The sequence below is a fragment of the Pseudomonas sp. zfem004 genome (genome assembly GCF_032621715.1).
Classification (GTDB): domain Bacteria; phylum Pseudomonadota; class Gammaproteobacteria; order Pseudomonadales; family Pseudomonadaceae; genus Aquipseudomonas; species Aquipseudomonas sichuanensis.
Map to the genome: position 1 here is coordinate 1 of NZ_JAVYJF010000012.1, position 112,297 is coordinate 112,297.

General features: G+C 64.7%; 102 protein-coding genes, 2 tRNA genes, 1 pseudogene and 1 riboswitch. Of the genes and pseudogenes, 57 read left to right on the top strand and 48 right to left on the bottom strand.

Annotated features, from left to right (window positions below):
* Positions 1-337 precede the first annotated feature (337 nt).
* Entirely contained in the window at positions 338-877 is a 540-nt protein-coding gene (locus RTH46_RS14445; RefSeq protein WP_316905969.1) for a Bro-N domain-containing protein, read from the bottom strand.
* Between the two features lie 184 nt (positions 878-1,061).
* Here RTH46_RS14445 and RTH46_RS14450 point away from each other — a divergent pair, with 184 nt between their 5' ends.
* Positions 1,062-1,436, top strand: a complete 375-nt coding sequence (locus tag RTH46_RS14450) for a hypothetical protein (RefSeq protein ID WP_316905970.1) — start codon at positions 1,062-1,064, stop codon at positions 1,434-1,436.
* A 53-nt stretch (positions 1,437-1,489) separates the two neighbouring features.
* Here the strand turns inward: RTH46_RS14450 and RTH46_RS14455 are convergent, their stop codons facing one another.
* Complete coding sequence (locus tag RTH46_RS14455) at positions 1,490-2,740, bottom strand: ribonucleotide-diphosphate reductase subunit beta (RefSeq protein ID WP_153789004.1); 1,251 nt, start codon at positions 2,738-2,740, stop codon at positions 1,490-1,492.
* A 265-nt stretch (positions 2,741-3,005) separates the two neighbouring features.
* Positions 3,006-5,882 (bottom strand): ribonucleoside-diphosphate reductase subunit alpha, encoded by a 2,877-nt coding sequence (locus RTH46_RS14460; protein WP_153789003.1) that lies wholly within the window; start codon positions 5,880-5,882, stop codon positions 3,006-3,008.
* 841 nt (positions 5,883-6,723) lie between these two features.
* Here RTH46_RS14460 and RTH46_RS14465 point away from each other — a divergent pair.
* Both RTH46_RS14465 and RTH46_RS14470 read left to right on the top strand, forming a co-directional pair.
* The gene (locus RTH46_RS14465) at positions 6,724-7,434 is read left to right on the top strand and encodes a response regulator transcription factor (RefSeq protein ID WP_110993002.1); all 711 of its coding nucleotides are present in this window, start codon (positions 6,724-6,726) and stop codon (positions 7,432-7,434) included.
* Complete coding sequence (locus RTH46_RS14470) at positions 7,431-9,035, top strand: ATP-binding protein (protein WP_153789002.1); 1,605 nt, start codon at positions 7,431-7,433, stop codon at positions 9,033-9,035. The genes RTH46_RS14465 and RTH46_RS14470 overlap by 4 nt, the downstream gene beginning before the upstream one ends.
* Here RTH46_RS14470 and RTH46_RS14475 read toward each other — a convergent pair.
* Complete coding sequence (locus tag RTH46_RS14475) at positions 9,032-9,733, bottom strand: 4'-phosphopantetheinyl transferase (RefSeq protein ID WP_316905971.1); 702 nt, start codon at positions 9,731-9,733, stop codon at positions 9,032-9,034. The genes RTH46_RS14470 and RTH46_RS14475 overlap by 4 nt on opposite strands.
* 156 nt (positions 9,734-9,889) lie before the next feature.
* On the bottom strand, positions 9,890-10,681 hold the full coding sequence (locus RTH46_RS14480) for a dienelactone hydrolase family protein (protein ID WP_153785030.1): 792 nt from the start codon (positions 10,679-10,681) through the stop codon (positions 9,890-9,892).
* A gap of 132 nt (positions 10,682-10,813) precedes the next feature.
* Between RTH46_RS14480 and RTH46_RS14485 the strand changes: the two genes are divergently transcribed.
* The 5 genes from RTH46_RS14485 to RTH46_RS14505 all read left to right on the top strand — a co-directional run bounded on the left by RTH46_RS14485 (position 10,814) and on the right by RTH46_RS14505 (position 16,228).
* Positions 10,814-11,419 (top strand): outer membrane protein, encoded by a 606-nt coding sequence (locus RTH46_RS14485; protein ID WP_125462962.1) that lies wholly within the window; start codon positions 10,814-10,816, stop codon positions 11,417-11,419.
* 139 nt (positions 11,420-11,558) lie between these two features.
* Positions 11,559-12,236, top strand: coding sequence for a response regulator (locus tag RTH46_RS14490; RefSeq protein WP_125462963.1), 678 nt, complete (start codon positions 11,559-11,561; stop codon positions 12,234-12,236).
* The gene (locus RTH46_RS14495) at positions 12,233-13,579 is read left to right on the top strand and encodes an ATP-binding protein (RefSeq protein ID WP_316905972.1); all 1,347 of its coding nucleotides are present in this window, start codon (positions 12,233-12,235) and stop codon (positions 13,577-13,579) included. The genes RTH46_RS14490 and RTH46_RS14495 overlap by 4 nt, the downstream gene beginning before the upstream one ends.
* A 486-nt stretch (positions 13,580-14,065) precedes the next feature.
* The gene (locus RTH46_RS14500) at positions 14,066-15,388 is read left to right on the top strand and encodes a dicarboxylate/amino acid:cation symporter (protein ID WP_125462965.1); all 1,323 of its coding nucleotides are present in this window, start codon (positions 14,066-14,068) and stop codon (positions 15,386-15,388) included.
* 219 nt (positions 15,389-15,607) lie between these two features.
* On the top strand, positions 15,608-16,228 hold the full coding sequence (locus tag RTH46_RS14505; RefSeq protein ID WP_316905973.1) for a calcium-binding protein: 621 nt from the start codon (positions 15,608-15,610) through the stop codon (positions 16,226-16,228).
* 43 nt (positions 16,229-16,271) lie between these two features.
* Here RTH46_RS14505 and RTH46_RS14510 read toward each other — a convergent pair whose 3' ends face one another.
* Entirely contained in the window at positions 16,272-16,766 is a 495-nt protein-coding gene (locus RTH46_RS14510) for a SprT family zinc-dependent metalloprotease (protein WP_153785026.1), read from the bottom strand.
* Positions 16,767-16,905: 139 nt separating this feature from the next.
* Positions 16,906-17,505 carry a Yip1 family protein gene (locus RTH46_RS14515; RefSeq protein ID WP_153785025.1) on the bottom strand — a complete coding sequence of 200 codons (600 nt, stop codon included), beginning with the start codon at positions 17,503-17,505 and terminating at the stop codon, positions 16,906-16,908.
* 264 nt (positions 17,506-17,769) lie between these two features.
* Between RTH46_RS14515 and ttcA the strand changes: the two genes are divergently transcribed.
* Together ttcA and RTH46_RS14525 are read left to right on the top strand one after the other, a co-directional pair.
* Positions 17,770-18,594: a tRNA 2-thiocytidine(32) synthetase TtcA gene (gene ttcA / locus RTH46_RS14520; RefSeq protein ID WP_125462967.1), complete on the top strand. Its 825-nt coding sequence runs from the start codon at positions 17,770-17,772 to the stop codon at positions 18,592-18,594.
* Between the two features lie 4 nt (positions 18,595-18,598).
* Positions 18,599-19,270, top strand: coding sequence for a DNA-3-methyladenine glycosylase I (locus RTH46_RS14525; protein ID WP_316905975.1), 672 nt, complete (start codon positions 18,599-18,601; stop codon positions 19,268-19,270).
* Positions 19,271-19,353: 83 nt separating this feature from the next.
* Here the strand turns inward: RTH46_RS14525 and RTH46_RS14530 are convergent, their stop codons facing one another.
* Genes RTH46_RS14530 through arsC form a run of 3 tightly spaced genes read right to left on the bottom strand, consistent with a single transcriptional unit; the run spans position 19,354 to position 20,715 of the window.
* Positions 19,354-19,767, bottom strand: coding sequence for a DUF2069 domain-containing protein (locus RTH46_RS14530; RefSeq protein ID WP_279914534.1), 414 nt, complete (start codon positions 19,765-19,767; stop codon positions 19,354-19,356).
* Positions 19,760-20,365 carry an NAD(P)H:quinone oxidoreductase gene (gene wrbA / locus RTH46_RS14535; protein WP_153785022.1) on the bottom strand — a complete coding sequence of 202 codons (606 nt, stop codon included), beginning with the start codon at positions 20,363-20,365 and terminating at the stop codon, positions 19,760-19,762. Before wrbA ends, RTH46_RS14530 begins: the two co-directional genes overlap by 8 nt.
* Positions 20,362-20,715 carry an arsenate reductase (glutaredoxin) gene (arsC, locus tag RTH46_RS14540; RefSeq protein WP_153785021.1) on the bottom strand — a complete coding sequence of 118 codons (354 nt, stop codon included), beginning with the start codon at positions 20,713-20,715 and terminating at the stop codon, positions 20,362-20,364. The genes wrbA and arsC overlap by 4 nt, the downstream gene beginning before the upstream one ends.
* A 77-nt stretch (positions 20,716-20,792) precedes the next feature.
* Here arsC and RTH46_RS14545 point away from each other — a divergent pair, with 77 nt between their 5' ends.
* The gene (locus tag RTH46_RS14545; RefSeq protein ID WP_153785020.1) at positions 20,793-21,260 is read left to right on the top strand and encodes a TlpA disulfide reductase family protein; all 468 of its coding nucleotides are present in this window, start codon (positions 20,793-20,795) and stop codon (positions 21,258-21,260) included.
* Between the two features lie 122 nt (positions 21,261-21,382).
* On the opposite strand, the gene RTH46_RS14550 is transcribed toward RTH46_RS14545, so the two are convergent.
* From RTH46_RS14550 to RTH46_RS14565, 4 genes are all read right to left on the bottom strand, one after another.
* Positions 21,383-21,787 (bottom strand): META domain-containing protein, encoded by a 405-nt coding sequence (locus tag RTH46_RS14550; RefSeq protein WP_153785019.1) that lies wholly within the window; start codon positions 21,785-21,787, stop codon positions 21,383-21,385.
* Positions 21,788-22,222, bottom strand: a complete 435-nt coding sequence (locus RTH46_RS14555) for a hypothetical protein (RefSeq protein ID WP_153785018.1) — start codon at positions 22,220-22,222, stop codon at positions 21,788-21,790.
* A gap of 31 nt (positions 22,223-22,253) precedes the next feature.
* A complete protein-coding gene (locus RTH46_RS14560; RefSeq protein WP_316905976.1) occupies positions 22,254-23,243 on the bottom strand; it encodes a 2-hydroxyacid dehydrogenase in 990 nt (329 codons plus the stop codon).
* A gap of 99 nt (positions 23,244-23,342) precedes the next feature.
* Positions 23,343-26,099 carry a response regulator gene (locus RTH46_RS14565; RefSeq protein ID WP_316905977.1) on the bottom strand — a complete coding sequence of 919 codons (2,757 nt, stop codon included), beginning with the start codon at positions 26,097-26,099 and terminating at the stop codon, positions 23,343-23,345.
* Positions 26,100-26,318: 219 nt separating this feature from the next.
* Between RTH46_RS14565 and RTH46_RS14570 the strand changes: the two genes are divergently transcribed.
* The 7 genes from RTH46_RS14570 to RTH46_RS14600 all read left to right on the top strand — a co-directional run bounded on the left by RTH46_RS14570 (position 26,319) and on the right by RTH46_RS14600 (position 34,642).
* The gene (locus RTH46_RS14570) at positions 26,319-27,035 is read left to right on the top strand and encodes a response regulator transcription factor (RefSeq protein WP_153785015.1); all 717 of its coding nucleotides are present in this window, start codon (positions 26,319-26,321) and stop codon (positions 27,033-27,035) included.
* 2 nt (positions 27,036-27,037) lie between these two features.
* Positions 27,038-28,462 carry a sensor histidine kinase gene (locus tag RTH46_RS14575; protein ID WP_153785014.1) on the top strand — a complete coding sequence of 475 codons (1,425 nt, stop codon included), beginning with the start codon at positions 27,038-27,040 and terminating at the stop codon, positions 28,460-28,462.
* Positions 28,463-28,556: 94 nt separating this feature from the next.
* Positions 28,557-29,456 (top strand): cysteine synthase CysM, encoded by a 900-nt coding sequence (cysM, locus tag RTH46_RS14580; protein WP_110993024.1) that lies wholly within the window; start codon positions 28,557-28,559, stop codon positions 29,454-29,456.
* A complete protein-coding gene (rlmD, locus tag RTH46_RS14585) occupies positions 29,456-30,814 on the top strand; it encodes a 23S rRNA (uracil(1939)-C(5))-methyltransferase RlmD (RefSeq protein WP_153785013.1) in 1,359 nt (452 codons plus the stop codon). The genes cysM and rlmD overlap by 1 nt, the downstream gene beginning before the upstream one ends.
* A gap of 99 nt (positions 30,815-30,913) precedes the next feature.
* Positions 30,914-33,154, top strand: coding sequence for a GTP diphosphokinase (gene relA / locus RTH46_RS14590; RefSeq protein ID WP_153785012.1), 2,241 nt, complete (start codon positions 30,914-30,916; stop codon positions 33,152-33,154).
* An 86-nt stretch (positions 33,155-33,240) separates the two neighbouring features.
* A complete protein-coding gene (mazG, locus tag RTH46_RS14595; protein ID WP_110993027.1) occupies positions 33,241-34,074 on the top strand; it encodes a nucleoside triphosphate pyrophosphohydrolase in 834 nt (277 codons plus the stop codon).
* Between the two features lie 28 nt (positions 34,075-34,102).
* Positions 34,103-34,642 (top strand): DUF2058 domain-containing protein, encoded by a 540-nt coding sequence (locus RTH46_RS14600; protein WP_153785011.1) that lies wholly within the window; start codon positions 34,103-34,105, stop codon positions 34,640-34,642.
* Positions 34,643-34,688: 46 nt separating this feature from the next.
* On the opposite strand, the gene RTH46_RS14605 is transcribed toward RTH46_RS14600, so the two are convergent.
* The 4 genes from RTH46_RS14605 to purM all read right to left on the bottom strand — a co-directional run bounded on the left by RTH46_RS14605 (position 34,689) and on the right by purM (position 37,555).
* The gene (locus RTH46_RS14605) at positions 34,689-34,871 is read right to left on the bottom strand and encodes a hypothetical protein (RefSeq protein WP_279848683.1); all 183 of its coding nucleotides are present in this window, start codon (positions 34,869-34,871) and stop codon (positions 34,689-34,691) included.
* 253 nt (positions 34,872-35,124) lie between these two features.
* On the bottom strand, positions 35,125-35,835 hold the full coding sequence (locus RTH46_RS14610) for a DUF3108 domain-containing protein (protein ID WP_153785009.1): 711 nt from the start codon (positions 35,833-35,835) through the stop codon (positions 35,125-35,127).
* A gap of 8 nt (positions 35,836-35,843) precedes the next feature.
* Positions 35,844-36,497 (bottom strand): phosphoribosylglycinamide formyltransferase, encoded by a 654-nt coding sequence (purN, locus tag RTH46_RS14615; protein WP_279848681.1) that lies wholly within the window; start codon positions 36,495-36,497, stop codon positions 35,844-35,846.
* Positions 36,497-37,555 (bottom strand): phosphoribosylformylglycinamidine cyclo-ligase, encoded by a 1,059-nt coding sequence (gene purM, locus RTH46_RS14620; protein WP_110993032.1) that lies wholly within the window; start codon positions 37,553-37,555, stop codon positions 36,497-36,499. Before purM ends, purN begins: the two co-directional genes overlap by 1 nt.
* Positions 37,556-38,039: 484 nt before the next feature.
* Between purM and RTH46_RS14625 the strand changes: the two genes are divergently transcribed.
* The 6 genes from RTH46_RS14625 to RTH46_RS14650 all read left to right on the top strand — a co-directional run bounded on the left by RTH46_RS14625 (position 38,040) and on the right by RTH46_RS14650 (position 45,163).
* On the top strand, positions 38,040-39,086 hold the full coding sequence (locus RTH46_RS14625; RefSeq protein WP_316905978.1) for a DUF2066 domain-containing protein: 1,047 nt from the start codon (positions 38,040-38,042) through the stop codon (positions 39,084-39,086).
* Positions 39,087-39,098: 12 nt separating this feature from the next.
* Complete coding sequence (locus tag RTH46_RS14630) at positions 39,099-40,172, top strand: AI-2E family transporter (RefSeq protein WP_153785006.1); 1,074 nt, start codon at positions 39,099-39,101, stop codon at positions 40,170-40,172.
* 201 nt (positions 40,173-40,373) lie between these two features.
* Positions 40,374-41,078 carry a DnaA regulatory inactivator Hda gene (hda, locus tag RTH46_RS14635; RefSeq protein WP_110993035.1) on the top strand — a complete coding sequence of 235 codons (705 nt, stop codon included), beginning with the start codon at positions 40,374-40,376 and terminating at the stop codon, positions 41,076-41,078.
* 127 nt (positions 41,079-41,205) lie between these two features.
* Positions 41,206-41,838 (top strand): C40 family peptidase, encoded by a 633-nt coding sequence (locus tag RTH46_RS14640; protein ID WP_153785005.1) that lies wholly within the window; start codon positions 41,206-41,208, stop codon positions 41,836-41,838.
* 146 nt (positions 41,839-41,984) lie between these two features.
* Positions 41,985-42,518, top strand: a complete 534-nt coding sequence (locus tag RTH46_RS14645; protein ID WP_153785004.1) for a C40 family peptidase — start codon at positions 41,985-41,987, stop codon at positions 42,516-42,518.
* 95 nt (positions 42,519-42,613) lie between these two features.
* Positions 42,614-45,163, top strand: coding sequence for a dermonecrotic toxin domain-containing protein (locus RTH46_RS14650; RefSeq protein ID WP_316905979.1), 2,550 nt, complete (start codon positions 42,614-42,616; stop codon positions 45,161-45,163).
* Positions 45,164-45,169: 6 nt separating this feature from the next.
* Here the strand turns inward: RTH46_RS14650 and RTH46_RS14655 are convergent, their stop codons facing one another.
* Complete coding sequence (locus RTH46_RS14655; RefSeq protein ID WP_316905980.1) at positions 45,170-45,748, bottom strand: hypothetical protein; 579 nt, start codon at positions 45,746-45,748, stop codon at positions 45,170-45,172.
* Positions 45,749-45,899: 151 nt separating this feature from the next.
* A riboswitch (cobalamin riboswitch) is annotated at positions 45,900-46,121 on the top strand.
* 109 nt (positions 46,122-46,230) lie between these two features.
* Between RTH46_RS14655 and cobO the strand changes: the two genes are divergently transcribed.
* From cobO to RTH46_RS14725, 14 genes are all read left to right on the top strand, one after another.
* A complete protein-coding gene (gene cobO / locus RTH46_RS14660; RefSeq protein WP_232882398.1) occupies positions 46,231-46,842 on the top strand; it encodes a cob(I)yrinic acid a,c-diamide adenosyltransferase in 612 nt (203 codons plus the stop codon).
* The gene (locus RTH46_RS14665) at positions 46,839-48,134 is read left to right on the top strand and encodes a cobyrinate a,c-diamide synthase (RefSeq protein WP_316905981.1); all 1,296 of its coding nucleotides are present in this window, start codon (positions 46,839-46,841) and stop codon (positions 48,132-48,134) included. Before cobO ends, RTH46_RS14665 begins: the two co-directional genes overlap by 4 nt.
* Positions 48,131-48,781, top strand: a complete 651-nt coding sequence (gene bluB / locus RTH46_RS14670) for a 5,6-dimethylbenzimidazole synthase (RefSeq protein ID WP_153784999.1) — start codon at positions 48,131-48,133, stop codon at positions 48,779-48,781. Before RTH46_RS14665 ends, bluB begins: the two co-directional genes overlap by 4 nt.
* A complete protein-coding gene (gene cbiB, locus RTH46_RS14675) occupies positions 48,778-49,686 on the top strand; it encodes an adenosylcobinamide-phosphate synthase CbiB (protein ID WP_153784998.1) in 909 nt (302 codons plus the stop codon). Before bluB ends, cbiB begins: the two co-directional genes overlap by 4 nt.
* Positions 49,679-50,674 (top strand): threonine-phosphate decarboxylase CobD, encoded by a 996-nt coding sequence (cobD, locus tag RTH46_RS14680; protein WP_153784997.1) that lies wholly within the window; start codon positions 49,679-49,681, stop codon positions 50,672-50,674. The genes cbiB and cobD overlap by 8 nt, the downstream gene beginning before the upstream one ends.
* On the top strand, positions 50,671-52,134 hold the full coding sequence (locus tag RTH46_RS14685) for a cobyric acid synthase (RefSeq protein ID WP_153784996.1): 1,464 nt from the start codon (positions 50,671-50,673) through the stop codon (positions 52,132-52,134). The genes cobD and RTH46_RS14685 overlap by 4 nt, the downstream gene beginning before the upstream one ends.
* On the top strand, positions 52,127-52,648 hold the full coding sequence (cobU, locus tag RTH46_RS14690; RefSeq protein WP_125462997.1) for a bifunctional adenosylcobinamide kinase/adenosylcobinamide-phosphate guanylyltransferase: 522 nt from the start codon (positions 52,127-52,129) through the stop codon (positions 52,646-52,648). The genes RTH46_RS14685 and cobU overlap by 8 nt, the downstream gene beginning before the upstream one ends.
* Positions 52,645-53,700: a nicotinate-nucleotide--dimethylbenzimidazole phosphoribosyltransferase gene (gene cobT / locus RTH46_RS14695; protein ID WP_153784994.1), complete on the top strand. Its 1,056-nt coding sequence runs from the start codon at positions 52,645-52,647 to the stop codon at positions 53,698-53,700. The genes cobU and cobT overlap by 4 nt, the downstream gene beginning before the upstream one ends.
* Entirely contained in the window at positions 53,697-54,266 is a 570-nt protein-coding gene (cobC, locus tag RTH46_RS14700; RefSeq protein WP_153784993.1) for an alpha-ribazole phosphatase family protein, read from the top strand. Before cobT ends, cobC begins: the two co-directional genes overlap by 4 nt.
* Position 54,267: 1 nt before the next feature.
* Positions 54,268-55,005 carry an adenosylcobinamide-GDP ribazoletransferase gene (locus RTH46_RS14705; protein WP_316905982.1) on the top strand — a complete coding sequence of 246 codons (738 nt, stop codon included), beginning with the start codon at positions 54,268-54,270 and terminating at the stop codon, positions 55,003-55,005.
* A 135-nt stretch (positions 55,006-55,140) separates the two neighbouring features.
* Positions 55,141-55,545, top strand: a complete 405-nt coding sequence (locus RTH46_RS14710) for a MarR family winged helix-turn-helix transcriptional regulator (RefSeq protein WP_153784991.1) — start codon at positions 55,141-55,143, stop codon at positions 55,543-55,545.
* Between the two features lie 64 nt (positions 55,546-55,609).
* Positions 55,610-56,812 carry an MFS transporter gene (locus RTH46_RS14715; protein WP_110993051.1) on the top strand — a complete coding sequence of 401 codons (1,203 nt, stop codon included), beginning with the start codon at positions 55,610-55,612 and terminating at the stop codon, positions 56,810-56,812.
* Positions 56,809-56,931, top strand: a complete 123-nt coding sequence (locus RTH46_RS14720) for a hypothetical protein (protein ID WP_256671258.1) — start codon at positions 56,809-56,811, stop codon at positions 56,929-56,931. Before RTH46_RS14715 ends, RTH46_RS14720 begins: the two co-directional genes overlap by 4 nt.
* A gap of 43 nt (positions 56,932-56,974) precedes the next feature.
* A complete protein-coding gene (locus RTH46_RS14725; protein ID WP_153784990.1) occupies positions 56,975-57,526 on the top strand; it encodes a glutathione peroxidase in 552 nt (183 codons plus the stop codon).
* A gap of 7 nt (positions 57,527-57,533) precedes the next feature.
* Here the strand turns inward: RTH46_RS14725 and RTH46_RS14730 are convergent, their stop codons facing one another.
* On the bottom strand, positions 57,534-57,794 hold the full coding sequence (locus RTH46_RS14730) for a DUF2798 domain-containing protein (RefSeq protein ID WP_153784989.1): 261 nt from the start codon (positions 57,792-57,794) through the stop codon (positions 57,534-57,536).
* Positions 57,795-57,909: 115 nt separating this feature from the next.
* Here RTH46_RS14730 and RTH46_RS14735 point away from each other — a divergent pair, with 115 nt between their 5' ends.
* On the top strand, positions 57,910-58,839 hold the full coding sequence (locus tag RTH46_RS14735) for a LysR family transcriptional regulator (protein WP_316905983.1): 930 nt from the start codon (positions 57,910-57,912) through the stop codon (positions 58,837-58,839).
* Between the two features lie 43 nt (positions 58,840-58,882).
* Here RTH46_RS14735 and RTH46_RS14740 read toward each other — a convergent pair whose 3' ends face one another.
* The 3 genes from RTH46_RS14740 to RTH46_RS14750 all read right to left on the bottom strand — a co-directional run bounded on the left by RTH46_RS14740 (position 58,883) and on the right by RTH46_RS14750 (position 61,259).
* The gene (locus RTH46_RS14740) at positions 58,883-60,160 is read right to left on the bottom strand and encodes an OmpP1/FadL family transporter (protein WP_279847663.1); all 1,278 of its coding nucleotides are present in this window, start codon (positions 60,158-60,160) and stop codon (positions 58,883-58,885) included.
* Between the two features lie 146 nt (positions 60,161-60,306).
* Positions 60,307-60,789, bottom strand: a complete 483-nt coding sequence (locus RTH46_RS14745; RefSeq protein WP_279847662.1) for a hypothetical protein — start codon at positions 60,787-60,789, stop codon at positions 60,307-60,309.
* Between the two features lie 245 nt (positions 60,790-61,034).
* Complete coding sequence (locus RTH46_RS14750; protein ID WP_110993057.1) at positions 61,035-61,259, bottom strand: hypothetical protein; 225 nt, start codon at positions 61,257-61,259, stop codon at positions 61,035-61,037.
* 941 nt (positions 61,260-62,200) lie between these two features.
* Between RTH46_RS14750 and RTH46_RS14755 the strand changes: the two genes are divergently transcribed.
* The gene (locus RTH46_RS14755) at positions 62,201-62,614 is read left to right on the top strand and encodes a tetratricopeptide repeat protein (protein ID WP_153784985.1); all 414 of its coding nucleotides are present in this window, start codon (positions 62,201-62,203) and stop codon (positions 62,612-62,614) included.
* Between the two features lie 218 nt (positions 62,615-62,832).
* The gene (rmuC, locus tag RTH46_RS14760; RefSeq protein WP_316906015.1) at positions 62,833-64,191 is read left to right on the top strand and encodes a DNA recombination protein RmuC; all 1,359 of its coding nucleotides are present in this window, start codon (positions 62,833-62,835) and stop codon (positions 64,189-64,191) included.
* On the opposite strand, the gene RTH46_RS14765 is transcribed toward rmuC, so the two are convergent.
* A complete protein-coding gene (locus RTH46_RS14765; RefSeq protein ID WP_153784983.1) occupies positions 64,163-67,639 on the bottom strand; it encodes a PAS domain-containing hybrid sensor histidine kinase/response regulator in 3,477 nt (1,158 codons plus the stop codon). The two genes, rmuC and RTH46_RS14765, sit on opposite strands and share 29 nt — an antisense overlap.
* A 203-nt stretch (positions 67,640-67,842) precedes the next feature.
* Positions 67,843-69,033 carry an MFS transporter gene (locus RTH46_RS14770; RefSeq protein WP_153784982.1) on the bottom strand — a complete coding sequence of 397 codons (1,191 nt, stop codon included), beginning with the start codon at positions 69,031-69,033 and terminating at the stop codon, positions 67,843-67,845.
* A 159-nt stretch (positions 69,034-69,192) separates the two neighbouring features.
* Here RTH46_RS14770 and RTH46_RS14775 point away from each other — a divergent pair, with 159 nt between their 5' ends.
* The gene (locus tag RTH46_RS14775) at positions 69,193-70,332 is read left to right on the top strand and encodes a TDT family transporter (protein WP_110993061.1); all 1,140 of its coding nucleotides are present in this window, start codon (positions 69,193-69,195) and stop codon (positions 70,330-70,332) included.
* A gap of 80 nt (positions 70,333-70,412) precedes the next feature.
* Here RTH46_RS14775 and bglX read toward each other — a convergent pair whose 3' ends face one another.
* Entirely contained in the window at positions 70,413-72,728 is a 2,316-nt protein-coding gene (gene bglX, locus RTH46_RS14780; protein WP_316905984.1) for a beta-glucosidase BglX, read from the bottom strand.
* Between the two features lie 166 nt (positions 72,729-72,894).
* Here bglX and RTH46_RS14785 point away from each other — a divergent pair, with 166 nt between their 5' ends.
* Positions 72,895-74,769, top strand: a complete 1,875-nt coding sequence (locus tag RTH46_RS14785; RefSeq protein ID WP_316905985.1) for an MFS transporter — start codon at positions 72,895-72,897, stop codon at positions 74,767-74,769.
* Positions 74,770-74,788: 19 nt separating this feature from the next.
* Here RTH46_RS14785 and sugE read toward each other — a convergent pair whose 3' ends face one another.
* The 3 genes from sugE to rdgC form a co-directional block, all read right to left on the bottom strand.
* Positions 74,789-75,106, bottom strand: coding sequence for a quaternary ammonium compound efflux SMR transporter SugE (sugE, locus tag RTH46_RS14790; RefSeq protein ID WP_153784979.1), 318 nt, complete (start codon positions 75,104-75,106; stop codon positions 74,789-74,791).
* A gap of 221 nt (positions 75,107-75,327) precedes the next feature.
* Positions 75,328-76,293, bottom strand: coding sequence for a bile acid:sodium symporter family protein (locus RTH46_RS14795; RefSeq protein WP_153784978.1), 966 nt, complete (start codon positions 76,291-76,293; stop codon positions 75,328-75,330).
* Between the two features lie 132 nt (positions 76,294-76,425).
* Positions 76,426-77,346 carry a recombination-associated protein RdgC gene (rdgC, locus tag RTH46_RS14800; RefSeq protein ID WP_110993065.1) on the bottom strand — a complete coding sequence of 307 codons (921 nt, stop codon included), beginning with the start codon at positions 77,344-77,346 and terminating at the stop codon, positions 76,426-76,428.
* Between the two features lie 205 nt (positions 77,347-77,551).
* Between rdgC and RTH46_RS14805 the strand changes: the two genes are divergently transcribed.
* Positions 77,552-77,627 (top strand) — tRNA-Val (locus RTH46_RS14805).
* A gap of 13 nt (positions 77,628-77,640) precedes the next feature.
* Positions 77,641-77,717, top strand: a tRNA-Asp gene (locus RTH46_RS14810).
* A 187-nt stretch (positions 77,718-77,904) separates the two neighbouring features.
* On the opposite strand, the gene map is transcribed toward RTH46_RS14810, so the two are convergent.
* Both map and RTH46_RS14820 read right to left on the bottom strand, forming a co-directional pair.
* Positions 77,905-78,681, bottom strand: a complete 777-nt coding sequence (gene map / locus RTH46_RS14815) for a type I methionyl aminopeptidase (RefSeq protein ID WP_279847654.1) — start codon at positions 78,679-78,681, stop codon at positions 77,905-77,907.
* On the bottom strand, positions 78,678-78,881 hold the full coding sequence (locus RTH46_RS14820; protein WP_110993070.1) for a ParD-like family protein: 204 nt from the start codon (positions 78,879-78,881) through the stop codon (positions 78,678-78,680). The genes map and RTH46_RS14820 overlap by 4 nt, the downstream gene beginning before the upstream one ends.
* Positions 78,882-79,180: 299 nt before the next feature.
* Between RTH46_RS14820 and RTH46_RS14825 the strand changes: the two genes are divergently transcribed.
* From RTH46_RS14825 to RTH46_RS14860, 8 genes are all read left to right on the top strand, one after another.
* Positions 79,181-83,194, top strand: a complete 4,014-nt coding sequence (locus tag RTH46_RS14825) for a bifunctional nitrate reductase/sulfite reductase flavoprotein subunit alpha (RefSeq protein WP_316905986.1) — start codon at positions 79,181-79,183, stop codon at positions 83,192-83,194.
* Between the two features lie 306 nt (positions 83,195-83,500).
* Positions 83,501-86,053, top strand: coding sequence for a nitrite reductase large subunit NirB (nirB, locus tag RTH46_RS14830; RefSeq protein ID WP_316905987.1), 2,553 nt, complete (start codon positions 83,501-83,503; stop codon positions 86,051-86,053).
* The gene (nirD, locus tag RTH46_RS14835) at positions 86,053-86,415 is read left to right on the top strand and encodes a nitrite reductase small subunit NirD (RefSeq protein WP_316905988.1); all 363 of its coding nucleotides are present in this window, start codon (positions 86,053-86,055) and stop codon (positions 86,413-86,415) included. The genes nirB and nirD overlap by 1 nt, the downstream gene beginning before the upstream one ends.
* 98 nt (positions 86,416-86,513) lie before the next feature.
* Entirely contained in the window at positions 86,514-87,446 is a 933-nt protein-coding gene (gene pcaQ / locus RTH46_RS14840; protein ID WP_279847666.1) for a pca operon transcription factor PcaQ, read from the top strand.
* 161 nt (positions 87,447-87,607) lie between these two features.
* Positions 87,608-88,336, top strand: coding sequence for an FKBP-type peptidyl-prolyl cis-trans isomerase (locus RTH46_RS14845; RefSeq protein WP_153787186.1), 729 nt, complete (start codon positions 87,608-87,610; stop codon positions 88,334-88,336).
* A 282-nt stretch (positions 88,337-88,618) separates the two neighbouring features.
* The gene (locus RTH46_RS14850; RefSeq protein WP_110993077.1) at positions 88,619-89,059 is read left to right on the top strand and encodes a YkvA family protein; all 441 of its coding nucleotides are present in this window, start codon (positions 88,619-88,621) and stop codon (positions 89,057-89,059) included.
* A 99-nt stretch (positions 89,060-89,158) separates the two neighbouring features.
* A complete protein-coding gene (locus tag RTH46_RS14855) occupies positions 89,159-89,503 on the top strand; it encodes a helix-turn-helix transcriptional regulator (RefSeq protein WP_316905989.1) in 345 nt (114 codons plus the stop codon).
* On the top strand, positions 89,500-89,868 hold the full coding sequence (locus RTH46_RS14860; RefSeq protein WP_110993079.1) for a hypothetical protein: 369 nt from the start codon (positions 89,500-89,502) through the stop codon (positions 89,866-89,868). Before RTH46_RS14855 ends, RTH46_RS14860 begins: the two co-directional genes overlap by 4 nt.
* Before the next feature lie 198 nt (positions 89,869-90,066).
* Here the strand turns inward: RTH46_RS14860 and RTH46_RS14865 are convergent.
* A pseudogene (locus RTH46_RS14865) lies at positions 90,067-91,263 on the bottom strand (EAL domain-containing protein); the annotation flags it as partial.
* A 108-nt stretch (positions 91,264-91,371) separates the two neighbouring features.
* A complete protein-coding gene (locus RTH46_RS14870; protein WP_178125820.1) occupies positions 91,372-93,453 on the bottom strand; it encodes a carboxy terminal-processing peptidase in 2,082 nt (693 codons plus the stop codon).
* 141 nt (positions 93,454-93,594) lie between these two features.
* Between RTH46_RS14870 and RTH46_RS14875 the strand changes: the two genes are divergently transcribed.
* Positions 93,595-94,557, top strand: a complete 963-nt coding sequence (locus tag RTH46_RS14875) for an NAD(P)H-quinone oxidoreductase (protein WP_153787183.1) — start codon at positions 93,595-93,597, stop codon at positions 94,555-94,557.
* A gap of 113 nt (positions 94,558-94,670) precedes the next feature.
* On the opposite strand, the gene RTH46_RS14880 is transcribed toward RTH46_RS14875, so the two are convergent.
* The 6 genes from RTH46_RS14880 to RTH46_RS14905 form a co-directional block, all read right to left on the bottom strand.
* On the bottom strand, positions 94,671-95,324 hold the full coding sequence (locus RTH46_RS14880; RefSeq protein WP_316905990.1) for an HAD family hydrolase: 654 nt from the start codon (positions 95,322-95,324) through the stop codon (positions 94,671-94,673).
* Between the two features lie 13 nt (positions 95,325-95,337).
* Entirely contained in the window at positions 95,338-96,327 is a 990-nt protein-coding gene (locus RTH46_RS14885; RefSeq protein WP_316905991.1) for an ABC transporter ATP-binding protein, read from the bottom strand.
* A gap of 1 nt (position 96,328) precedes the next feature.
* Positions 96,329-97,123, bottom strand: a complete 795-nt coding sequence (locus RTH46_RS14890; RefSeq protein WP_316905992.1) for an ABC transporter permease — start codon at positions 97,121-97,123, stop codon at positions 96,329-96,331.
* Entirely contained in the window at positions 97,113-97,952 is an 840-nt protein-coding gene (locus RTH46_RS14895; protein ID WP_153787179.1) for an ABC transporter permease, read from the bottom strand. The genes RTH46_RS14890 and RTH46_RS14895 overlap by 11 nt, the downstream gene beginning before the upstream one ends.
* A complete protein-coding gene (locus RTH46_RS14900; protein ID WP_110996264.1) occupies positions 97,949-98,755 on the bottom strand; it encodes an alkaline phosphatase family protein in 807 nt (268 codons plus the stop codon). Before RTH46_RS14900 ends, RTH46_RS14895 begins: the two co-directional genes overlap by 4 nt.
* Before the next feature lie 146 nt (positions 98,756-98,901).
* Positions 98,902-99,960 carry an ABC transporter substrate-binding protein gene (locus RTH46_RS14905; RefSeq protein WP_153787178.1) on the bottom strand — a complete coding sequence of 353 codons (1,059 nt, stop codon included), beginning with the start codon at positions 99,958-99,960 and terminating at the stop codon, positions 98,902-98,904.
* 327 nt (positions 99,961-100,287) lie between these two features.
* On the opposite strand from RTH46_RS14905, the gene RTH46_RS14910 reads away from it, so the two are divergent.
* A complete protein-coding gene (locus tag RTH46_RS14910) occupies positions 100,288-101,001 on the top strand; it encodes a UTRA domain-containing protein (protein WP_153787177.1) in 714 nt (237 codons plus the stop codon).
* A gap of 83 nt (positions 101,002-101,084) precedes the next feature.
* Here the strand turns inward: RTH46_RS14910 and RTH46_RS14915 are convergent, their stop codons facing one another.
* The 7 genes from RTH46_RS14915 to minC form a co-directional block, all read right to left on the bottom strand.
* Positions 101,085-103,238: a mechanosensitive ion channel family protein gene (locus RTH46_RS14915; RefSeq protein WP_153787176.1), complete on the bottom strand. Its 2,154-nt coding sequence runs from the start codon at positions 103,236-103,238 to the stop codon at positions 101,085-101,087.
* A 44-nt stretch (positions 103,239-103,282) separates the two neighbouring features.
* Positions 103,283-103,450 (bottom strand): hypothetical protein, encoded by a 168-nt coding sequence (locus RTH46_RS14920; RefSeq protein WP_167409870.1) that lies wholly within the window; start codon positions 103,448-103,450, stop codon positions 103,283-103,285.
* A 177-nt stretch (positions 103,451-103,627) separates the two neighbouring features.
* On the bottom strand, positions 103,628-104,917 hold the full coding sequence (locus tag RTH46_RS14925) for a M18 family aminopeptidase (RefSeq protein WP_153787175.1): 1,290 nt from the start codon (positions 104,915-104,917) through the stop codon (positions 103,628-103,630).
* A gap of 150 nt (positions 104,918-105,067) precedes the next feature.
* Positions 105,068-105,703 (bottom strand): RluA family pseudouridine synthase, encoded by a 636-nt coding sequence (locus RTH46_RS14930; RefSeq protein ID WP_153787174.1) that lies wholly within the window; start codon positions 105,701-105,703, stop codon positions 105,068-105,070.
* Positions 105,704-105,816: 113 nt separating this feature from the next.
* Positions 105,817-106,071, bottom strand: a complete 255-nt coding sequence (minE, locus tag RTH46_RS14935; RefSeq protein WP_023631120.1) for a cell division topological specificity factor MinE — start codon at positions 106,069-106,071, stop codon at positions 105,817-105,819.
* Between the two features lie 3 nt (positions 106,072-106,074).
* Positions 106,075-106,887: a septum site-determining protein MinD gene (minD, locus tag RTH46_RS14940; protein WP_153787173.1), complete on the bottom strand. Its 813-nt coding sequence runs from the start codon at positions 106,885-106,887 to the stop codon at positions 106,075-106,077.
* 98 nt (positions 106,888-106,985) lie between these two features.
* On the bottom strand, positions 106,986-107,747 hold the full coding sequence (minC, locus tag RTH46_RS14945; RefSeq protein ID WP_125463048.1) for a septum site-determining protein MinC: 762 nt from the start codon (positions 107,745-107,747) through the stop codon (positions 106,986-106,988).
* A gap of 100 nt (positions 107,748-107,847) precedes the next feature.
* On the opposite strand from minC, the gene RTH46_RS14950 reads away from it, so the two are divergent.
* Together RTH46_RS14950 and RTH46_RS14955 are read left to right on the top strand one after the other, a co-directional pair.
* Positions 107,848-108,783, top strand: a complete 936-nt coding sequence (locus tag RTH46_RS14950) for a lipid A biosynthesis lauroyl acyltransferase (RefSeq protein ID WP_316905993.1) — start codon at positions 107,848-107,850, stop codon at positions 108,781-108,783.
* 133 nt (positions 108,784-108,916) lie between these two features.
* A complete protein-coding gene (locus RTH46_RS14955; RefSeq protein WP_316905994.1) occupies positions 108,917-110,059 on the top strand; it encodes a patatin-like phospholipase family protein in 1,143 nt (380 codons plus the stop codon).
* Between the two features lie 86 nt (positions 110,060-110,145).
* On the opposite strand, the gene RTH46_RS14960 is transcribed toward RTH46_RS14955, so the two are convergent.
* On the bottom strand, positions 110,146-110,961 hold the full coding sequence (locus RTH46_RS14960; RefSeq protein WP_316905995.1) for a VacJ family lipoprotein: 816 nt from the start codon (positions 110,959-110,961) through the stop codon (positions 110,146-110,148).
* Entirely contained in the window at positions 110,954-112,252 is a 1,299-nt protein-coding gene (locus RTH46_RS14965; RefSeq protein ID WP_316905996.1) for a serine/threonine protein kinase, read from the bottom strand. The genes RTH46_RS14960 and RTH46_RS14965 overlap by 8 nt, the downstream gene beginning before the upstream one ends.
* Positions 112,253-112,297 lie beyond the last annotated feature (45 nt).

Here is a 112,297-nt window from a genome sequence, read left to right on the forward strand (position 1 = left end):
GGACATGGAAGCTTAACTTTCCCAAGTCGATGGCGACGATGGCGACATTGTTCATGGCGTTGCACTCCGAATAGGCACCCTGTGAAAGCTTAGGGGCTGACACAGGGTGAGGCGGGGGTAGCCATTTCATTATTTGTTTCGGGCCAATTATTCCTGTGAAAGTACCGGCGCCTGCCTTGGTGCATGCCTTGAGTCAGGCGAGGCGCCGGCAGTGCCCACCTTGATTCCGCGTCGTACCCACATGGCGGACACGGTGATGGCACAGGAGAGACTGGCCCGAAATAAACTGTGGGAGCGGGTTTACCCGCGAAGGGCCGCACAGCGGCCCCAGGTATCTTCAATCCCCAACCCCATGCAACCGCAACGCCCGCTGCGCACATTCCCTCCAGCTCAGCTTGCGCTTCGCAGTCATGGCCAAAGGCACTTCCGCCGCCATCACCACCGGCATATCCCGCATCCGTACCCAAGGCTCGCTCTGCCAATACAACAGACTCGCCGTATGCCCACCCGGCCAGCACATCCTGCCCAGGCGCGGCAGGTCGTCCAGCGCCGAGTCCTGGCCATCGCGCAGCACCGCCACCACCTCATGGGTCAGCCAGTGGCGCAGGTGGCGGTTCTCTGGAATGTGATGATGGGCCAGCAGGGTATAGGCCCCGGACTCGCTGACCATGGTGGTTTCGCTGTACTGGCCGTAGCGCAGCAGCTTCAAGGTGCGATGCTGGTCCGGGTCGAGCTTGCGGATGCAGTGTTCGTCGAAGAAGCGCCCGGTCATCCGGCCGAGTTCGTGGGCGCAGAACCAGGCTTGGGATTCGAGCCAAAGGGTGTGGAGGGGGCGGTTGTGGCGGGTGAAGAGGGTGGAGGAATAATGGTTTTCCATGATTGGCCTTCCAGAATCAGGAGAGCCGTTTCTAACGGGAACGGGATTCCGCTGCGTGAGCGTTCTTAAGCGCTGACCAGCCAAACTAGAAGACGGCATCTACTTCGTCAATTCAGGAACACATTTTGAAGTAATGGTGGCGTTATGATACTTCTTGGCTACTCAACCAGAGATAGGAAGTCTCATGAATCGATCAGAAAGAGCCAGTCAGATATGGGCGGTGCTTGCATTGGCGGCAGGTAACCGACAGTCGCTTACGTATGGGATGCTCTCTCGGTTGATTGGAGTTCCTGCAGCAGGTATGGGCAGGTTACTGGAACCTATACAGTCGTATTGCATTCTGCAGGATCTGCCACCTCTAACACTTTTGGTTGTTCAAAAAAGTTCGGGGCTGCCAGGGCGTGGTTTTATCGGGGCTAAAGCTGCGGACTATGCTCGAGATCAAATGCGAATATTCGCATATGATTGGCTGGCGCATGGGAACCCCCAAGCAGAAAAGCTCGAGCAGGCAGTATTGGAGCTTCCATCTAATGGTGAGGAGATTGACTCAGACGAGTGAACCTTCGATATGGAAAAGGCTGCCTAAAGGCAGCCTTTTGGTTAGCTGGACGATCAGTCCCAGCTCAGAGCACCACCAGTCTGATACTCAATAACCCGAGTCTCAAAGAAGTTCTTCTCCTTCTTCAAGTCCATGATCTCGCTCATCCAAGGGAACGGGTTAGTAGTCCCCGGATACTCTTCCTTCAACCCAATCTGGGTCAAACGACGGTTAGCAATGAACTTGAGGTAATCCTCCATCATCGCCGCGTTCATGCCCAGCACGCCGCGTGGCATGGTGTCGCGAGCGTATTCGATCTCCAGCTGAGTCCCTTGCAGGATCATCTGGGTAGCCTCTTCCTTCATCGCGGCATCCCACAGGTGCGGGTTCTCGATCTTGATCTGGTTGATCACGTCGATGCCGAAGTTCAGGTGCATGGACTCGTCACGCAGGATGTACTGGAACTGCTCGGCAACGCCGGTCATCTTGTTGCGGCGGCCCATGGACAGGATCTGGGTGAAGCCGCAGTAGAAGAAGATGCCTTCCAGAACGCAGTAGTAAGCGATCAGGTTGCGCAGCAGCTCTTTGTCGGTCTCGACGGTGCCGGTGTTGAACTCCGGGTCCGAGATGGCGCGGGTGTACTTCAGGCCCCAGGCGGCCTTCTTAGCGACCGACGGGATCTCGTGGTACATGTTGAAGATCTCGCCTTCATCCATGCCCAGCGATTCGATGCAGTACTGGTAGGCGTGGGTGTGGATCGCCTCTTCGAAGGCCTGGCGCAGGATGTACTGGCGGCACTCTGGGTTGGTGATCAGGCGGTACACGGCCAGGGCCAGGTTGTTGGCAACCAGCGAGTCGGCGGTGGAGAAGAAGCCGAGGTTGCGCATGACGATGCGGCGCTCGTCTTCGGTCAGGCCGTCCATGCTCTTCCACAGGGCGATGTCGGCGGTCATGTTGACCTCTTGCGGCATCCAGTGGTTGGCGCAGCCGTCGAGGTACTTCTGCCAGGCCCAGTCGTACTTGAACGGGACCAGCTGGTTGAGGTCGGCGCGGCAGTTGATCATGCGCTTTTCGTCAACGGCGACGCGGGCCGAGGAGCCTTCCAGCTCGGCCAGGCCTTCGGCGATGTCCAGGGCGTCCAGGGCAGCCTTGGCGCGCTTGACGGCGTCGGAGTCCGAGGCGGTGGCGGCGCGGGCTTCCAGGGCGGCGGCACCGCCGGCGCTGTCGAGCTTGTCCAGGGTGGCGGCTGCGGCGGCTTGTGCGCCGGTGTTGGCCTTGGCGGCTACTTCGCCGTCTTCTTTATCGAATTCGTCCCAGCTCAGCATGGTGAGTTCTCCTGCTTGAGGGCCATCTTGAGTATGGCCGGTGGATCTTGGTTGCGGTGCTTTGGCCCCGGATGGGGTACTGCAGTGCACGCAAATCTGAATGCCCTTCGAGGGGCTGACCCGGGTATTGGCGCCCGGGTCTATTGTGTCTGGCTGTGGGGCAGGGGGCGGCAGTGCCGGCCTCTTCGCGGGTAAACCCGCTCCCACAGGGTTCCGTGTGGCTACACGAAAAAAGAGGCTTCCCGGGGGAAGCCTCAGCCAAGCCTTACTGGCAGGCTTCGCAATCCGGCTCGTCGATGGCGCAAGCCTTCGGTACCGGGGCAGGGCCCGCGGCCTGGACCGGGGCGCTGTCGCCGCCACTCGACACGGCGTTGAGCTTGCCGGTGTTGATGGTCGACTTCTCGGTGCTGGTCGCGGCCAGGGCACGGAGGTAGTAGGTGGTCTTCAGACCACGGTACCAGGCCATGCGGTAGGTCACGTCCAGCTTCTTGCCCGAGGCGCCGGCGATGTACAGGTTCAGCGACTGGGCCTGGTCGATCCACTTCTGGCGACGGGAGGCTGCATCGACGATCCACTTGGTCTCGACTTCGAACGCGGTGGCGTACAGGTCCTTGAGCTCTTGCGGGATACGCTCGATCTGCTGCACCGAACCGTCGTAGTACTTCAGGTCGTTGATCATCACCGAGTCCCACAGGTCGCGGGCTTTCAGGTCGCGCACCAGGTACGGGTTGATCACGGTGAACTCGCCCGACAGGTTCGATTTCACGTACAGGTTCTGGTAGGTCGGCTCGATGGACTGCGACACGCCGGTGATGTTGGCGATGGTCGCGGTCGGCGCGATGGCCATGATGTTCGAGTTACGAATACCTTTTTGTACGCGGGCACGGACCGGTGCCCAGTCCAGGCTTTCGGTCAGGTCGACGTCGATGTACTTCTGGCCACGGGCCTCGATCAGGATCTGTTGCGAATCCAGCGGCAGGATGCCTTTGGACCACAGCGAACCCTGGAAGGTCTCGTAGGCGCCGCGCTCGTCGGCCAGGTCGCAGGAAGCCTGGATCGCGTAGTAGCTGACCGCTTCCATCGACTTGTCGGCGAACTCGACCGCAGCATCGGAGCCGTACGGGATGTGCTGCAGGTACAGCGCGTCCTGGAAGCCCATGATGCCCAGGCCCACCGGGCGGTGCTTGAAGTTCGAGTTACGCGCTTGCGGCACCGAGTAGTAGTTGATGTCGATCACGTTGTCGAGCATGCGCACGGCGGTGTTCACGGTGCGTTGCAGCTTGGCGGTGTCCAGCTTGCCATCGACGATGTGGTTCGGCAGGTTGATCGAGCCCAGGTTGCAGACCGCGATCTCGTCCTTGTTGGTGTTCAGGGTGATCTCGGTGCACAGGTTCGAGCTGTGGACCACGCCCACGTGCTGCTGCGGGCTGCGCAGGTTGCACGGGTCCTTGAAGGTCAGCCATGGGTGGCCGGTCTCGAACAGCATCGACAGCATCTTGCGCCACAGGTCTTTGGCCTGGATGGTCTTGAACACCTTGATCTTGTTGTACTCGGTCAGGGCTTCGTAGTACTCGTAGCGCTCTTCGAAGGCCTTGCCGGTCAGGTCGTGCAGATCAGGGACTTCGCTTGGCGAGAACAGGGTCCACTTGCCGTCATCGAAGACGCGCTTCATGAACAGGTCAGGGATCCAGTTGGCGGTGTTCATGTCGTGGGTACGACGACGGTCATCACCGGTGTTCTTGCGCAGTTCGATGAATTCTTCGATGTCCAGGTGCCAGGTTTCCAGGTAGGCACATACGGCGCCTTTGCGCTTGCCACCCTGGTTCACGGCAACGGCGGTGTCGTTGACCACTTTGAGGAACGGCACGACGCCTTGCGACTTGCCGTTGGTGCCCTTGATGTACGAGCCCAGGGCGCGCACCGGGGTCCAGTCGTTACCCAGGCCACCGGCGAATTTCGACAGCATGGCGTTGTCGTGGATCGCGTGGTAGATGCCCGACAGGTCGTCCGGCACGGTGGTCAGGTAGCAGCTGGACAGCTGCGGGCGCAGGGTGCCGGCGTTGAACAGGGTCGGGGTCGACGCCATGTAGTCGAACGACGACAGCAGGTTGTAGAACTCGATCGCGCGGGCTTCTTTGTCTTTCTCTTCCAGCGCCAGACCCATGGCCACACGCATGAAGAACACCTGCGGCAGCTCGAAGCGCACGCCATCCTTGTGGATGAAGTAGCGGTCGTACAGGGTCTGCAGGCCCAGGTAGGTGAACTGCTGGTCGCGCTCGTGGTTGATCGCCTTGCCCAGTTTTTCCAGGTCGAAGTCGGCCAGTGCCGGGTTGAGCAGTTCGAACTCGATACCTTTGGCCACGTAGGCCGGCAGGGCCTTGGCGTACAGGTCGGCCATCTCGTGGTGGGTGGCGCTGTCGGCCACGCCCAGGAAGCCCAGGCCTTCGGCGCGCAGGGTGTCCATCAGCAGGCGGGCGGTGACGAACGAGTAGTTCGGCTCACGCTCTACCAGGGTGCGCGAGGTCATCACCAGGGCGGTGTTGACGTCCTTGATGGCCACGCCGTCGTAGAGGTTCTTCAGGGTTTCGCGCTGGATCAGCTCGCCATCGACTTCGGCCAGGCCTTCGCAGGCTTCGCTGATGATGGTGTTCAGGCGCGCCATGTCCAGCGGCGCCAGGCTGCCGTCGGCCAGGGTGATGCGGATGCTTGGGTGCGGCTCGACCACGGCGCCGGTGTTGGCGCGGGTGGCGCGCTCTTTGGCGCGCTGGTCGCGGTAGATCACGTAGTCGCGGGCGACTTTCTGCTCGCCGGCGCGCATCAGGGCCAGTTCGACCTGGTCCTGGATTTCTTCGATGTGGATGGTGCCACCCGATGGCATGCGACGCTTGAACGTGGCGGTGACCTGCTCGGTCAGGCGCGCGACGGTGTCGTGGATGCGCGACGAAGCGGCAGCGGTGCCGCCTTCAACTGCGAGGAACGCCTTGGTGATGGCCACGGTGATCTTGTCGTCGGTGTAGGGGACGACAGTACCGTTACGCTTGATCACGCGCAGTTGGCCCGGGGCGGTGGCAGCCAGGTCCTGGTTGGACTCGGCCTGCGGCGCCAAAGCCTGCGGGTTCTCGCGAGTTGTGTCGGTTTGCATGGGTGGGTGTCTCCACAGTTTCTATAGTGTTCAGGCGCCTTTTGGGCGCCCACCGTTCCGTCCACTTGCCTGGTGGCCCGGGCGGGGATGCGCATGAAGCACACGCATCCGTCCGCTCGGGCGTACCGACTTCGGGACAGACTCAGGAATAAGGGGCAATAACCTGCCGCTCCCTGGCCGAAGTCAAAGTTTCTGGGCGAACCCAAAATCTGTTGCTGATGGATGCCAGGCCTGGCCTGCAACACCCATGCCCGAACAAGGCCCTGAATGGGCTTGCATCGGACGCCTGCGCAGGAGCGCTTTGGCTGCTGGAATCACGTTAAGTTCAGCAGGTGAAATTCGCTTGAATTTGCCTGTTGACTTGTGTGTGTGATTTTGCTCGAACCCCAACATCTAGTGGTTCGCTGCGATCGGGATACAAGATAATGCGGTCTGGGGGGCTTTGCAAGGCGAGCGCCTGTGGATAAGTTGTGGGTACTTTGTGTGTGATTCCTGGGTAGTCGCTGTAGGCCTTGTCCCAAGAGGTTTTCACGATTTTTCTGAGTCTCGCCGCCCTTGGGCAGTTTTTTGCGGGCGCGAACCCTATCACAAAAAACGCTCCAGCCAAGGGGGGGGCGAGGTGATTGGCAGGCGTGAGCCCGGAACGTAGTATCCGGGGGCGATGTTGCTCTTTGGTGAAAGGGAATCATCAGCACAATCAAGCTGTTGTGGTGCCTGTGCGGCCCATCGCGGGGCAAGCCCGCTCCCACAAGAGACAGTGCGTGGGAGCGGGCTTGCCCCGCGATGGGCCCACACAGGCCAGCAGTGCCCCCGAACAAGACCAACAAAGGGTTAAAGGGCCATGGATCAGCCGAACAACCGCATCCTGATCGTCGAGGACGACCAGCGCCTCGCCGAGCTCACCGCCGAATACCTCCAGGCCAACGGCTTCGAGGTGGCGGTAGAAGGCGATGGCGGCCGCGCGGCGCGGCGCATCATCGACAGCCAGCCCGATCTGGTCATCCTCGACCTGATGCTCCCCGGCGAAGACGGCCTGAGCATCTGCCGCCGGGTGCGCGGCCAGTACGCCGGCCCCATCCTCATGCTCACCGCCCGCAGTGACGAACTCGACCAGGTCCAGGGCCTGGACCAGGGCGCCGACGACTATGTCTGCAAGCCGGTGCGCCCACGCCTGCTGCTGGCGCGCATCCATGCCCTGCTGCGCCGCAGCGAGGCGCCGGAGCGCCAGCAGGCACTGGCCTTCGGCCCGCTGCACATCGACCAGCGCCTGCGCGAGGCGCGCCTGGGCGGCCAGCTGGTCGAGCTGACCGGCGCCGAATTCGATCTGCTGTGGCTGCTGGCCAGCAACGCCGGGCGGGTGCTGTCGCGCGAAGAAATCTTCACCTCGTTGCGCGGCGTCGGTTACGACGGCCAGGACCGCTCCATCGACGTGCGCATCTCCAAGATCCGCCCCAAGATCGGCGACGACCCGATCAACCCGCGTCTGATCAAGACCCTGCGCAGCAAGGGCTACCTGTTCGTCGGCGAGGCCGCCCAGGCGCCGGCGCCATGAATTCCATCTTCCTGCGCATCTATGGCGGCATGCTTGCCGTGCTGGTGCTGGTGGCCGTGCTCGGCGTGCTCAGCCTGCACCTGGCCAACGAGGTGCGTGCCGGCCAGCATCGCGAAGGCCTGGCCCAGGGCACCTTCAGCCTGATGGCCGACAACCTGGCGCAGCAGAACGAAGTAGAGCGCAAGCGTTCGTTGGTGATCTGGGAGCGCTTGCTGGGGGTGCCGCTGCGCCTGCAACCGCTGTCGGCCTTCACCCTCGATGGCGGCCAGCGCGCGCGGCTGTACCGCGACCTGGTGGTGGTGGAAAAGACCGGCCCGCATGCCGCCCGGGTACTGCGCCGGGTCGGGCGCGAAGACCAGTTGCTGGTGGCTGAGGTCAAGCAGGTCAGCGAGCAGCTGGCGCGCGCCACCCTTTATCTGCTGGCCGACGAACTGGTGCGTTACCCGGTCACCGAACAGCAGAGCCGCCTGGCGCAGATCCGCCAGAGCAAGGGCTTCGGTTTCGATATCGCCCTGCAGCGCATCGAGCGTGCAGCGCTTGATGACGACCAGCGGCGCCGGGTGGAGGAGGGCGACACGGTGATGGCGCTGGGCAGGGACGGTGACTCGATCCGCGTGTTTGCGGGCTTGCCCGGCTCGCCCTGGGTACTGGAGATCGGCCCGCTGCACCAGCTCAACCCGTACCCGCCGCAGTTGCTGATCCTGATCGCCTTTCTTGGCCTGTGCCTGATCGGCCTGGTGGTCTACCTGCTGGTACGTCAGTTGGAGCGGCGCGTCTCAGGCCTGGAAGTGGCTGCCACGCGCATCGCCCAAGGCAGCCTCGATACCCGCGTGCCGGCCGGTGATGCCGACTCGGTCGGGCGCCTGGCCGAAGCCTTCAATGGCATGGCCGAGCACCTGCAGCGTTCGCTGACCATGCAGCGCGAGCTGGTGCGGGCGGTGTCCCACGAATTGCGCACGCCGGTGGCGCGCTTGCGCTTCGGCCTGGAGATGATCGAGAGCGCCAGCACCGAGCAAGCCCGGGCCAAGCACCTGGCCGGCATGGACGGCGATATCCAGGACCTGGACAAGCTGGTCGACGAGATGCTGACCTACGCCCGCCTGGAGCAGGGCGCACCGGCCTTGCTGTTTCAGGCGGTGGACCTGGATGAACTGCTGGCCCGAGTGATTGACGAACTGGCCCCACTGCGCGCCGATGTGCGCGTGCTGCGGGGTGAATGCCATGGGCTGGATGGCGGCGCGGCCTGGGTCGAGGCCGAGCCGCGCTACCTGCACCGCGCCCTGCAGAACCTGGTGCGCAATGCCATGCGCCACGCCGAGTCCGAGGTGCGCCTGAGCTATCAACTCGGCCAGCAGCGCTGCCGTATCGATGTGGAGGATGACGGGCCGGGCATCCCGGAAGGCGTATGGGACCGTATCTTCACCCCCTTCACTCGCCTGGACGATAGCCGCACTCGCGCCTCGGGCGGGCATGGCCTGGGCTTGTCGATCGTGCGGCGGATCATCTACTGGCACGGCGGCCGCGCCCTGGTGGGGCGCAGCGAGCAGTTGGGCGGGGCGTGTTTCAGCCTGAGCTGGCCACGCGAGCAGCCACGGGACTAGACGCTGATCAGGCTGAGCAGGTGGCCGTCCTGCACGCAGAACTGGCCATCGAGCTCGACGCCATGGCGCCACTGCGCCGACAGGTCGGTGAGCAGGCGCAGGCGGGCGTGGCCATCGGCGGACCATGCCAGCAGCTCGGCGTGCTCGAAGTAGAAGCGCTGTCGGGTCAGCGGGTAAAGCGTCTTGAACAGGCTTTCCTTGAGCGAGAAGGTCAGGGTCACGGCCAGGGCCTGCTGGCTGCGGTCCAGGCGTTCCAGTTCGGCGGGGGTGAGGATCTCGCCGGCCAGGCGTTCGGCACGCTCTTCGCTCAGCAGGCTTTCCTGATCCAGCCCCAGGCCGCGGCAGGCGCCGTCGGCTGCCACCACGGCGGCGGCCCAGCCCTGGCCGTGGGTGATCGAACCGTGGATGCCGACGGGCCAGATCGGCGAACGGTCCTCGTGAGTGGCGGGCACATAGTCGCGGCCATCCAGGCGCTGCAGGGCCTCGCGGGCGCATACGCGGCCGGCCAGGTACTCGGCCTGGCGCTTGGCCACCGAGCGTTGCAGGCTGGCGCTTTGCGCGATGCCGGCGCGCTGGAAGTCATCGGCGGCGAGCCGGGCCGGGTCGAAGGCGCAACTGACCAGCACCGCGCCGGGGACCGGGCGGGGCAGGGGCCAGTGGTGCTGGAGAGGGGCGCAGCAGGCGGGGAGTCTGTTCATGGCGGGTATTGTGCCAGCGGGTGTGGCGGTGGGGGAGCTGATATTTTGGGTTGCCTTGCAGCCCTATCGCTGGCAAGCCAGCTCCCACAGGTATCGGCGTAGCAATTTGGGAGCTGGCTTGCCAGCGATAGGGCCGCAAAGCGGCCCCTGCGGTCCTCAATCAAACGCCGACTTGAGGAACGCCTGCATGTCCTTCCACGAACTCTCGTCCGCCGCCTTGTCATAACCAATGTCCGGCCCGCCATGCTCGCCATGGCTCAACCGGTCGGCATCCGGGTTGGTAAACCCATGCTTGGCCCCCGGAATCCCGACGAACTTGTAGTCGGCCTTGGCCGCATCCATCTCTGCCTTGAACGCCGCCACCTGCTCCGGCGTGACCATGCTGTCGGCCTCGCCATGTTCGACCAGGATCTTCGCCCGGATCACGTCGGGCTTGGCCGGCGTCTGGGTGACCAGTGCGCCATGGAAACTCACCACGGCATCGAGCTTCTCGCCGCGGCGCGCGGCGTCGAGCACCACCTTGCCGCCAAAGCAGTAACCCACGGCGGCCAGTTGGTGCTTGTTGGTGTTCGGTTGCAGCTTCAGCAACTCCAGGCCCGCGTCGAAGCGTCGGCTGGCCTCGGCAGGGTCCTTCAGCGCTTCGGCCATGAACGCCTGGGCATCCTTGGGGTGCTCGGTGTGCTTGCCGTCGCCGTACATGTCGATGGCCAGGGCGTTGTAGCCCAGCGCCGCAAAATCACGGGCGCGGCGCTTGGCGTAATCGTTCAAGCCCCACCATTCATGCACCACCACCACGCCTGGGCGCTTGCCTTCGACGGCATCGTCGTAGGCGTAGTAGCCGACGTAGCGCTTGCCGTCGGCGTCCTGGTAGGGGATCTCGCGGGTCTGCACCGCCGCCTGGGCAAGGGCGGTACTGCACAGCAGGGCCAGGGCAAGCAGGGAACGCATGGGCAAAGCTCCTTCTTTTGCGGTGGGTATTTCGTTCAGCCGGGGTTCAGGCCGGGTTCAGCGGTGGTTCAGGGCGTCCTCCCTACTCTAGTCCCCAGACAGAAACAGCGCATCCAACTGGAGTACGAACCTATGAAAACCTTCAACACCCTGCTTGCCGCCATGGCCGTTTGCGCCGCTGGCATCGCCACCACTGCCCAGGCCGACGACACCTTCGCCAGCCTCACCTATGGCCAGACCAGCGACAAGGTCCGCAAGTCCGGCCTGCTGCAGAGCAACACCGACCACCTGAACACCGATGGCATCATCGCCAAGGATGGTACCTGGGGCGTGCGCCTGGGGCAGATGAACAACCAGGGCCGCTACTACCTGACCTACGACAACGTCTCGGGCGAGCACAGCGGCCTCAAGCTGCGCCAGGAAAACCTGCTCGGCAGCTACGACCTGTTCCTGCCGGTGGGCGATACCACCAAGCTGTTCGGCGGTGCGTCGCTGGGCGTGACCAAACTGTCCCAGGAGTCCTCCGGCTACAGCCGCGATACCGACACCGGCTACGCCGTCGGCCTGCAGGGCGGCGTGCTGCAGCAGGTCACCGATAACGCCTCGGTGGAGCTGGGCTACCGCTACCTGCGCAGCAACGCCAGCACCGAGCTGTCGCCCCATGACGGCGCGAAGATCGGAACCCTGCGCCTGAACAGCAGCGCACAGACCTACCTGGCGGCCAACTACAAGTTCTGAGGTCGCTGTTATCCTGTACCGGCCCTTTCGCGGGTAAACCCGCTCCCACAGGTCAAGCGCAAGCCTATAGTGCGATGCAGTACCTGTGGGAGCGGGTTTACCCGCGAGATCGCACAGGCAATCCAAGAAGGAGAGTTGCATGAAATTGCTGGTGGTCGAGGACGAGGCGCTGCTGCGTCATCATCTGTTCACTCGCCTGGGCGAGGGCGGCCATGTGGTGCAGGCGGTGGCCAATGCCGAGGAGGCCCTGTACCAGGCCGAGCAGTACAACCACGACCTGGCGATCATCGACCTGGGCCTGCCGGGCATGAGCGGGCTGGACCTGATCCGCCAGCTGCGCAGCCAGGGCCAGAGCTTCCCGATCCTCATCCTCACCGCCCGCGGCAACTGGCAGGACAAGGTCGAAGGCCTGGCCGCCGGTGCCGACGATTACGTGGTCAAGCCGTTCCAGTTCGAAGAGCTGGAAGCGCGCCTGAATGCGCTGCTGCGCCGCTCCAGCGGTTTCACCCAGTCGACCATCGCCGCCGGCCCCCTGGTGCTGGACCTCAACCGCAAGCAGGCAACCCTGGACGACGCACCGCTGGCGCTGACCGCCTACGAATACCGCATCCTCGAATACCTCATGCGCCATCACCAGCAGGTGGTGGCCAAGGACCGGCTGATGGAGCAGCTCTACCCGGGGGACGAAGAACGCGACCCTAACGTGATCGAGGTGCTGGTCGGCCGCCTGCGGCGCAAGCTCGAGGGCGAGCAGGGCTTCAAGCCGATCGACACGGTGCGTGGCCTGGGCTACCTGTTCACCGAGCGCTGCCGATGATCCGTTCGCTGCGCGTGCGCCTGATGTTGGCGGCGGCGCTGTTGGCGTTGCTGTTCATGCTGGCGCTGCTGCCGGCGTTGCAGAAGGCGTTCAGCCTGGCATTGCAGGAGTCGATCGAGCAGCGCCTGGCTTCGGATGTCACTACCCTGATCTCCGCCGCGCGCATCGAGCGCGGCCAGTTGCAGATGCCGGCGCTGTTGCCGGACGAGCGTTTCAACCTGCCCTACACTGGCCTGCTCGGCTATATCTTCGACCGCCAGGGCAAGCTGGTCTGGCAATCGCGGGCCACCCGCAACCAGAACATCAATTACCAGCCGCGCTACGACGGGCGCGGCAACGAGTTCGCGCGCATCCACCAAAGCGATGGCGACGAGTTCTTCGTCTATGACGTGGAGGTCAAGTTGCTGGGCGGCAAGAGCGCCGCGTTCAGCATCGTCGCCCTGCAGCCGGTGCGCGAGTACCAGGACACCCTCGATGGCCTGCGCGAGAAGCTTTACCTGGGCTTTGGCGCCGCCTTGCTGGCGTTGATGCTGCTGCTTTGGGCCGGCCTGACCTGGGGCTTGCGCTCGTTGCGCCGGCTCAGCGTCGAACTCGACGAGGTTGAAGCGGGCGCGCGCGAGGGGCTCAGCCGTGAGCATCCCCGTGAACTGCTGCGCCTGACGGGCTCGCTCAACCGCCTGCTGCGCAGCGAGCGCGAGCAGCGCCAGCGCTACAGGGACTCGCTCGACGACCTGGCGCATAGCCTCAAGACCCCGCTGGCGGTGCTGCAGGGCGTGGGCGAAAGCATGGCCCAGGGCAAGCAGGAGCCGGAACAGGGGCGGGTGCTGCAGGGCCAGATCGAGCGTATGAGCCAGCAGATCGACTACCAGTTGCAACGTGCCAGCCTGCGCAAGAGCGGGCTGGTGCGCCACCAGGTGCAACTTGGCCCGCTGCTCGACAGCCTGTGCAGCACGCTGGCCAAGGTCTACCGCGACAAGCGCGTCGAGGTCAGCCTGAACATCCCGGACCAGGCTCGGGTACCGATGGAGCAGGGCGCCTTGCTGGAGCTGCTCGGCAACCTGCTGGAAAACGCCTACCGGCTGTGCCTGTCGCAGGTGCGGGTCAGCCTGCATGAAGCGCCGGGGCTGCTGGAGCTGTGCGTCGAGGACGACGGCCCCGGCGTGCCCCCTGACCAGCGCGAGCGCATCCTCGAGCGCGGCGAGCGGCTGGACAGCCAGCACCCGGGGCAAGGCATCGGCCTGGCGGTGGTCAAGGACATCATCGACAGCTACGACGCCGAGCTGAGCCTGGGTGATTCGCCGTTGGGCGGGGCTGCGTTCCGTATCGCATTCCGGCTCGAGTGATTCTGCGGGGAACTCTACTTTCCTGGTCCAGGGGCGCGCTTCCTAGTCCAGGGAGGCGCTTCCTAGTGTAGGAAGGCGGTGCGTGGGAGCGGGCTTGCCCCGCGATACCGGCGAAGCCGGTGCCATCCGGCGCGGGCCTCATCGCGGGGCAAGCCCGCTCCCACGCACCGTGGCTCCCTCCACCATCATCGCCGAACACCTGCAAGGCGGATTCCCGCCAACCGGCCCTGTACGTTTTCCGCCATCGGGCGGGAATCCGCCATCTCCTACCTGCATTTACGCCCCGTCCGAGGGCATTCCCACCCCGTAAACACTGGCCGTGCACCCCAAGCGGGCACTTTGGCATCGCCCTTGCTATTCATCTGGCAGAGGCCTGCCCAGGCGCTCGAACACAACGACAAATCCCTCCGGGTGCAGGAGGGTTCGCGATTCAGGTGCCCCACATCCTGGGAAGGATGGGCCGGCACACTTGAGGAAAAATTAGCCATGACGACACGTCAGCCGCTGTACAAATCGCTGTATATCCAGGTGTTGGTCGCCATCACCATCGGTATCCTGCTCGGCCACTTCTATCCGGAAACCGGCGTTGCCCTCAAACCGCTGGGTGACGGGTTCGTCAAACTGATCAAGATGGTCATCGCCCCGATCATCTTCTGCACCGTGGTCAGCGGCATCGCTGGCATGCAAAGCATGAAGTCGGTGGGCAAGACCGGCGGCTACGCGCTGCTGTACTTCGAGATCGTCTCCACCATCGCCCTGATCATCGGCCTGGTCGTCGTCAACGTGGTCAAGCCAGGCGCTGGCATGCACATCGACGTCAGCACCCTGAACGCCAGCAGCGTGGCCGCCTACGCCGCCGCCGGCGCACAGCAGACCACCGTTGGCTTCCTGCTCAACATCATCCCCAACACCGTGGTCGGCGCCTTCGCCAACGGTGACATCCTGCAAGTGCTGATGTTCTCGGTGATCTTCGGTTTCGCCCTGCACCGCCTGGGCAGCTACGGCAAGCCGCTGCTGGACCTGATCGACCGCTTCGCCCATGTCATGTTCAACATCATCAACATGATCATGAAGCTGGCCCCGATCGGCGCCTTCGGTGCCATGGCCTTCACCATCGGCCAGTACGGCGTGGGCTCGCTGGTGCAGCTGGGCTACCTGATGGCCTGCTTCTACATCACCTGCGTGCTGTTCGTGCTGGTGGTGCTGGGTGGCATCTGCCGCGCCCACGGCTTCAGCGTGCTCAAGCTGATCCGCTACATCCGTGAAGAGCTGATGATCGTGCTGGGCACCTCGTCCTCCGAGTCGGCCCTGCCACGCATGCTGGCCAAGATGGAGCGCCTGGGCGCGAAGAAATCCGTGGTTGGCCTGGTGATCCCGACCGGCTACTCGTTCAACCTCGACGGCACCTCGATCTACCTGACCATGGCTGCGGTGTTCATCGCCCAGGCTACCGACACCACCATGGACATCACTCACCAGATCACCCTGCTGCTGGTGCTGCTGGTGGCGTCCAAAGGTGCTGCCGGCGTTACCGGTTCGGGCTTCATCGTTCTGGCGGCAACCCTGTCGGCCGTTGGCCACCTGCCGGTTGCCGGCCTGGCGCTGATCCTCGGTATCGACCGCTTCATGTCCGAAGCCCGCGCCCTGACCAACCTGATCGGCAACGCCGTGGCTACCGTGGTGGTGGCCAAGTGGGTCAAGGAACTGGATACCGACAAGCTGGAGTCGGAGCTGGCCTCCGGCGGTTCACCGCTGGTCGAGACCCGTCCGACCGACGACCTGGGCGTGGCTGAAGGCCCGGCGCGTTGATCGAACGCCTGTAGTACAGAATAAAAAGCCCATCTTCGGATGGGCTTTTTTTTTGCGCAGATGCCCTGCATGCCAATGGATACTTCTTGCCCCTGTATACAAATAGTTACCTCAGGCTGGCGGGCGACGGACGTTAAATTTTGATCCTGCTGCGAGGGGCAGTAAAAGCACGATCCTTTCGCAGCGCGTCCAATTCACGCTGCACAGGGAATAAACGTAATGATCAAACCCAGTGATACAAAAGCCAAAACCGAGATGTTGCTCGAAGGTGGTAAAGGCAATGACCGCTTGCTCGGTGGCAACAAGGACGATGTGATCAGGGGGCATGCCGGGCACGATGAGCTGGAAGGCGGCAAGGGTGATGACATTCTGCTCGGCGGCAAGGGCAGTGATGTGCTCGATGGCGGCAAGGGCGATGATTATCTGCACGGAGGAGATAGTGCCGATGTGCTCATCGGCGACACTGGCAAGGATGTCCTGGTGGGGGGCAAGGGCGATGACCTGCTCGAGGGTGGGCCCGGCGCCGATGTGCTGAGTGGTGGTCGAGGTGCCGACCTGTTCGTGTTCGCCAAATTGAGCGATATGGGCGTCGGTGGTCAGCGGGATATCGTCACCGACTTCAAGGGTGTGGCGGGTGATCGCATTGATCTACGTGGATTGGCAAAGTCCACTGGGCTTGCCGGTTTCACTTTTATCGGTGATGCAGCCTTTACCGAAGCGGGTCAGTTGCGTTTTGAGAATGAACTGCTGTCGGGCAATGTGCGGGGTAGTCTCAAGGCCGATTTCGAGATTCAACTGGTTGGCGTTACCTGTTTCAAGGCTGAGTATTTGATGCTCTGATATCCCCGTCCAATGATGATGCTGGCCAAGGGCGCAGCGGTGTCTACTCAACCCGAGTTTCGCCGCTGTATACCAGAATCTCCCGGCACCGCCGGCACAGGTACCGCCGCCCTTGGCGCACCAGCTTGTGCCGCTGCGCGGTGAACGGAAAGTCACTCTGTGGGCACGGGCAGCGGTAGATGTAGCGCATCGCCACCCGCCGTTGCACTTCATAGTTATGGCAACGATTGGGCGGCAGCTCGTACACCCCGCGCATGATCAACTGCCACTCTTCGCCATGGGCCTGGATACGGTCGCCGAACAGTTGGTGGGCGACCAGATGCGCCACTTCATGGGCCACAGTCTGGCGCAGGAAGTCTTCCTGGTTCTCGCGGTACAGCTGCAGGTTGAAGCGCAGCAGGTTCTCGTGCAGGTGCGCGACACCGGCTTTTTGCCCGCGCAGCTTGAAGCTCACTTCCGGGCGCGGGAAGGGCCGTTTGAAGAAGGTTTCGGCTTGCTGGTAACAGGTTTCGACGCGTTGCTTGAGCTGCTCGGGCATGGCGGGGTGGTTCTCCTGACCGGGCATTATGCCGCAAGCGCTTCGGGCCTGCCGAGCCACCGGTCAGCAGATGAAACGAAGCCGCCTTGCGGCGGCCTCGGGTGATGCTCCCGTGTCGGGTCGATCTAATAGGTGTGTGCTAGTTGGTGTAGACGGGCCCCACGCCCAGTCCCCAGATGATCACCGTGGCGGCCATGATCGCCACCAGGACCACCAGGCCCACAGCCAGCACCGAACTGGAGAACAGGAAACCTTCGTCGGATGGAATGTTCATGAACGTCGGTAGCCCCACATACAGCAGGTAGACCGTGTAGCAGATCGCCGCCGTACCGATCAGCATGCCCAGCCACAGGTGCGGGTAAAGCGCCGCCAGGCCGCCGATGAACAGCGGGGTCGCGGTGTAGGTGGCGAAGGCGATGCATTGCGCCATGCTCGGGTTGGCGTCGTAGGTGCGCGCCATCCAGTGGATGAAGGCACCCATCACGGCCACCCCGGCGAGCATCGCCAGGTACGACATGATGCTCATCCAGATCGCGCTTTCCATGGTCAGCATCACTGCCGGGCGGTCACCGATCACCCAGCCGACCTGGGTGGTGCCGATGAATGCCGAGACGGCGGGGATCGCCGCCAGGATCAGCGTGTGCGTCAGGTACATGTGGCTGATGCTTTCGTCCTCGCCACGGATCTCCCGCCACTCCTGGTCAGGGTGGGTGAACAGCCCAACAACGTGATGAATCATACTGGTCACTCCTTTCGTCGTTGCCAAACGCCCCCCAGATGGAGCGCCTGCGGCCCGAGGCCAGGAACACCGATTGCCAGGGTCATGTGGCCTTATGTCGCAGTATAGGAAGCCGTTCCCCACACAAAACCGGCTTTTTAGAGCAAATTGCGCTGTCAGGCCCGATGTTGATTCCCTTGAAGTCTTTATCGGAATGGCCTACAGCGGTGCGCCATTTGTGCGTAAAATATCCGCCTTTTGTCACACCTCGCGGATCCAAGCGCTATGGGCACCCTCTCGGTCAACCAGAACAAACTGCAAAAACGCCTGCGTCGTCTCGCCGGCGAAGCCATCACCGACTACAACATGATCGAGGATGGCGACAAGGTCATGGTCTGCCTGTCCGGCGGCAAGGACAGCTACACCATGCTCGACGTTCTGTTGCACCTGCAGAAGGTGGCGCCGATCAAGTTCGAGATCGTCGCGGTGAACATGGACCAGAAGCAGCCGGGCTTCCCCGAGCACGTGCTGCCGGCCTACCTCAAGGAACTGGGCGTCGAGTACCACATCGTCGAGAAGGACACCTACTCGGTGGTCAAGGAGCTGGTGCCCGAGGGCAAGACCACCTGCTCGCTGTGCTCGCGCCTGCGCCGTGGCACGCTGTACACCTTCGCCGACGAGATCGGCGCGACCAAGATGGCCCTGGGGCACCACCGCGACGACATCGTCGAGACCTTCTTCCTCAACATGTTCTTCAACGGCGCGCTCAAGGGCATGCCGCCGAAGCTGCGCGCCGATGACGGGCGCAACGTGGTGATTCGCCCGCTGGCCTACTGCAGCGAGAAGGACATCCAGGCCTATTCGGACATGAAGGAATTCCCGATCATCCCGTGCAACCTGTGCGGTTCGCAGGAAAACCTGCAGCGCCAGGTGGTCAAGGACATGCTGGTGGAGTGGGAGCGCAAGCACCCTGGCCGTACCGAGAGCATCTTCCGCGCCATGCAGAACGTGGCGCCGTCGCAGCTGGCCGACCGCAACCTGTTCGACTTCACCAGCCTTACGATCGACGAAAACGCCACCCCGCGTTTTCTCGACGTGGTGAATCTCTGAGCCCATGCGCGACTACACGTGGCTGCATCAGTACTGCCTGAACCGCTTCGGCTCGGCCCAGGCCCTGGAGGCCTTCCTGCCGCAGCCGCGCACGCCGGCGCAGTTGCGCGACATCAGCGATGACCGCTACCTGTCGACCCTGGCCCTGCGCGTGTTCCGCGCCGGGCTCAAGCACAGCCTGGTGGACGCCAAGTGGCCGGTGTTCGAGCAGGTGTTCTTTGGCTTCGACCCGGAGAAAGTCGTGCTGATGGGCGCTGAGCACCTGGAGCGGCTGATGCAGGACGAACGCATCATCCGCCACCTGGGCAAGCTCAAGAGCGTGCCGCGCAATGCGCAGATGGTGCTGGATGTGGCCAGGGAGAAGGGCAGTTTCGGTGCGTTCATCGCCGATTGGCCAGAGACCGACATCGTCGGGCTGTGGAAGTACCTGGCCAAGCACGGTAACCAATTGGGCGGGCTGTCGGCGCCGCGCTTCTTGCGCATGGTCGGCAAGGATACTTTTATCCCCACCGACGACATGGCGACCGCGCTGATCGCGCAGAAGATCATCGACAAGCCGCCGACCAGCCAGCGCGATCTTGCGTTGGTGCAGCAGGCGTTCAACCAGTGGCACGCCGAGAGTGGGCGGCCGCTGTGCCAGTTGTCGGTGATGCTGGCGCATACCGTCAACCATTGACTGCGCGGTGCATTCTTCGCGGGTAAACCCGCTCCCACAGATGCTGTGAGGTCCCTGTGGGAGCGGGTTTACCCGCGAAGCAGTCAGCTCCCTTCGCCCGCCATACGCCGCTCGATCTGAAACTTCCAGCGCACAAACAGCAACCCGCTGACGAACAACCCAAGGCTCACCAGCACCTCGACCCAGCCAAACACGGCTCGCGCCGGGTCGAACGCCGCCAGCACGCCCTTGATGAAGTAGATGTTCACCACGAAGCAGGTCCAGGCATGCGCCCGGGCGCTGCCTTTGAGCATGCCGGGCAGCAACAGCAACAGGGGGATCAGCTCGACGGCCAGGATCACCCCGACCCGCGCCCCATGCAGGTCGGCGAACCACAGATTGTTCACCACCAGCAAGGCGATCAGGCCGAAGAAACAGGCCAGGCTCAAGGCGCGGGTCAGCCGCACCCGTGGCGCCAGCCAGTCCAGTGGCGGCAGTACCTTGGGTTTTTTAGCCACGTTCGCCACCCAGGGCCTTGGCGGTATTCGCCAGGCGTTGGCCGAGTGCGCGGCACAGGGTGATTTCGTGTTGATCGAGTTCGCGCTTGCCGTCGGCCCCGGCATGGTGACTGGCGCCATACGGCGTGCCGCCGCCGCGGGTTTCCAGCAAGGCCGACTCGCTGTAGGGCAAGCCCAGCACCAGCATGCCGTGGTGCATCAGCGGCAGCAACATCGACAGCAGTGTGGTTTCCTGGCCGCCGTGCAGGCTGGCGGTGGAAGTGAACACCGCCGCCGGCTTGCCCACCAGCTCGCCACCGAGCCACAGGCTGCTGGTGCCGTCGAGGAAGTACTTGAGCGGGGCGGCCATGTTGCCGAAGCGGGTCGGGCTGCCCATGGCCAGGCCGGCGCAGTGGCGCAGGTCGTCGAGGGTGGCGTACAGCGCGCCGCTGGCGGGGATGTCCGGGGCCACCGCTTCGCATTCGGTGGAGATTGCCGGCACGGTACGCAGGCGGGCTTCCAGGCCGGCCATCTCGACGCCGCGGGCGATGTGCCGGGCCATCTCGCTGGTCGAGCCGTGGCGGCTGTAATACAGCACCAGGATGTACGGAGCGCTCACGGCAGGATCTCCAGCACTTTCTCCGGTGGGCGGCCAATCACGGCCTTGCTGCCGGCCACCAGAATGGGGCGTTCAATCAGTTTGGGGTGCTGGACCATCGCCTCGATCAACTGGGCATCGGTCAAGGCCGGGTTGGCCAGGTCGAGGGCCTTGTATTCGTCTTCACCGCTGCGCAGCAGCTGGCGCGCGCCGATGCCCAGCAGGCCAAGCAGTTGCTTGAGGGTGGCCGCGTCTGGCGGGGTTTCCAGATAGCGCACGACGGTGGGCGACAAGCCGCGTGCCTCGAGCAGCTCCAGGGCGCCGCGGGATTTCGAGCAGCGCGGGTTATGATACAGGGTCAGATCGGTCATGACGGGTCGCATCCAGCAGGGTGTGGCGGCTATTCTAACCGACTTCAATGCTTGAAAACTTCGAGAAGGATTGACCCATGGCAAGGCGTTTGGCAGCTGCACTGGCCATCACCGCGAGCCTGTTGCTCGGCGGCTGCGGTGCAGACTACGGTGTGGACCAGCACGGCAATACGGTGAAGAGCGAACAGGTTGACGGGCACTGGCTGGTGCTCAACTACTGGGCCGAATGGTGCGGCCCGTGCCGTACGGAAATTCCCGAGCTCAATGCTGCGGCCAAGCAGTGGGAGGCCCAGGGCATCAAAGTGCTCGGGGTGAATTTCGATGGCTTGCAGGGCGCCGAGCTCAAGACCGCCGCCGACACTTTGGGCATCGCCTTCACCGTGCTCGCCCAGGACCCGGCCGAGCGCTACGAGCTGCCGCGCAGCGAAGCGCTGCCGGTGACTTACATCATCGACGACAAGGGCAAGGTGCGTGAGCAGTTGATGGGCGAGCAGACGCTTGAAGGGCTGCAGGCGAAGATCAAGGCGTTGAAAGGCGGCGCCTGATAGGCACATCGCGGGGCAAGCCCGCTCCCACGCGTTGGACTGCCCCCAAGAAGTTGGACACCAATCCAACCCTAGGGGGCAGTCCAAGTACACCGTGGGAGCGGGCTTGCCCCGCGATGGGTTTAGCCTTCCTCAGGCCAGAAGCGCAGCGGCTTGCCTTCAGCCGGCCAGAAGCGAATCTGCTCGATCGGCGACACGTCCCAGCGCTGTACCGTCTCCAGCGCCTGCAGGAAGCGTTTCTCCTGCTCCATCACGGCTGGCGCACACAGCTTGCGGGTCTTGCCGACCTTGCCGAAGCTCAGCTGCTCGCCGTTCAGCGTGTACGGCGCGAACCAGTGGTTGCAGCCGGCATTGCCGTAGGCGCGGCCATCGTTGGCCAGGGTGAGCGTGAGGTGGCTGTAATCCATCAGCGGTCGCTCACCGATCCATTCCAGCACATAGCTCTGCTCCTGCTGCAGGGGCGAAGGCTGCGCTGCACAACCCATCAGGCCGCCGGCAATCAGCGCGGCGCTCAACAGCTGTTTCACTCAAGCGCGCTCCTGACACTGTGGGCACAGGTGCTTGTCGCCCTGGCTGGCCCAGCCCAGCTCCGCCACGCGGGCACTGGCGGCCGGCGCGTGGCCTTTCTTGCCCAGCTTGGCTTCAGTGGCGAACTCGAAATCCAGCACGGCGTCGCAGCTGTCGCACTTGACCTGCCATTGCAGGATCTCCAGCTCGTTGAACACCGGGCCCTTGGCCACGGCGACCCACTGGCCGCTCGGGTTGATCAGGTGGCGCACGGTTTCCACGGTCAGGCGCATGGACAGGGTCTTGCTGCCCTTGAGGCTGACCAGCAGCACGTCGTTTTTCTGGATCGAGCCGCCGTTGCCGGTGACCTGGTAACGGCCCGGCACCAGTGCGCGGCATTCGATCAGGGTGTGTTGCGGGTTGAAAAGGGTGTAGCGGAAATCGTGTTCGACCATGGGTCCTCCAGAATTGCCGCGTATCCTAGCATCAACCTTCGACGATGTTCTGCGGATTGCCTGCCGCCCAGCGGGTGATGTTGTCCAGGGTGGTCGCGGCGATGGCATCCAGCGCTTCGCGGGTCAGGAACGCCTGGTGCGCGGTGACGATCACGTTGGGGAAGGTCAGCAGCCGCGCCAGCACATCGTCCTGCAGCGGCTGGTCGGAGCGGTCCTCGAAGAACAGTTGCGCCTCTTCTTCATACACATCCAGCCCCAGGTAGCCGAGCTGGCCGCTCTTGAGCGCGTCGATCAGCGCCGGGGTGTCGACCAAGGCGCCGCGGCCGGTGTTGATCAGCATGGCGCCGGGTTGCAGCTGGGCCAGGCTGTGGGCGTTGATCAGGTGTCGGGTGTGCTCGGTCAGTGGGCAGTGCAGGCTGATGATGCGGGCTTCGCGCAGCAGCTCGGGCAGCGTCAGGTAGCGTGCCCCCAGGGCCAGCAGTTCGGGGTTGGGGTAGGGGTCGTAGGCCAATAGCTGGCAGCCGAAACCGGCCATGATGCGGGCGAACGCCAGGCCGATCTGCCCGGTGCCGACCACGCCGACGGTCTTGCCGTGCAGGTCGAAGCCGGTCAGGCCATGCAGGGTGAAGTCACCTTCGCGGGTACGGTTGTAGGCGCGGTGCAGGCGCCGGTTGAGAGCCAGGATCAAGGCCACGGCATGCTCGGCAACGGCGTGCGGCGAGTAGGCGGGCACCCGCACCACCGCCAGCCCCAGGCGTTGCGCCGCCGCCAGGTCGACGTGGTTGTAGCCGGCCGAGCGCAGGGCGATCAGGCGCGTGCCGCCAGCCGCCAGGCGCTCCAGCACCGGGGCGTCGAGTTCGTCGTTGATGAACGCGCAGACCACCTCGAAGCCGCAGGCCAGGGCCGCCGTGTCGAGGGTCAGGCGCGCGGGCTGGTAGTGCAGGTCCAGGGCCGTGCCAGCGGCGGCACGCTCGAAGCTTTCCTGATCGTAGTGCTGGCTGCTGAACAACAGGGCGCGCATGCTGGTATTCCTTTTATGGCTACGCTGCCAGTCTAGCCAGGCGGGCAGGGCGTCTATTGATCTGTATCGGCTGTGGCGGCCTCATCGCGGGATGCTCGATCACACACTGCATTGTGCCTGTTCCGCGAGGCGCACAATCGCCCGGTCCAGCTCTTCCAGCGCCTGCTGGGCCTGTGGGTTGTCCTGCTTGAGCAAGGTTTCACTGCGCTGGCAGGCCGCACGCAACTGTGGCACGCCGCAATAGCGCGAGGCACCGTTGAGCCGGTGCACGCGCTCGATCAGGGTGGCGTGGTCGCCTGCTTCGCGGGCTGCAAGGATGGCCTCCCGTTCAGACCCCAGCGAGGCCAGCAGCATGGCCAGCATGTCCGCCGCCAGATCCGGTTTGCCAGCGGCCAGGCGCAGCCCTTCCTCCGGGTCGAGCACCTTCAGTTCGCTGCTGTCGGGCATGCGTTCGGGGCTGCGCTCGGGTTGTGGGGCCCCCAGGCTCAGGCCGGTCCATTTCATTACCACCTGGGCCAGCTGGCGTTCACTGATCGGCTTGGTCAGGTAGTCGTCCATGCCGCTGTGCAGCAAGGCGCGCTTTTCATTGGCCATGGCGTGCGCGGTCAGGGCGACGATCGGCAGCGCCGGACCGCTGTGGCTGCTTTCCCAGCGGCGGATCTGCTCGGTGCAGGCGCGCCCGTCCATGCCCGGCATCTGCACATCCATCAGTACCAGGTCGAAGGGTTCATCCTGCACCGCCTGGGCCGCCGCAAAGCCGCTGTCCACCGCCAGCACTTCGGCACCCATGCCTTCAAGCAGGGTCTGCACCAGCAGCAGGTTGGCCGGGTTGTCGTCGACGCACAACACCTTGGGCATGCGTTCGCCGGTGACATGGCGCTGTTCGCCGAGTGGGCGGCGCGGTTGCACCAGCTCCAGCAGCAGGCGGCGCAACTTGCGTGTGCAGGTCGGTTTGGCCAGCAGTTGGCCATGGGCGTTGGGCAGGTAGGGTTGGTAGAGCGGCTGTTCGGTGGTCGGGCAGAGCACCACGCACTGGCAGCCCTGGCGTTCGAGTTGCTGGTGATAGTGGCCGAGCTGTTCGGGCGAGAGGCTGCCCAGGTTGGTGCCGAGCACGGCGAAATCGAATGGCTGCCCGGCTTGCGCGGCCGCGTGCACGGCCTGCAGCAGTTGGTCGTAGGAGGTGAACAGGCAGACCGACAGCCCACAGTCCTCCAACTGATGTTCCAGGGCCTGGCGCGCAAGGTCATGGCCGTCGACGATGGCCACCCGGCGCCCCAGCAGCGCCTGCAGAGGTTGCTCCTCGATATCGTCGTGGGCCCTGGGCAGGTTGAGGCTGATCCAGAACTGCGAGCCTTCGCCCGGGGTGCTGTCGACGCCGATCTCACCGCCCATCTGCTCGATCAGGCGCTTGGAAATCACCAGCCCCAGGCCGGTGCCGCCGGGCTGGCGCGACAGCGAGTTATCGGCCTGGCTGAAGGCCTGGAACAGGGTGCGTACGTCCTGCGGCGAAAGGCCGATGCCGGTGTCCTGCACGCTGATGCGCAGCTGCACGCTGTCTTCCTGCTCGTCTTCGAGCATGGCGCGCACCACGATCGTGCCCTCGCGGGTGAACTTGATCGCGTTGCTCACCAGGTTGGTCAGGATCTGCTTGAGCCGCAGCGGGTCGCCCACCAGCGACAAGGGCGTGTCGCGGTACACCAGGCTGAGCAGCTCCAGCTGCTTGGCGTGGGCCGCCGGGGCGAGGATGGTCAGGGTGTCCTGGATCAGGTCGCGCAGGTTGAACGGGATGCTGTCGAGCACCAGCTTGCCGGCCTCGATCTTGGAGAAGTCGAGGATCTCGTTGATGATCCCCAGCAGGTTGTCGGCGGACTTTTCGATGGTGCCCAGGTAATCGAGCTGGCGCGGGGTCAGTTCGCTTTTCTGCAACAGATGGGTGAAGCCCAGGATGCCATTGAGCGGGGTGCGGATTTCGTGGCTCATGTTGGCGAGGAACTCGGACTTGATGCGGCTGGCTTCCAGTGCCTCCTTGCGCGCCATGTCCAGTTCGATGTTCTGGATCTCGATGGTTTCCAGGTTCTGGCGTACGTCCTCGGTGGCCTGGTCGATGCTGTGCTGCAGCTCTTCGTGGGCGCTGTGCAGGGTTTCGGCCATGCGGTTGATGCCCGCGGCCAACTCGTCCAGCTCATGGCTGCCCATGGCCGGCAGGCGTGCATCGAGGTGGCCGTCCTTGAGCTGGTTGACCGCATGCTTGATGCGGTTGATCGGGCCGTTGATGGTGCGGCCCATGCGCACTGCAAGCAAGGCGGTCAGGCTCAGGCAGGCGATGATCAGCAGCAGGCTGGTGAACAGGTTGCGGTAGCCGCGCAGCAGGGTGCCGTCGTGGGACAGCTCGATCTCCACCCAGCCAAGCAGCCGTTCGGCCTCGTTGGGTACGGCATCGGTGGCAAGGTCGCGATGATGGCCGAACACCGGCATCAGGTAGCGGGTGGCGTCATTGCCGGTGCGCTGCAACAGCTGTGTGCCGGTGCCGCCGCTGGGGGGCTGGTTGAGCATGCTCGGGCCGGCGTGTGCCAGGCGCGTGCGGTCGGCGGCAAGAAACGCCACGGCGCGCACGTCGGACTGCTCCAGCGCCTGGGCGGCGATGCGCTCCAGCTGCTCCGGGGCCAGGCGGGCCATGGCCGGGGCGGCCAGCGGGGCCAGCTGCTCGGCGATCATCTTGCCGCGTTGCAACAGTTGCGTGCGCAGTTCGTTCTGCTGCAGCCAGGTGAAGTAGCTGCCCAGCACCAGGGCCATCAGGCTGGCTGGCAGCAACGCCAGCAGCAGCACGCGGCTGCGGATTCCCAAACGATCGAGCACACCTGTCTCCTGTCATGTGCCAACGCGCGAGCGCGCTCCAGCGGGAACGTTACTCCGGGCGTGGTGGCAATGCACTCATTTGTATTGGTTTTTGTCTGCCGGGGCTGAGCGCTCTGCGGTTTGCGAACGTCTGCACGGTCCGCGTTGGTCGTGCAGCGGTTGCCTTGGCAAGACGGTATGCTCAATAATCGCGCAACTGAGAATTGATGGCAGTTGCCAATGAATCCCGTAGCTATTCACGAGTCCAGTATCCTGGCCATCGAGGACGACCCTGTCCTGGGTGCCTACCTGCATGAAGAGTTGCAGCGCGGCGGCTTCCAGGTGACCTGGTGCCGCAATGGCCTGGAAGGGCTGGAGGCCGCCGGGCGGCAGGTGTTCGACCTGGTGTTGATGGATATCCTGCTGCCGGGGCTCAACGGCCTGGACGCCCTGGCGCGCCTGCGTCGGCACAGCGCCACGCCGGTCATCCTGATGTCGGCGCTGGGGGCCGAGGCGGACCGCATCAGTGGCTTCGAGCGCGGCGCCGACGACTACCTGCCCAAGCCGTTCAGCTTCGCTGAACTGCGCGTGCGGATCGAGGCGATCCTGCGCCGGGTGGCCTTCGAGCGTCGTGCCAAGGTGCCGCATGAAGCGGGCGCCGGCGAACTGCACTTCGACGAGCCGCTGTGCGATGTCAGCCTCGAGGGTGCCTGGGCGGGCCTGACCCCCAGCGAATTCCGCCTGCTCGACATCCTCCACCGCAGCCAGGACGAAGTGCTGAGCAAGCCCTTCCTTTATCAGCAAGTGCTGCAACGCGGCTACGCCCGCCACGACCGCAGCCTGGACATGCACGTCAGCCAGATCCGCCGCAAGCTCAAGGCCATCGGCTACCACGAGCGGCAGGTGCGTACGGTGTGGGGCAAGGGCTACCTGTTCGGTGCGGGCGAGGCGGACTGAGCGTGCTCGATCGCCATTCGCTGTTCTGGAAGCTGGCCATCCTGCTGGTGGGTTTCTGCCTGTTGATGATCGGCCTGAGCTACACCTGGGGCCGGCACATGGAAACCCAGAACGCCTTCCTCTCCGAACCGGCCCGCCAGGTATTGCGCGGCTATGCCGCTGAAGCCGAACAAGCCTGGGAAGCAGGTGGACAGGAGGGTGTAGATCGCTGGCTGGAGGGTATGCACTCGCGCGAAAAGGGCTGGGTCGGCGTACTCGACGGTGACCTCCAGCCGCTGGGCAGCTTCAGCCTGGGCAGTGCCGAAGTTCAGCACTTGACCCGTTTGCGCGGGGTCGACTGGCCCATGAGCCGACGAACCATCGGCCAGCCCTGGCTGCGCTTGCCGTTCCCCAACAGCCCCGACCAGGGCTCGCTGGTGATCGAGTTGCCCGAGCGCTTCAATCCGGGCCAGTACCGACTGTTCTGGCGGGTGATCACCAACGGTATCATTCCTGGGTTGTTCACCCTGCTGTTGTGCGTCGGCCTGTACCGCATGCTGATCGTGCCGCTCAATCAATTGCGCGAGCAGGCTCGCGCCTGGCGTGCCGACCAGCTCACCACGCGGCTCGACTCGCGCACCATCCAGCGCCGTGACGAACTGGGCGAACTGGCCCGCGCCTTCGACCAGATGGCCGAGCGGCTGCAGGGTACCGTGGTGCTGCAGCAGCAGTTGCTGCGTGACCTCTCCCATGAAATGCGCACCCCGCTGAGCCGTTTGCGCGTGGCCTGCGATGGCGAAACCGACCTTGAGCGCCTGCGCGAACGCGTGCACCGCGAGGTGGACGGCATGCAGCAATTGGTCGAGGACACCCTGCAGCTGGCCTGGCAGGATGCTGAGCGTGCACCGATGAACCTGGAGCCGATCCAGTTGCCGGTGCTGTGGGACATGCTCAGCGAAAATGCCTGCTATGAAAGTGGCTGGGCGCCGCAGCGCCTGGTCTGTAGCGTGCCGCTCGACTGCTGGGTGCAAGGCAACCTGAATCACCTGGCCCAGGCGCTGGAGAACATCCTGCGCAATGCCATTCGTCATTCGCCGATCGACGGCCAAGTGCACTTGAGTGGCAAACGCGAAGGCGGTTACTGGCGCATCGAGCTCGAAGACGAGGGGGGAGGCGTGGCCGAGGAGGACCTGGAGCGGATCTTCGCGCCGTTCTCGCGGCTCGACGGATCGCGGCCGGGGGATGGTGGTTTCGGCTTGGGGCTGAGCATTGCCCGCAGTGCCATCCGGCGCCAGGGCGGCAAAGTTTGGGCGGTGAATGGCGAGCGTGGGCTGCGGGTTTGCATGCGCCTGGCGGCGGGCGAGCGTGATTCATCGCCGGGCAAGTCGCATCGGCGCACCGCCGCTCCCGCGGAGTGCGACGCCGCGCAATCGCCACTCGGCTTATAGCTTGTAGCTATAGCGTCCGACAATTGCGTGATATGGCCGCGCGGGGTTTGCCGGTATGATAGTCGCCCCTGCCGTCCGGATTGCGATAACGCCCATGACCCTGCAGTACCCAACCATCGCCGATTGCGTCGGCAACACGCCTCTGGTTCGCCTGCAGCGCATCGCCGGGGCTACCAGCAACACGCTTTTGCTCAAGCTCGAAGGCAACAACCCGGCAGGTTCGGTCAAGGACCGCCCGGCGTTGTCGATGATCACCCGCGCCGAGCTGCGTAATCAGATCAAGCCCGGCGACACCCTTATCGAAGCGACCTCCGGCAACACCGGGATCGCCCTGGCCATGGCGGCGGCGATCAAGGGTTACAAGATGATCCTGATCATGCCGGACAACTCCACCGCCGAACGCAAGGCCGCCATGACCGCCTATGGCGCCGAGTTGATCCTGGTGACCAAGGAAGAGGGCATGGAAGGCGCGCGCGACCTGGCTGAAAAGCTGCAGGCCGAAGGCCGTGGCCTGGTGCTGGATCAGTTCGCCAACGGCGACAACCCGATTGCCCACTACAACAGCACCGGGCCGGAGATCTGGCAACAGACCCAGGGCACCATTACCCATTTCGTCAGTTCCATGGGCACCACCGGTACCATCATGGGCTGCTCGCAGTACCTGAAGGAACAGAACCCGGCGGTGCAGATCATCGGCCTGCAACCGATGGAAGGTTCGGCCATCCCCGGCATCCGCCGCTGGCCCCAGGAATACCTGCCGAAGATTTTCGACGCCACCCGGGTCGACCGCGTGGTCGACATGTCGCAGCAGGAAGCCGAAGAGACCACCCGCCGCCTTGCCCGCGAAGAGGGCATCTTCTGTGGCGTGTCCTCCGGCGGTGCGGTGGCGGCCATGTTGCGCCTGTCCCGTGAAGTCGAGAACGCGGTGATGGTTGCCATCATCTGCGACCGCGGCGACCGTTACCTTTCCACCGGCCTGTTCGATACCAACTGATGTCCAGAAAGAAAAGCAACAGCGGCCTGCGCTTCCAGCCGGCCGGCGGCGACCGTGGCACCCAGGTGCCCGTGGGCAAGAAGCAGCGCCTGCAGATCGAGCGCCTGGCCGGTGATGGCCGCGGCATCGCCTTCGTCGAGGGACGCACCTGGTTCGTCAGCGGTGCACTGGGCGGCGAAGAAGTCGAAGCGCGGGTGCTCGCGGCCCGGGGCAAGGTGGTCGAGGCGCGCCTCGAGCGCGTGTTCCAGGCCAGCCCCGAGCGTCGCGAAGCGCCGTGCAAACATTACCAGCGCTGCGGCGGCTGCAACCTGCAGCACCTGCCCCATGACGGCCAGCTGGCGCTCAAGCAGCGTACGCTCGCCGAACAGTTGCAGCGGGTCGCCGGCATCCAGCCGGACGAGTGGGCCGCGCCCCTGAGCGGGCCTGAGTTCGGCTATCGACGCCGGGCACGGGTGGCCGTACGCTGGGACGCCAAGGCCCGTCAGCTGGACGTAGGTTTTCGTGCCGAGGCCAGCCAGGACATCGTCGCCATCGACGAGTGCCCGGTACTGGTACAACCCTTGCAGTCGATTTTCCGCCACCTGCCGACCGTGCTGCGCAGCTTGAGCAAGCCGCAGGCACTGGGGCATGTGGAGTTGTTCAGCGGCAATGCCGAGGCGGTACTGGTGCGCCATGTGGCGGCCCTTCCTGCTGAAGACCTGGCGCGCCTCGAGGCATTCTGTCGTGAGGCCGGTGCCCAGTTGTGGCTGCAGGGCGAAGGCGACCCGGCGCCAGTGGATGCCTCGAGCGAGCTGGGTTTTGCCCTGGAGCCTTGGGCCTTGCAACTGGCCTGGCGGCCGGGCGACTTCGTCCAGGTCAATGCCCAGGTCAACACCCTGATGATCCAGCAGGCCCTGGCCTGGCTGGCGCCGCAGGCGGATGAGCGGGTGCTGGACCTGTTCTGTGGCCTGGGCAACTTCGCCTTGCCGTTGGCCCGGCAGGCACGGGAAGTGGTGGCGGTAGAAGGCGTGCAGGCCATGGTCGAGCGCGCCGAGGCCAATGCCCGCAGCAACAATGTGCATAACGCACGATTTTTTCAGGCCGATTTATCGCAGCCTTTGGCGGGCGCCGGATGGGTCGCCGAGGGCTTTTCTGCGGTACTCTTGGATCCACCGCGCGACGGGGCTTACGAGGTGGTGCAAGGCATCGCTCGGCTCGGCGCGAAACGGCTGGTCTACGTATCGTGCAACCCGGCCACGCTGGCGCGAGACGCGCAGGTGCTGGTCGGGCAGGGGTACCGGTTAAAAAGGGCCGGGATTCTCGACATGTTTCCTCAGACGGCGCATGTCGAGGCCATGGCGTTATTCGAAGTGGGCTAGTGAATCTGGTCTTCTTGGTGCGGCCCTCAGGGAAAGAGGGCGGCACAGGTGATAACCAGTGCACCCGCGTGGTGCGCTGTATGGAAAGGTAAAACAAAGATGGTACAGGTGAGAGTGCACCAGCCGGTCAACAATGACGGCAGTATCAATCTCGAAGCATGGCTCGATCATGTGGTGAGCGTCGATTCGCAGCTCGATCGCGCGGCGCTCAAAGAGGCCTGCGAGTTCGCCCAGGAAATCGAGAAGAAGGGCAACCAGGCCAAGCATTCCTGGGCCGATGGCACGTCCAGTTTCCAGGCGGGCCTGGAGATCGCCGAAATCCTCGCCGACCTCAAGCTCGACCAGGATTCGCTGATGGCGGCGGTCATCTACCGCTCGGTGCGCGAAGGCAAGGTGACGGTGGCCGAAGTCGGCCAGCGTTTTGGCCCGGTGGTATCCAAGCTGATCGACGGCGTGCTGCGCATGGCGGCCATCAGTGCCAGCCTCAGCCCGCGCCAATCGCTGGTGCTGGGCTCGCAGGCGCAGGTCGAGAACCTGCGCAAGATGCTGGTGGCCATGGTCGACGATGTGCGGGTGGCGCTGATCAAGCTCGCCGAACGCACCTGCGCCATTCGTGCGGTGAAGTCCGCCGACGATGAAAAGCGCCTGCGCGTGGCCCGCGAGGTGTTCGATATCTACGCCCCCCTGGCCCACCGGCTGGGCATCGGCCATATCAAGTGGGAACTGGAAGACCTTTCGTTCCGCTACCTTGAGCCTGACCAGTACAAGCAGATCGCCAAGCTCCTGCACGAGCGTCGGCTCGACCGCGAGCGATTCATCAGCGACGTGATGAACCAACTGCAGAACGAGCTGCTGGCCACCGGCGTCAACGCTGATATCAGCGGCCGGGCGAAACACATCTATTCGATCTGGCGCAAGATGCAGCGCAAGGGCCTGGAGTTCAGCCAGATCTACGACGTGCGCGCGGTGCGCGTGCTGGTGCCGGAAGTGCGCGACTGCTACACCGCGCTAGGCATCGTGCACACCCTGTGGCGGCACATCCCCAAGGAGTTCGACGACTACATCGCCAACCCCAAGGAAAACGGCTACCGCTCCCTGCACACCGCAGTGATCGGCCCCGAGGGCAAGGTGCTGGAAGTGCAGATCCGCACCCACGCCATGCACGAGGAAGCCGAGCTGGGCGTGTGCGCGCACTGGCGCTACAAGGGCACCGACGTCAAGCCCAGCTCCAACCATTACGAAGAGAAGATCTCCTGGCTGCGCCAGGTGCTGGAGTGGCACGAGGAACTGGGCGACATCGGTGGCTTGGCCGAACAGCTGCGCGTCGATATCGAGCCGGACCGGGTCTACGTGTTCACCCCCGACGGCCACGCCATCGACCTGCCAAAGGGCGCCACGCCGCTGGACTTCGCCTACCGCGTGCACACCGAGATCGGCCACAATTGCCGTGGCGCCAAGATCAACGGCCGTATCGTGCCGCTGAACTACAGCCTGCAGACCGGCGAGCAGGTGGAGATCATCACCAGCAAGCACGGCAATCCAAGCCGTGACTGGCTGAACTCCAACCTCGGTTACGTGACCACTTCGCGGGCACGGGCAAAGATCGTCCACTGGTTCAAGCTGCAGGCGCGCGACCAGAACGTCGCGGCCGGCAAGACCCTGATCGAGCGCGAGCTGAGCCGCCTGGGGCTGCCGCAGGTGGACTTCGAGCGCCTCGCCGAGAAGGCCAACGTCAAGACCGCCGAAGACATGTTCGCCGCCCTTGGTGCCGGCGACCTGCGCCTGGCGCACATGGTCAACGCTGCCCAGCAGTTGCTCGAGCCCGAGCGTATCGAGCAGGTCGAGCTGGTGCCGCGCCAAGCCCGGGGCATTCGCGCGGGCAAGCGCAACGACATCCAGATCCAGGGCGTCGGCAACCTGCTCACGCAGATGGCCGGCTGCTGCCAGCCGCTGCCGGGCGACGCCATCGTCGGCTACATCACCCAGGGCCGCGGCGTGAGCATCCACCGCCAGGACTGCGCCTCGGTGCTGCAACTGGCGGGCAAGGAGCCGGAGCGGATGATCCAGGTCAGCTGGGGGCCGATCCCGGTGCAGACCTATCCGGTCGACATCGTCATCCGTGCCTACGACCGCCCGGGGCTGCTGCGCGACGTGTCGCAGGTGCTGCTCAACGAGAAGATCAACGTGCTGGCGGTCAACACCCGCTCGAACAAGGAAGACAACACCGCCTTGATGTCGCTGACCATCGAGATCCCCGGCCTGGATGCCCTCGGGCGCCTGCTCGGCAGGATCTCGCAGTTGCCGAACATCATCGAGACGCGGCGTAACCGTACCCCTTGAGACAGCCATCGCGGGGCAAGCCCGCTCCCACGATTGCGTGGGAGCGGGCTTGCCCCGCGATGAGGCCGGTAAGGACAACACTTGCAATGACCTACACCCTCGACGACCTGCTGCACCTCATGGCCCGCCTGCGCGACCCGCAATATGGCTGCCCGTGGGACCTCAAGCAGGATTACGCCAGCATCGTCCAGCACACCATCGAAGAAGCCTACGAAGTCGCCGACACCATCGAGCGGGGTGACTTCGCCCACCTGCAGGGCGAGCTGGGCGACCTGCTGTTCCAGGTGGTCTATTACAGCCAGCTGGCGCGGGAAGAGGGGCGTTTCGAGTTCGCCGGCGTGGTCGACTCGATCACCCGTAAGCTGGTGCGTCGCCACCCCCATGTGTTCCCCACCGGCGAGCTCTATGCGCCCGTCGATACCCCCTCGTTGAGCGAGGCCCAGGTCAAGTCGCGCTGGGAAGAAATCAAGGCCGAAGAGCGTGCCGAAAACAGCGAGCCCGAGCAATTGTCGCTGCTCGACGATGTGCCGGCCGCGCTGCCGGCACTGTCCCGCGCCGCCAAGCTGCAAAAGCGCGCCGCCACGGTCGGCTTCGACTGGCCCGACGCGTTGCCGGTGCTGGACAAGGTGCGCGAAGAGCTCGACGAAGTGCTGCAGGCGATGGCCGATGGTGACAGTGATGCGCTGGAGGACGAGCTGGGCGACCTGCTGTTCGCCACCGTCAACCTGGCCCGGCACCTCAAGCACGACCCGGAAAACGCCCTGCGCCGCGCCAACCGCAAATTCGAACGGCGTTTCCGTTTTATCGAACAGGCATTGCGCGAGCAGGGCCTGAACATCCAAGATCGTACCCTCGACGAGCTGGACGCCCTGTGGGGCGAGGCCAAGCGTCAGGAAAAGAACCTGCCCAGCTGCGGCTGAGCCGATGCATAAGTGAGTAAAGACACCCATGAGCCTTTCCCTTCGCGACCAGTTGCTCAAAGCCGGCCTGGTCAACCAGAAACAGGTTTCCCAGACCAACAAGGCTGAGAAAAAACAGAAGCGCCTGGAGCACAAAGGCCAGGTCGAGGTGGACGACAGTCAGCAGCGCCTGGCCAAGGAAGCCCTGGCCGAAAAGGCCAGGAAAGACCAGGAGCTGAACCGCCAGGTCCAGGAAAAAGCCGAGCACAAAGCCCGTGCCGCGCAGATCAAGCAGCTGATCGAGGCCACCCGCCTGCCCAAGCTCACCACCGAAGACTATTTCAACTTCGTCGATGACAAGAAGGTCAAGCGCATCGCCGTCAACGCCCTGATGCGCACCAAGTTGAGCAACGGCGCGCTGGCCATCGTCGGCCATGCCGGCGGCTACGAAGTGATCCCGCGTGAAGCGGCAGTGAAGATCCAGGAGCGCGATCCCAACCGCATCCTGCTGCTCAACACCCATGTCGAAGAGGCGGACGAAGACGATCCGTACGCCGCTTACAAGATCCCGGACGATCTGATGTGGTAAGCATGAAAAACCCCGCCTAGGCGGGGTTTTTTGTTTGAAGGAGGCGTCACTGGGGCGTGCGCTGGTTTTCCAGGACTTCCAGTTCGCTGCGGTACTGCTGGGCCAAGTGCTCTTCGTGGAACATGCCGACCAGTTGGCCCTGTTGATACACGTCCCAGATACGCACGCCAGCGGCCAGGCCTTCGTGGGACATTTTCGATTCGTCGCGTTCGGTTACTTGAACTGTCATCGTCAAACTCCACTGCTTGATGGGCTGCGGCACTGTGTCGCAGGCCTTCTTTATAGAATTTGTTAGCAGGCTAAGTAAATTAAACGGCGATGAAACAAGTTTCATCCAATGGCCTCATCGCGGGGCAAGCCCACTCCCACGCGCCATGTGGTCTCGTGGGAGCGGGCTTGCCCCGCGATGAAGTCACATGAATCGCCCAGGCAAAAAGAAGCCCCGCACAAGGCGGGGCTCCAGGTATTGCGTGCAATGCAGGTCAGTTACCCTTGACCGCCTTGCCATCGACCGTACCGTCCTGCAGCACGATCACGTACTCCTTGCCGTCGGTCTCGACCTGGCGCAGTTGTACCAGCAGGTAGTCCCAGTTCTTGGCGAACCACAGCTCGGTGATGCGCTTGCTCTGGCTCGGGTCGCGCACGCGCTCGACCTTGATCGCATCGACCTGGCCGGCCTTGGTCGCCACCTTCTCGGTGCCCAGCACGCGGAAGTCGTAGGTGTCGATCTCGTCACCGTCGACCACCTGGTAGGTCATGCTCTTCTTGCCGGCGGCCACGTCATGCTGCAGCGCCAACTGGTAGGACGACTTGTCCAGCACGCCGCGGTTGAGCGGCAGGCTGATCGCGTCGCCACGGTCGCTGCCGGTGACTTTCTTGCCAGTCCAGTCGAAGGTCAGGTCGACCTTCTTCGCCTTGCCCAGGCCACCGCGCTCGAAGTGGTACTTCTGCGGCAGCAGGGTGTCGTTGTCGAGCTTGACGGTGCTTTGCTCGGTGAGGCTGGCGATCATCATGGAGGCCTTGAAATTAAGGTCCCAGGTACCGTTGGCGTTCTTGACCAGGCTGCGCTCGGCAGTTCCGCTCATGGGCAGCTGCTTCCAGTCAGCCGTGTAGCTGGCCGCGAAAGGCTTCAGATCAGCTGCCTGGAGGGGCAGGGCGAGCACGGCGAGAGCCAAGAGCAGGGCGCGACGCATAAATTCTCCTAGGATCGAATCAAGTGACCGCTGGCCGCCAGCGGCTGGCCATCCAGTAATGCACCCTGTTCGCCCAGACGCAAGCGTCCTTCAGCGAACCAGCGCACCGCCAGCGGGTAGATCTGGTGTTCCTGCAGGTGCACGCGCTGGGCGAGCGACTGCTCGGTGTCGTCCGTTGCAACCGGAACCACAGCCTGTACGACCAAAGGCCCGCCATCGAGTTCCTCGGTGACGAAGTGCACGCTGCAGCCGTGCTCGGCATCGCCAGCCTCCAGCGCACGCCGGTGGGTGTGCAGGCCTTTATATTTGGGCAACAGTGACGGATGTATGTTGAGCAGGCGGCCCTGGTAGTGACGTACAAAGCCGCCACTGAGAATGCGCATGAAGCCGGCCAGTACCACCAGGTCGGGCTCGAAGCCGTCGATCAGCGCCATCAGCGCCGCATCGAAGGCTTCGCGGCCGTCGAAACCCTGGTGCTCCAGCAGCGCGGTGTCGATACCGGCTGCCTTGGCACGTTCCAGGCCGTAGGCATCGGCGCGGTTGGAAATCACTGCGCGGATGCGTACCGGGCTGTCACTGGCGCTGGTGTTGTCGATCAGCGCTTGCAGGTTGCTGCCGGAGCCCGACAGCAATACCACGACGTTGCAGGTCTTGCTCGGCATCAGTGTGCCTTGAGGTTCTGCAGCTCGACCTGGGCGGCGCCTTCGGCGGCTTCGGCGATGTGGCCGATCACCCAAGGCTGCTCACCGGCGGCGCGCAGTTCGTTCAGGGCGGCTTCGACCTGATCCTGGGCGACACAGATGACCATGCCGACGCCGCAGTTCAGTACGCGGTGCATCTCGTGCTCGTCGACGTTGCCTTTTTCCTGCAGGAAGTCGAACACCGCCGGGCGCTGCCAGCTGGCCACGTCAACCACGGCCTGGGCGTTTTTCGGCAGTACGCGCGGGATATTGTCCAGCAGGCCGCCACCGGTGATGTGGGCCATGGCCTTGACCGCGCCGGTGTTCTTGATCAGCTGCAGCAGCGGCTTGACGTAGATGCGGGTCGGCGCCATCAGCAGGTCGGTCAGCGGTTTGCCGTCGAGCTGGGTGTTTTCGATGTCGGTGCCGGACACTTCGAGGATCTTGCGGATCAGCGAGTAGCCGTTGGAGTGCGGGCCGGAGGACGGCAGGGCCAGCAGGGCGTCGCCGGTGGCGACTTTCGAGCCGTCGATGATCTCGGCTTTTTCCACCACGCCGACGCAGAAGCCGGCCAGGTCGTAGTCTTCGCCTTCGTACATGCCTGGCATTTCGGCGGTTTCACCACCGACCAGCGAGCAGCCGGCCAGTTCGCAACCGGCGCCGATGCCGGTCACCACGGTGGCGGCCACGTCGACGTTGAGCTTGCCAGTGGCGTAGTAGTCGAGGAAGAACAGCGGCTCGGCGCCGCACACCACCAGGTCGTTGACGCACATGGCGACCAGGTCCTGGCCGATGCTGTCGTGCTTGTTCAGGTTCAGGGCCAGGCGCAGCTTGGTGCCGACACCGTCGGTGCCGGAGACCAGCACCGGCTGTTTGTAGCCGGCCGGGATCTCGCAGAGGGCGCCGAAGCCGCCCAGGCCACCCATGACTTCAGGGCGTGCGGTGCGCTTGGCGACGCCCTTGATGCGTTCGACCAGTGCTTCGCCGGCGTCGATGTCTACACCGGCGTCCTTGTAGCTCAGGGAGGGTTGCTTGCTCATTGATCCAGGCCTTTAAGAGGGAGGGATTCTTGGAAAACGACCGGGACGGCCAAGGCCGGCTTCAGAAGCGGCGGCTACCTGTACGTCACTGGTCTGCGAAGGCGCGCGATTTTATCAGGGTTGCCCCGAAGCGGCCATCCTCAGGCCGACGGGCAGGCCGGAAATCTGGGCAAAAAAGCGCTTTCACGGTGCGCGACTGGTTGCCGCGGCGGTGCCTGTATAAGGTATAGGCATCGTGACGGGCACTAGGCTCTGTATGAAAAGCCTTGATACTCGGTGATGCTGCGTTGAAAACAGCCTCGGAATGCTCATTTACAACCCGTAAACTCCGCTTCCTCGGCTGTTTTCGCCTTGCCTGACCTTCGTCTCAAGACTTTTCATACAGACCCTAAGGGCCGCGGCAGCGGAGCATTTCTCTGCGTTGCGCGGTCACAGCCGGCAGGTCCGGGCTCGTCGCTCGTGGTCATCTGGACAGGAATCCTCAATGCGTCTTTTCAATTACATCGCGGCCGGGTGCCTGGTGCTGGTCGGCGCTGCGGCGCAGGCCGAAACCGTCACCGGGCTGTATCAGGTCCGCGAACCTGTCGAAGGGCAGGGCAGCGATGCCCGCGCCCAGGCTACCAGCAAGGCCCTGGACACCTTGGTGCTGCGCCTGACCGGCGACCCCAAGGCGGCGCAGAGCCCGGCCTTGGCTGCCTTGCGCAAGGATCCCCAGCAAATCATCAACCAGGTCGGCACCGAGGCCGGGCCACCCGAGGCGCTGCTGGTCGAGTTCGACCCCGGCAGCACTGAGCGCGCGCTGCGTCAGGCGGGCTTGGCGCTGTGGGGCAACAATCGGCCGTCGATCCTCGGCTGGTGGCTCTACGACAGTGTCGAGGGCAGCAACCTGGTCGGCGATGGCCAGGCCGCCGCCGAACCGCTGCGCCGTGCCGCCCAGCATCGTGGCTTGCCGCTGCGCCTGCCGCTGGCCGACCTGCAGGAGCAGTTGGTGGCCAACGCCAAGCAGCTCGAGGGCAATGACCCTGCGCCGCTGCGCGAGGCGTCCGAGCGTTACGGCGCCAATGCCTTGCTGGCGGTGCATGCCCATGAGGCCGACGGCAAGTGGCAGGGCAAGTGGCAACTGTGGCTGGGCGACCAGCGCGAGCAGGGTAGCGCCGAGGGTGCCGACCAGGCCGCCCTGGCCGATGCCGTGCTGCTGGCCGTGAGCAACCGCCTGGCGCCGCGCTATGTCACCCGCCCCGGCGCCAGCAGTGACCTGCTGGTGCAGGTGCAGGGCATGAACCTGCAGCGCTATGCCGAATTGAGCCGTGTGCTCGAGCCTTACGGCGCCCGTTTGCAGATGGCCGATGGCGCCACCTTGACCTACGGCGTCACCGGCAACCGCGAGCAGTTGCGGGCACAACTGGGCCTGGCCAAGTTGCAGGAGTTGCCTGCCGAAACCGCGCCGGCACCTGCCGCCCAGGGCGAGCCAGGCACGACACCCCCCACCACTGCAGCCAAGCCGTTCGATGGCTTGCGTTTTCGCTGGTAAGGAAGATTGGACATGATGGATATGCGTCGTTGGATCGGTCTGGGCGCCGCCTTGCTGATCGCCGTGCTGCTGTACCTGCTGCACAACATTCTTTCCCCCTTCCTGGTGGGGATTCTGCTGGCCTACCTGGCCGACCCGCTGGTCGACCGCCTCGAACGGGCCGGGTTGTCGCGGACCTGGGGCGTGGTGGTGGTCTTCAGCCTGTTCACTCTGCTGTTCATGGCCCTGCTGCTGGTGCTGATTCCCATGCTGGCCAAGCAGCTGGTGCGCCTGTACGAACTGGCGCCGCAGATGCTCGACTGGCTGCAGCATGTGGCCCTGCCTTGGGTGCAGAGTCGCCTGGGCCTGGCCGATGGCTTCTGGAAGTTCGACAAGATCAAGGCCGCCATCGGCGCGCACATGGGCCAGACCACCGACATTGTCGGTGTACTGCTGTCCCAGGCCACCGCCTCGAGCCTGGCCCTGATCGGTTGGCTGGCCAACTTGGTACTGATCCCGGTGGTGGGGTTCTACCTGTTGCGCGACTGGGACCTGATGATGGCCAAGCTGCGCAGCCTGTTGCCGCGTCAGCGCGAAGAGCAGGTGGTGGGGTTGGCCGGTGAGTGCCATGAAGTGCTGGGGGCGTTCGTGCGTGGCCAGTTGCTGGTGATGCTCGCCCTGGGCGTCATCTATTCCAGCGGGCTGATGCTGGTGGGCCTGGAGCTGGGCCTGCTGATCGGCATGCTGGCGGGGCTGGCGGCAATCGTCCCGTACATGGGCTTCATCATCGGCATCGGCGCGGCCCTGGTGGCCGGGTTGTTCCAGTTCAGCGGCGATTTGTATCCGATGCTGGGGATTGTCGCGGTGTTCATGGTCGGCCAGGTGCTGGAAGGCATGGTATTGACGCCTTTGCTGGTGGGCGACCGCATCGGTCTGCATCCGGTGGCGGTGATCTTCGCCATCCTCGCCGGTGGTGAGCTGTTCGGCTTCACCGGGGTGCTGCTGGCGCTGCCGGTGGCGGCGGTGATCATGGTGCTGTTGCGGCATGTGCATGACCTGTACAAGGAGTCGAACATGTATGGCGAGGCGATCGACCCGGACCTGTGACCGATCGCGGGGCAAGCCCGCTCCCACGACGCCGACATTGGCGTGGGAGCGGGCTTGCCCCGCGATGTGCTTGAATCCAACGCAACTGCTTGATTTTACTTGTGCTCTTCCCCTGCCGGATTGTGCCGCCCGCGTTGCGGGTATAGACTTTGCACACTCTTCACCAAAGGCCCCCTGTGGTCCCCGCGACCGCCCGCGAGCATGAAACCGATCCAGTTGCCCCTGGGTGTGCGTCTCCGTGATGACGCCACCTTCATCAACTACTATCCGGGCGCCAATGCCGCGGCATTGGGCTACGTCGAGCGGCTATGCGAAGCCGACGCCGGCTGGACCGAGAGCCTCATCTACCTGTGGGGCAAACAGGGCGTTGGCCGTACCCACCTGCTGCAAGCCGCTACCCAGCGTTTCCAGCAGCGGGGCGAACCCGCCGTCTATCTGCCGCTGGCGCAACTGCTGGAGCGCGGCGTCGAGTTGCTTGACCATCTCGAACAATACGAACTGGTGTGCATCGACGACCTGCACGTGATCGCCGGCAAGGCGGATTGGGAAGAGGCCATGTTCCACCTGTTCAACCGCCTGCGCGACAGTGGCCGACGGCTGCTGCTGGCCGCTTCCAGCTCGCCCCGCGAACTGCCGATCAAGCTGGCGGACCTCAAGTCGCGGCTGACCCTGGCACTGATTTTCCAGATGCGCGGCATGTCCGACGAGGACAAGCTGCGCGCCCTGCAACTGCGTGCCTCGCGGCGCGGCCTGCACCTGACCGACGAAGTCGGCCACTTCATCCTCACCCGTGGCACACGCAGCATGAGCGCGCTGTTCGACCTGCTCGAACGCCTCGACCAGGCCTCGTTGCAGGCGCAACGCAAGCTGACCATCCCGTTCCTCAAGGAAACCCTGGGTTGGTGACCCCCTGAAAACACGGGGCTAGAGCGTCAAAACAGAAAAGTCACATGTTTTTCGATAAAATTTGCAAATGGTTCTGATAGAAGGCATAGTTTCCCCCTTCTAAAGGACTACAGACACGGTCGTGCCCATGCTGAAGCGCTTCGCACCCCTCGTGCCACTTGCACTTGCCACCTTTCTGTTTGGTTGCGCCGCTCACGGCCCGGCCACTCAATCCCAGGATCATCGCCTGGCCGCCGAGCAATCGGTAAAGGCCAAGGCTTCCGCTTCTTCCGTATTCACCGAGGAAGAGCTGGCCAGCGAAGATGACCTGAACGCCTTCTCCAGCAACAGCAAGCCCTATCAGCTCCCGGTGCTGGCCGACAGCATCCTCGAGCGTGGCATGGCGCTGATCGGTACCCGTTACCGCTTTGGCGGCACCACCGAACAAGGCTTCGACTGCAGCGGTTTCATTGGTTATCTGTTCCGCGAAGAAGCCGGCATGAACCTGCCGCGCTCGACCCGCGAGATGATCAACGTCGATGCCCCCAAAGTCGCGCGCAACAAGCTCAAGCCAGGCGACCTGCTGTTCTTCAGCACCAATGGTCGCGGCCGCGTCAGCCACGCCGGCATCTACCTGGGCGACAACCAGTTCATCCACTCCAGCAGCCGCCGCAGCGGTGGTGTGCGCATCGACAGCCTTGGCGATCGCTACTGGAGCAAGACCTTCATCGAAGCCAAGCGCGCGCTGGCCATGGCACCGACCACGATCTCGCGCAATTGATTTGATATCAAAATGCTGTACCCTGCCGCGGCGGCGTAGCTGAAAAGCTCGCCGCCGTGCGCATTTACAGAAAGCGTCTAATCTGATTTCTCACCTATTTTCATCTTCGGCCATGGCCGAGGCTTGCCTGACAGGACGTTCGCATCATGGCGATGTTGGCGCGCTTCGCATTTCTCTCCCTGGCGGCATTGCTTGCTGCCTGCTCCAGCCGTGCGCCTGCCCCGGCGCCGGTCAAACAGCCCATGGTCTTCAGCCAGCAACCGGCGGTATCGCCTGCGGCGGAGGACGTGCTGTTCCGTGCGATCGGCCTGGTCGGCACACCCTATCGTTGGGGCGGCAACACCCCTGACTCGGGTTTCGATTGCAGCGGCCTGATCGGCTACGTGTACCGTGATGCTGCGGGCATCAGCCTGCCACGCACCACGCGCGACATGATCGTCATGCGTGCGCCCAGTGTGGACATCAATGCCCTGCAGTCCGGCGACCTTGTGTTCTTTGCCACCAATGGCGGCGCACAGGTCAGCCATGCCGGCATCTATGTCGGCGAAGGGCGTTTCGTCCATGCGCCGTCTACCGGCGGCACGGTGCGCCTGGACTATCTCTCCAGCAGCTACTGGGCCAAGGCCTATCTGCAGGCCAAGCGGGTACTGCCACCCGGCCATTTGGCGCAGAACCCCTGATCCCGGCATCTCGGCCTGCCGTTTGCTTTATCTACCGCGGATAAATTGAGCCGCTGGTAAAGGATGCGTGCTTCTTCATCGAAAGAGGCACCTCCATGAGCACCATCGAAAACGCGCTGCAGCACAATCTGCATGTGTTGGGCACCGGGCGTGAACTGGCCCGGACGGCCGAAGATTTCCTGCGCGATTATCCAGACCCTTATCAGCTGGCCATCAGCGAGGCGGCCCGCATTCTGCGCGCACGCACGGGCAAGGACTGGGATCCGCGAGAGGTCTGGTGGCATCAATTCAGCGGCGCCAGTTCCAGCAGTCGCAGTTTCACCGGTTGGGCGCATAGTGGTCCGCCGGTCAAGTCGATGCGCTTCCCCCAACTGATGGTCGAACGATTCGAGGTGGCGTTCCAGGATGCCTCGGACGAGCTGGACCTGTACGGCGGTTTCTATCGCCAGGGCGGGCATGCTTCCCGCTATGACGAGCATAACCAAGTGCCCTTGCTGGCCCGCGATGTTCAGACGGGTTTCTGGGCTTTGGACTTCGCCCAGCTTTTTCGCCAACAGGTGGCCAGTTTCTGGGGCAGGTATCGCGAAAGCTTCCGTGTGTTGGCCAAGGTCAATCTGCTCGCTGAGTGCGCGACAGCAGAAAAGGATGGGCGTTTGAGCGCCGAGGATGCGTCCAGCGTGCGGGGCATGGCGTCGCCGGAACTGGGGGCGCCGGGGCAAGTGCCGACCTTGGCGCAATTGCGCGCTGACGCTCAAACCGTCGACCTGGCTGTCAGCAGTTACCGGCTGGGGGCGCTCCAGCCGGGTCTGCATGCTTTCACTCGGCCGGGTGGCCGGGTTCTGCTGTACCTGCCATGGGCCGACCAGGCGCTGCGTGGCTTTGCGTCCCGGCAGGCCATGGCCGGATGGTTGCGAAGCCAGCTGGGAACGCCTGAAGGCAGGGCGCGCTTCGAGCAGGCCTTGATCTGCGACCCGCACGACAGTGACCTGTCCCTGGCGGTAACCCAGGCGCTGCAGGCATTGGGCGACAGTCAAAGCGATGCCGCCGCACTGGTGCTGCTCGAGCAGGGGCGTATCGAGGTCAGCGATTCGTTCTTCGGGTTCCTCGCCGATCAATCCCATGCCCAGATGCAACGCGTCGCGGCACGCATGGTCGACAACCGCCAGCTGCGCAAGGCCATGTGGCGTGGTTACCTCGGCGCTTTCCTCAAGGTATTCGGCGGTTTCGTGCCGCTGGGTTGGCCGATGTCACTGGTGCTGCTTGGCGTCACCCTGTCCAGGGTCGGGCTGGATGTGGATGCGGCGCTTCATGCGCGCAATAGGCTGGAGCGGCGCGCGGCCATGCGGGCGGCGATCCTCGACTCGATCTTCGGGGCGCTGAACATGGTCGATGTGGGGTTCGGCAGTAGCTTGGCCTCGCTCGCCTATCAGGCGCCCTTTCATGAAATTGACGTTTCGTTGGCCGACTGGGAGGTGGCTGAAGCGCCGCAATCGACGCTCGAAGAGCAGGAAGGCAACGAGCTGCTGGAGAACAAGTCGCTGGGCCATGGCCGCTTGCAGGGCATTCGTCTGGGAGGGGATGGCTCGTGCTGGATCGAGTTGGACGGCATGCCCTATCGAGTTCGCTATAGCCCGGAACTGTCCAGCTGGCTGATCGTGGATGCGGACAATCCCTTCGCTTTCGCTCCCTTGCGCCCGGTGCGCTTGGGCCCTGCTGGCGAATGGGAGCTGCTTGCTCCACCCCGGTTGGCCGGTGGCGCCCCGGAAAATGGCCTGGCCAGTGAGTCATCGGCTTTCTGGGATGAATACATGCGCACCGATATAGCACGCAGCAAGGCAATGTCCGAGGCAGCGTTGGCGCGTCAGCGGGCGTTGCTGGAGGACCGTGATTTTTTCGAGCTGGATGAGGGCAGTGACCCACAGCAGGACGAGGAAGGGTTCGACTACGCCGACGACGATGGCGCCCGTATCTATACCTACAAACACGATGGGTTCTACAAGAATCACTTGATCCTGATCTACACGGATGAAGACGGGGCGCAGATCAATCGCTACCTGCGCGAAGGCGTGCGGGAGTTCGACTACGGCGATGAAGTGGAGTACTTGAACAAGCTCGCCGACGAGTTGGAGGGTTTGCCGGAAAGCAACGAAATGCCGTTGTACCGAGGCGGGCATGGATCGCGCAGCACCAGCGGCAGCCACTTTCGCAGCGGGCAGATCAAGGTGGGTGATGTTCTGGTCAACACCGACCTCACGTCCTTCACTGAAAACCCCTACATCGTCCGGCTGTTCGCCGCCGACAACGATCTAAGGGCGAGCAGTGGCCTGGATGGCGTCTTCGACGACAGTTCGGTGGTCTTCGAGCTGCCGGCGGGCAGTTATCAGCACGGTACGCCGGTCAGCGCCTTCTCCACGCATTCCAACGAGGCAGAAACACTGTTCATGCCGGGCTCCTACTTCCGTGTCGACGTCATCAAGGAGATTCGCGGCAGCGATTACCGCTTCGTCAACGTCAAGCTGAGCGAGGTGCCCAAACCTGCGACCGGCCCGGTCTTCGAGTTGCGCACCGGCCTGCCGTTCGACAAGGCCGGCTACACCGTGCGCTTGGGGAGTGCGGAACTGGCAGACCGCTTTTTCCCCGGCTGACGGGCTTCAGGCCTGTTTGAGCAGCAACGCCACGCCGGGGAAGTACTGTCCCAGCTCGTTGTGCAGCTTGCGATAGGCATACGGGAAGTACCAGGCGATCGCGCAGGCGGTGTGCTTCTGCAGGTCGTCGACCAGGTCCTGCAGCTCTTCGGGGCTGGCGTGCTGGCCGGCTTTCCAGGGGGTGACGAACAGCGCGCCGGCCTTGAGCTGGCTGGCATACCCAATGTGCTTGGCCTGGGCGGCGGTTTCCTGCAGCGCCGAGGCCAGGTCGAGGCGGGCGATGCGTGGCCAGCGCTGGCCGGCATGCAGGTGCACAGAGGCTTCGGCGTTGCTGATCGACAGGTCGCAGCGCCCCTCGCGCTCACCCTCGTCACGTTGCTTCTTGCTCTGGTACTGCTGCAGTGTCACCAGCTCGCCTTGCCAGGCCGCTGCCGCGAGCATGCCGACGTTGGCGGCGCTGCCATGCCAGTAGGGCGCGTCAGCGTCACCTTGCAGCTGGTTGAAGCGGTCGATGCAGTCGACCCAGCGCTCCAGCGCCGGGCGCAGGAATTCGAAGTGGGTGTTGTTGATGATGAGGCCTTGCATGCTGGGCGCTCCTTGTCATTGTCATTGAGGTCAGCTAGGTTGATGGCTAAGTGATATCACTGCCATCAGTGTGGCACAAGCCGACGGATCGGCCATTGATCCAGGCCAGATCGGCCCGCGTTCGATTGACGCTCCCGGTGCAACCCTCTAACCTTCGCGGCGTGTTTCAGGTGCCCTGCGAACCGTGGTTTGGCAGGGTGAAACTGGGAAGCCGGTGGGCGCCAGAAGGCGCGATTCCGGCGCTGCCCCCGCAACGGTAAGTGAGTGCAAAACCGCGCAGGGCCACTGGGTGCAAGCACCCGGGAAGGCGCGCAGGCAAGGGCCAGATGCCCGCTCACGAGCCCGGAGACCGGCCTGGAACTGCCAACGGCATCACGGAGGGTGATGCGCAGTGCGATGTGGCCCAGGCCACGGCCCCTGCGTGTTCTCCGTCTGCCCGCCTTTTACCTGTCGCCCGGTTGCGACAGCTGCGGAGAACCCTGATGAGCGAATCCCCCGAACGCGACGAACGCCACCTGGCGCGCATGCAGCGCAAGAAGGCGCTCATCGACGAGCGCATCGCCAACGCCCCTAACGAATGCGGCTTGCTGCTGGTCCTCACCGGCAACGGCAAGGGCAAGAGCAGCTCGGCCTTCGGCATGCTCGCCCGGGCCATGGGGCACGGCATGCAGTGCGGCGTGGTGCAGTTCATCAAGGGCCGCAACAGCACCGGCGAGGAGCTGTTCTTCCGGCGCTTCCCCGAGCAGGTGAGCTACCACGTGATGGGCGAGGGCTTCACCTGGGAAACCCAGGACCGCCAGCGCGACATCGCCGCCGCCGAAGCCGCCTGGGCCGTGTCGCGCCAATTGCTGCAGGACCCATCGATCCAGTTCGTCGTGCTCGATGAGCTGAACATCGCCCTCAAGCACGGCTACCTCGACCTCGACCAGGTGCTCAGCGATATCCAGGCCCGCCCGCCGATGCAGCACGTGATCGTCACTGGCCGTGCGGCCAAGCCCGAGATGGTCGAACTGGCCGATACCGTCACCGAGATGGGCATGCTCAAACATGCGTTCCAGGCTGGTATCCGCGCGCAGAAGGGCGTTGAACTGTGAGTGAAGCACGTCAGTGCCCGGCGGTGCTGATCGCAGCGCCAGCCTCCGGCCAGGGCAAGACCACCGTCACCGCCGCCCTGGCGCGCCTGCACCGCAACCTCGGGCGCAAGGTGCGAGTGTTCAAGTGCGGCCCGGACTTCCTCGACCCGATGATTCTCGAGCGTGCCAGCGGCGCGCCGGTGTACCAGCTGGACCTGTGGATGATCGGTGCCGATGAGAGCCGTCGCCTGCTGTGGGAAGCGGCCGGCGATGCCGACCTGATCCTGATCGAAGGGGTGATGGGGCTGTTCGACGGCACCCCGTCGAGCGCCGACCTTGCGCGCCACTTCGGCGTGCCGGTGCTGGCCGTGATCGACGGCACGGCCATGGCCCAGACCTTCGGCGCCCTGGCCCTGGGCCTGGCGCGCTACCAGCCGGACCTGCCGTTTGCCGGTGTGCTGGCCAACCGCGTCGGCACCTTGCGCCACGCGCAACTGCTCGAAGGCAGCCTGACCGAAGGCCTGCGCTGGTACGGCGGGCTGTCCCGCGAGCGTGGCATCGAGCTGCCCAGCCGCCACCTGGGGCTGGTCCAGGCCAGCGAGCTGAACGACCTGGATGCGCGCCTGGACGCCGCCGCCGAAGCACTCGCCGCCAGTTGCGATGCGGCGTTGCCGCCAGCGGTGAGCTTTGCCGCGCCAGCGCCTGCGGAGCTTTCGACTTCGCTCAAGGGGGTACGCATCGGCGTGGCCCGCGACGAAGCCTTCGCCTTCACCTACGGCGCCAACCTGGAGCTGCTGCGCAACCTTGGCGCGCACCTCGAGTTCTTCTCGCCGCTGCATGACCGCGAAATGCCCGCCGTGGATAGCCTGTACCTGCCCGGCGGCTACCCGGAGCTTCACCACCACGCACTGGCCGCCAACGCGCCGATGCTGGAGGCGATCCGCGCCCACCACGCCCAGGGCAAGCCGTTGCTGGCCGAATGCGGCGGCATGCTTTACCTGCTCGATGCCCTGACCGACGTGGCCGGCGAACGCGCCGCGCTGCTCGGCCTGCTGCCGGGCGAGGCGACCATGCAGAAGCGCCTGGCCGCCCTGGCCTTGCAGGCGGTCGAACTGCCCGAAGGCACCCTGCGCGGGCACACCTACCACCACTCGCTGACCAGCACCACGCTGGAACCGATCGCCCGCGGCCTGAGCCCCAACGGCGGCCGTGGCAACGAAGCGGTGTACCGCCAGGGCCGGCTGACCGCCTCCTACGTGCATTTCTACTTCCCCTCCAACCCCGACGCGGCGGCGGCGCTGCTGCGACCATGAGCGAGCACGCCTACAGCGACGCCGAGCGCGCAGCCGTCTACCGGGCCATCGGTGAGCGCCGCGACATGCGCCATTTCGCCGGTGGCGAGGTGGCGCCTGAGCTGCTCGGGCGCCTGCTGGCCGCCGCGCACCAGGCGCCGAGCGTCGGCCTGATGCAGCCGTGGCGTTTCATCCGCATCACCCGAACCGAGCTGCGCACGCGTATCCAGGCGTTGGTGGAGGATGAGCGGGTACGCACCGCCGACGCCTTGAACGAGCGCTCCGATGAATTCATGAAGCTCAAGGTCGAGGGCATCAACGACTGCGCCGAACTGTGGGTGGCGGCGTTGATGGACAACCGCGAGCCGCACATCTTCGGCCGCCGCACCCTGCCGGAAATGGACCTGGCTTCGCTGGCCTGTGCCATCCAGAACCTCTGGCTGGCGGCGCGTGCCGAGGGCCTGGGCATGGGCTGGGTGTCGCTGTTCGAGCCACAGGCCCTGGCCGAGCTGCTGGGCATGCCCGCCGGGGCCAAACCGGTGGCGGTGCTGTGCCTGGGCCCGGTGACCGAGTTCTACCCGGCGCCGATGCTGGTGCTGGAAAACTGGGCCGAACAACGGCCCCTGAGCGAAATGCTGTACGAGAACCATTGGGGAGACCGGCCATGAGCGTGGCCTTGCTGACTGTCGCGGGCGTGGCCCTGGACGCCTTGCTCGGCGAGCCGCAACGCCGGCACCCGTTGGTGGGCTTCGGCAACCTGGCGGCGAACCTGGAGCGGCGCCTGAATGCCGGTGGCCGTGGCTGGCGCAGCCATGGTGTCAGCGCCTGGTTCCTTGCCGTGGTGCCCCTGACCCTGCTGGCGCTGATGCTGTCCTGGCTGCCGTACGTTGGCTGGCTCGTCGATGTGCTGGCGCTGTACTGCGCGCTGGGCTTGCGCAGCCTCGGCGAGCATGTGCTGCCGGTGGCCCAGGCCCTGCGCCAGGGTGACCTGGACGAAGCGCGGCGCCGGGTTGGTTACCTGGTCAGCCGCGAAACCCGCGAGCTGGACGAGCCCGCCGTCGCCCGCGCAGCCACTGAATCCGTGCTGGAGAACGGCAGCGATGCCGTGTTCGCCGCGCTGTTCTGGTTTGCCGTGGCCGGTGCGCCGGGGGTGGTGCTGTATCGCCTGAGCAATACCCTCGATGCCATGTGGGGGTATCGCAACGAACGCTTCGAACGCTTTGGCTGGTGCGCGGCGCGCATCGACGACGTGCTCAACTACATTCCCGCGCGCCTGGTGGCGCTGACCTACGCCGTGCTCGGCAAGACCCGCCTGGCGCTGCGCTGCTGGCGCCAGCAGGGGCCGCTGTGGGACAGCCCCAACGCCGGCCCGGTGATGGCCGCCGGCGCTGGTGCGCTGGGTGTGGAGCTCGGAGGGCCTGCGGTGTACCACGGCGAGCTGCACGAGCGGCCGCGCCTGGGCGAGGGGCCGATGGCCGACGCCGGCGCCATCGAGCGCGGCTGGAGCCTGGTGCAACGCGGGGTGTGGCTATGGTTGCTGGTGATCTGCCTGGGGAGTTACCTGAATGCTTGAGCACGGTGGCCGCCTGCTGCGGGCGGTGGCGCAATACGCAATTGCCCGCGAGCGTTGGCTCGACCTGTCCAGCGGCATCGCGCCCTGGCCCTATGCCGTGCCGTCGATTCCCCAGGAGGCCTGGGCGCGACTGCCGGAAACCGAAGACGGCCTGGAACAGGCGGCGCGGACCTACTATCACGCCGATCTGTTGCTGGCCGTGGCCGGTTCCCAGGCGGCGATCCAGGCCCTGCCGCAGCTGCGCGCGCCTGGCCGGGTCGGGGTGTTGACACCCTGTTATGCCGAACATCCACACGCCTGGCAGCGTGCCGGGCACAGGCTGGTCGAACTGGCTGACGAGCAGGTCGATGAGGCCATCGACAGCCTCGACGTGCTGGTGCTGGTCAACCCCAACAACCCCACCGGCAGGCTGATCCCCCGTGAGCGTCTGCTGGCCTGGCATGCCCGGCTGGCAGAGCGCGGCGGCTGGCTGGTGGTCGACGAAGCGTTCATCGACAACACCCCGGGGCTCAGCCTGTGCGGCCATGTCGTCGATAGGCCTGGGCTGATCGTGTTGCGCTCGTTCGGCAAGTTCTTCGGCCTGGCGGGGGTGCGGTTGGGCTTCGTGATGGCGCAGCCGGCACTGCTGCAGGCGCTGGCCGAGCTGCTGGGGCCGTGGACGGTGAGCGGCCCGACCCGAGTGCTGGGCAAGGTGTGCCTGGCCGATGAACTGGCCCACCTGATGCAGATCGACCGCTGCGCCAAGGCCCGCGCGCGGCTGGTGGCGCTGCTCGGCGAAGCCGGCCTGGCGCCGACGGGGGGCTGCGACCTGTTCCAGTACGTGGCCACCGAGCGTGCTGCGCAATTACATGAATTCCTCGCCCGGCGCGGCATCCTCGTGCGCCTGTTCGAGCAACCGGCGGCGCTGCGCTTCGGCCTGCCGGCTAATGCGGCGCAGGAGCAGCGCCTGCGCGCGGCGCTACTGGATTATCAAAAGGAATCGGCATGACCACCCTGATGGTGCAAGGCACCACTTCCGATGCCGGCAAAAGCACGCTGGTCACCGCCCTGTGCCGCTGGCTGCTGCGCCAAGGCGTTGCCGTGGTGCCGTTCAAACCGCAGAACATGGCGCTCAATAGCGCAGTGACCGCCGACGGTGGCGAAATCGGCCGCGCCCAGGCGGTGCAGGCCCAAGCCTGCCGGCTGGCGCCGCACACCGACATGAACCCGGTGCTGCTCAAGCCCAACAGCGACACCGGTGCCCAGGTAATCATCCATGGGCGTGCTGTCACCAGCATGAACGCTGTGGCTTACCATGGCTATAAAGCCATTGCCATGCAGGCGGTGCTGGCCTCCCATGAGCGGCTTGAACAGGCCTATCACGTGGTGATGGTCGAAGGCGCAGGCTCGCCTGCCGAGATCAACCTGCGCGCCGGCGACATCGCCAACATGGGCTTTGCCGAAGCGGTCGACTGCCCGGTGATCCTGGTGGCCGATATCAACCGTGGCGGGGTGTTCGCTCACCTGGTGGGCACCCTGGAACTGCTCTCGCCGAGCGAGCAGGCGCGGGTCAAAGGCTTCGTCATCAACCGCTTCCGTGGCGATATCGCCTTGCTGCAACCGGGCCTGGACTGGCTGGAGCAGCGCACCGGCAAGCCGGTGCTTGGCGTGTTGCCCTTCGTCACCGACCTGCACCTGGAGGCCGAGGACGGCATCGACGTGCGCCAGGCGGCCAAGGGCGAACGGCTGCTCAAGGTGATAGTCCCGGTGCTGCCGCGCATCAGCAACCACACCGATTTCGACCCGCTGCGCCTGCACCCGCAGGTCGACCTGCAATTCATCGGCCCGGGCCAGCCGATCCCGCCCGCCGACCTGATCATCCTGCCCGGCTCCAAGAGCGTGCGCGGCGACCTCGCGCAGTTGCGCGCGCGTGGCTGGGACACGGCCATCGCCCGGCACTTGCGCTACGGCGGCAAGCTGATCGGCATTTGCGGAGGTTTGCAGATGCTGGGCCGCGAAGTGCACGACCCGCTCGGGCTGGAAGGCCCGGCCGGTGCCAGTGCCGGGCTTGGCCTGCTGGACTACGAGACGGTGCTTGAGGCCGAGAAGCAACTGCGCAACGTCAGCGGCACACTGGCGTTGGAGCAGTCACCGATAGCGGGCTACGAAATTCATGCCGGTGTCACCCGTGGCCCGGCCCTGGAGTATCCGGCCGTACAGTTGCAAGACGGCCGCAGCGACGGTGCCATCAGCGCCGACGGGCAGATTCTCGCCACCTATCTGCACGGCCTGTTCGAAGGCAGCCAATCGTGCGCGGCACTGCTGCGTTGGGCCGGGCTCGCCGATGTGCAGGCCATCGACTACGAGGCCCTGCGCGAGCGCGATATCGAGCGCCTTGCCGACCTGGTCGAGCAGCACCTGGACACCGCGCACCTGCGCCAGCTGTGTGGAATCACTGCCCATGCGTAACCTGATCCTCGGCGGCGCCCGCTCGGGCAAGAGCCGCCTGGCCGAGCAACTGGCCAGCAGCAGCGGCCTGCCGGTGACCTACATCGCCACCAGCGAGCCGTTGGATGGCGAGATGAACGAACGGGTACGCCTGCACCGCGAACGCCGCCCGGCCGACTGGGGGCTGATCGAAGAGCCCCTGGCCCTGGCCAAGGTGCTGCGTGCCGAAGCCGGAGCAGGGCGTTGCCTGCTGGTGGACTGCCTGACGCTGTGGCTGACCAACCTGCTGATGCTCGACGACGAGCAACGCCTGGTGCAGGAGCGCGATGCGCTGCTGGCGTGCCTTGAGCAGTTGCCGGGCACGATCATCCTGGTCAGCAACGAAACCGGCCTGGGCGTGGTGCCCATGGGCGAACTGACCCGTCGCTATGTCGACCACGCCGGGCTGTTGCACCAGGCCGTGGCCGAGCGCTGCCAGCGCGTGGTACTGACCGTGGCCGGACTCCCTCTCATGCTCAAAGGACCCGCTCTATGACCCAGATGTGGTGGCGTGATGCCTGCCAAACCCTCGACACCGCCGCCATGGACCAGGCCCGCGCCCGTCAGCAGCAACTGACCAAGCCCGCCGGTTCCCTCGGCCAGCTCGAAGGCCTGGCGATCCACCTGGCCGCCTTGCAGGGGCGCGAGCGGCCCAGCGTGGACAAGGTCGCGATCAGCATTTTCGCCGGCGACCACGGTGTGGTGGAGGAGGGCATCTCCGCCTACCCGCAAGCGGTGACCGGGCAGATGCTGCGCAACTTCGTCGGCGGCGGCGCGGCAATCAGCGTGCTGGCCCGCCAGCTGGATGCACGCCTTGAGGTGGTCGACCTCGGCACCATCGATCCATCCCTGGAGCTGCCCGGCGTGCATCACCTGCGCCTGGGCGCGGGCACGGCCAACTTCGCCCGCCAGCCGGCGATGAGCGAGACCCAGCTGGCCGCAGCCCTGCAGGCTGGTCGCGACAGCGCCCTGCGTGCAGTCGAGGACGGCGCCCAGCTGTTCATCGGCGGCGAGATGGGCATTGGCAACACCACGGCGGCCGCGGCCCTGGCCAGCACCTTGCTGAGCTGCCCGGCGCGTGAACTGAGCGGGCCGGGCACTGGCCTGGACAGCGCCGGTGTGCGGCACAAGGCCGAGGTGATCGAGGCGGCGCTGGTGCTGCACGGGTTGCGCGCCGACCAACCGCTGCAGGCCCTGGCCTGTGTCGGTGGTTTCGAGATCGCCGCGCTGGCCGGCGCTTACCTGGCCTGTGCCCAGCACGGCGTGGCGGTGTTGGTCGATGGCTTCATCTGCAGCGTCGCCGCCCTGGTGGCGGTGCGCTTGAACCCGCTGTGCCGCCCTTGGCTGCTGTTCGCCCACCAGGGCGCCGAGCCAGGCCACAAGACACTGCTGGCCGCGTTGCAGGCCGAGCCACTGCTGGCCCTGGGCCTGCGCCTGGGTGAAGGCAGCGGTGCGGCGCTGGCTGTGCCGCTGTTGCGCCTGGCCTGTGCCCTGCACGGGCAAATGGCGACCTTCGCCGAGGCGGCGGTGGCGGATCGCCCGGCATGATCCTCGACCTGCTGCGCCACGGCGAGACCGAACTGGGTGGCGGCCTGCGCGGCAGCCTGGACGATGCACTGACCGCCACCGGCTGGGCGCAGATGCGTCAGGCCGTGGCCCAGGCTGGCCCATGGGACATCGTGGTCAGCTCACCGCTGCAACGCTGCGCGCTGTTCGCCGACGAGCTGGGTGCGCGGCTGGGCTTGCCGGTGCAGCGCGAGGCGGATGTGCGCGAGCTGCACTTTGGCGACTGGGAAGGGCGCAGCGCGGCGCAGATCATGCTGACCGAAGCCGATGCCCTGGGCCTGTTCTGGAACGACCCCTACGCCTTCACGCCGCCGGCCGGCGAGCCGGTGCTGGCGTTTGCCGGGCGGGTTGTGGCAGCGGTCGAGCGCCTGGCCCGCGAGCATGCCGGCAAGCGCGTGCTGCTGGTCACCCACGGCGGGGTGATGCGCCTGTTGCTGGCCAGGGCGCGTGGTTTGCCTCGTGAGCAGCTGCTGCAAGTCGAAGTTGGCCATGGCGCGTTGATGCGCCTTGAGGTCAGCCTTGACGGCCATCTGAGCGAGGTTGGCTGAGATGCTGCCGTTCTGGATTGCCCTGCAGTTTCTCAGCAGCCTGCCGGTAAGCCTGCCAGGTATGCCGACGCCTGCGCAGATGGGCCGTTCGCTGCTGTTCTATCCCGTGGTCGGCTTGCTGTTCGGCCTGCTGCTGTGGCTGGCCAGCCATTTGATGCAGGGTGTGGCTGCGCCCTTGCAGGCGGCGCTGTTGCTGGCATTGTGGGTGCTGCTCAGCGGCGCTCTGCACCTCGACGGCCTGGCCGACAGCGCCGATGCCTGGCTGGGCGGCTTCGGCGATCGCGAGCGCACCCTGCAGATCATGAAGGACCCGCGTAGCGGGCCGATTGCGGTGGTCACCCTGGTGCTGCTGCTGCTGCTCAAATTCTGCGCGCTGTGGGTGCTGGTCGAGCACGGGGCCGGCGGCGTGCTGGTGTTGGCGCCGGTGGTTGGGCGGGCGGCCATGCTCGGGTTGTTCCTGAGTACACCTTATGTGCGGGCAGGCGGGCTGGGGGCGGCGTTGGCCGAGCACTTGCCGCGCCAGACCGCAGGATGGGTGCTGCTGGGGTGTGCGCTGGCAAGCGTAGTGCTTGGCGGCTGGGCGGTGTTCTGGCTGCTTGGGCTGGCGTTGTTGGTGTTTGCCGGGCTGCGCCGGTTGATGTGCAAGCGGCTGGGCGGTACTACCGGAGACACCGCAGGCGCGGTGCTGGAACTGCTGGAATTGACGGTGGTGGTTGGGCTGGCGGTAATGGCCGGCTGATTGGTCGGTTGTCAGCGCAGGCCTCATCGCGGGGCAAGCCCGCTCCCACAATGCGGGAGCGGGCTTGCCCCGCGATGAGGCCATGAGTTTTGAAATTTCTTGCAACATCCATATTGCGGGTATATACACGTATCCATGCTGACCAGTGAATGCATCTGTACCCATCTGCGTCGCGCCGCCCGTGGGGTGAGCCGGCATTACGACGAGGCCCTTGCCGGCTTCGGCATCAATGTCGCCCAGTTTTCCCTGCTGCGCCATGTGCAGCGGCTCGACCGGCCGAGCATCACCAGCCTGGCCGAGGCCATGGGCCTTGAGCGCAGCACCTTGGGCCGCAACCTGCGGGTGCTGGAGGCCGACGGGCTGGTGCGACTGGCCGACGGCGACGACCAACGCAACCGGCTGGTGCTGTTGAGCGAGGCGGGCAAGGCGCGGCTTGAAGCGGCGCACCCGGCCTGGCAGCAGGCCCAACAGCAACTGGTGGAACAACTGGGCGAAGGCCAGCGCGACGAGCTGGTGCGCCTGCTGGAGCGGCTGGCTTGATCCATTACGATCATAAGCGGGTATATACCCGCATAAACCTTGCGATGTGCTGGAGACAACGACAATGACTTCCGTGTGGCGAACCAGCGGTTGGGTGCTTCTGGGGGCGGCGCTGATCCTGGCGCTGTCATTGGGTGTGCGGCATGGCTTCGGCCTGTTCCTGGCACCGATGAGCGCCGATTTCGGCTGGGGCCGCGAGGTGTTCGCCTTCGCCATCGCCCTGCAGAACCTGATCTGGGGCCTGGCCCAGCCGTTCTCCGGCGCGCTGGCCGACCGGCTGGGCGCGGCGAAGGTGGTGATCATCGGCGGCATCCTGTACGCCACGGGGCTGGTGCTGATGGGCATGGCCGACTCGATCTGGTCGCTGTCGCTCAGTGCCGGCCTGTTGATCGGCATCGGGCTGTCAGGCACATCGTTCTCGGTGATTCTCGGCGTGGTCGGCCGTGCCGTGCCGCCGGAAAAGCGCAGCATGGCCATGGGCATCGCCAGCGCGGCGGGTTCGTTCGGGCAGTTCGCCATGCTGCCTGGCACCCTCGGCCTGATCCAGTGGCTGGGCTGGTCGGCGGCGCTGCTGGTGCTGGGCCTGATGGTGGCGCTGATCGTGCCGTTGGTGGGCCTGTTGCGCGACAACCCGATGCCTGCCCATGGCGCCGATCAGAGCCTCGGCCAGGCGTTGCGCGAGGCCTGCTCGCATTCGGGCTTCTGGTTGCTCGCCCTGGGCTTCTTCGTTTGCGGCTTCCAGGTGGTGTTCATTGGTGTGCACCTGCCGGCCTACCTGGTCGACCAGCACCTGCCGGCGATTACCGGTACCACGGTGCTGGCGCTGGTCGGGCTGTTCAACATCGTCGGTACCTACACCGCCGGCTGGCTGGGCGGGCGCATGTCCAAGCCGCGCCTGCTGACCGCGTTGTACTTGCTGCGGGCAGTGGTGATCGTGCTGTTCCTGTGGGCGCCGGTGACCCAGGTCAGCGCCTACCTGTTCGGCATCGCCATGGGCTTGCTGTGGCTGTCGACGGTGCCGTTGACCAATGGCACCGTGGCCACGCTGTTCGGTGTGCGCAACCTGTCCATGCTCGGCGGCATCGTGTTCCTGTTCCATCAGTTGGGGGCGTTCCTGGGTGGCTGGCTGGGCGGTGTGGTGTATGACCAGACCGGCAGCTACGACCTGGTCTGGCAGATCTCGATCCTGCTCAGCCTGCTGGCCGCCGCACTCAACTGGCCGGTGCGCGAGCGCCCGGTAGCCCGCTTGCAGGCGCAGGCGGCATGAACCGCCTGCTGGGGCGCGGCCTGCTGGCGCTTGCCGTCGTGTTGCTGCTGGCGCTGGCCTGGTGGGGCTGGCACCAGGGCGGGCTGGCGTTGCTGCAACTGGGCATGAGCCTGTGTTAGGCGCTACCCTGCAAGAAGCATTTTCCTGCAGGAGCACCCTTTGATGCATGCACGCTGGCTGACCTTACCCCTGCTGGCCCTGGCCGCAGCCACTTCGAGCTGGGCCGCGGATTGCCCGAAGCTGCTGCAGGGCAACCTGCCCGAACTGCGTGGCAAGGAGCAGATCGACCTGTGCCAGCGCTTTGCCGGCAAGCCGCTGGTGGTGATCAATACCGCCAGCTATTGCGGCTTCGCCCCGCAGTTCGAAGGGCTGGAGACGACCTACAAGGCCTACCACGGCCAGGGGCTTGAGATGCTGGGCGTGCCGTCCAACGACTTCAAGCAGGAAGACGCCGACAGCGAGAAGACCGCCAAGGTCTGCTACGCCAACTACGGCGTGACCTTCACCATGACCAAGACCCAGCCGGTACGGGGCAAGGATGCGATCCCGCTGTTCGTCGAGCTGGCGCGCCAGAGCAGCGCGCCGAAGTGGAACTTCTACAAGTACGTGGTGGACCGCAAGGGCAAGGTCATCGGCAATTTCTCCAGCCTGACCAAGCCGGATGATCCGGCGTTTACTGCGGCGATCGAGAAGGCGATTGCTTCGCAGCCGTGAGCTGACCTCAACGAGCGTGCACCGTCAGCGCCACCAGGCGCACGACCAGTGGCCGTACCATCAGCACACAAACAAAGGCCACCGGCATCGCCAGCTGGTAGGCCTTGAGCACCTTGCCCAGGTAATCGTCATCCACTCCGGCGGTGGCTGCGGTGATCACGAAGCACATCAGCATGGCCATGATCCCCGACATGAAAAAAGCAAAGACATAGGGTGTCGCACCTGGGTGCAGCTTGCGTCGGTTGCGCAGGGTAAGAGGCTCGTTCATGGCTATTCCTGTTCCAAAGGTGAGGGCGCAGGTTAGCAATGGCTGCCCAGGCGCCTGTAGACCTTACCCAGTGTGTTCTTTATAAAGAGATTCTTACGAATCCGAAGGGCACGACATGGACCTGCTCAACGCCATCCGCAGTTTCATCAAGGTGGTCGAGGCCGGCAGCATTGCCGGGGGCGCCCGCGTGCTGGGGCTTAGCCCGGCAGCCGTCAGCCAGAACCTGGCGCGCCTGGAGGCTCATCTGCAGGTCCGCCTGCTGTCGCGTACCACACGCAGTATGGCGCTTACACCGGCAGGCAGCCTGTACTACGCGCGGGTGAGCCATATCGAGCGTGACCTGGCCCTGGCCGAGCAAGCCGTGACCACCCCCGACAGCGAACCCCAGGGCAGGTTGTGCATTGCCTCGAGTTCGGCCTTCGGTCGGCATGTGCTGGCGCCGTTGATCCCGGCGTTCGCTGCGCGCTATCCGCAGCTTTCGATAGAGTTGGTGATGACTGACCGCAAGGTCAATCATGCCCGCGAGGACGTCGACGTCAGCCTGCGCATCACCCCGCAGCTTGAAGATCATCTGCTGGCCCGGCATATCGCGCGCATCCCCTTCATCTGCTGTGCCTCGCCCGGTTACCTGGCCGCCAACGGCTGGCCGGCTACGCCCGAGGCGCTGCGCGAACATCGCTGCCTGGTGTTCCGCTACCCGGTGGACGGGCGCTTCCTGCCTTGGGGGTTCATGCGCGATGGCTTGCGTTTCGAGGCCCAGTTCGGGCCGGTGCTGATCAGCGACGACATCGATGCCCTGACCCAGATGGCACTGAACGATGGCGGCATCACCCGCCTGGCGGAGTTCATCACGCGACCGCACCTGGATGCCGGGCGGCTGGTGCCCTTGTTCGAGTTCAGCGACAACGCCCAGGCCTATGCCCAGACCGAGCCGATGGATGTCTACCTGTGCCTGGCGGACCGTCATGCAATGACCACCAAGGTGCGTGCGTTCATGACGTATCTGCAGGATTGTCTGGGCGACAGCTGGTCTGTGCAGGCATGAAAAAACCGCCACGAGGGCGGTTTTTTCATGCTGCGGCAGTGGCTCAGAAGCGGTAGGTGAGGGATGCACCGACGCCGTGGGCACTGTTTTCGTACTTGGCCTGGTAGCTGCCCTTGGTCGAGCTCGCCAGGTTGACCTTGGTGTCTTCCTCCCACAGGTAGGAGTAAGCCACGTCGATGGTCATGTCGTCGGTCGGGCTGTAGCCGGCGCCCAGGCTGAAGATCTTGCGATCGCCAGTGGGGATGCGCGGCGAACGGTCGTGGTTGTTGGTCGGCGACTGGTCCATGGAGAAGCCAGTGCGCAGGGTCCACTCCTTGTTCACCTTGTAGGCCGCACCGATGGCGCCAGCCCAGGTGTCATGCCAGTTCTGCTCCTCGGTGATGGTGCCCAGCCCGCGCCCGATCGGGTTGGCGGCAACTTGTGCCGGCAGCTCGTTGGTGACGGTGATGTCTTTCAGGCGGCTCCAGCGGGTGAAGGTGGTGCCTGCGTACAGGGTCCACTGGTCATCCAGCTCGTGAGTGATCGAGAAGTCGGCCGACTCCGGCGTCTTGATCTTCAGTTCGGCGTCGAACTTGCTGCCACTGAACGGGCCGAGGAACGCGTTGTTGACCTTGGTATCGCCTTCGAGCTTGTAGTCGACCATCGAGTGGTAGGTCAGGCCGATGCGGGTGCGGTCGGTGGCCTGGATCATGATGCCGATGTTGTAGCCGACGGCGGTGTCGTCACCCTTGATCTTCACTTCGCCGTCGTTGCGGCCAGGGGTGAGCGGGTTGACGGTGTTCGAGCCCAGCTCGCCCTTGATGCGGTTGATGGTCGGACCGAAGCCGATCGACACCTTGTCGTTGAAGGCATAGCTGACGGTGGGCTGGAAGGTCACCACTTCGACGTGGCTCTTCTTGCCCCAGTAGCGTGCGGCGTCGCCGCTGCCGTAGTCGGTAACCAGGCCGAACGGTACGTACACACCGAAACCGACGCTCCAGTTATCGTCGATCGGCTTGACGTAGTAGCCCATCGGCACGCCGACGACCGGGACCATGTCACCATCGGTTTCCCCCCCGAGGTTGCTGCCACGGCCGGAAATGTCGGATTTTGCAAAGATGGCTGCGCCACCCACGGTAATTTGTTCGCGCTTGAGGCGCGCCATGCCCGCCGGGTTGCCGTACACGGTGCTGGCATCTTCGGCAGAAGAAGAACGACCCGCGAAACCTGTCCCCATGCCGCTGACACTTTGTTCGTTCAGCGCGAAACCGCTGGCGAGCAAGTGGCTGGAAGCGAGGGCAACGGCAATACCGAGGGAGGTTTTGAGCATTGCTTTTTTCATTATTAGAAACTCCTTGGGATCTCCGGGGCGGAAAGCTACCAACAAATCTCGCTCCACGCTATAGGCTGTATCGCAGGAGTTAGAGCGGTTTTGTAGGACAATCCGACCAAAATTCCTTTTTTCCGGGGTGTATACGAGAACAACTCTCAGAACGGTTCTGTCGCAACGGGTTCGATGCAGTGCTGCCAGGCCCTGGTGAAGTCACGCAAGCGGCCCTGGGGGTTGAAGGTCTGGCGCCAGATGCGCGCCAGACCCAGCAGGTCGTCGGCGGCGGGGAGCGGGGTGGCCTGCTCCTCGATGAGCATCCAGGCAATGGCGGTGGCGTAACGCAGGTTGACCGTGAGTTCCAGGTGCGGCCCGCCGAGGAAGGCGTGCTGGCTGGCCAGGCCGCGGACCAGGCTGGCCAGCTCCGGGTCGCGGGCGAGGAACTGGTCCCACAGGCAGCGGTGGCGGTGCTCGGCAATGCGGTACAGGCCGTGGCCGCGTCGGTCGTGCAAGGCAGAGCCCAGTGCCGACTGGCTGGCGGCAACGCCCAGTAACAATGCTTCGGCGCTTTCGCAGTGGCGGTTCAGGTAGATCAGCGTTGGCCGGATCACGTATCGACTCAACTCGTTCGCAGCGATGCCCATGGTGCCCTCGAACAGATCAGGACCGACGGGCGCTGGAGCTTGGCAGCTGGTGAGTGGTCAGGCCCGTCGGAAGCGACCACGGCCGCTCGAGTTGAAGTGTAGTGTGATAAGCATGGTGTAAAGGGCTGTTTTTAAATCGATTGCTGCCTGAGGTCCCGGGGCATATGCCCGCTGGCAATTAAGCCAAGAACCGTCAGGCAGCTTGCATGGGCATGGATTCATGGCATGAATCGCGTGCCATTCGTTCATGCAACCAGCGACTGGCGGGTGCGCTCGATCACTGCCTGCAAGGGCTCGGCGCGGGTGTACTGCTCCGGGTACAGGCGCTCGGAGTGGCAAGCGACGCCGTACTCGTCGACCAGAGTGAAGCTGAAGCTGCCCTTGCGGGGCGCGACGATCAGGCACTTCAGTGGAGCGAAGGCTTTGGAGAGGGTGCCAGCGGCAACCTGAATTTGATGATGGTTACTCATAATTGTTGGATGTTCCTGCGTAAGACACGGGGTTTGATCCGTGCACAATAGAAACGTTCCAGTGACGTCTTTATTAAGGAGACGCAGAACCTGACTGGAACAGGGCAGCCAGAGTGGCGCAAGCAAAGGTGGGCGCTGGGCTGACTGGTAGGTACGACAAAAGGCAGGCAGCACACCGGGGCCAGGGTTCAAGGCACCGGGGAAGATCCTGATCAATCTGAGACGTGATTCGTGCTTGAGCAGCGTTGGCTGCCAAGTGGATCATCGAATGGGCCGGTCCTGATGGGGCATTGCCTGCTCGTTGTCGAGGGGTATGCGAGGACTGAGTGGCCGGAATTGACTTTCAGCTGGGTACTAACAGGGCGCACCCTACACGAATGTTCGAGGGGTGGCAAGCATCCAGTTGTTTTCAGCGAAGCCGGCCATTATGTCGATTCTTGTCGGTGCTGGGAAGAGGGGAACTGCCCCGTCAAATACCGGGATGGCCTGTTTTCGAGCACGCCCATGCCGTTTGATGGTGCACTTGTACACATTTGAGACAGTGGCTGTTAGCCGCGTGCAACAAGCTGCAAAGGCTTCGCCAATGACTTGACTGCGAGCTTAAGTCAATGAAAAAAAACACTAATTTTTACTGGTGAAAAAATCGACAGTTTGACTGTAAGCCCCGGTTCATAGGGGTTTGCGGGCTTCGCGATGGGGTTGTCCACCGAGTTATCCACAGCTTCTGTGGATTGTCCCGAGCACTTGCTCTAGCACGGGCGTGCCAGCTGTTTCAGCAAGTGTCCGACAATCGGGTGATGCTGCGGGGGTAGAGATAGGCCTCGCAAAAACGTCAAGAAAAAAACATGAAAAAAAATCGATATTGGCCAAAAGTCTGCCGGGCCGTGGCGAAAAAAAAAGAGTAGAGTGGCGCGCCTCTTGAGTCACCTACGCTGTCGGTCATGAAGTTTCGCGGTAAACACCTCGCCGGTCCGGATGCATCGCTGCCCCCCAAAAAACACTTTTCCCTGAAAGTTGCCTTGTGGCTGCTCGACAGCCCGCGCCTGGGCGACAAACCCAGCGTCAAGCACCTGGCCGGGCGTATGCTCAAACAGCCGGCCCGCCAGGGCGTGGTGGTGGCCCAGAGCCGCCTGGGGCAGATGCTGTGCCGCGACTGTGGCAACGCCCGCGACCGGCGCATCGGCCACGACCTGCTGCGCCAGGCAGCACGTGCCGGTGATCGCCGCGCACAGCTGGAATACGGGCGTGCATGCCAGGCTCAGGAGCCCGAGCAGGCGCGTTACTGGCTGGAGCTGGCGGCGGGGCAGGGCTCTCAGGAGGCGCGAAGGTTGTTGCGCCAGTGGTGCGACAGCTAATCGCGGGGCAAGCCCGCTCCCACGCTGCGATGAGGCCTCGCAGGCAACCTGCCCACGCTGCTGATAAGCTGCGCAGCATTCGCAAATGATCGTTCGGGGTAAGCATGGCAGTGGATCTGGCCAGCATTCTGCTGGGGTTGGTGGCGGGTGCCTTGCCCTGCCTGGGATGGGTCATTCAGGTGCAGCGCCGCCAGGGTGCCCGGGACGCTGAGCGGACCTTGCTCGAAGAGCGCCTGAGCAGTGCTCAGCTGGCCCAGGAAGGCCTGCAGGCTCAGCTCGACGCCGGCCGTGACGAGATCAGCGACCTGAGCGAAGCCAACACCGTCAAGCAGGCCCAGTTGGCCGCCCAGGGGCGCGAACTGGAGCTGTTGCAGATCGACCGCGACAACGCCCGCGACGCCGCCCACGCCTGGAGCCTGGAGCGTGCCAACCGTGAAGCCGAGCTGCGCCGTTTCGAAGCGCAGGCGGCTCGCCTAGAGGCCGAGTTGCGTGAGCAGCAGGAAAGCCACCAGCAGCGCCTGGAAGACCTGCAGCAAGCGCGTGACAGCCTGCGCGCCCAGTTCGCCGAAATGGCCACTAAGATCTTCGACGAGCGCGAGCAGCGCTTCGCCCAGACCAGCCAGCAGCAGATGGGCCAGTTGCTCGACCCGCTCAAGGAGCGTATCCAGGCCTTCGAAAAACGCGTCGAGGAAAGCTACCAGCAGGAGGCCCGCGAGCGCTTCTCGCTGGGCAAGGAGCTCGAGCGCCTGCAGCAGCTCAACCTGCGCCTGTCCGACGAAGCCACCAACCTCACCCAGGCGCTCAAGGGCCAGAAAACCCAGGGCAACTGGGGCGAGCTGATCCTCGAGCGGGTGCTGGAGCACGCGGGCCTGGAGAAGGGTCGCGAATACCAGACCCAGGTCAGCCTCAAGAGCTCCGATGGCGAGCGTTTCCAGCCCGACGTGCTGATCATGCTGCCGGGCGACAAGCAGGTGGTGGTCGATGCCAAGGTCAGCCTTACCGCCTACCAGCAGTTCGTCAGCCACAACGACGAAGCCGCGCTCAAGCAGCATGTGCTGTCGCTGCGCAACCACGTCAAAGGCCTGTCGAGCAAGGATTACAACCGCCTCGACGGCTTGCACAGCCTCGATTTCGTGCTGCTGTTCGTGCCGATCGAGGCGGCGTTCTCGGCGGCGCTGCAGGCCGAGCCGAACCTGTTCCAGGAAGCCTTCGACCGGCAGATCGTGATCGTCAGCCCAACCACCCTGCTGGCCACCCTGCGGGTGATCGATAGCCTGTGGAAGCAAGAACGGCAAACCCAGAACGCCCGCGAGATCGCCGAGCGCGCCGGCTGGCTGTACGACAAGTTCGTGCTGTTCATCCAGGACCTGGACGAACTCGGCACCCGCCTGCAACAGGTCGACAAGGCCTACGCCGCCGCGCGCAACAAGCTCTGTGAAGGACGCGGCAACCTGGTCAGCCGCAGCGAGCAGCTCAAGCTGCTCGGCGCCCGGGCCAGCAAGAGCCTGCCGGCCGACTTGATCGAGCGCGCCCTGAGCGACGAAGCCGTTACTGAACCAGGCTCAGATGCCGATTGAGCAGGGCGCGCAGCGCGGCGGGCTTGACCGGTTTTGCCAGGTAGTCCAGGCCGGCGGCGTGGACCATGGCGATGGTCTCGTTGCGCCCGTCGGCACTGATCACCACCCCCGGTACCGGCTCGCCCAGGCGCGCCCGTAGCCAGCCCATCAGCCCGGTGCCGGTCTCGCCATCGTCCAGGTGGTAGTCCACCAGCGCCAGATGCGGGCGCAGCCCCTTGCTCAGCAGCGCCTCGCATTCGGCCTGGTTGCGGGCAGTCCACACCTGGCAGCCCCAGCGGCTGAGCAAGCTGTTCATGCCGATCAGGATGCTGTCTTCGTTGTCCACGCACAGCACCTGCAGCCCGGCCAGGGGTTGGCCTGGCTGCTCCATGGGGGCCGGCGCCGCCGGTGCGGCGCTGCGGGCAACCGGCACGCTGACACGGAACACGCTGCCCTTGCCCGGCCAGGAGCGCACTTCCAGCTGATGGCCAAGTACCCGGCACAAGCCGTCGGCAATCGCCAGGCCCAGGCCCAGGCCTTTTTCGGCGCGGGTCTGGTGGCTGTCCAGACGTTTGAATTCCTGGAAGATCACCGCCAGCTTGTCGTCGGCGATGCCCGGGCCGCGGTCCCACACTTCCAGCCACAGCCGCTCGCCCTGGCGCCGCACGCCCAGCAGTATCGGGCCCTTGCCATAGCGCAGGGCGTTGGTGAGGAAGTTCTGCAGTACCCGGCGCAGCAGCTTCATGTCGCTGTCCACCCGCAGGCGGCTGCCGCGCAGGCGGAACGCCAGGCCTTTTTCGGCGGCCAGCAGCTTGAACTCGGCACCGAGGGTGTCGAACAGCTCATTGAGGGCAAAAGCTTTGACGTCGGGGGTGACCTTGCCGTTTTCCAGGCGCGAGATGTCCAGCAGGTCGCTGATCAGCTCTTCGGCCGAGCGCAGCGAGCTGTCCATGTGCTGCACCAGCTGGCGGGCTTCGTCGTTCATGCCCTCGGCTTGCTGCGACAGCGCGGCGGAGAACAGCCGCGCGGCATTCAGCGGCTGCATCAGGTCGTGGCTGACGGCCGCGAGGAAGCGGGTCTTGGACTGGCTGACGGCCTCGGCGTGGCTCTTGGCCTCGGTGAGCGCCTGGTTGAGCTGCGACAGCTCGTGGGTGCGCTCGGCCACCCGCTGCTCCAGACCTTCGTTGGAGTCACGCAGGGCCTGCTCGGCCTCGCGGAACGGGGTGATGTCGGTGAAGCTCATGACGAAGCCGCCGCCGGGCATCGGGTTGCCGATCAGCTCGATCACCCGGCCATTGGGGAATAGCCGCTCGGAAGAGTGCGCGCGGCCCTGACGCATCCAGTGCAGGCGCCGGGCCACATGCACCTGGGCCTCGCCCGGGCCGCACAGGCCGCGCTCGGCGTTGTAGCGGATGATGTCGGCGATCGGCCGGCCGACACTGATCAGCCCGTCTGGGTAGTTGAACAGCTCCAGGTAGCGCCGGTTCCAGGCCACCAGGTGCAGGTTCTGGTCGACCACGCTGATGCCCTGGTTGATGTTTTCGATGGCGCCCTGCAGCAGCGCACGGTTGAACTGCAGCACCTCGCTGGCTTCGTCGGCGATGCGCACCACATCCTCGAGCTGCATCTCGCGGCCTTCGATGGCCGCCTTGACCACTGCGCGGGTCGACGAGCTGCCGAGTACCCCGGCGAGCAGGCGCTCGGTGTGCTCGATCCAGTCGCCGTCGGCATTCTGGTTGGGGTTGAAGCCCTTGCCCTGGCGGTAGGCGAAGCGGATGAAGCTCTGCCGGGCACGCTCCTCGCCGACGAAGCGCGCGGCCAGATTGAGCAGGTCGTCGATCTGTACGGCCAGCAGCGGCTTGCTGCTGGGGCGGGCGCTGGTCTGCTGGCCGATGAAGCGCCCGGCCTGCCAGTGCTCCGAGACGCGCGTGCGCGACAGGATCGAAACCCAGGCGAACAGGGTGAAGTTGCCCGCCAGCGACAGCACCACGCCTTGGGTGAGCGGGGTGATCGGCAGGTCCAGCGGGTTGCCGTGCAGCCAGGCCAGCCCCGGGAACAGCGACAGCGACCAGCCCAGGCTGTGGGCGGCGATCGGCAGTACCAGGGTGTAGAACCACAGGAAGATGCCGGCGGCCAGGCCTGCAAACACGCCGCGGCGGTTGGCCTGTTTCCAGTACAACGCGCCGAGCATGGCCGGGGTGAGCTGGGTCACTGCGGCGAAAGCGATCTGGCCGATGGTCGCCAGGCTGGCGGTGGAGCCGAGCAGGCGATAGCTCACATAGGCCAGCAGCAGGATCACCACGATGGTCACCCGGCGCACCGAGAGCATCCAGTGGCGGAACGCCTCGAACGGCCGCTCGGCGTTGTTGCGGCGCAGCAGCCAGGGCAGCAGCATGTCGTTGGAGACCATGGTCGACAGCGCCACGGCCTCGACGATGACCATGCCGGTGGCCGCCGAAGCGCCGCCGATGAAGGCCAGCAGCGCCAGGCTCGGGTGGGCTTCGGCCAACGGCAGGCTGATCACGAACGAGTCGGAGATCACCGCGCCCGGCAGCAGCATCTGCCCGGCCAGGGCGATGGGCACGACGAACAGCGCGGCCAGGGCCAGGTACAGCGGGAACACCCAGCGTGCCAGGCGCATGTCCTGGGGCTCGATGTTCTCCACCACGGTGACGTGGAACTGCCGGGGCAGGCAGATGATCGCCATCATCGCCACGGCGGTCTGCACCACCATCGACGGCCAGTTGATGGTCTCCTGCCAGTAGCTTTCCAAGTGCACCGACTGGCGCGCCTGGGTGAACAGGTCGTCGAAACCGTCGTACAGGTTGAACACCACGAAGGCGCCCACGGCGAGGAACGCCAGCAGCTTGACCAGCGACTCGAAGGCGATCGCCAGGACCATGCCGCGGTGGTGCTCGGTGACGTCCAGGCTGCGCGTGCCGAACACGATGGCGAACAGCGCCAGCACCAGCGACACCACCAGCGCGGTGTCCTGCACGCGGCTGCCGGTGGCGTCGGCGTTGGCGCCGATCAACAGGTTCACTCCCAGCACGATGCCCTTGAGCTGCAGGGCGATGTAGGGCAGCACCCCGACCAGGCAGATCAGCGCCACCACCACGGCGAGGGTTTGCGACTTGCCGTAGCGGGCGGCGATGAAGTCGGCGATCGAGGTGATGTTCTGCTGCTTGCTGATCAGCACCATCTTCTGCAGCACCCAGGGCGCGAAGATCAGCAGCAGCACCGGGCCCAGGTAGATCGGCAGGAACGCCCACAACTGCTCGGCGGCCTGGCCGACCGCGCCGAAGAAGGTCCAGCTGGTGCAGTACACCGCCAGCGACAGGCTGTACACCCAGGCACGCAGCTTCGGCGGCAACGGGGTGCTGCGGCGGTCGCCGTAGAAGGCGATGGCGAACATGATGGCCATATAGGCCAGGGCGACCACGGCGATCAGCCCGCTGGACAACGACATGCAAACTCCGGAGCAAAAAATGTAACGCGGTCACGATCAATCAGTCTGGCACGCAGGCGCGGGTTCGTCAGCGCCGACGTTGGTCGCAGTGGCAGGACGTCGCAGGTCCGATCGCGGGGCAAGCCCGCTCCCACAGGCTACATGCCAAAACTGGATTCACTACGTGGGAGCGGGCTTGCCCCGCGATGGGCCGGTACTGCCAGCTAAGTATGTTGCGCCCCGCGCGTGCCCAACCAGTAGAACACCGCCGCCAGCACCACCGAGCCGATCAATAGATAGAACACCGCCGCTGGTGCCATGTACCCCAGGGCCAGGCCCACCAGCATCGGCCCCAGCCCCGCGCCCAGGTTGGAGAGGTTCTGCGCGCCGTAATAGATCCCACGCAGATGTTCCGGCGCGATCAGGTCGATGAACATGAATTCGGCGGGAATCACGATGATTTCGCCCAAGGTGAACACCAGCATGGCCAGGCACCAGGCCGCTGCCGAGCCGGCCAGGGAAAACCCCAGCAGCCCGGCGACGAACATGGCCATGCCGGCCATCAGCCAGGGCATCAGGTGCTGGCGGGCTATGCGCCGGCCGATCAGGTACTGCAGGGCGATCACCGTGAGGGCGTTGGTGGTCACCAGGTAGCTCACCAGCCGCGCCACTTCGGCGGGGTCGTGGATGCTCACCACCAGGTATTGCGACAGGTAGGCGGTGAACTGCCCGAACACCACGGCACTGAGCACGCCGCCCAGGGTGAAGCACACCAAGCGACGGTCGCGCAGCATGCCCAGGGCGACCTGGATGAAGCCTGCCGCCGGCGCGTCCTCACCCTGGCTCGCCAGGCCGCGTTCGCCCAGGCGGTGATAAGCCAGGCTCAGGCCCAGGCCAATCAGTGCCGACACCAGAAACGGCAGGTGGTCGTCGGCTCCGATCAGCAGCACCCCGAGCATCGGCCCGGCAGCCCAGGCGATGTTGTTGAAGGTGTACTTGATGGCGAACACCTCGCCGCGCTTGTCTTCGGGCAGCAAGGCGCAGAACCCGGCCTTGGCGGCAATGTCGACCACGGTCTGGGCCAGGTTGGCCACCACCAGGAAACAGAAGAACAGCACTGCCGAGGTACTCGCCACCATCCCCGCGATGGCCAGGGCGAACACCAGCGCGCTCGCCACGATCAGCGTGTGGCTGCGCAGGGTGTCGACCAGGTGCCCGCCATACAGGCTCAGCAACGATGCCAGGAACATCGCGCCACCGACCAGCAGCCCCGTCTGGCCGATCGACAGGGCCATGTGCGCGGACAGGTACACCACCAGGTAGGGTAGGGTGATCGCCCGGGCCGTGGTCAGGGTGAAGGTGGTGAGCAGCAGCAGGCGGACGGCGGCAGGGTAGCTTTTAAGGGCGCGTAGCATCGACGGTTCCTTGTCTTTGTCAGCGGCCAAGCATATGCCAGCCGGCATATCCTGGGCTATATCTTTAAAATCGATAACAGATAGAGAAATTACCCGTTATATAGATATTCTTCAAAGGCATAACATGAATCCACCTTACACAAGGCCAGGAGACAGCCCATGCCATGCACCCAGACCCGCGCGCCATCGTGGCGCCCGTTCAGCCAATTGGCCCATCCCCGCGAGGTGATCCGCCAGTTCACCCCCAACTGGTTCGCCGCGACCATGGGTACTGGCGTGCTGGCACTGGCCTTTCACCAGTTGCACATCCCGCTGCTGGACAGCCTGGCCGAAGGGCTGTGGTGGCTGACCATTGGCCTGTTCGTCCTGTTCTGTGTCTTGTATGGCGCCCGCTGGGTGCTGTTCTTCGACGAGGCCCGGCGGATTTTCGCCCACTCCACCGTGTCGATGTTCTTCGGCACCATCCCCATGGGGCTGGCCACCATCCTCAATGGCGCACTGGTGTTTGGCCTGGCGCGCTGGGGCGAGGCGGTGGTGCCGTGGGTCGAGAGCCTGTGGTGGCTGGATGTGGGCCTGGCGCTGCTGTGCGGGGTGGCCATCCCCTACCTGATGTTCACCCGCCAGGAGCACAGCATCGACCAGATGACTGCAGTCTGGCTGCTGCCGGTGGTGGCCGCGGAAGTCGCCGCCGCCAGCGGCGGGCTGCTGGCGCCGCACCTGGCGGACGCTCACGCACAGTTCCTGGTGGTCATCACCAGCTATGTGATGTGGGCGGTGTCGCTGCCGGTGGCGTTCAGCATCCTCACCATCCTCATGTTGCGCATGGCCTTGCACAAACTTCCGCCGGCCAACATGGCGGCCTCCAGCTGGCTGGCCCTGGGCCCGATCGGCACCGGTGCGCTGGGCATGCTGGTGCTCGGTGGCGACGCGCCGGCGGTGTTCGCCGCCAATGGCCTGGGCAGCCTGGGTGAGGTGGCCCGTGGCCTGGGCCTGGTAGCCGGCATTGTGCTGTGGGGCGCGGGCTTGTGGTGGTTGCTGACGGCGGTGCTGATCACCCTGCGCTACATGCGCCAGGGCATGCCGTTCAACCTGGGCTGGTGGGGCTTCACCTTCCCGCTGGGGGTGTACTGCCTGGCCACTTTGAAACTGGCGGCCTGGCTGCAGCTCGGCTTCTTCAGCGTGTTCGGTCAGGTGCTGGTGGTGGCGCTGGCCATGCTCTGGGCCCTGGTGGCCAGCCGCACCTTGCGCGGGGCCTGGCGTGGCGAGCTGTTCGTGTCGCCATGCATTGCCCAACGTTGATCATTCGCCGGCAAGCCGGCTCCCACAGGTGCAGCGCCGATCTTGAGGTTGGCGCTGCCAGAAAAATCCAAAGTCGACAATCAGGGCATGAGCTCGAAGCGAGCGGTGTCGAGCCGCTCGCTGTCCAGCCCGACCATCACATCGAACATGCCGGGCTCGGCGCCCCAGCGCAGTTCCTGGTTGTAGAACGCGAGCATGGACTCGTCGACCGAGAAGGCGATCGAGCGCCGTTCGCCAGGCACGAGCAGGACTTTGCGGAAGGCCTTGAGTTCTTTGGTTGGCCGGCTTACCGAAGCGCTGATGTCGCGTAGGTACAGTTGCACCACCGTCTCACCACTGCGGTTTCCGTCATTGCGGATCTGCACCTCTACTTGCAGGGGCTGCCCCCGTTTCAGCTGCTGGGTTGAAAGGCGCGGCTGCGAAAGGCTGAAATGCGTGTAGCTCAATCCGAAGCCGAACGGGTAGAGCGGGGTGTCGTCGATATCGAAATAGCGCGAGCGGTACGGCTCGCTACGTCCGGGATCGTACGGGCGGTTGGTGTTGAGGCGACTGTAGTACAGCGGGATCTGCCCCACGCTGCGCGGGAAGGTGACCGGCAGCTTGCCTGAAGGGTTGTAGTCGCCGAACAGCACATCGGCGATGGCGTTTCCCCCTTCAGTCCCGCTGAACCAGGTTTCCAGCACGGCGTCCGCCAGCCGACTTTCTGCTTCGATGGTCAGCGGGCGGCCGTTCATGAGCACCAGCACCAGGGGTTTGCCGGTATCTTTCAAGGCTCTTAGCAACGCACGCTGCTGGCTTGGCAGGTCGAGGTCGGTCTTGCTGGCGCCTTCATGGGACATGCCGCGGGCCTCACCCAATGCCACGATGACCACGTCGGCCTGGCGAGCCACGGCCAGCGCCTCGGCAAGGAGGGTCGACGGCGGGCGCGGGTCGAAGTCGACCGTGTTGTCCATCAACAGGCTGAACACCTGGCGATCGTCGCTGATGTTGGCACCCAGGGCGTACAACACCCTGGCGTTGTCGCCCACCGCGTTCTTCAGGCCTTGGTACAGGCTGATTGCTTGGCTGGGCTGGCCGCTGGCGGACCAGCTGCCAAGCATGTCGATTCGGTTGTCGGCCAGCGGGCCGATTACCGCGAAGGTACCGCGCCTGGCCAAGGGCAGGCGCTGATCGTGATTCTTCAGCAACACCAGCGAACGCCTGGCGACCTCCCTGGCCTCCTGGCGATGCAGACGTTGCTCGGCGTTCGGGTCGGCCGGGTCATGCCGGGCCTCGCCCAGCCGGCGGTAGGGATCGTTGAACAGGCCCAGGTCATATTTGGTGGCCAGAACCTGGCGCACGGCGTCGTCCAGCACGTGCATCGGGATGGCACCCTGTTCCACCTGGCTGGCCAGTCGTTCACCGTAAAAACGGTCATTCATGCTGACCTGGGTGCCCGCCAGCAAAGCGGCATTGGCTGCCTCGGCCGGATCCGCCGAGTATCCATGAGTGACCAGATCCTGCACAGCCGCGTAGTCGCTGATGACCAGCCCGCGATAGCGCCACTGCCTGCGCAGCACATCCTGCAGCAGCCAGCGGTTGGCGGAGACGGGCACGCCGTTGAGCGTGGTGTAGGCTGTCATCACCGCACCGGCGCCTGCATCGAGCGCGGCACGGTAAGGGGGCAGGTAGTACTGCAGCAGCTTGTGCGGGCTCATGTCCGTGCTGTTGTAGTCGCGCCCACCTTCGACGGCGCCGTAGGCGGCGTAGTGCTTGACGCAGGCCATCAGGCTGTCGGCGGCTCCCAGCACCGGCCCTTGGAAGGCCCGGGTAGCAGCCGCGCCGGCCTGGGCTGCGAGATAGGGGTCTTCGCCGAATCCTTCGGCGATGCGGCCCCAGCGTGGATCCCGGCTGACGTCGACCATGGGGGCGAAGGTCATGTCCAGGCCGTCGGCACTGGCTTCCTTGGCCGCGATACGCGCGCTGGTGGCGATGGCCTGCATGTCCCAGCTCGAGGCCAGGCCCAGGCCGATGGGGAACAGGGTGCGATGGCCGTGGATCACATCGCCGGCAAAGAACAAAGGAATCTGCAGGCGACTGTCCCTGGCCTCGTTCTGCAGGGCTCGCAAGGTTGCACGATCAACCTCGGGGGCGGGTAGGATCGATCCGACATCGCCTTTACGCACGGTATCCAGCAGGTCCTGAATCGGTTGCGATGCCAGAGTGCCGCGGGCATCCAGCATGCGCAACTGGCCGATCTTTTCACTCAGTTGCATCTGGCGCAGCAGTGAATCCACGAAACGCTCTTTTTCACTGCCCAGCAACGTGCCTGAGAAATGTGCCGCCCCTGCAACCAGCAGTGTGACCAGCAGCGAGGCCAGAAACACTACGAAACGCAGGGGATGACGGCGAATCATTCCCATCGTCCAGCATCCATGTCAGGGTCTTGCGTCAAGCCTGCCTCTGGTGGCTGCCACGGGCTACTGGCAGAACTGTCAGTTGACAGTGATGTGGCTCTGGACCCGTTTGATGCATTCTAATCAGGCAAAGGCCACTCACGGCCCAACTCAGGACCCAAGGACGATGAGTCATCCCTCGCAATTCACCTTGCTCGGCAAACGGCGCTTTCTGCCGTTCTTCATCACCCAGTCGTTGGGTGCCTTCAACGACAACCTGTTCAAGCAGTCGCTGATCCTGGCGATCCTCTACAAGTTGAGCCTGGAGGGCGACCGCTCGATCTGGGTCAACCTCTGCGCCTTGCTGTTCATACTGCCGTTCTTCCTGTTCTCGGCGCTGGCCGGGCAGTTCGGCGAGAAGTTCGCCAAGGACCGGCTGATCCGCGCGATCAAGCTCGCCGAGATCGTGATCATGGCCATTGGCGCCATCGGTTTTCTCACCAGCCACCTGGAGCTCATGCTGCTGACCCTGTTCGCCATGGGCACCCACTCGGCGCTGTTCGGCCCGGTGAAGTATTCGATCCTGCCCCAGGCCCTGCGTGAAGAAGAACTGGTGGGCGGCAACGGCCTGGTGGAGATGGGCACCTTCCTGGCGATCCTCGCCGGCACCATCGGCGCCGGGGTGATGATGTCGTCTTCCAGCTACGCCACGGTGGTGGCCGGCGGGGTGGTCGGCACTGCGCTGATCGGCTACCTGGCCAGCCGCTGGATCCCGCGGGCGGCGGCGGCCGCGCCGGAAATGAAACTCGACTGGAACATCTTCAAGCAGTCCTGGGCCACCCTGCGCCTGGGCCTGGGCCAGACCCCGGCGGTGTCGCGCTCGATCGTGGGTAATTCGTGGTTCTGGTTCGTCGGCGCCATCTACCTCACGCAGATCCCGGCCTACGCCAAGGACTGGCTGCACGGCGACGAGACCGTGGTGACCCTGGTGCTGACCCTGTTCTCGGTGGGCATCGCGGTGGGCTCGCTGCTGTGCGAGCGCTTGAGTGGTCGCAAGGTGGAGATCGGCCTGGTGCCATTCGGCTCGTTCGGCCTGACCTTGTTCGGCCTGCTCTGGTGGTGGCATTCGGGCGATGTGCCGGCAGGCGCGGCGCCGCACACTTGGCTGGACCTGCTGGGCATGGGCCAGGCCTGGTGGATCATGGCCTCGATCGTCGGCCTGGGCATCTTCGGCGGCTTCTATATCGTGCCGCTGTACGCGTTGATCCAGGCCCGTACCGCCGAAGGCGAGCGGGCCCGGGTGATCGCCGCCAACAACATCCTCAATGCGCTGTTCATGGTGGTGTCGGCGATCGTCACCATCGTCCTGTTGAGCTTGGCCAAGCTGAGCATCCCGCAGCTGTTCCTGGTGGTGTCGCTGCTCAACATCGCGGTCAACGCCTACATCTTCCGCATCGTGCCGGAATTCACCATGCGCTTCCTGATCTGGCTGCTCAGCCACTCGATGTACCGGGTGCAGCACCGTGAGCTTGAGCGTATTCCCGATGAAGGCGCGGCATTGCTGGTGTGCAACCACGTGTCGTTCGTCGATGCGCTGCTGATCGGCGGCGCCATTCGCCGGCCGATCCGCTTCGTCATGTACTACAAGATCTACAACCTGCCGGTGCTCAACTTCATCTTCCGCACCGCCGGCACCATCCCCATTGCCGGGCGTGGCGAGGACGAGGCGATCTATGAGCGTGCCTTCGCCCGCATCAAGCAGTACCTGGCCGAGGGGGAGCTGGTGTGCATCTTCCCCGAGGGCAAGCTCAGTGCCGACGGCGAGATCGATGTGTTCAAGGGTGGGGTCAGCCGGATCCTTTCGGAAACGCCGGTGCCGGTGATTCCGCTGGCATTGCAGGGGCTGTGGGGCAGTTTCTTCAGTCGCGATCCGAACAAGGGCTTCTTCAAGCGCTTGTGGTCACGAGTGACTATCGTGGCCGGCGCCGCCATCCCGGTGGAAGCGGCGCAGCCCGAAGCGCTGCGCGAGCAGGTAAGCCTGCTGCGCGGCGATGTGCGTTAGGAGGGGATAAGGCGCAAGGTCAGCTGGCGCTGACCTTCAGGCCGACCAGGCCGGTGACGATCAGGGCGACACTGGCCAGGCGGATCAGCGCCATGGATTCACCGAACAGGATGATCCCGGCAATCACGGTGCCCACGGCGCCAACGCCGGTCCAGATGGCATAGGCGGTACCCAGCGGCAGCTCTTTCATGGCCAGGCCCAGCAAGCCAAGGCTGATGACCATGGCGCCGACGGTCAGAACGGTGGGCAGGGGGCGGGTAAAGCCGTCGGTGTACTTGAGGCCGACAGCCCAGCCGACTTCGAACAGGCCGGCGAAGAACAGGATGATCCAGGACATGGTGTGTCTCCATCTATTAATGATGGGGCCGTCCCCGATACGATCACGCGTAGCGTCGTGAGGTCGTCCTCACAGTGCGCAGTATATTGCCCATTTGCCGAGGCCGAGGCAAGCCTCAGGGATCGGTGGTTGCCTCATCGCCGGCAAGCCGGCTCCCACAAGGGATCACGCAATACCCTGTGGGAGCCGGCTTGCCGGCGATGAGGCCGGAGCAGGCAACATCAATTGCTGGCAGAGGCGGTGTTCTCAACCCCGGGCGAAGGCTCCTCCATCCGCCTGAACCAGGTCGACAGCAACGCCCCGGAGATGTTGTGCCACACGCTGAACAGCGCGCTCGGTACCGCCGCCAAGGGCGAAAAATGCGCTGCCGCCAGCGCCGCGCCCAGCCCCGAGTTCTGCATGCCCACCTCCAGCGCCAGCGACTTGCGCTGGGCCAGCGGCAGCTTGCACAGCTTGCCGGTGAGGTAACCGAGCAAAAAACCGAAGCTGTTGTGCAGGATCACCACCGCCATGATCAGCAGGCCGGATTCGGCAATCTTCGCCTGGCTGGCCGCCACCACCGCGCAGACGATCATCACGATGCTCACCACCGACACCAGCGGCAGCACCTGCACCGCCGCGTGCACGCGCGCGCCGAGCAGGCGCTGGGCCAACACGCCGAGCACGATCGGCAGCATCACCAGCTGCAGGATCGACCAGAACATGTCCATGAACGAAACCGGCAGCCAGGCCGAAGCCAGGAACCAGATCAAGGCCGGGGTGAGCAGCGGTGCGAGCAGGGTGGTCACCGCCGCGATCGCCACTGCCAGTGCCAGGTCGCCCTTCGACAGCCACACCATCACGTTGGACGCCGTGCCGCTCGGGCAGCAGCCGACCAGGATCACGCCTACGGCGATCTCCGGTGGCAGGTGAAACAGCTGGCACAGCAGCCAAGCCACGCCGGGCATGATCACAAAGTGCGCCACCACCCCCAGCGCTACCCGCCAGGGCTGGCGGGCGAGGGCGGCGAAGTCGTCGAGCTTGAGGGTCAGGCCCATGCCGAACATCACCAGGCCCAGTAGCGGCACGATGGCTACTTTCAGGGCGATGAACCACTGCGGCATGAGAAAGGCCAGGCAAGCGAACACCAGCACCCACAGGGCGAAGGTGTTGCCGACGAAGCGGCTGAGGGCGGCGAGGGCGCGCATGGCGGGGGGAAACCTCCGGTTTCAGCTTCAAGCTCCAAGCTTCAAGCTATAAGAAGAAGCGGTGCCCGAGCAGGCACCGCAGTTGCTGTGGCTTTTTCTTGTGGCTTGCAGCTAGAAGCTTGCAGCTGTTCTTCAAACTCCCTGCGGAATCTCCTCGCCACCCAGCGCCTCGAACAGCGCCGGCAGGAATTCGTTGAAGGTCATCATCATCAGCAGGAAGCTGGCATCGAACTGTTGCTGGGCTTCGTCACCGCCGTCCTGCTCGGCCTGCTCCTGCAGCAGCTCCTCGAACTTCAGGCGCTTGATCACGGTCTTGTCGTCGAGTACGAACGACAGCTTGTCTTGCCAGGCCAGGGCCAGTTGCGTGACCACCTTGCCGGTGCTCAGGTGCAGCTGGATTTCCTCGCCGGTCAGGTCCTGGCGTTTGCAACGCACGATGCCGCCGTCTTCGGCCTGGTCGCGCAGTTCGCATTCGTCGAGCACATAGAAGTCCGCGGCCGGCGCCTGGGCCTTGACCCAGTCGGTCATGGTCGCGACCGGGGCGATCTTGACGCTCACCGGGCGCACCGGCAGCGAGCCCATCACTTCACGCAGGGTCGACAGCAGGTCTTCGGCACGCTTGGCGCTGGCCGAGTTGACCAGGATCAGGCCCTGGCGCGGGGCGATGGCGGCGAAGATCATCGAGCGGCGGATAAAGGCGCGCGGCAGGAAGGCCTGGATGATCTCGTCCTTGATCTGGTCGCGTTCCTTCTTGTAGACCTTGCGCATCTGCTCGGTCTCGATCTCTTCGACTTTCTCCTTCACCGCATCGTTGACCACGCTGCTGGGCAGGATGCGTTCTTCTTTACGCGCGGCGATCAGCATGAATTCACCGCTGACGTGCACCAGTGGCGCGTCCTCGCCCTTGCCGAACGGGGCAACGAAACCATAAGTGGTCAGTTCCTGGCTGGCGCAGGGACGGGCCGGCTTGCTGGCCAGGGCAGCTTCCAGTGCTTCAGGCTCGAACGGGACATCCTGGGTCAGGCGGTAGGTCAGCAGGTTCTTGAACCACATGAGGGGCAATCTCTCCTTAATACATAAGGCGGGCATTATTCTCCGAGCGGTGGGTTCAGGCCAACCCTGTCAGAGGGCCAGCACCACCCTATAAAGGAAGAAAACCGCGGCTGCGCTAGGTCCTTGAAAATTATTCAAAAAAATTTAAAAAAGTGCTTGCCAGGGTACAGGCTCCTCCGTAGAATGCGCACCACACCGAGACGAAGGGTGATTAGCTCAGCCGGGAGAGCATCTGCCTTACAAGCAGAGGGTCGGCGGTTCGATCCCGTCATCACCCACCACTCGATGTATAGCGCGGCGGTAGTTCAGTCGGTTAGAATACCGGCCTGTCACGCCGGGGGTCGCGGGTTCGAGTCCCGTCCGCCGCGCCATATTTAGCTTCAGGGCCCACTGAACACCTTGAAGCAACAGAGAAAGCGACCTTAGGGTCGCTTTTTTTGTTTCTGGAATTTCCGGGTCGCGAAGCGGCCCCAGGATCTTGGCATCATGCGAGATCGCCGGGGCTGCTTCGCGCCCCTATCGCGGCACAAGGCCGCTCCTACAAGATGTGCGTCAGGCTCAGGGGCGCTGTTCTTCCGCGCGCAGGGTCAAGACTTCATAGCCACTCTCGGTCACCGCCACGGTATGTTCCCACTGCGCCGACAAGCTGTGGTCGCGGGTAATCACCGTCCAGCCATCGCGCAGGCTGCGGGTGCCGCGCCCGCCCTGGTTGATCATCGGCTCGATGGTGAACACCATCCCTGGCTGTAGCTTCAGGCCAAAACCGGGCTGGCCGAAGTGCAGCACCTCGGGTGCTTCGTGCATCTGCTGGCCGATACCGTGGCCGCAATACTCGCGCACCACGCTGTAGCCGGCGGCCTCGGCATGGGCCTGGATGGCGTGGCCGATATCGCCCAGGGTCGCACCCGGGCGGACCTGTTCGATGCCTTTCCACAGCGCGGCGTAGGTGGTGTCGACCAGCCGCCGGGCGTCTGCGCTGATCTGCCCCAGGCAATACATCTTCGACGAATCGGCGATATAGCCGCCCTGTTCCAGGGTGATGTCGACGTTGACGATGGAGCCTTCCTTGAGCACCTCGTCCACCTTGGGCATGCCGTGGCACACCACATGGTCCACCGAAGTGTTCAGCGCATAGGGGAAGTCGTACTGGCCCTTGCTCGCCGGGCGCGCCTTGAGGGTTTCGACGATGAAGGCTTCGGCGCGGTCGTTGATCTGCATGGTGGTCACGCCAGGGCGGATGAAGCCGTCGAGGTCGGCGAACACCTGGGCCAGCAATTGCCCGGCGCGGCGCATCAGTGCCAGCTGGGCGGCGTCCTTGAGTATCACCTTGCTCATTGCAGCAGTTCCTTGAGGTTGGCCTGTTCCTGGCGCAGCAGCTGACGCAGCAGTTCCTGATAGGTGGCCTGGGGGTGCAGCTCGGCGAGCATGCCGAGGCGGATCCAGTGTTCGGCCTGAGCGTTGATCGAGCGCGACAGGGCGGCGCTGGCGATGCGCAGGTCTTCGTGGAGTTCGTCGTTGATCTTGACGATGCCCATGCTTAAGTCATCCGTATATATGAAACGTATATGAATCATATGTCGAATCAGGCCGGGCGTGCCACCCGTTGGTGCGTCGGTCCCTCTCTCGGTGCATGAGCCAATCGCGGGGCAAGCCCGCTCCCACGCATGAATGCGGGCTGCGCGGCAGCTGGCCCGGGATTTGCTGAAGATGATTGATCAAGGCCATCAACGCCGATGGCCGCTTTTCATCACGACGAAGGCGCCGTGTTGCCCCGCTTGCCCAGTGCAGGCGGGGCAGCCGGCGCCTTTGTCGTTTCATCAGCAGGAGATCGCCGATGAGCAGCAGCCAGGTACGCAGCGTTTGCCCGTATTGCGGGGTGGGGTGCGGCATCGTCATGAACGTGAGCGACGGCCAGGTGGTGAAGGTCAGCGGCGACAAGCAGCACCCGAGCAATTTCGGCCGCCTGTGCACCAAAGGCCTGACCGCCCACGTGCCACTGAGCGCCGGGCGCATGGCCCAGGCCTTCGTATGCCGCCAGCGCAACCAGCAACCGATACGCAGTGGCATGGATCAGGCCATCGCCGAGGCCGCCGCGCGGCTACGTGCGATCATCGACGCGCACGGGCCGGACGCCGTGGCCCTGTATGTGTCCGGGCAGATGTCGCTGGAGGCCCAGTACCTGGCCAACAAACTGGCCAAGGGTTTTATCCGCACCCGCCATATCGAGTCCAACTCGCGCCTGTGCATGGCCAGCGCCGGCAGTGGCTACAAGCAATCACTGGGCGCCGACGGCCCGCCGGGCAGCTACCAGGATTTCGAGCGCGCCGAGGTGTTCCTGGTGATCGGCGCGAACATGGCCGACTGCCACCCGATCCTGTTCCTGCGCCTGCTCGACCGGGTCAAGGCCGGGGCCAAGCTGATCGTCGTCGACCCCCGGCGCAGTGCCACCGCCGACAAGGCCGACCTGTTCCTGCAACTGCGCCCAGGCAGCGACCTGGCGCTGCTCAACGGCCTGCTGCACCTGCTGCACGCCAACGGCCACACTGATCCCGATTTCATCGCCCGGCACACCGAGGGCTGGGATGAGCTGCCGGCATTCCTGGCCGACTACACGCCCGCACGCGTGGCCGCCATTACCGGCCTGAGCGAGGCCGACATCATTGAAGCCGCACGCCTGATCGGCGCTGCCGGCGAGTGGATGAGCTGCTGGACCATGGGCCTGAACCAGAGCATCCACGGCACCTGGCACAGCAATGCGCTGTGCAACCTGCACCTGGCCACCGGCGCCATCTGCCGCCCCGGCAGCGGTCCGTTCTCCTTGACCGGCCAGCCCAATGCCATGGGCGGGCGCGAGATGGGCTACATGGGCCCGGGGCTGCCCGGCCAGCGCTCGGCCCAGGTCGCGGCTGATCGCGCCTTCGTCGAGCAGCAATGGCAACTGCCGCCCGGCAGTCTGCGCAGCGAAGGCGGCGAGGGCACCGTGGCGCTGTTCGAGCAGATGAAGACCGGCGAGGTAAAGGCCTGCTGGATCATCTGCTGCAACCCGGTGGCCAGCGTCGCCAACCGCCAGCAAGTGATCGACGGTCTGGGCCAGGCTGAGCTGGTGATCAGCCAGGATGCCTTTCTCGACAGCGAAACCAACCGCCATGCCGACATCCTTTTGCCCGCCGCACTATGGGCCGAAGGTGAAGGCGTGATGATCAACAGCGAACGCAACCTCACGCTGATGCCGCGTGCCGTCGCGGCCCCCGGCGAAAGCCTGGAGGACTGGCGGATCATTGCCCGCATCGCTTGCGCCATGGGTTACGCCGAGGCGTTCGACTACCCCGATGCCGAGGCCGTGTACGAGGAAATCCGCCGTTTCTGGAACCCTGCCACCGGCTACGACCTGCGCGGCATCGGCTACGCCGAGCTACGCGAGAGCCCACGCCAGTGGCCCTGTGCCCCTGGGCAAAGCGGCGATCGCAGCCCGTTGCGTTACCGCAATGACGGCCTCAGCCAGCACCTGTTGCGTGACGCGCAAGGCGAGCGGCCGGCGCTGGCCTTCCCCACGCCCAGCGGCAAGGCGCGATTTTTCGCCCGGCCCTGGCTGCCGCCGGCCGAGCTGCCGGACGACGCCTATCCCTTCGTGCTCAACACCGGCCGTGTGCAGCACCAATGGCACACCCTGACCAAGACCGGCAAGGTACCCAGCCTGAACAAGCTGGAGCCCGGCCCCTTCGTCGAGATCCACCCCGATGACGCCCGACGCCTGGGTATCGCCGACCAGGATCTAGTGGCCATCCGCTCTCGCCGTGGCCAGGCGCTGCTGCCGGCGCGGCTCAGTGACCGCGTGTTGCCCGGCGGCTGCTTTGCGCCGTTCCACTGGAATGACCTTTACGGCGAGCAACTGGCGATCAACGCGGTGACCTGCGATGCGGTCGACCCCACCTCGCTGCAACCGGCCTTCAAGCACTGCGCCGTGGCCCTGGAGCGGGTTGCCGGCGAACGTATCGAAGCCCTCGACCTGACCACTGCCACGCCTTCGGAGCCTGCCACCATGCCGACCGCCACCCTGTCCCGCCTGCTGGGCCTTGACGCACTGCCGGCCCCGGTGCTGGCCGAAGACGAACGCCACTACCTGCAGGGCTTCCTGCTGGGGCTGGGCCAGGCGCGTAGCGAAGGCGTGCCGAGCCTGCCGGCCAGCGCACCACTGGCGCCGGCCCGCCGGTTGTTCGTCGATGGCCTGTTGGCCGGGCTTTTCGCCCAACCTGCGCCAGTACCGCTGGTGATCGATGCCGCGCCATGCCATCACGTGCTCTGGGCCTCGCAGACCGGCACGGGCGAGGCCCTGGCCGAGCGCTGCGCCCTGCACCTGCGCGAGGCCGGGCTGGCGGTGCAACTTAGCTGCATGGAGACGGTGACGCCTGCCCAGTTGCAGGGCGCCGCCAGCGTGTTGCTGATCGCCAGCACATTCGGTGATGGCGAGGCTCCGGACAGTGGCGCGGCGTTCTGGCAGGCGTTGCAGGGCGAGGCGGGCGAGCATTGCGCGGCACTGCCTTTTGCGGTGCTGGCGCTGGGCGATTCGAGTTACGACCAGTTCTGCGGGTTCGGTCGCAAGCTCGACCAGCGCCTTGCCGAGTTGGGCGGGCGGCGCCTGCTGGCGCGGGTCGATTGCGAGCCGGACCATGAACAGGCCTTTGCAGCCTGGTTGGCGGCGCTGCTGCCCGAGCTGGGCAGTGCTGCGCCGGCCTGCGTCGAGCCCGAGCCGGTAAAAAACTACAGCAAGCAGCAGCCTTGGCTGGCGCCAGTGCTGGAGAACCGACTGCTCAGCGGCCCTGGCTCGACCAAGGAAACCCGCCAGGTGGTGTTCGACCTGAGCGGCAGCGGCTTCACCTATCAGCCCGGCGATGCCTTGGGCGTGTGGCCGCGCAACTGCCCGGCGCTGGTCAGCGAACTGCTGGCCCTGATGCAGCTCGATGGCCAGACCCAGGTCGAGCTCAAGGGGCACGCACCGATGTCTCTGGCCGTGGCCCTGGAGCGGCACCTGGAAATCGCCCGGGTTACACCGCAGCAGCTTGAAGTGTTCAGCCAGACGGCCGGGGCGTTGCGCGATCTGCTGCAGGACAAAACCGAATTGAAGCATTGGCTGTGGGGCCGCCAGCTAGCCGACGTGCTGCGCGAATACCCCCAGCAGTTGCCGCTGGCGACCTGGCTGACGCTGCTCAAACCGCTGCAGCCACGCCTGTACTCGATCAGTTCCAGCCCCGCCGCGCACCCTGGGCAGGTGCACCTGACCCTGTCCACCGTGCGCTACGGCGAGCGCAAAGGGGTCTGCTCGACGTTCCTTGCCGACCGGGCCCAGGCACTGGAAGTAGCGATCTTCCCGCAACCGTCCAAACACTTTCGCTTGCCCGAGGACGATAGCCTGCCGATCATCATGATCGGCCCCGGTACCGGGGTGGCGCCGTTTCGCGCGTTTCTCCAGGAGCGTGAGGCGCGCGCGGCCAGCGGGGGCAACTGGCTGTTCTTCGGCGAGCAGCAGGCGGCCTGCGATTTCTATTACCGCGAGCAACTGGAGGCCTGGCAGGCCAGTGGGCACCTGCGCCTGAGTACGGCGTTTTCCCGCGATCAGGCCGAGAAGATCTATGTGCAGCAGCGCATGCTGGAACACGGCGCCGAGCTGTGGCAGTGGCTGCAGGCGGGGGCGTACCTGTACATCTGTGGCGATGCCCAGCGCATGGCCAAGGATGTGGATACGGCGCTGCGCCAGTTGGTGGCCGAGCAGGGCGGCATGGATGCGGCGGCGGCGGATGCCTATGTCGAGACGCTGGGGCGCGACAAGCGTTATCGGCGGGATGTGTATTGAGTGCCCCGCGTTGGGGAGCGGTGCACCTTGACTGTGCATTTGGGGGTTGCCTGTACCGGCCTCTTCGCGGGTAAACCCGCTCCTACAGGAGCAGTGCAGGCCCTATGGGAGCGGGTTTACCCGCGAAGAGGCCAGTGAAGCAACCTGACATGAAGGTCTTGGCACAGTCTCTGCTTTGACAGATTCACAACAGCCCCACTGATCAACGGCGATCAACCCAGGGGCCTCACATTGATGAGTACAGGCAAAGGCGCCTGGAGCTTACGCTCCAGGCGCCTTTTTGTTTTCCGTGATCGAGGAACAGCTATGAAGGCAACAGCGAACGGCGCACAACGGGCACGACTGGTCATCGTCGGCAACGGCATGGTCGGCCACCACTGTGTCGAACAACTGATCGGGCAGGGCGCACTCGAGCGCTTCGAGCTGCATGTGTTCGGTGAAGAGCGCCAGCGTGCCTACGACCGGGTACACCTGTCGGAGTACTTCGCTGGTAGCTGCGCCGAAACCCTGGCCCTGTGCGGGCAGGGCTATTACGGCGACCACGGCGTGCACCTGCACCTGGGCGAGGCGGTGCTGCAGATTGACCGTGAGCGCTGCGAGGTAGTCACGGCCGAAGGCCGTTACGGCTACGACCAGCTGGTGCTGGCCACTGGTTCCTACCCGTTCGTGCCGCCGGTCGAGGGCTGCAGTGGCAACGCCCGCCTGGTCTACCGCACCCTCGATGACCTCGATGCGATCCGCGCCGCCGCCAGCGACGCCCGCCGTGGCGTTGTGGTCGGCGGTGGCCTGCTGGGGCTGGAAGCGGCCAACGCCCTCAAGTCGCTGGGGCTGCAAGCCCATGTGGTGGAGTTCGCGCCCCGGCTGATGCCGGTGCAATTGGACATCGACGGTGGCGCGGCACTCAAGGCGCAGATCGAAGCGCTGGGCGTGGGCGTGCACCTGTCCCGCGCCACCCAGTCGGTGACTGCCGGTGAAGACTACCGCTACCGCATGAACTTCGACGGCGGCGAGCACCTGGAAACCGACCTGATCGTGTTCTCTGCCGGTATCCGCCCGCAGGATGCCCTGGGCAGGGCCAGCGGCCTGGAGATCGCCGCCCGGGGTGGTGTGGTGATCGACAATCATTGCCGCACCAGCGACCCGAATATTTTCGCCATCGGCGAGTGCGCCTCGTGGAACGGCAGCGTGTTCGGCCTGGTCGCCCCGGGCTACGCCATGGCGCGCAACCTGGCGGCGCTGCTGATGGGGGCGGCAGCCGGCGAATTCACCGGTGCCGACATGTCGACCAAGCTCAAGCTGCTGGGGGTGGATGTCGGCTCCATCGGCGATGCCCACGGCGCCACGCCGGGCGCGCGCAGCTACCGCTTCATCGACGAGGCCAACGCCAGCTACCGCCGGCTGGTGGTGGACGCCAGCGGCAAGCACGTGATCGGCGCGGTGCTGGTGGGCGACAACAGCTATTACGACACCCTGCTGCAATACGCCCAGAACGGCATCAAACTGCCGGCCGACCCGGCCGCGCTGATCCTGCCCCAGGGCGGCGGCGCGCCGGCGCTGGGCGCCGATGCACTGCCCGACAGCGCGACCATCTGTTCGTGCCACAACGTCAGCAAGGGCGCGGTGTGCGCGGCCATCGACAGCGGCTGCGCCGACCTGGCGGCGGTCAAGAGCTGCACCAAGGCCACCAGCGGTTGCGGCGGCTGCGCGGCGCTGCTCAAGCAAGTGTTCGAACACGAGCTCACCGCACGCGGCGTGACCGTCGACAAGAGCCTGTGCGAGCACTTCGCCTACACCCGCCAGGAGCTTTACGGCCTGGTGCGGGTCGAGGGCATCCGCAGCTTCCACGAGCTGCTCGAACGCCACGGCAAGGGCCATGTCGGCTGCGACATCTGCAAACCGGCGGTGGGCAACATCCTCGCCTCATGCTGGAACCAGCCGATCATGGACCCGGCGCTGGTGCCGCTGCAGGACACCAACGACACCTTCATGGCCAACATGCAGAAGAACGGCACCTACTCGGTGGTGCCGCGCATCCCCGGCGGCGAGATCACTCCGGAAAAACTCATCGTGATCGGCCAGGTGGCAAAGAAATACGACCTTTACACCAAGATCACCGGCGGCCAGCGCATCGACCTGTTCGGCGCCCAACTGCACGAGCTGCCGCTGATCTGGGGCGAGCTGATCGAGGCCGGGTTCGAGACCGGCCACGCCTACGGCAAGTCGACCCGCACGGTGAAGTCGTGCGTGGGCAGCACCTGGTGCCGCTACGGCGTGCAGGACAGCGTGGCCATGGCCCTGCGCCTGGAGGACCGCTACAAGGGCCTGCGCTCGCCGCACAAGCTCAAGTTCGCGGTGTCTGGCTGCACCCGCGAGTGCGCCGAGGCACAGAGCAAGGACATCGGCGTGATCGCCACCGACAAGGGCTGGAACCTGTACGTGTGCGGCAACGGCGGCATGCGCCCGCGCCACGCCGAGCTGTTCGCCACCGACCTGGACGATGAAACCCTGGTGCGGCTGATCGACCGGGTGCTGATGTTCTACATCCGCACCGCCGACAAGCTGCAGCGCACCTCGGTCTGGCGCGAAGGCCTGGACGGCGGGCTGGACTACCTCAAGCAGGTGATCCTCGACGACAGCCTGGGCCTGGCCGCCGAGCTGGAAGCGCAGATGCAGCATGTGGTCGAGCAGTATGAATGCGAGTGGGCCAACGCCCTGAACGACCCGGAAAAACTCAAGCGCTTCCGCACCTTCGTCAACGACCGGCGCGCCGACCCCGATGTGCACTTCGTTCGCGAGCGCGGCCAGCGCCGGCCTGCTGCAGCGCTGCACCTGATCCCGACCCATGAGGAGGCTGTCTGATGAACCTGTCCAATGCTGCTGTAGCAAACCAATCAAGCTGGCAGGCCGTGTGCCAGGCCGCCGACCTGGTCGCCGATTCCGGCGTGGTGGTATGGCATGAAGGCGAGCAAGTGGCGCTGTTCTACCTGCCCGGGCACGAGCAGGCGCTGTACGCCATCGACAACCGCGACCCGCGCTCGGGGGCCAATATCATCGGCCGCGGGCTGGTGGGCAGCCTGCAGGGCGAGCTGGTGGTGGCGGCGCCGTTGTACAAGCAGCACTTCAGCTTGCAGGACGGGCGTTGCCTGGAGGATGCCGCGCAGCAGTTGCGGGTGTGGCCGGTGCGGGTGGTGGCGGGGCAGGTGGAGATTGGCTTGGGCTGACGGTTTGATCTTGCTTGGGGCGCAGCGCCCCTGGCAACCCCAAGGCATGTGCAATGGATCGGATTACAGAGCATCCCCGCGCAGATACACTGCCGTGCATGAACCTCGACACCCGCATCAAGTTCCGCCACCTGCTGTGCTTCCTGGAGATTGCCCGGCAGGGCAGCCTGGCCCGTGCCGCCGATGTACTTGCCATCAGCCAGCCGGCCATCTCCAAGACCCTCAAGGAGCTGGAAGACCTGCTCGAAGCGCGGCTGTTCGAGCGCACCCACCTGGGCGTCACCCTGACCCCCGCCGGCACCCGTTTCATGCGTTACGCCGGGCCCAGCGTGCAGGCCCTGCGCGATGGCGTGGGCAGTGTGCGTGGCGATGCCAGGACGCCCTCGCAGGTGCGTATTGGTGTGCTGTCGACAGTCGAGGGCCTGCTGATGCCCGAAGTGCTGTGCCGCCTGCACCAGCGCCATGAAGCGCTGGTGATCAGCGTGGTCACCGGGGTCAGCGCGCAATTGCTCGGGCAACTGCGCCTTGGCGAATTGGAGCTGGTGGTCGGGCGCATGACCGACAGCCCGCAGATCCAGGGCCTGTCGTTCGAGCACCTGTACAGCGAATCGATGGCCGTGGTGGTGCGCCCGGGCCACCCGCTGCTGGCCAGCACGCCGGTGGAGTGGGCGCAGGTGGGGGCTTACCCGCTGGTGCTGCCGCCCCAGGGCACCACCATTCGCCAGCACGCCGACAGCCTGTTCGTGCAGTGCGGAATCCCGCTGCCGGCACAACGCCTGGAAACCCTGTCGCTGGCCTTGAGCCGCCGTTACCTGCTGGGCAGCGATGCGCTGTGGGTGGCGCCGCGCGACGCGGTGTTGCTCGACCTGCGCCGCAACGAGCTGGCCGAGCTGGACCTGGGCGTGCGCGAGCCGGGCGGTTCGGTGGGCATCTGCCGCAATGCCGCCGTGCCGCCGAGCCTGCCCGCGCAGTGGGTGTGCGAGGTGCTGCGCGAGGTGGCCGGGCAGTACCGGGACGGCCTGTACCCCTGAGTGGGGCACTGCACGGCCCTGTGCCCTGACATCAGCAGTTTCAATACCGGAACTTATCAGGCTTTCCTGGCTCTTATGCCGGTAGCCATTGGTCGTGGCCGCCTGATAAGCTCGCGGCTTTACCCTGATTTGCCCCTCTGGCGCATGAACAAGGAATCAGCATGAAACAAACTCGTCTGGCGGCTGCGGTTGCCCTGGTAGGTCTGGTGCTGGCGGGCTGCGATGCCCAGACCAGCAGCGTCGAACTCAAGACTCCGGCACAGAAAGCTTCCTACGGTATCGGCCTGAACATGGGCAAGAGCCTGGCTCAGGAAGGCATGGACGACCTGGATTCGAAAGCTGTCGCCCAAGGTATCGAGGACGCGATCGGCAAGAAAGAACAGCGCCTGAAGGACGAAGAGCTGGTCGAGGCCTTCTCCGCCCTGCAGAAGCGCGCCGAAGAACGCCTGGCCAAGGCCAGCGAAGAAGCTGCCGCCACCGGCAAGAAGTTCCTGGAAGAAAACGCCAAGAAGGCCGGCGTGGTCACCACGGCTTCGGGCCTGCAGTACGAAGTGGTGAAGAAGGCCGATGGCCCGCAGCCAAAACCGACTGACGTAGTGACCGTTCACTACGAAGGCAAGCTGATCGATGGCAAGGTGTTCGACAGCTCCGTCGAGCGCGGCGCGCCCATCGACCTGCCGGTCAGCGGCGTGATCCCGGGTTGGGTCGAAGGCCTGCAACTGATGCATGTCGGCGAGAAGTACAAGCTGTACATCCCGGCCGAGCTGGCCTACGGCGCCCAGAGCCCGAGCCCGCTGATCCCGGCCAACTCGGTCCTGGTCTTCGACCTGGAACTGCTGGGCATCAAAGACCCGAGCAAGCAGGACGCCGAACCAGCCCAGTCTGAATAAGCGCATCCTTTGCTGTACAACGACGCCCCGTTTAAACGGGGCGTCGTCGTTTTTGCCGGTGGTTGACGCGAACCGCTGGCGTCCTTCACTGTCGCAAGCAATGCCGTAGGTGGTCCTGCGGCGGGTTGTCGCAAAACGTTTGCGCGATTGAAACGACTGTGTAAAAAACGCCCGATCCGTGCCCGGCCCTTGTCCTGCGGGCACCGAGCGGCGCAAAGGCGGTCCTGTTCACAAGGTTATCCACAATAAATGTGGATAACTGTCCGTTGCTCTGGAGGTTGCATGAGCGCTCCCTGGAATTTCGCCCGTTTTCTGCCGCTTGCCGAGCGCCTGCTCAGCCGTGGCCGTTTGCCGGCACTGTTGTTCGCGGTCGCGCGCAAGGGGCCCAAGCTTGGCCAGTTGCGCGAGGATGTGCGGCTGATGCAGGCCCTGTGCCTGGCCTGGTGGCGCGGCGAGTACCGCGCCGTGAGCCCCAAGGCGCTGGTGACCATCGTTGCGGGGCTGCTGTATTTCGTCAGCCCCCTCGATGCTATCCCCGACTGGTTGCTGGGTGTGGGCCTGCTTGACGATATTGCCGTGCTCGGTTGGGTACTCAAGACCGTGGCCGATGAGCTGAGCCGCTTCAGGGCCTGGCGCGACAGCCAGGCGCCGGAGAAACTGCGGGTGGTCGAGCGCTTGCCGGACACGCCCGAGGCGCTGCGCCTGGAGCGTCCCAACCGCTGAACAAGCAGCGAGCGCACAGACCCCCGAGGTTGGTAATATAATTGGCATAAGCGTTATGCCTAGGGATTACATGCCGTGATCCAACGTCAAGGGGGTTGTATGGGTATTCAGGTCATCAGCCGGGACGGTCAGCCCGAGTACGCAGTGGTTCCCTGGGAGCAGTATCAGGCGCTGCTGGCCGCTGCGGGCCAGGCACCTGCCACGGCGCCCGGCAACAGCGACACTGTCGAAAGCACAACCCAGAGCGCGAGCCTGCGTTCCTTGGACGAGCTGGCGTCGTTGCGTCAGGCCAAGGGCCTGGCCCCCGAGCAACTGGCGCGTACGGTGGGTATCAGCCCGGTTTACCTGGCGATGATCGAGTCCGGCGAGCGCCGCCCTGACGCAGCGATCCTGCGCAGTCTGGCCTGGCACCTGGGCATTGGTGGCTGGAGCGAGCCGTCATGAGCCAGGTCAGGATCAGCCGTCAGCACTGGGAGAGTCTGCTGACCGAGCTCGACCTGGCCCGCCGACAACGCCACCTGCTCACTTACCGTGCATTGCTCGAACGCCTCCAGCTACCCAGCCCGGCCATGCAGACACTGACCGCCGCCCTGGAGTACCTGGCGCTGCTCGACGCCCGTGCCGAGCAGCCGTTGCGCAGTTCGCTGGTGATCAGCCAGGGCGCCAGCCGCCTGCCACGTACCGGTTTTTTCGAGTGCGTAGAGCGGCTGGGCAGGTTCAACGGGCCGGTAGATGGCATGGAGGCGGCGTCGTGGCATGCCTCGGAAGTGGTGCGGGTGTTCGAGTACCGGTATCCGGAAGAGGCGTGAATCGGGTCGGCAGTGCCGGCCCCATCGCTGGCAAGCCAGCTCCCACCAGCGCTGCGCAACTTCTGTGGGAGCGGGTTTACCCGCGAAGCAGGCGGCGCGGTGGTCCGGCACTCCGGTAAACCCGCTCCCACAGGATACGTGCCGCTTGGACGCTTGCTTTCACATGCGCCTGCTCACCTAACAACAGGCGCTTAGATCGCGGGCCCGCTCGCTCTGTTGTTCGGTGATCAGCTTGAGCACGTCGATCACCCGCCCCAGCCCCAGGTAACGGCCGCCCTGGGTAATGATGAACGCATCCTCGATACGCTGTTGCGCACGGCTGGTCAGCAGGCGGCTGACCTGCTGCAGCGATTGTCCACGCTCGACCACCACAAAGTCCGTGCTCATCAGTTGGCTGATGGGCTTGGCTGCCGACAGGTTGCAGCTCGAAGGCTCGAGCAGGGCTTCGTGCAACGCATGGCGGTGGACGATGCCACAGGGCTTGCCCTGTTGGTCCAGTACGGCGAGGGAGTTGAGGTCGGACTGGCCGCGGAAGGCCTCCAACACCTGCTGGGTGGCGGTTTCCAGAGGCACCGCTGGCTGCTGGATGAGCAGGGCGCCAAGGTCGGCGCTGCCTTCGTTCAACGCGCCCGGCCCCAGGGGCGGCAGGATCGCGCATTCACGCGCAGCGCTCTCCTGAGGGCGGCCAAGCAGGTAGCCCTGCAACAGCTCAACGCCCATTTCAGCCAATACCGTCAGCTCTTCCGCCAGCTCAATGCCTTCGGCGATCACCTGGGCACGTGAAGCGCGAGCGATTTGCAGGATCGAACCGACGAACTCGCGCTTGAGCGGGTCCTGGTGGATGCCGTCGATGAAATGGCGGTCGATCTTCACGTAGTCCGGGCGCAGCTCCGACCACAGGCGCAGGCTGGAATAGCCGGCGCCCAGATCATCCAGGGCAATCGAGAAACCCATGTCGCGGTAATGGTGCAGGGCGTTGAACAGCAGCTGGAAGTCTTCGGTGGGCGTCTGCTCGGTCAGTTCGATGACCACCCGGCTGGGCGACAGGCCGACCTGTTCGAGCATCTTCAGGGTGCGCCCGGAAGGGTAGTGCGGTTCAAGCAAGGACTCGGGGGAGACGTTGAGGAACAGCTTGCCCTCAAGGTTCTGCTCGGCAAAACGCCGGCACGCGGTTTCGCGGCACAGCACTTCCAGTTCGCTGAGGCGCCCGGCCTGGCGGGCGATGGCGAACAGGTTCAGTGGCGAATGCAGCGGGCTGTTGGAGGGGCCGCGACTCAAGGCTTCATAGCCGAGAATGCGCCCTTCGGAAAGACAGACGATGGGCTGGAACAGGCAGTGCACGCTACGTTGAGCCAGGATGGCGCTCAGTGCGCTGAGCTGTTCGGTGACGGTCATGGACTGCTTCCTGAATAGAAAAAGGCCGGGCGTTTTCACGCTCGGCCCTTCTATTTCACGACAGCCAGATGACTGTTTGATGACGGCTCACATTATATTGCCATCACCTCAGTGCTTGGCCACCGAAGTGCTCAAGCTCAGGTAGTCGAGCAGGATGCGCCCGGTCTCCGACAGGTAGGCGTCGTCTTCCGGTTTGGTGTCGTCCGGCTCGGCCGGCAGCGCGTCCTCGTCTTCTTTTTTCAGCTCTTTGAGCGGTTCTTCGCCCTTGGCCTTGCGGCGGATGTTCTCCAGCGCCAGCTGCTTGGCCTCGATCTGGTCGTGGCGCGCACGGCGGTCCTGCTCGTTGAGGCTGACGGTCTTCTCGTCCATCAGCTTCTGGGTCAGGGCCAGGCGGTCACGGATGTAGGCAAACTCGGCATCCTTGACGCTGCGCGCTTCATGCTGTGCCTTGAGCTGGGCCAGGTACGGCTTGAACGGGTCGGCCACTGGCTTGACCACCGGGCGGATGGTGTCCCACGGCATGGCTTCGGGCAGGGCGCTCTCACCGATTTCCTTGGTGTCGATGATCGACGGGTAGGCGATGTCCGGCAGCACGCCCTGGTGCTGGGTGCTCTGCCCGGAAACCCGGTAGAACTTGGCCAGCGTCAGCTTGAGCTCGCCATGGTTGAGCGGCTGGATGGTCTGCACGGTGCCCTTGCCGAAGGTCTGGCCACCGATGATCAGTGCGCGGTGATAGTCCTGCATGGCGCCGGCGAAGATCTCCGAGGCCGAGGCCGAGAGGCGGTTGACCAGCAGCGCCAGCGGGCCTTTGTAGAAGGCGCCAGGGTTTTCGTCTTCGAGCACATCCACGCGGCCGTCGCTGTTACGCACCAGCACGGTCGGGCCTTTTTCGATGAACAGGCTGGTCAGCTCGGTGGCTTCCTGCAGCGAGCCACCGCCGTTGTTGCGCAGATCGATCACCACACCGTCGACTTTCTCTTTCTGCAGCTCGGTGAGCAGCTTCTTGACGTCGCGGGTGGTGCTCTTGTAATCCGGGTCGCCGGCGCGATAGGCCTTGAAGTCGAGGTAGAAGGCCGGGATCTCGATGATCCCCAGCTTGTAGTCGCGGCCGTCCTGCTTGAGCTTGAGCACCGACTTCTTCGCCGCCTGCTCTTCGAGCTTGACCGCTTCACGGGTGATCGAGACGATCTTGCTGGTCTGGTCGTTCGGCGCATTGCTCGCCGGGATGACCTCCAGGCGCACCACCGAGCCTTTCGGGCCACGGATCAGCTTGACCACTTCGTCCAGGCGCCAGCCGACCACGTCGACCATTTCCTTGTTGCCTTGCGCCACGCCGATGATCTTGTCGGCCGGGGCCACCTGCTTGGTTTTCGCCGCGGGGCCTGCCGGCACCAGACGCACGATCTTGACCTGGTCATTGTCGCTCTGCAGCACCGCGCCGATACCTTCGAGCGACAGGCTCATGTTGATGTCGAAGTTCTCGGCGTTGTCCGGCGACAGGTAGTTGGTGTGCGGGTCGTACGACTGGGCGAAGGTGTTGATGTAGGCCTGGAAGATGTCTTCGGCACGGGTCTGGTCCAGGCGCGCCAGCTGGTTCTTGTAGCGCTTGGTCAGGGTTTCCTGGATCTGCTTGAAGTCCTTGCCGGCGATCTTCTGGCGCAGCACCTCATCCTTCACGCGTTTGCGCCACAGGTCGTCGAGCTCGGCCGCGTTCTTCATCCACGGGGCGTCCTTGCGGTCGACCAGCAGGTCTTCTTTCACGGTGAAGTCGATCTTGTCGACGCCCTTGTTCAGCTCGGCCAGGGCGAAGTCCAGGCGCTGCTTCACACGGTCCAGGTAGCGCTTGTAGATGGTGAAACCGGGGTCGAGGTTGCCGCTTTTGAGGAAATCGTCGAACTGCGTCTTCCACTTGTCGAACTCGGCGATGTCGGCGGCGGTGAAATAGCTGCGCGCCGGGTCCAGCAGCTTGATGTAGCTGTCATAGATGATGACCGAACGGGCGTCGTCCAGCGGCGGCTTGCTGTAGTGGTGGCGCTTGAGCAGCTCGACCACGTTGAGGCTGGCGACGATTTCGTCACGGTCCGGCTGCAGGCTGTCCCACTTGTTGGCGGCGGCCGCATTGCCACCGAGCGTGAGGCTGCCAAGCCCGATGACAAGGGCGAGGGCGGTGCTGGGGAGGAAATGCTTCATGCTGATTCGACGTGTAGGCAATTGATCACGCATAGTAGGCCGTCTTTTCCGTTCGCCGGTTCCATGAAACCGGGAAAATACTGCAAAAAGCCTGGGACGGTGATCCCAGGCTCAGTCATATGATTCAACTATGGAGGCACTGTGAAGGCATTGCAAGGCGTTGACGGACATGTGGCCTGGGTCGAGGCCGAACGCCCGGCCTGTGACGCAGGGCAGGTGCGCATTCGAGTGGCCGCTGCGGGGCTGAACCGCGCCGACCTGCTGCAAAAGGCCGGCCTTTATCCACCGCCGCCGGGAGCCAGCCCTTACATGGGCCTGGAGTGCGCCGGCATCGTCGAAGAGGTCGGCGCCGGCGCCGACTGGCGCGTCGGTGACCGGGTCTGCGCACTGCTGGCCGGCGGCGGCATGGCCGAAGAAGTGGTGGTCGATGCCCGCCACGTGCTGCCGGTACCCGAAGGCCTGAGCCTTCACGAAGCGGCGGCGATCCCCGAGGTGTACGCCACGGCCTGGCTGAACATCTTCCAGCTGGGTGGCCTCAAGGCCGGCGAGAAGGTGCTGGTGCATGCTGGCGCCAGCGGCGTAGGTTCGGCGGCGATCCAGCTGTGCAAGGCCTTCGGCAACCCGGTCTGGGTCAGCGTCGGCTCTGATGAGCGCCTGGCTTACTGCCAGGACTTGGGTGCGGCGGGCGGTGTGGTGCGCAACGCCAACCTCGACGCGCTGGAGCAGCTCGGGCCGTTCGATGTGATCCTCGATCCGGTCGGTGCCAGCTACGGACCGCTCAACCTCAAGCTGCTGGCCCGCGATGGGCGCTGGGTGATCATCGGCCTGATGGGCGGGCGCAAGGTCGAGCTGGACCTGGCGCTGGTGCTGGGCAAGCGCCTGCAGGTCACTGGGTCGACGCTGCGTAATCGGGACGACGGGTTCAAGGCTGAGCTGCTGCGCGAGCTGGGGCAGCAGGTGTGGCCGCTGTTCGCCGAGGGGCGGTTGTCGGCGCAACTGGTCGATACCTACCCGGTGGAGTTCGCCCAGGCGGCTTATGCCGAGCTTGAGAGCAACCAGGTGTCGGGCAAGCTGGTGCTGGTGATCGATTCGAGCCTGGTGTAAGGCATTCCGGCCTCATCGCCGGCAAGCCGGCTCCCACAGGAACGCCACAGGCTTCGAGGCCGCAGGGGTACATGTGGGAGCCGGCTTGCCGGCGATCGGGTCAGCACAAAGCCTCAGGTCCAGCTGAGGACTGGCCATCCATTTTTATCGGCATGCTCACGCAACACCGCATCCGGGTTCACCACATGCGGATGATCCACCTTCAGCAACAACGGCAAGTCGTTGCGCGAATCGGAATAGAAACTCGCCCCTTCCAGGTTCTCCTGCTCCTGATCCAGCCACTCCAGCAAGCGGGTGATCTTGCCTTCACGGTAGGTCAGCACACCATGGGTCTTGCCGGTGAACACGCCGTTGACCGCCTCCAGCTCAATGGCCAGGTATTCATCCACCCCCAGCCGCGCCGCAATCGGCCCCACCAGATGGGTACCACTCGCGGAAATGATCAGGATGCGGTCGCCACGCTTGCGGTGCTCGGCGATGCAACGGCAGGCATCGCCATAGATGATCGGCTCGATCACGTCCTCGACCCACGGCTCGACCAGGTGCTCCACCTCTTCCAGGGTGCGCCCGGCGATCGGCTCCAGGCTGAACGCCATGTAGTCCTCCATGGCCAGGTGGCCCTTGCCGTAGGCCTCCATCAGTTCATGGTCGCGCTTGAGGAACGCCTTGCCGTCGACCCAGCCCAGCCGGGCCATCTGCTCGCTCCACAGCGACGCGCAGTCGCCGTGGATGAGGGTTTCGTCCAGATCGAAAATTGCCAATGCCATGGGTTGAATCTCCTTAGGCCACTTCCCGTAGCGCCGTGGGGTCGATCGACAAGGATACACGCTGCCCGTCGGCGTGCAGGTCGGCCGCCGAGCGGTTGAGCACGTCCACCACCAGCTCCACGCCGCGCACCTGCACGCGGTAGCGGATGACATTACCGAGCAGGCTGTGGCTGCGTACCTCGCCGTCCAGTTCGCCGTTCACGCCCAGGGTTATGGACTCCGGGCGGATCGCCAGGCGGCTGGCCACCGGGCGCTGCAGCAGGCGGCTGGCACTGTCGGCATCGAGCAGGTTGTAGTTGCCGATGAAGCCCGCGGCGAACAGGTCGACGGGCGCGGTGTAGAGGGTTTCGGCATCGCCGCTCTGGACGATGCGCCCCTGGTTCATCAGGACGATGCGGTCCGACATGGTCAGCGCCTCCTCCTGGTCGTGGGTGACGAAGATGGTGGTCAACCCCAGCTCGCGCTGGATCGCGCGGATTTGCTCGCGCAGGTGCTTGCGAATACGCGCATCCAGCGCCGACAGCGGCTCGTCGAGCAGCAGCAGGCGCGGGCGGGTGACCAGCGAGCGGGCCAGCGCCACGCGCTGGCACTGGCCGCCGGACAACTGGTGCGGGTAGCGCCCGGCAAAGCTGCCCAGCTCGACCAGGTCGAGCACTTCGCGCACCCGTGCCTGGCTTTCATCGGCCTTGACCTTCTGCATGCGCAGGCCAAAGGCGACGTTCTGCTCCACGGTCATGTTGGGGAACAGCGCGTAGCTCTGGAACACCATGCCGATCCCGCGCTTCTGCGGGCTGACCGGCACGATGTCCTGGCCGTCGAGCAGGATACGGCCGCTGTCCACCGGCGTCAGCCCGGCGATGCAACGCAGCAGGGTGGACTTGCCGCAGCCCGAAGGGCCGAGCAGGGTGACGAACTCGCCGCGCTCGATCTGGCAGTCGATGTTTTCGAACACCGGGCTGCCGGCGTAGCTCTTTTGCAGTTTCTGTACGCTGACGAAGCTCATGTCAGGTCTTGTCCTTGTTCAAACGGTTGGCGACCCAGGTCAGCACCAGCACGAAGGCGAAATAGGAGATCACCAGCGCGCTGTTGAAGTGGCCGCTGCTGTTGCGCATGTTGTTCAGGTACACCTGCAGGGTCTCGTAGCGGGTGCCCACCAGCAGGTTGGCGAACACGAACTCGCCGAACAGGAACGAAAACGACAGCAGCAACGCCACCATCAGACCCTTGCGCAGGTTGGGCAGCACCACCAGGAACGCGGCCTGCCAGGTGCTGGCCCCGAGCAGTTGTGCGGCGTCCATCAGGTCGCGCAGGTTGATCGCCTGCAGGTTGTTGGTGATGGCCCGGTACATGAACGGCAGGGCGACGGTGAAGTAGCAGCCGATCAGGATCCACGGCGTACCGACCATGGCCATCGGCCCGCTGCCGTACAGCTGCAGCAGGCCCACGGCCGACACCACCGGCGGCACCGCGAACGGCAGCAGGATCAGCACGTTCATCAGCGCGTCGAGTTTCGGGAAGTGGTAGTGCACCACGAACAACAGCGGCAGGATCAGCACCACCGACAGCAGCAGCGCACCCACGCACACCAGCAGCGACTGGCCGAAGGCGGCGAGAAAGCGCGGTTCGCTCCACAGCGCGATGAACCACTTGAAGGTCAGGCCGCTGGGCAACAGGGTTGCCGACCAGCTGGTGGCCAGCGAGTAGAGCAGGGTGCCGGCCAGCGGCAGCAGCAGAATCAGGAACAGCAGGTACACCACCAGCTTGTGGTAGAGCCCGGCGGCGTTTTTTTCAGCGCGCATGGTAGCTCCTCTTGAGCAGCCACTGATGGACCACCGTGACCAGGGTCATCAGCCCCACCAGCACCATGGCCAGGGCGCTGGCCAGGTTCGGATCGAGGCTGATGTCGCCGGCTACAAGGCCGGCGATGCGGATCGGCAGCACGTTGAAGTTGCCGGTGGTCAGGGCGTAGACCGTGGCGTAGGCGCCCAGGGCGTTGGCCAGCAGGATGACGAAGGTGCCGAGCAGGGCAGGGGTGAGCACCGGCAGGCCGATATGCCGCCAGAACTGCCAGTGGTTGGCCCCCAGCAATGCCGCGGATTCGCGCCAGTCTTCGCGCAGGGCATCGAAGGCAGGGTAGAGCAGCAGCACGCCCAGCGGGATCTGGAAGTAGGTGTACACCAGGATCAGCCCGGTCTTGGAGTAGATGCTGAAGTCACCGAGCAGGCCCATCTGCTTGAGCAGCAAGGTCAGCGCGCCGTTGAAGCCCAGCAGGATGATGAAGGCGAATGCCAGCGGCACCCCGGCAAAGTTGCTGGTCATGTTGGCGAAGGCGCTGACGAAGTCGCGCAGTTTCGAATCGACCCGGCGCAGCGAGTAGGCACCCAGGGTCGCGATGATGATGCCGAACAGGCTCGACCAGAAGCTGATCTCCAGGCTGCGTTGCAGCGCCTGCAGGTAGAACTTCGAGGCGAACACCTTGCTGAAGTTGGCCAGGCCCCAGCCGCTTTCGCTTTGCAGGCTGTTGATCGCCACCCAGGCCAGCGGGGCGATCTGGAAGATGATGAAGAACACGGCGAACGGCAACAGCCAGAGCAGGGCCAGGTAGCGGCCACGGGAGCTTGCATTCACTTGAGCAGCTCCCGGCAGACGGTCTTGTCATGGGCCGCGCCCAGCAGCTCGCAGATGGTGCCGCACAGCTCGGTTTGCAGCGGTTTGGCTGCGGGGTCCAGGCTGAACCCGTCGCCGAAGACGAACAGCGGCACCTCGCGCTCCTCGGCCAGCAGGCCATTGTGCGAGCGGTCGTTGTTCATGCCGTGGTCGGCGGTGACCAGCACCTGGTAGCCCTCTTCCAGCCAGCGCGGCAGGTAGTCGGCCAGCAGGATGTCGGCGCTGCGCGCGGCGTTGCGGTACTGGCTGCTGTCCAGGCCATGGCGGTGGCCGGCGTCGTCGATGTTCATCGGGTGCACCAGCAGGAAGTTCGGCGCGTGGCGCCGGCGCAGGTATTCGGCGTCGGCCAGCAGGTGCGAATCGGGGTAGTGGTCGGCGTAGTAGAACAGGCCGTGCTGGATCGGCAGCTTGGGCGCGTGGGTGTGGCGGTCGCGCAGCGGGTCGAACGGCGAGCGGTTGTACAGCTCGCTCATCCAGTGGTAGGCCGCCGCCGCAGTGCCCAGCCCGGCCTCGCGGGCGTAGTGGAACACGCTGCGCTGGTTGGACAGGCGATTGACGTTGTTGTGCACGATGCCGCTGTCGATCGGCGGCACGCCGGTGAGGATGCATTCGTAGAGCGGTCGCGACAGCGACGGCAGCTCGCACTCCACGCGATACAGCGCGGCGCGGTCGGCCTCGACGTAGGCGTGCAGGTGGCCCATGGCGTGGTGGGCGACCTGGTGGTTGAGGCCGTCGAGCAGGACCAGGATGACGTTGTGTTGCATGGTGGCTCCAGTCAGATACCGCGTTGCCTTCTTCGCGGGTAAACCCGCTCCCACAGGTATTGCACAAGGCTCAAGGCCTGTGATGTACCTGTGGGAGCGGGTTTACCCGCGAAAGGGTCGGATCAGGCACTACAAAGGCTGGCCCTTTACTCCATCTCGATGATCACTTGCTCCTGCCACTTCTGCGGCAGGGCCTTGGAGGTCGCTTCCCAGGCCGCGGCGTCCTTGATCGGCTGGACAGCCTTGTACTGCTCGTTGGGCAGCAGCTTGGCCTGCACGTCGGCCGGCAGTTTCAGGTGCTCGGCACGGATCGGCCGGGCGTGGCCCTTGGCCAGGTTGATCTGCCCTGCATCGCTGAAGATGTACTCACGCGTCAGCTTGGCCGCGTTCGGGTGCTTGGCGTACTTGTTGATGATGGTGGTGTAGCCGGAAATCACCGAACCATCGGACGGGATCAGCACTTCGAAGCGCTTGGGGTCGATCTGCTCGCGGTAGCTCAGGCCGTTGAAGTCCCACACCACGCCGACTTCGATCTCGCCCTTCTCGATGGTCTGGATAGTCGGGTTGGCCAGCGACAGGCGTTTTTGCTGGGCCAGCTTGGTGAACAGTTGCAGGCCCGGCTCGATGTTCTTCTCGTCGCCCTTGTAGGCGATGGCGGCGGCCAGCACGCCGTTGGCGGCCTGGGCGGCGGTGCCTACGTCACCGATGGCGACCTTGTACTTGCCCTTTTCCAGGTCGTGCCAGCTGGTGGGGCGCTCGCCTTCCTTGACCAGGTCCTTGTTGATGATGAAGGCGATGGTGCCGGTATAGGCCAGCGCCCAGTGGCCGTCCTGGTCCTTGGCCCAGGCCGGGACCTGCTCCCAGGTGCTTGGCTTGTAGGGCTGGGTCACGCCCTTGCTGGTGGCGATCGGGCCGAAGGCGGCACCCACGTCGCCGATGTCGGCGCTGGCGTTTTCCTTCTCGGCATCGAACTTGGCCACTTCCTGGGCCGAGCTCATGTCGGTGTCGCTGTGCTTGAGGCCGTACTTGCTCGCCAGGTCTTCCCAGGTGCCTTTCCAGTTGGCCCAGGCATCGGGCATGCCCACGCTGTTGACCGTGCCTTCCTTGCGGGCGGCATCTTCCAGGGCCTTGAGGTCTTCGGCCATGGCCGTGGTGCAGAACGCGATGGCCGAACCGAGCAGTGACGCCATGAACAACTTTTTCATCCGAAGCTCCTTGGGTGGGTGCCTTGCAATCGTTGTTATGTGGTGAAGCGGTGCCTGCCAACCGTTGGTCTAGGTCAGCAAACCTTGAGCCAAGGTAGGCCGGTTGCGTGACAGTTTGATGTAAGGGACGGGCCGCCAGGGTTCGCCGCAGGCCCTGGCAATACAGCGTAGACCAGATCGAAAGCCTTGATTCACGGGGGCTGGCCCGGATCTGGCAAGCCCCGGCAAAAGCCTTTGTCACAGGATGTTCATCAGCCGTGACTAGGCTTGCACTACGCTCCTTATGCCCTGTTCTGGGGCTGGACTAGTCCAGATAGGTAACCTTTGATGCAAGCGACGCCACCGCGTGCGGTAACAGCCATCTGCCATGCCCTGCAGGAGCAGATCGAACACGGCCTGCTGGCGCCGGGCGGCAAGCTGCCGGCCGAACGCAAGCTCAGCGAGGTGTTCGACACCACCCGCATCACCCTGCGCGAGGCACTGGTGCAGCTGGAGGCCCAGGGCCTGATCTACCGCGAGGAGCGGCGTGGCTGGTTCGTTGCCCCCGAACGGCTGACCTACGACCTGATCGAGCGCAGCCACTTCCATGCGATGGTGCGTGACCAGGGGCGGTTGCCCAGTACCGAGCTGCTGTCGGCGCGGCTGCAACCGGCCCCGGCGGCCATCTGCGCGCGCCTGCGCCTGCCGGCGCTGTCCAGCGTGGTGCGGATCTGTCGTTTGCGGCGGATCGACGGACGGGCGGTGTTGTATGCCGAGCATTACCTCAACCCGAGGTACTTCCCTGGGATTCTCGAACAGGACCTGGCGCAGTCGCTGACCGAGATTTATGGCCGGGAGTACGGCATTCAGTATGGTCAGGTGTGTTTCGAAATTCTGCCGACCGCCTTGCCGGTGGAGGCTGCCAGTGCGCTGAAAGTGTCAGCGGGCAGCCCGGGGCTGCATATCACCCGGGTCAACAGCGATCAGCGTGGGCGCTTGATCGACTGCGACCTGGAGTATTGGCGGCACGATGCGATCCGTATTCGCGCCGAGGCGGGGTAAGGTGAACATCGCGGGGCAAGCCCGCTCCCACGCTGTCGTCATGCTTATCATTGCGTGGGAGCGGGCTTGCCCCGCGAAGCGATCTAGCTGGTAACGTCGCTTCCAGCCATTGCCCCACCGCCCGCCGTCACCACCTGCACCGACAACCGCGGCGTCGCCAAGTCCAGCCCAGCCTCGTCGAGCTGGCGCTTCAACGCCAGGTTGAACGCCCGCGACACCTCCCATTGCTTGATCGGCGCGGTCTTGAACCGCGCCCGCAAGATCGCCGAACCCGACTCGAAACTCTCCACCCCCTGCAGCTCCAGCGGCGACCAGATGTTGCGGCGCATCAACGGGTCGCTGCGCAGCTTCTGGCCGACCTCGCGGACCAAGGTGATGGCCTGGTCGATGTTCATGTTGTGAGGAATCGCCACACGGAAGATGGCGTAGCCGAACTCGCGCGAGTAGTTCTTGATGCTCTTGATCTCGCTGAACGGGATGGTATGCACGATGCCGTCGATGTCGCGCAGGCGCACGGTGCGGATGGTCAGGCCTTCCACGGTGCCGAGATGGCCGCCGACATCCACATAGTCATCGATGGCCAGCGAGTCCTCGATGATGATGAACAGCCCGGTGATCAGGTCGGCGACCAGCGACTGGGCGCCGAAACCGATGGCCAGGCCGATGACCCCGGCACCGGCCAGCAATGGCGTGACGTTCATGCCCATGTTGGCCAGGGCGACGATCACCGCGATGATGAAGATCGCCACGAACATCACGTTGCGGATCAGCGGCATCATGGTCTGTGCGCGGGCGTTGGCCTGGCCCCGGCGCGAGCGCACCAGGGAGTGGTGCACGGCGGTGTCGGCAAGGATCCACACCAGCCAGGCGACGATCAGGGTGCCCGCCAGGCCCAGCAGGCGCAGGCTGATCTCGTGGCCGTCGCCTTCGGCGAAGTCGATCATCGACAGGCCCCACACGCGCAACCCCAACTCGATGAAGGCCAGCCAGATGAGCAGGTGCACCAGGGCATAGCCGAAGTTGCGCAAGCGTTCGGTATACACCGCCTGGCGCTTGTTGGCGCGTTTGGGGTTGGCGGCGTGGCGGCGCACCAGGCCGTTGAGCACCATGCACACCACCACCAGCACCGTGCACATCAGCGATTGGCGCAGGGCGGTGCTGGTGTCGCCGGCGGAGACGAAGGTGGCGAACAGCGAGACCGCTACCAGCAGCAGCGCCGGGATGAACCAGAAACTGCCGAGGATCTCGATGGTGTCGCTGAGGGTGCGTCGGGTCAGGCGTCGGCTCAGCGGCTGGTTGCGGATCAGGTGGGCGATCGGGCGGCGGAAGCGCAGGATGAACAGCCCGGTGCACAACGCGGCGAAGACGTTGGCCAGGGTGGCCAGGCCATGGGCCAGGTGGCTGCCCAGGGCGGTCGTCAGGCGTGGGTCGCTCATCGCCTCGCCGAACGCGGCGAAACTGCCGATCAGCCACAGCGGGCGGAACGCCTGGTGGCGCAGGATGTGCAGGGCGCGGTGGCGGTGCGGGCCGTCGAGCAGCGAGAAGGCGATCACGCAGATCGCCGAGAACAGCGTGCCGACCACCAGCGCATAGGCCAGCACCATGGCCATGGATTTACCCAGCGACGGTGGCAGGGCGAAGCTCAGGTAGACGGTGAACACCAGCGCCACCAGCCACGGCCCGAGCTTGCGCAGGGCAAAGCGGACCAGGTCCCAGGTGCGTGGGTGCTGGGGCAGTTCCTCGGTCAGGCCGAAGCGTACCCGCACCCGGTGGCCGATCCAGTTGAAGGCGTAGGCCAGCAGGCTCCAGACGGCGATGACCGCAGCGAAACCGAAGAGAATGGCCGGCCATTGGTGCACCGGCACCATCAGCGCGGTGAGTTCGTCCTGGGCCTGGCTGATTTCCTGCGCCCAGCGGTTGAACGGGCTGGCGTCACCGCTGAACTGCTTTTCGAAGTCATGCAGGGCGCCACCGATCAGGCCGAGCACACCTTGTTCGACGGTGGGTTGCGATTGTTTGCTGGCGTCGCGCAGCTTTTTCAGGTCGGCCAACAGCTTGGCGCGCTGTTGGTCGTTTTCCAGGTTCTTGATCACCTCGTCCAGCGACTTGCCCAGCGGCTCCGTGGCCTCGGGCTGGGCGGGCGTGCTGGAGCCAAGCAGGCTCGGCAGGCCGGCGGCGTGCACCGGGGTGACGAACAGGAACAGCAGCAGGAACAGGCAACGCAGGAGGGCAGGCACCGGGAAATCTACCTCAGGTCAAACGATTGACCGAGTGTAGAGGTTTATGTGGGCAGTTTCTCCAGGATCTTCCAGCAGGTGAGGCCGAAGATGCCCAAGGTGCCGATCCACATCATCAGCACGCCGATATTGCGCTCGCGCAGGCTGAAACCGATGGTCAGCAGCATGAGAAACCCGAATACCGGGATGAACAGCGACAGGAACGGGGACATGGTGCGGCAATCCTTGTGCTTGATGGGCCATGTATCAAGCATAGCGCTTTGCCAGCGAGGCGGATTGACCGGGGGCAGGTGGTTGCCAATGCGGGCCTCATCGCTGGCAAGCCAGCTCCCACAGCTACAGCGCAACCCTGTGGGAGCCGGCTTGCCGGCGATGAATTTGACGCGATCTCAGGGCAGTTCGTGGCTGCGGTAGAAGGCAGTGAGCACCTTCACCAGGTGGGCCAGGTCATGGCTGCCGCACAGCTCGCGGATCGAGTGCATGGCGAAGGTCGGCAAGCCGATGTCGACCGTGCGCACGCCCAGGTTGCCGGCGGTGATCGGGCCGATGGTCGAGCCGCAGCCCATGTCGCTGCGTACCACGAAGCTCTGCACCGGCACTTCCTCGGCCATGCACAGGTGGCGGAAGAACCCGGCGGTTTCGCTGTTGGTGGCGTAGCGCTGGTTGTTGTTGACCTTGATCACCGGGCCGGCGTTGAGCTTGGGCCCGTGGTTGCCGTCGTGCTTGTCGGCGTAGTTGGGGTGCACGCCGTGGGCGTTGTCGGCCGAGATCATCAGCGAGCGCTGCACGGTACGCACGTAGGCGTCACCTTCGGGCAACAGGCGCTGCAGGGTCTGTTCGAGCATCGGGCCGTCGGCGCCGCAGGCCGAGCAGGAGCCGACTTCTTCGTGGTCGTTGCACACCAGCAGGCAGGTTTCGTCGCTGTCGGCGCCCAGCAGCGCCTGCAGGCCGGCATAGCAGGACAGCAGGTTGTCCAGGCGGGCGCCGGCGATGAAGTCGCCGTTCAGGCCGATCAGTGCCGCGTCCTGGGTGTCGTAGAAGCTCAACTCGTAATCGAGTACCACGTCGGCGTTGAGGTCGTGCTCGCGGGCCAGTTGCTCGGTGAGCAGCGCGCGGAAGTCGACGCGCTCGTCGCCTGCCACCTGGGCCAGGATCGGCGGCAGTTCGGTCTGCGGGTTGATCATCCAGCCTTCGTTGGCGGTGCGGTTGAGGTGGATCGCCAGGTTGGGGATCACCGCGATCGGCAGCTTGAAGTCGATCAGCTGGCTTTCGACCTTGCCGTCACGGCGGAAGGTGACCCGCCCGGCCAGCGACAGGTCGCGGTCGAACCACGGGGCGAGCAGGGCGCCGCCATAGACTTCGACGCCCAGCTGCAAGAAGCCCTGGCGCTGCAGTTCGGGTTGCGGCTTGACCCGCAGGCAGGGGCTGTCGGTGTGGGCGCCGACCATGCGGATGCCGCTCATCAGTGGCGAGTGCTTGCCGAGCTTGATGGCGATGATCGAGGAATCGTTGCGGGTCAGGTAGTAGCGCCCGCCAGGCACCGTGGCCCAGCTGTCGCGTTCGTCCAGGTGCTGGAAACCGGCGGCTTCGAGGCGCTGCACGAGGCTTGCGGTGGCATGGAAGGGCGTCGGGGAGGCCTTGAGGAATTCAATCAGGCCGGCGTTCAGGGCATCGCGCATAAGTCACTCCAGACAGCAGTGGCGCGAGTTTAGCGTAATTGCTCGACAAATTGTGTCGACCCTTTCGCGGGTAAACCCGCTCCCACAGGGTCACCACGAACCCTGTGGGAGCGGGTTTACCCGCGAAAGGGCCAGTACAGCCACAAAAATCTAGAACGGCGCCGGGCACTCGAACTTCAACCGCTGCCCGGACACCGGGTGGGTAAAGCTCAGCATCGAGGCATGCAGGCACAGCCGTTCATGGGCGGCCAGCGCTTCAGGGTTGGCATACAGACGGTCGCCCAGCAGCGGATGGCCGATCGACAGCATGTGCACGCGCAACTGGTGCGAGCGCCCGGTGATCGGCGTCAGCTCGACCCGGCAATGCTCGCCGCAGCGTTCGACGATGCGCCAGAAGGTCAGGGCGTGCTTGCCTTGCTCATGGTCGACCACGTGGCGCGGCTTGGTCGGCGGGTCGTAGCGCAGCGGCAGGTCGATGCTGCCGCTGTCCAGTTGCGGCTGGCCCCAGCACAGCGCGGTGTAGGCCTTTTCCGTCTCACGGTCGTGGAACTGGCGCGACAGTTCGCGGTGGCTGTCGGCGTCACGGGCCAGCAGGATGATCCCCGAGGTTTCCCAGTCCAGGCGGTGGACGATCAGCGCGTCGGGGTAGCCGTTTTCCTGCAGGCGGGTGATCAGGCAGTCCTTGTTGTCATCGGCACGGCCCGGCACCGACAGCAGCAGGGTCGGCTTGTTGATCACCAGGATGGCGGCGTCTTCGTGAAGGATCTGGATGTTCGACAGCGGCATGTTCGGGCGTTCTCTGCAAAGCATTGTGGGAGCGGGSKTGCCCCGCGATAGCGTCAGATGGCCATCGCGGGGCAAGCCCGCTCCCACACGGTATACCTGGGGCTGCTGAAAACTCAGCGATCAGGCAGGGTGATGTTCAGTTCCAGAATCGAGCAGCTGCCCTGGTTTTCCAGTTCGATCTGCACGTCATCATTGCCGATGTTGACGTACTTGCGAATCACCTCGACCAGCTCCTTCTGCAGGGCTGGCAGGTAGTCCGGGGTGCTGCGCTGGCCACGCTCGTGCGCCACGATGATCTGTAGACGCTCTTTCGCTACCGACGCGCTGCTCTGTTTCTGTCTGCCACGAAAGAAGTCAAAAAGGTTCATGGTTTATTTGCCTCCAAACAGGCGTGCGAAGAATCCTTGCTTCGGCACTTCGATGAACCGCAGTGGCTTGGGCTTGCCCAGCAGGCGGTCGACGGTGTCGCTGTACGCCTGGCCGGCATCGCTCTGGTCGTCGAGGATGACCGGGATGCCCTGGTTGGACGCCTTGAGCACTGCCTGGGATTCGGGAATCACGCCCAGCAGTTCGACCGAGAGGATTTCCTTGACGTCTTCGACGCCCAGCATTTCGCCCTTCTCGACACGCTCGGGGTGGTAGCGGGTAATCAGCAGGTGTTCCTTGATCGGGTCGTCACCTTTCTCCGCGCGCAGCGACTTGCTCGACAGCAGGCCGATCATGCGGTCGGAGTCACGTACCGAGGAGACTTCCGGGTTGGTCACGACGATGGCTTCGTCGGCGAAGTACATCGCCAGGTGCGCACCTTTTTCGATCCCGGCCGGCGAGTCGCAGACCACGAACTCGAACTGCTCCTTGAGCTCCATCAGGACCTTTTCCACGCCTTCCTTGGTCAGCGCGTCCTTGTCGCGGGTCTGGCTGGCGGCCAGCACGTACAGGTTCTCGAGGCGCTTGTCCTTGATCAGGGCCTGCTGCAGGTTGGCTTCGCCGTTGACCACGTTGACGAAGTCGTACACCACGCGGCGTTCGCAGCCCATGATCAGGTCGAGGTTACGCAGGCCGACGTCGAAGTCGACGATGACAGTCTTGTGCCCACGCAGTGCGAGGCCGGTACCGATGGCGGCGCTGGTGGTGGTCTTGCCCACACCCCCCTTGCCGGAAGTAACCACGAGAATCTTGGCCAAGGTGTTTCACCCCTAAATAATCGGGACAGGCGTCCCTGCAAATACATAAAAAAACGGCAACGGTAAAAAGTTGCGCTAAAAATGCCGGCAAGTATCCGTTAAAGACGGGTGATGTTCAACACGTCACCGGACAGGCTGACCTGCACGCCCGAGCCCCACAGCGGGTCGCGGCGCAGGTCTTCGCAAACTTTGTACTGGCCGGCGATGGAGACCATTTCGGCGGTCATCTGCTGGCAGAAGATGCGCGCCTTGGTATTGCCCTTGATCCCCGCCAGGGCCCGGCCACGCATGGCGCCGTACACATGGATGTTGCCATCGGCAAGAAGTTCCGCGCCCGGGCTGACGGAGCCGGTGACCACCAGGTCGCCGCCCTGGGCATAGATCTGCTGGCCGCCGCGCACCGTGGTGGTGATGATGCGCGTCGGGCGCACTTCGGGTTCGGCTGGCGCCGGTGGCGGTGGCGGTGCAGGTTCCGGCGCTTTCACCTCCGGTTCCGGCTCCAGCGGGCGCTCGCGGGCACCGGAAGGCGGCAGCACCGGCAGGTCGATGGCGATCGCCGCGGCGATGTCCTCGATGCGGTTGGCGCGGATCGCCAGGGTGCGCAGGCCATGATGGCGGCAGACGCGCATCAGCCCGGGCAGGTCGATGGCGCCCTCGTCAGGGGGCAGCTTGTCCAGCGCCAGCACCAGCGGCGTGTTGCTGAAGAAATTCGGCGCCTGCGCCACCTTGGCCGCCAGCTGGCGGTCAAGGGATTCGAGGTCGTTGCGCGCCAGTTCCAGCACGGTGATGGCAAGCATGCTGCCCTTGAGCTGGAACACGGGGGCGTTGTCGGGTGTCTGGTTAGGGCTCATGGTCTGCATAGACGGCTTGTTGCGAGAAAAGTGCCCTGACTTATAGCGATAAGACCGATTGCCCGCAACCGATGTAGAATGCTCGGCCCTTGTCTTGCCGGAAGCTTCAATGGAACGCCCGCGTTTTCGCCGCCTATTCCTCCACCCGCGCTTCTGGGCCCTGTGGCTTGGCCTGGGCCTGTTGTGGCTGGTCGCCCAGTTGCCCTACCGCGCCTTGCTCGGGCTCGGCCGCGCCCTCGGTGCGCTGATGTACCGGGCGGCCGGCGAACGCCGCCGGATTGCCGCGCGCAACCTCGAATTGTGTTTCCCCGAGCTTTCCAGCGACGAACGGCAGCGCCTGCTCAAGGAAAATTTCGCCTCCACCGGCATCGCCTTCTTCGAAATGGCCATGAGCTGGTGGTGGCCACAGGCCCGCCTGGCCCGCCTGGCGCACATCGAAGGCATCGAACACCTGCAGGCTGCCCAGCGTGATGGCGAGGGCGCGATCCTCATGGCCGTGCACTTCACCACCCTGGAGATCGGCGCCGCGCTGCTGGGCCAGGTGCACACCATCGACGGCATGTACCGCGAGCACGGCAACCCGGTGTTCGACTTCATCCAGCGCCGTGGCCGCGAGCGCCACAACCTCGATTCGCTGGCGGTGGAGCGCGACGATGTGCGCGGCATGCTCAAGCTGCTGCGCAAGGGCCGGGCGATCTGGTATGCGCCCGACCAGGACTACGGCATCAAGCAGAGCATCTTCGTGCCGTTGTTCGGCATCCCGGCCGCCACCGTTACCGCCACCAGCAAGTTCGCCCGCCTGGGCAAGGCCCGGGTGATCCCCTTCACCCAGAAACGCCTGGAAGATGGCAGCGGCTACCGCCTGGTGGTGCACCCGCCGCTCGAAGGTTTCCCGGGGGAGACCGAAGAGGCCGACTGCCTGCGCATCAACCAGTGGGTCGAAGGCGCGCTGCGCGAGTGCCCGGAGCAATACCTGTGGGCGCATCGGCGGTTCAAGTCGCGGCCTGAAGGCGAGCCGCGGCTGTACGACAAGAAGAAAAAATGACACCGATCGCGGGGCAAGCCCGCTCCCACGCTCTGGACTGCCCCCAAGAGTTGGATTGATTTCCAACTTTTTTGAGAGGAGTCAAGAGCGTGGGAGCGGGCTTGCCCCGCGATAGCGACTCCAGGAAGGAACCATGACCCCAACCACCGGCCTGATCCTCTCCGGCGGCGGCGCCCGCGCCGCCTACCAGGTCGGCGTGCTCGCCGGCATCGCCGAACTGCTGCCACCCGGCGCGGCCAATCCGTTCCCGGTGATCGTCGGCACCTCCGCCGGCGCCATCAACGCGGTCAAGCTGGCCAGCGGTGCCACCCGCTTCGCCGAATCGGTGCAGCACCTGACCACGTTCTGGCAGAATTTTCGCAGCCACCTGGTGCTGCGCAGCGACTGGCCCGGGGTAATCCGCCAGGCCACTCGCTTCGTCGGTCACAGCCTGCTCGGCCTGGGCGGCCAGGTGCCGGTGGCCCTGCTCGACAGCCGCCCGCTGCGCAAGTTGCTGCACCAGCACCTGGACCTGGACGGCATTGCCCATTCGCTGGCCGCCAACCAGCTGCGCGCCATCGCCGTGACCGCCTTCGGTTATGAGTCCGGCCAGGCGGTGACCTTCTATCAGGGCCGCGACACCATCGAGCCCTGGCTGCGCCACCGGCGCATCGGCATGCCCACGCCGCTGACCATCGACCATCTGTTGGCCAGCTCGGCCATCCCGCTGCTGTTCGCCCCGGTGCGCCTCGGCGAGGAGTTTTTCGGCGACGGTGCGGTACGGCAGTCGGCGCCGATCAGCCCGGCCCTGCACCTGGGGGCCAGCCGTGTGCTGGTGGTGGGCGTCAGTGGCAACCCACAGCGCCCGGCGCCGCCGTTGCCCACCCAGCGGGTGTTCAGCGGCCAGCAGCCGAGCCTGGCGCAAATCGGCGGGCACATGCTCAACAGCACCTTCATCGACAGCCTCGAAGACGACATCGAGCTGCTGCAACGCCTCAACCACCTCAGCCATATGTTGCCGGCGCACCTCGATGCACGGCGCCTGGGGCTGGCACCGATCGAGGTGCTGGTGGTGGCGCCAAGCCAGCCGCTGGACGAGATCGCCGCGCGGCATCGACGCGAGTTGCCGGCGGCGTTAAGGCTGTTCCTGCGCGGGCCGGGGGCGACCAAGACCAGCGGGGCGGGGGTGCTCAGCTACCTGCTGTTCGAGGCGAGCTATTGCAGCGAGCTGATCGAGCTGGGGCGCAAGGATGCCTTGGCCAAGAAGCGCGAGTTGTGCCAGTTCCTGGGGATCTGACAAAGCATCGCGGGGCAAGCCCGCTCCCACGTTGCAAACACCGTGGGAGCGGCGGTGCGCCGCTGCGACTTGCCCCGCGATGATGCTTACTCGGCGATCTGCAACTTGCGCGCCTGGGTGTACACGTACCGCAGCTTTTCATACTCGAACGGCGAGTTGGTCTGGCCATAGCTGAAGTTGGTGCTGTTGCGCTTGTCGATGGCCCGCATCAGCGTGATCTCCGGGTGCTCTTCGGCAGACTCCGGCACGTCCAGGTAATTGACCGCCTGCTCGCCCACGTAGTCCACCACCAGCCCGGTGGTGTCGCGCAGGTTCGACGGCCCCAGGATCGGCAGCATGATGTACGGCCCTTCCGGCACGCCATAGAAGCCGAGCGTCTGGCCAAAGTCCTCGCTCTGGCGCGGCAGCCCCATGCTGGTCGCCGGGTCCCACAGCCCGCCGACACCGAGGATGGTGTTGAACATCAGCCGCGCGGTGATTTGTGCCGAGCGCTTGGCCTTGAGCTGGAACACGCTGTTGAACAGGTTCGGCACATCGCCCAGGTTGTTGAAGAAGTTGTTCACCCCGGTGCGCACGAAGCTTGGGGTGATGTAGCGGTAGCCATCGACCACCGGCAGGAACACCCACTGGTCGAAGCGGTAGTTGAAGTGGTAGATGCGCCGGTTCATCGCTTCCAGCGGGTCATAGATGTTCAGCGCCGCCAGGGTCGAGCGCTCGAACTCGCGCTGGTCCAGGCCCGGGTTGAACTTGAGTTCGCGCAGCGGATCGATGAACCCATCGGGTTCTGCCGTGAGGCTCGGGGCCTTGTCGGCCTCGATCACGCTGGCCCGGGGCGCGACTTCTTCGGCCAGGGCGCAGCCGCTGGCGAGCAGGGCGGTGATGAGCAGCAATCGGTTAACCACGGAAGAACTCCAGCATGGCGTCGCTGTTGACGCGGTAATTGAGGTTGCCGCAGTGGCCGCCATGGGGGTACAGGGTCAGGCGCTCGCCGAACACCCGGCGCATGAAACCGATGTCGCCGGGGCCGAGGATCACGTCGTCGGCGTTGTGCATCACGGCGATCTTCGGGCTTTCGTGCAGGTAGTCGGCGAGGGCATACAGGCTGACCTGATCGTTCAACTGCAGCAGGCTGTTGCCGCCGGTACGCGCGCGCCACATGGGGATCACCTGCTCGGTCAGGTAACAGTCGAAATCGCACTGCAGGGCACGCTTGAAGAACGGCGTGAGGCTGGTGGTTTCGGTGATCGGGTACTTCGGCGGAATGATCAGGCCGCGGCGGTTGATCAGGTCGGAGGTGAAGGCGATGTCGGCTGCCGAGAAGCGGAACGAGGTGCCGATCAGCATGGCCATCTGTTCGTTGGACAGGTGCTGGCGCGACTGCTGGAAGTCGTACAGCAAGGCTTCGTTGAGGTCGATGTAGCCCTTGTCCTGGAAGTAGCGGGTGAGCTTCTCCAGCATCAGCTCGTAGAACGTGGTGCTCTTGTCGATGCCCTTGACCCGGGTTTGCACCAGTTTGTCCAGGTTGCTGATCGAGGTGTACAGGTTGACCGGCGGGTTGAGCAGCAGCACCCGCTTGAAGTTGAAGCTGCGCCGGGTTTCGTCCAGCTTGCTGACGAACGCGGCATCCAGCGCCCCCAGGCTGTAGCCCGTCAGGTAGTACTCGCTGACCGGCAGGCGCGGGTGCTGGGCGCGCACCGCCTGCATCACCCGGTACAGGTCCTTGGCATCCTCGGCGCTCACGCCAGGGGTGGCGAAGCGCGAGGCCGCGCTCATGAAGTCGTAGCTGGTCGGCGAGGACAGTTGCACCACGTGGTAGCCGGCCTGATAGAACAGTTTTTTCAGGTATTCGTTGATCGAGCTGAAGTAGGGCGCGCCGGTACCGGCGATCAGGAAGATCAGCGGCGCCTCGTGGTCCTGCTGGGCCAGGCGGTAGCGCAGCTTCTTCACCGACCAGAAATTGTCCGGCAGGGTGAACTCGCGTTCCGGGCGCAGGGTGAGGCTGTAGTCGTCCTGGTTGATTTCATCGTCGCTGGGCAGCGTCGGGCGCTGCTCGGGCGGCGTGGTGGCGATGGTCGCCTCGAACGGGTTGGTCAATGGGTAGCCGTAGCTCGCGGCATCGATATCCCGCGCCGAAGCGGCCGCAGCCATGAGCAGGCCACCGAGCAGCGCGGCGAGGCGCAAAGATCGAAGCATGTAGTCCCCCAGAAAAACGCAAGGTCGTGCAGTTTGTACGCAGGC

Bases quoted from the DNA above. Each gene is read 5' to 3' on its own strand.
- RTH46_RS14445 (WP_316905969.1), bottom strand. From the start codon at position 877: ATGGAAAACCATTATTCCTCCACCCTCTTCACCCGCCACAACCGCCCC.
- RTH46_RS14450 (WP_316905970.1), top strand. From the start codon at position 1,062: ATGAATCGATCAGAAAGAGCCAGTCAGATATGGGCGGTGCTTGCATTG.
- RTH46_RS14455 (WP_153789004.1), bottom strand. From the start codon at position 2,740: ATGCTGAGCTGGGACGAATTCGATAAAGAAGACGGCGAAGTAGCCGCC.
- RTH46_RS14460 (WP_153789003.1), bottom strand. From the start codon at position 5,882: ATGCAAACCGACACAACTCGCGAGAACCCGCAGGCTTTGGCGCCGCAG.
- RTH46_RS14465 (WP_110993002.1), top strand. From the start codon at position 6,724: ATGGATCAGCCGAACAACCGCATCCTGATCGTCGAGGACGACCAGCGC.
- RTH46_RS14470 (WP_153789002.1), top strand. From the start codon at position 7,431: ATGAATTCCATCTTCCTGCGCATCTATGGCGGCATGCTTGCCGTGCTG.
- RTH46_RS14475 (WP_316905971.1), bottom strand. From the start codon at position 9,733: ATGAACAGACTCCCCGCCTGCTGCGCCCCTCTCCAGCACCACTGGCCC.
- RTH46_RS14480 (WP_153785030.1), bottom strand. From the start codon at position 10,681: ATGCGTTCCCTGCTTGCCCTGGCCCTGCTGTGCAGTACCGCCCTTGCC.
- RTH46_RS14485 (WP_125462962.1), top strand. From the start codon at position 10,814: ATGAAAACCTTCAACACCCTGCTTGCCGCCATGGCCGTTTGCGCCGCT.
- RTH46_RS14490 (WP_125462963.1), top strand. From the start codon at position 11,559: ATGAAATTGCTGGTGGTCGAGGACGAGGCGCTGCTGCGTCATCATCTG.
- RTH46_RS14495 (WP_316905972.1), top strand. From the start codon at position 12,233: ATGATCCGTTCGCTGCGCGTGCGCCTGATGTTGGCGGCGGCGCTGTTG.
- RTH46_RS14500 (WP_125462965.1), top strand. From the start codon at position 14,066: ATGACGACACGTCAGCCGCTGTACAAATCGCTGTATATCCAGGTGTTG.
- RTH46_RS14505 (WP_316905973.1), top strand. From the start codon at position 15,608: ATGATCAAACCCAGTGATACAAAAGCCAAAACCGAGATGTTGCTCGAA.
- RTH46_RS14510 (WP_153785026.1), bottom strand. From the start codon at position 16,766: ATGCCCGAGCAGCTCAAGCAACGCGTCGAAACCTGTTACCAGCAAGCC.
- RTH46_RS14515 (WP_153785025.1), bottom strand. From the start codon at position 17,505: ATGATTCATCACGTTGTTGGGCTGTTCACCCACCCTGACCAGGAGTGG.
- ttcA (WP_125462967.1), top strand. From the start codon at position 17,770: ATGGGCACCCTCTCGGTCAACCAGAACAAACTGCAAAAACGCCTGCGT.
- RTH46_RS14525 (WP_316905975.1), top strand. From the start codon at position 18,599: ATGCGCGACTACACGTGGCTGCATCAGTACTGCCTGAACCGCTTCGGC.
- arsC (WP_153785021.1), bottom strand. From the start codon at position 20,715: ATGACCGATCTGACCCTGTATCATAACCCGCGCTGCTCGAAATCCCGC.
- RTH46_RS14545 (WP_153785020.1), top strand. From the start codon at position 20,793: ATGGCAAGGCGTTTGGCAGCTGCACTGGCCATCACCGCGAGCCTGTTG.
- RTH46_RS14555 (WP_153785018.1), bottom strand. From the start codon at position 22,222: ATGGTCGAACACGATTTCCGCTACACCCTTTTCAACCCGCAACACACC.
- RTH46_RS14560 (WP_316905976.1), bottom strand. From the start codon at position 23,243: ATGCGCGCCCTGTTGTTCAGCAGCCAGCACTACGATCAGGAAAGCTTC.
- RTH46_RS14570 (WP_153785015.1), top strand. From the start codon at position 26,319: ATGAATCCCGTAGCTATTCACGAGTCCAGTATCCTGGCCATCGAGGAC.
- cysM (WP_110993024.1), top strand. From the start codon at position 28,557: ATGACCCTGCAGTACCCAACCATCGCCGATTGCGTCGGCAACACGCCT.
- rlmD (WP_153785013.1), top strand. From the start codon at position 29,456: ATGTCCAGAAAGAAAAGCAACAGCGGCCTGCGCTTCCAGCCGGCCGGC.
- relA (WP_153785012.1), top strand. From the start codon at position 30,914: ATGGTACAGGTGAGAGTGCACCAGCCGGTCAACAATGACGGCAGTATC.
- mazG (WP_110993027.1), top strand. From the start codon at position 33,241: ATGACCTACACCCTCGACGACCTGCTGCACCTCATGGCCCGCCTGCGC.
- RTH46_RS14600 (WP_153785011.1), top strand. From the start codon at position 34,103: ATGAGCCTTTCCCTTCGCGACCAGTTGCTCAAAGCCGGCCTGGTCAAC.
- RTH46_RS14605 (WP_279848683.1), bottom strand. From the start codon at position 34,871: ATGACAGTTCAAGTAACCGAACGCGACGAATCGAAAATGTCCCACGAA.
- RTH46_RS14610 (WP_153785009.1), bottom strand. From the start codon at position 35,835: ATGCGTCGCGCCCTGCTCTTGGCTCTCGCCGTGCTCGCCCTGCCCCTC.
- purN (WP_279848681.1), bottom strand. From the start codon at position 36,497: ATGCCGAGCAAGACCTGCAACGTCGTGGTATTGCTGTCGGGCTCCGGC.
- purM (WP_110993032.1), bottom strand. From the start codon at position 37,555: ATGAGCAAGCAACCCTCCCTGAGCTACAAGGACGCCGGTGTAGACATC.
- RTH46_RS14625 (WP_316905978.1), top strand. From the start codon at position 38,040: ATGCGTCTTTTCAATTACATCGCGGCCGGGTGCCTGGTGCTGGTCGGC.
- RTH46_RS14630 (WP_153785006.1), top strand. From the start codon at position 39,099: ATGATGGATATGCGTCGTTGGATCGGTCTGGGCGCCGCCTTGCTGATC.
- hda (WP_110993035.1), top strand. From the start codon at position 40,374: ATGAAACCGATCCAGTTGCCCCTGGGTGTGCGTCTCCGTGATGACGCC.
- RTH46_RS14640 (WP_153785005.1), top strand. From the start codon at position 41,206: ATGCTGAAGCGCTTCGCACCCCTCGTGCCACTTGCACTTGCCACCTTT.
- RTH46_RS14645 (WP_153785004.1), top strand. From the start codon at position 41,985: ATGGCGATGTTGGCGCGCTTCGCATTTCTCTCCCTGGCGGCATTGCTT.
- RTH46_RS14650 (WP_316905979.1), top strand. From the start codon at position 42,614: ATGAGCACCATCGAAAACGCGCTGCAGCACAATCTGCATGTGTTGGGC.
- RTH46_RS14655 (WP_316905980.1), bottom strand. From the start codon at position 45,748: ATGCAAGGCCTCATCATCAACAACACCCACTTCGAATTCCTGCGCCCG.
- cobO (WP_232882398.1), top strand. From the start codon at position 46,231: ATGAGCGAATCCCCCGAACGCGACGAACGCCACCTGGCGCGCATGCAG.
- bluB (WP_153784999.1), top strand. From the start codon at position 48,131: ATGAGCGAGCACGCCTACAGCGACGCCGAGCGCGCAGCCGTCTACCGG.
- cbiB (WP_153784998.1), top strand. From the start codon at position 48,778: ATGAGCGTGGCCTTGCTGACTGTCGCGGGCGTGGCCCTGGACGCCTTG.
- cobD (WP_153784997.1), top strand. From the start codon at position 49,679: ATGCTTGAGCACGGTGGCCGCCTGCTGCGGGCGGTGGCGCAATACGCA.
- RTH46_RS14685 (WP_153784996.1), top strand. From the start codon at position 50,671: ATGACCACCCTGATGGTGCAAGGCACCACTTCCGATGCCGGCAAAAGC.
- cobU (WP_125462997.1), top strand. From the start codon at position 52,127: ATGCGTAACCTGATCCTCGGCGGCGCCCGCTCGGGCAAGAGCCGCCTG.
- cobT (WP_153784994.1), top strand. From the start codon at position 52,645: ATGACCCAGATGTGGTGGCGTGATGCCTGCCAAACCCTCGACACCGCC.
- cobC (WP_153784993.1), top strand. From the start codon at position 53,697: ATGATCCTCGACCTGCTGCGCCACGGCGAGACCGAACTGGGTGGCGGC.
- RTH46_RS14705 (WP_316905982.1), top strand. From the start codon at position 54,268: ATGCTGCCGTTCTGGATTGCCCTGCAGTTTCTCAGCAGCCTGCCGGTA.
- RTH46_RS14710 (WP_153784991.1), top strand. From the start codon at position 55,141: ATGCTGACCAGTGAATGCATCTGTACCCATCTGCGTCGCGCCGCCCGT.
- RTH46_RS14715 (WP_110993051.1), top strand. From the start codon at position 55,610: ATGACTTCCGTGTGGCGAACCAGCGGTTGGGTGCTTCTGGGGGCGGCG.
- RTH46_RS14720 (WP_256671258.1), top strand. From the start codon at position 56,809: ATGAACCGCCTGCTGGGGCGCGGCCTGCTGGCGCTTGCCGTCGTGTTG.
- RTH46_RS14725 (WP_153784990.1), top strand. From the start codon at position 56,975: ATGCATGCACGCTGGCTGACCTTACCCCTGCTGGCCCTGGCCGCAGCC.
- RTH46_RS14730 (WP_153784989.1), bottom strand. From the start codon at position 57,794: ATGAACGAGCCTCTTACCCTGCGCAACCGACGCAAGCTGCACCCAGGT.
- RTH46_RS14735 (WP_316905983.1), top strand. From the start codon at position 57,910: ATGGACCTGCTCAACGCCATCCGCAGTTTCATCAAGGTGGTCGAGGCC.
- RTH46_RS14740 (WP_279847663.1), bottom strand. From the start codon at position 60,160: ATGAAAAAAGCAATGCTCAAAACCTCCCTCGGTATTGCCGTTGCCCTC.
- RTH46_RS14745 (WP_279847662.1), bottom strand. From the start codon at position 60,789: ATGGGCATCGCTGCGAACGAGTTGAGTCGATACGTGATCCGGCCAACG.
- RTH46_RS14750 (WP_110993057.1), bottom strand. From the start codon at position 61,259: ATGAGTAACCATCATCAAATTCAGGTTGCCGCTGGCACCCTCTCCAAA.
- RTH46_RS14755 (WP_153784985.1), top strand. From the start codon at position 62,201: ATGAAGTTTCGCGGTAAACACCTCGCCGGTCCGGATGCATCGCTGCCC.
- RTH46_RS14765 (WP_153784983.1), bottom strand. From the start codon at position 67,639: ATGTCGTTGTCCAGCGGGCTGATCGCCGTGGTCGCCCTGGCCTATATG.
- RTH46_RS14770 (WP_153784982.1), bottom strand. From the start codon at position 69,033: ATGCTACGCGCCCTTAAAAGCTACCCTGCCGCCGTCCGCCTGCTGCTG.
- RTH46_RS14775 (WP_110993061.1), top strand. From the start codon at position 69,193: ATGCCATGCACCCAGACCCGCGCGCCATCGTGGCGCCCGTTCAGCCAA.
- bglX (WP_316905984.1), bottom strand. From the start codon at position 72,728: ATGATTCGCCGTCATCCCCTGCGTTTCGTAGTGTTTCTGGCCTCGCTG.
- RTH46_RS14785 (WP_316905985.1), top strand. From the start codon at position 72,895: ATGAGTCATCCCTCGCAATTCACCTTGCTCGGCAAACGGCGCTTTCTG.
- sugE (WP_153784979.1), bottom strand. From the start codon at position 75,106: ATGTCCTGGATCATCCTGTTCTTCGCCGGCCTGTTCGAAGTCGGCTGG.
- RTH46_RS14795 (WP_153784978.1), bottom strand. From the start codon at position 76,293: ATGCGCGCCCTCGCCGCCCTCAGCCGCTTCGTCGGCAACACCTTCGCC.
- rdgC (WP_110993065.1), bottom strand. From the start codon at position 77,346: ATGTGGTTCAAGAACCTGCTGACCTACCGCCTGACCCAGGATGTCCCG.
- map (WP_279847654.1), bottom strand. From the start codon at position 78,681: ATGAGCAAGGTGATACTCAAGGACGCCGCCCAGCTGGCACTGATGCGC.
- RTH46_RS14820 (WP_110993070.1), bottom strand. From the start codon at position 78,881: ATGGGCATCGTCAAGATCAACGACGAACTCCACGAAGACCTGCGCATC.
- RTH46_RS14825 (WP_316905986.1), top strand. From the start codon at position 79,181: ATGAGCAGCAGCCAGGTACGCAGCGTTTGCCCGTATTGCGGGGTGGGG.
- nirB (WP_316905987.1), top strand. From the start codon at position 83,501: ATGAAGGCAACAGCGAACGGCGCACAACGGGCACGACTGGTCATCGTC.
- nirD (WP_316905988.1), top strand. From the start codon at position 86,053: ATGAACCTGTCCAATGCTGCTGTAGCAAACCAATCAAGCTGGCAGGCC.
- pcaQ (WP_279847666.1), top strand. From the start codon at position 86,514: ATGAACCTCGACACCCGCATCAAGTTCCGCCACCTGCTGTGCTTCCTG.
- RTH46_RS14845 (WP_153787186.1), top strand. From the start codon at position 87,608: ATGAAACAAACTCGTCTGGCGGCTGCGGTTGCCCTGGTAGGTCTGGTG.
- RTH46_RS14850 (WP_110993077.1), top strand. From the start codon at position 88,619: ATGAGCGCTCCCTGGAATTTCGCCCGTTTTCTGCCGCTTGCCGAGCGC.
- RTH46_RS14855 (WP_316905989.1), top strand. From the start codon at position 89,159: ATGGGTATTCAGGTCATCAGCCGGGACGGTCAGCCCGAGTACGCAGTG.
- RTH46_RS14860 (WP_110993079.1), top strand. From the start codon at position 89,500: ATGAGCCAGGTCAGGATCAGCCGTCAGCACTGGGAGAGTCTGCTGACC.
- RTH46_RS14870 (WP_178125820.1), bottom strand. From the start codon at position 93,453: ATGAAGCATTTCCTCCCCAGCACCGCCCTCGCCCTTGTCATCGGGCTT.
- RTH46_RS14880 (WP_316905990.1), bottom strand. From the start codon at position 95,324: ATGGCATTGGCAATTTTCGATCTGGACGAAACCCTCATCCACGGCGAC.
- RTH46_RS14885 (WP_316905991.1), bottom strand. From the start codon at position 96,327: ATGAGCTTCGTCAGCGTACAGAAACTGCAAAAGAGCTACGCCGGCAGC.
- RTH46_RS14890 (WP_316905992.1), bottom strand. From the start codon at position 97,123: ATGCGCGCTGAAAAAAACGCCGCCGGGCTCTACCACAAGCTGGTGGTG.
- RTH46_RS14900 (WP_110996264.1), bottom strand. From the start codon at position 98,755: ATGCAACACAACGTCATCCTGGTCCTGCTCGACGGCCTCAACCACCAG.
- RTH46_RS14905 (WP_153787178.1), bottom strand. From the start codon at position 99,960: ATGAAAAAGTTGTTCATGGCGTCACTGCTCGGTTCGGCCATCGCGTTC.
- RTH46_RS14910 (WP_153787177.1), top strand. From the start codon at position 100,288: ATGCAAGCGACGCCACCGCGTGCGGTAACAGCCATCTGCCATGCCCTG.
- RTH46_RS14920 (WP_167409870.1), bottom strand. From the start codon at position 103,450: ATGTCCCCGTTCCTGTCGCTGTTCATCCCGGTATTCGGGTTTCTCATG.
- RTH46_RS14925 (WP_153787175.1), bottom strand. From the start codon at position 104,917: ATGCGCGATGCCCTGAACGCCGGCCTGATTGAATTCCTCAAGGCCTCC.
- RTH46_RS14930 (WP_153787174.1), bottom strand. From the start codon at position 105,703: ATGCCGCTGTCGAACATCCAGATCCTTCACGAAGACGCCGCCATCCTG.
- minE (WP_023631120.1), bottom strand. From the start codon at position 106,071: ATGAACCTTTTTGACTTCTTTCGTGGCAGACAGAAACAGAGCAGCGCG.
- minC (WP_125463048.1), bottom strand. From the start codon at position 107,747: ATGCAGACCATGAGCCCTAACCAGACACCCGACAACGCCCCCGTGTTC.
- RTH46_RS14950 (WP_316905993.1), top strand. From the start codon at position 107,848: ATGGAACGCCCGCGTTTTCGCCGCCTATTCCTCCACCCGCGCTTCTGG.
- RTH46_RS14955 (WP_316905994.1), top strand. From the start codon at position 108,917: ATGACCCCAACCACCGGCCTGATCCTCTCCGGCGGCGGCGCCCGCGCC.
- RTH46_RS14965 (WP_316905996.1), bottom strand. From the start codon at position 112,252: ATGCTTCGATCTTTGCGCCTCGCCGCGCTGCTCGGTGGCCTGCTCATG.